Annotated in this window: 110 protein-coding genes and 1 tRNA gene (2 of these 111 running past the window's edge); 50 read left to right on the forward strand and 61 right to left on the reverse strand. The window is 69.8% G+C overall.

Annotation, left to right across the window (positions count from 1 at the left end):
* On the forward strand, positions 1 to 179 hold the 3' end of the coding sequence (locus ACK4K7_RS01955; RefSeq protein WP_431863459.1) for a trans-sulfuration enzyme family protein. It extends 982 nt beyond the left edge of the window; 179 of the gene's 1,161 nt are visible here — the last part of the coding sequence; the start codon falls outside the window, past its left edge; it ends in the stop codon at positions 177 to 179.
* Between the two features lie 7 nt (positions 180 to 186).
* On the opposite strand, the gene ACK4K7_RS01960 is transcribed toward ACK4K7_RS01955, so the two are convergent.
* The 3 genes from ACK4K7_RS01960 to ACK4K7_RS01970 all read right to left on the reverse strand — a co-directional run bounded on the left by ACK4K7_RS01960 (position 187) and on the right by ACK4K7_RS01970 (position 3,235).
* Positions 187 to 1,371: a serine hydrolase domain-containing protein gene (locus ACK4K7_RS01960; RefSeq protein WP_431863461.1), complete on the reverse strand. Its 1,185-nt coding sequence runs from the start codon at positions 1,369 to 1,371 to the stop codon at positions 187 to 189.
* A gap of 10 nt (positions 1,372 to 1,381) precedes the next feature.
* Positions 1,382 to 2,494, reverse strand: a complete 1,113-nt coding sequence (gene dnaN / locus ACK4K7_RS01965; protein WP_431863462.1) for a DNA polymerase III subunit beta — start codon at positions 2,492 to 2,494, stop codon at positions 1,382 to 1,384.
* Between the two features lie 156 nt (positions 2,495 to 2,650).
* Positions 2,651 to 3,235, reverse strand: a complete 585-nt coding sequence (locus tag ACK4K7_RS01970; RefSeq protein ID WP_431863463.1) for an outer membrane protein — start codon at positions 3,233 to 3,235, stop codon at positions 2,651 to 2,653.
* Between the two features lie 132 nt (positions 3,236 to 3,367).
* On the opposite strand from ACK4K7_RS01970, the gene ACK4K7_RS01975 reads away from it, so the two are divergent.
* From ACK4K7_RS01975 to ACK4K7_RS02010, 8 genes are all read left to right on the forward strand, one after another.
* Positions 3,368 to 3,847, forward strand: coding sequence for a hypothetical protein (locus ACK4K7_RS01975; RefSeq protein ID WP_431863464.1), 480 nt, complete (start codon positions 3,368 to 3,370; stop codon positions 3,845 to 3,847).
* Entirely contained in the window at positions 3,844 to 4,479 is a 636-nt protein-coding gene (locus ACK4K7_RS01980; protein WP_431863465.1) for a histidine phosphatase family protein, read from the forward strand. The genes ACK4K7_RS01975 and ACK4K7_RS01980 overlap by 4 nt, the downstream gene beginning before the upstream one ends.
* Positions 4,480 to 4,511: 32 nt before the next feature.
* Positions 4,512 to 5,708 carry a 23S rRNA (adenine(2503)-C(2))-methyltransferase RlmN gene (gene rlmN, locus ACK4K7_RS01985; RefSeq protein ID WP_431863467.1) on the forward strand — a complete coding sequence of 399 codons (1,197 nt, stop codon included), beginning with the start codon at positions 4,512 to 4,514 and terminating at the stop codon, positions 5,706 to 5,708.
* A 71-nt stretch (positions 5,709 to 5,779) separates the two neighbouring features.
* A complete protein-coding gene (locus tag ACK4K7_RS01990) occupies positions 5,780 to 7,744 on the forward strand; it encodes an HWE histidine kinase domain-containing protein (RefSeq protein WP_431863630.1) in 1,965 nt (654 codons plus the stop codon).
* Positions 7,737 to 8,096: a response regulator gene (locus tag ACK4K7_RS01995; RefSeq protein WP_431863468.1), complete on the forward strand. Its 360-nt coding sequence runs from the start codon at positions 7,737 to 7,739 to the stop codon at positions 8,094 to 8,096. Before ACK4K7_RS01990 ends, ACK4K7_RS01995 begins: the two co-directional genes overlap by 8 nt.
* 213 nt (positions 8,097 to 8,309) lie before the next feature.
* Positions 8,310 to 9,572: a class I SAM-dependent methyltransferase gene (locus tag ACK4K7_RS02000; RefSeq protein WP_431863469.1), complete on the forward strand. Its 1,263-nt coding sequence runs from the start codon at positions 8,310 to 8,312 to the stop codon at positions 9,570 to 9,572.
* A gap of 70 nt (positions 9,573 to 9,642) precedes the next feature.
* Positions 9,643 to 11,007, forward strand: a complete 1,365-nt coding sequence (locus tag ACK4K7_RS02005; protein ID WP_431863470.1) for a sulfatase-like hydrolase/transferase — start codon at positions 9,643 to 9,645, stop codon at positions 11,005 to 11,007.
* 104 nt (positions 11,008 to 11,111) lie between these two features.
* Positions 11,112 to 12,641, forward strand: a complete 1,530-nt coding sequence (locus tag ACK4K7_RS02010) for a hypothetical protein (protein ID WP_431863471.1) — start codon at positions 11,112 to 11,114, stop codon at positions 12,639 to 12,641.
* 15 nt (positions 12,642 to 12,656) lie between these two features.
* On the opposite strand, the gene ACK4K7_RS02015 is transcribed toward ACK4K7_RS02010, so the two are convergent.
* Positions 12,657 to 14,447 (reverse strand): AMP-dependent synthetase/ligase, encoded by a 1,791-nt coding sequence (locus ACK4K7_RS02015; RefSeq protein ID WP_431863472.1) that lies wholly within the window; start codon positions 14,445 to 14,447, stop codon positions 12,657 to 12,659.
* A gap of 147 nt (positions 14,448 to 14,594) precedes the next feature.
* Here ACK4K7_RS02015 and ACK4K7_RS02020 point away from each other — a divergent pair, with 147 nt between their 5' ends.
* Positions 14,595 to 16,301 (forward strand): gamma-glutamyltransferase family protein, encoded by a 1,707-nt coding sequence (locus ACK4K7_RS02020; protein ID WP_431863473.1) that lies wholly within the window; start codon positions 14,595 to 14,597, stop codon positions 16,299 to 16,301.
* Here the strand turns inward: ACK4K7_RS02020 and ACK4K7_RS02025 are convergent.
* Together ACK4K7_RS02025 and ACK4K7_RS02030 are read right to left on the reverse strand one after the other, a co-directional pair.
* Positions 16,298 to 17,335 (reverse strand): quinone-dependent dihydroorotate dehydrogenase, encoded by a 1,038-nt coding sequence (locus ACK4K7_RS02025; RefSeq protein ID WP_431863474.1) that lies wholly within the window; start codon positions 17,333 to 17,335, stop codon positions 16,298 to 16,300. The two genes, ACK4K7_RS02020 and ACK4K7_RS02025, sit on opposite strands and share 4 nt — an antisense overlap.
* Before the next feature lie 409 nt (positions 17,336 to 17,744).
* The gene (locus tag ACK4K7_RS02030; RefSeq protein WP_431863475.1) at positions 17,745 to 18,293 is read right to left on the reverse strand and encodes a hypothetical protein; all 549 of its coding nucleotides are present in this window, start codon (positions 18,291 to 18,293) and stop codon (positions 17,745 to 17,747) included.
* A gap of 452 nt (positions 18,294 to 18,745) precedes the next feature.
* Between ACK4K7_RS02030 and ACK4K7_RS02035 the strand changes: the two genes are divergently transcribed.
* The 4 genes from ACK4K7_RS02035 to ACK4K7_RS02050 all read left to right on the forward strand — a co-directional run bounded on the left by ACK4K7_RS02035 (position 18,746) and on the right by ACK4K7_RS02050 (position 22,731).
* Complete coding sequence (locus ACK4K7_RS02035) at positions 18,746 to 19,873, forward strand: sensor histidine kinase (protein ID WP_431863476.1); 1,128 nt, start codon at positions 18,746 to 18,748, stop codon at positions 19,871 to 19,873.
* Complete coding sequence (locus ACK4K7_RS02040) at positions 19,863 to 20,612, forward strand: LytR/AlgR family response regulator transcription factor (protein ID WP_431863477.1); 750 nt, start codon at positions 19,863 to 19,865, stop codon at positions 20,610 to 20,612. Before ACK4K7_RS02035 ends, ACK4K7_RS02040 begins: the two co-directional genes overlap by 11 nt.
* Positions 20,613 to 20,649: 37 nt before the next feature.
* A complete protein-coding gene (locus ACK4K7_RS02045; protein ID WP_431863478.1) occupies positions 20,650 to 21,450 on the forward strand; it encodes a ferritin-like domain-containing protein in 801 nt (266 codons plus the stop codon).
* A gap of 126 nt (positions 21,451 to 21,576) precedes the next feature.
* A complete protein-coding gene (locus ACK4K7_RS02050) occupies positions 21,577 to 22,731 on the forward strand; it encodes a M23 family metallopeptidase (protein WP_431863479.1) in 1,155 nt (384 codons plus the stop codon).
* Between the two features lie 51 nt (positions 22,732 to 22,782).
* Here ACK4K7_RS02050 and ACK4K7_RS02055 read toward each other — a convergent pair whose 3' ends face one another.
* The 4 genes from ACK4K7_RS02055 to wecB are packed head-to-tail and all read right to left on the reverse strand — an operon-like array spanning position 22,783 to position 28,601.
* The gene (locus tag ACK4K7_RS02055) at positions 22,783 to 23,616 is read right to left on the reverse strand and encodes a hypothetical protein (RefSeq protein WP_431863481.1); all 834 of its coding nucleotides are present in this window, start codon (positions 23,614 to 23,616) and stop codon (positions 22,783 to 22,785) included.
* Positions 23,617 to 23,660: 44 nt separating this feature from the next.
* Positions 23,661 to 25,325 carry an NfrA family protein gene (locus tag ACK4K7_RS02060; protein ID WP_431863482.1) on the reverse strand — a complete coding sequence of 555 codons (1,665 nt, stop codon included), beginning with the start codon at positions 25,323 to 25,325 and terminating at the stop codon, positions 23,661 to 23,663.
* Positions 25,322 to 27,442, reverse strand: coding sequence for a glycosyl transferase family protein (locus tag ACK4K7_RS02065; protein ID WP_431863484.1), 2,121 nt, complete (start codon positions 27,440 to 27,442; stop codon positions 25,322 to 25,324). The genes ACK4K7_RS02060 and ACK4K7_RS02065 overlap by 4 nt, the downstream gene beginning before the upstream one ends.
* 4 nt (positions 27,443 to 27,446) lie before the next feature.
* Entirely contained in the window at positions 27,447 to 28,601 is a 1,155-nt protein-coding gene (wecB, locus tag ACK4K7_RS02070) for a non-hydrolyzing UDP-N-acetylglucosamine 2-epimerase (protein WP_431863485.1), read from the reverse strand.
* Between the two features lie 243 nt (positions 28,602 to 28,844).
* On the opposite strand from wecB, the gene ACK4K7_RS02075 reads away from it, so the two are divergent.
* Both ACK4K7_RS02075 and ACK4K7_RS02080 read left to right on the forward strand, forming a co-directional pair.
* On the forward strand, positions 28,845 to 30,647 hold the full coding sequence (locus ACK4K7_RS02075; RefSeq protein ID WP_431863486.1) for a DUF2334 domain-containing protein: 1,803 nt from the start codon (positions 28,845 to 28,847) through the stop codon (positions 30,645 to 30,647).
* A gap of 63 nt (positions 30,648 to 30,710) precedes the next feature.
* Positions 30,711 to 30,872: a hypothetical protein gene (locus ACK4K7_RS02080; RefSeq protein ID WP_431863487.1), complete on the forward strand. Its 162-nt coding sequence runs from the start codon at positions 30,711 to 30,713 to the stop codon at positions 30,870 to 30,872.
* 15 nt (positions 30,873 to 30,887) lie between these two features.
* Here ACK4K7_RS02080 and ACK4K7_RS02085 read toward each other — a convergent pair whose 3' ends face one another.
* Genes ACK4K7_RS02085 through ACK4K7_RS02115 form a run of 7 tightly spaced genes read right to left on the reverse strand, consistent with a single transcriptional unit; the run spans position 30,888 to position 38,636 of the window.
* Positions 30,888 to 31,931: a UDP-glucuronic acid decarboxylase family protein gene (locus ACK4K7_RS02085; RefSeq protein WP_431863488.1), complete on the reverse strand. Its 1,044-nt coding sequence runs from the start codon at positions 31,929 to 31,931 to the stop codon at positions 30,888 to 30,890.
* A gap of 48 nt (positions 31,932 to 31,979) precedes the next feature.
* On the reverse strand, positions 31,980 to 33,113 hold the full coding sequence (locus ACK4K7_RS02090) for a CgeB family protein (protein ID WP_431863490.1): 1,134 nt from the start codon (positions 33,111 to 33,113) through the stop codon (positions 31,980 to 31,982).
* Positions 33,110 to 34,198: a CgeB family protein gene (locus ACK4K7_RS02095; RefSeq protein ID WP_431863491.1), complete on the reverse strand. Its 1,089-nt coding sequence runs from the start codon at positions 34,196 to 34,198 to the stop codon at positions 33,110 to 33,112. The genes ACK4K7_RS02090 and ACK4K7_RS02095 overlap by 4 nt, the downstream gene beginning before the upstream one ends.
* On the reverse strand, positions 34,195 to 35,322 hold the full coding sequence (locus ACK4K7_RS02100) for a CgeB family protein (protein WP_431863492.1): 1,128 nt from the start codon (positions 35,320 to 35,322) through the stop codon (positions 34,195 to 34,197). The genes ACK4K7_RS02095 and ACK4K7_RS02100 overlap by 4 nt, the downstream gene beginning before the upstream one ends.
* Positions 35,319 to 36,455, reverse strand: a complete 1,137-nt coding sequence (locus ACK4K7_RS02105) for a glycosyltransferase family 4 protein (RefSeq protein ID WP_431863493.1) — start codon at positions 36,453 to 36,455, stop codon at positions 35,319 to 35,321. Before ACK4K7_RS02105 ends, ACK4K7_RS02100 begins: the two co-directional genes overlap by 4 nt.
* Positions 36,456 to 36,480: 25 nt before the next feature.
* Positions 36,481 to 37,539, reverse strand: coding sequence for an SDR family NAD(P)-dependent oxidoreductase (locus tag ACK4K7_RS02110; RefSeq protein ID WP_431863494.1), 1,059 nt, complete (start codon positions 37,537 to 37,539; stop codon positions 36,481 to 36,483).
* Positions 37,536 to 38,636 carry an NAD-dependent epimerase/dehydratase family protein gene (locus tag ACK4K7_RS02115; protein ID WP_431863496.1) on the reverse strand — a complete coding sequence of 367 codons (1,101 nt, stop codon included), beginning with the start codon at positions 38,634 to 38,636 and terminating at the stop codon, positions 37,536 to 37,538. Before ACK4K7_RS02115 ends, ACK4K7_RS02110 begins: the two co-directional genes overlap by 4 nt.
* 357 nt (positions 38,637 to 38,993) lie before the next feature.
* Between ACK4K7_RS02115 and ACK4K7_RS02120 the strand changes: the two genes are divergently transcribed.
* The 5 genes from ACK4K7_RS02120 to ACK4K7_RS02140 are packed head-to-tail and all read left to right on the forward strand — an operon-like array spanning position 38,994 to position 43,172.
* Positions 38,994 to 39,593 (forward strand): histidine phosphatase family protein, encoded by a 600-nt coding sequence (locus ACK4K7_RS02120; protein ID WP_431863497.1) that lies wholly within the window; start codon positions 38,994 to 38,996, stop codon positions 39,591 to 39,593.
* The gene (locus ACK4K7_RS02125; RefSeq protein ID WP_431863498.1) at positions 39,590 to 40,402 is read left to right on the forward strand and encodes a TIGR04290 family methyltransferase; all 813 of its coding nucleotides are present in this window, start codon (positions 39,590 to 39,592) and stop codon (positions 40,400 to 40,402) included. Before ACK4K7_RS02120 ends, ACK4K7_RS02125 begins: the two co-directional genes overlap by 4 nt.
* The gene (locus tag ACK4K7_RS02130) at positions 40,402 to 41,322 is read left to right on the forward strand and encodes a beta-xylosidase (RefSeq protein ID WP_431863499.1); all 921 of its coding nucleotides are present in this window, start codon (positions 40,402 to 40,404) and stop codon (positions 41,320 to 41,322) included. Before ACK4K7_RS02125 ends, ACK4K7_RS02130 begins: the two co-directional genes overlap by 1 nt.
* On the forward strand, positions 41,319 to 42,425 hold the full coding sequence (locus ACK4K7_RS02135) for an inositol-3-phosphate synthase (protein ID WP_431863500.1): 1,107 nt from the start codon (positions 41,319 to 41,321) through the stop codon (positions 42,423 to 42,425). The genes ACK4K7_RS02130 and ACK4K7_RS02135 overlap by 4 nt, the downstream gene beginning before the upstream one ends.
* A gap of 21 nt (positions 42,426 to 42,446) precedes the next feature.
* Positions 42,447 to 43,172, forward strand: coding sequence for a 3'(2'),5'-bisphosphate nucleotidase CysQ (locus ACK4K7_RS02140; RefSeq protein ID WP_431863501.1), 726 nt, complete (start codon positions 42,447 to 42,449; stop codon positions 43,170 to 43,172).
* A 1-nt stretch (position 43,173) separates the two neighbouring features.
* Here the strand turns inward: ACK4K7_RS02140 and ACK4K7_RS02145 are convergent, their stop codons facing one another.
* Positions 43,174 to 44,463 (reverse strand): hypothetical protein, encoded by a 1,290-nt coding sequence (locus tag ACK4K7_RS02145; RefSeq protein ID WP_431863502.1) that lies wholly within the window; start codon positions 44,461 to 44,463, stop codon positions 43,174 to 43,176.
* Between the two features lie 215 nt (positions 44,464 to 44,678).
* Positions 44,679 to 45,296: a DNA-3-methyladenine glycosylase family protein gene (locus ACK4K7_RS02150; protein WP_431863503.1), complete on the reverse strand. Its 618-nt coding sequence runs from the start codon at positions 45,294 to 45,296 to the stop codon at positions 44,679 to 44,681.
* A gap of 86 nt (positions 45,297 to 45,382) precedes the next feature.
* Here ACK4K7_RS02150 and ACK4K7_RS02155 point away from each other — a divergent pair, with 86 nt between their 5' ends.
* Positions 45,383 to 45,700, forward strand: coding sequence for a 2Fe-2S iron-sulfur cluster-binding protein (locus ACK4K7_RS02155; RefSeq protein WP_431863504.1), 318 nt, complete (start codon positions 45,383 to 45,385; stop codon positions 45,698 to 45,700).
* A 3-nt stretch (positions 45,701 to 45,703) separates the two neighbouring features.
* On the opposite strand, the gene rlmB is transcribed toward ACK4K7_RS02155, so the two are convergent.
* Positions 45,704 to 46,444 carry a 23S rRNA (guanosine(2251)-2'-O)-methyltransferase RlmB gene (rlmB, locus tag ACK4K7_RS02160; protein ID WP_431863505.1) on the reverse strand — a complete coding sequence of 247 codons (741 nt, stop codon included), beginning with the start codon at positions 46,442 to 46,444 and terminating at the stop codon, positions 45,704 to 45,706.
* 112 nt (positions 46,445 to 46,556) lie between these two features.
* On the opposite strand from rlmB, the gene ACK4K7_RS02165 reads away from it, so the two are divergent.
* The 3 genes from ACK4K7_RS02165 to ACK4K7_RS02175 all read left to right on the forward strand — a co-directional run bounded on the left by ACK4K7_RS02165 (position 46,557) and on the right by ACK4K7_RS02175 (position 48,258).
* On the forward strand, positions 46,557 to 47,294 hold the full coding sequence (locus ACK4K7_RS02165; RefSeq protein WP_431863506.1) for a hypothetical protein: 738 nt from the start codon (positions 46,557 to 46,559) through the stop codon (positions 47,292 to 47,294).
* Positions 47,295 to 47,360: 66 nt separating this feature from the next.
* Positions 47,361 to 48,095, forward strand: coding sequence for a hypothetical protein (locus ACK4K7_RS02170; RefSeq protein ID WP_431863507.1), 735 nt, complete (start codon positions 47,361 to 47,363; stop codon positions 48,093 to 48,095).
* A 76-nt stretch (positions 48,096 to 48,171) separates the two neighbouring features.
* Positions 48,172 to 48,258, forward strand: a tRNA-Tyr gene (locus ACK4K7_RS02175).
* Between the two features lie 105 nt (positions 48,259 to 48,363).
* Here ACK4K7_RS02175 and ACK4K7_RS02180 read toward each other — a convergent pair.
* The 5 genes from ACK4K7_RS02180 to ACK4K7_RS02200 form a co-directional block, all read right to left on the reverse strand.
* A complete protein-coding gene (locus ACK4K7_RS02180) occupies positions 48,364 to 48,558 on the reverse strand; it encodes a hypothetical protein (protein ID WP_431863508.1) in 195 nt (64 codons plus the stop codon).
* A 58-nt stretch (positions 48,559 to 48,616) separates the two neighbouring features.
* Positions 48,617 to 48,826 carry a cold-shock protein gene (locus tag ACK4K7_RS02185; protein ID WP_431863509.1) on the reverse strand — a complete coding sequence of 70 codons (210 nt, stop codon included), beginning with the start codon at positions 48,824 to 48,826 and terminating at the stop codon, positions 48,617 to 48,619.
* A gap of 183 nt (positions 48,827 to 49,009) precedes the next feature.
* Positions 49,010 to 49,216, reverse strand: coding sequence for a hypothetical protein (locus ACK4K7_RS02190; protein WP_431863510.1), 207 nt, complete (start codon positions 49,214 to 49,216; stop codon positions 49,010 to 49,012).
* Positions 49,213 to 49,392 (reverse strand): hypothetical protein, encoded by a 180-nt coding sequence (locus tag ACK4K7_RS02195; RefSeq protein WP_431863511.1) that lies wholly within the window; start codon positions 49,390 to 49,392, stop codon positions 49,213 to 49,215. Before ACK4K7_RS02195 ends, ACK4K7_RS02190 begins: the two co-directional genes overlap by 4 nt.
* Positions 49,393 to 49,519: 127 nt before the next feature.
* Complete coding sequence (locus tag ACK4K7_RS02200) at positions 49,520 to 49,990, reverse strand: hypothetical protein (RefSeq protein ID WP_431863512.1); 471 nt, start codon at positions 49,988 to 49,990, stop codon at positions 49,520 to 49,522.
* Positions 49,991 to 50,181: 191 nt separating this feature from the next.
* Between ACK4K7_RS02200 and ACK4K7_RS02205 the strand changes: the two genes are divergently transcribed.
* Positions 50,182 to 51,402: a M20 metallopeptidase family protein gene (locus ACK4K7_RS02205; RefSeq protein ID WP_431863513.1), complete on the forward strand. Its 1,221-nt coding sequence runs from the start codon at positions 50,182 to 50,184 to the stop codon at positions 51,400 to 51,402.
* A 150-nt stretch (positions 51,403 to 51,552) separates the two neighbouring features.
* Here ACK4K7_RS02205 and ACK4K7_RS02210 read toward each other — a convergent pair whose 3' ends face one another.
* The 14 genes from ACK4K7_RS02210 to ACK4K7_RS02275 all read right to left on the reverse strand — a co-directional run bounded on the left by ACK4K7_RS02210 (position 51,553) and on the right by ACK4K7_RS02275 (position 64,184).
* The gene (locus ACK4K7_RS02210) at positions 51,553 to 52,935 is read right to left on the reverse strand and encodes a M20/M25/M40 family metallo-hydrolase (RefSeq protein ID WP_431863514.1); all 1,383 of its coding nucleotides are present in this window, start codon (positions 52,933 to 52,935) and stop codon (positions 51,553 to 51,555) included.
* Positions 52,936 to 52,961: 26 nt separating this feature from the next.
* A complete protein-coding gene (locus ACK4K7_RS02215) occupies positions 52,962 to 53,741 on the reverse strand; it encodes an enoyl-CoA hydratase-related protein (protein WP_431863515.1) in 780 nt (259 codons plus the stop codon).
* Between the two features lie 110 nt (positions 53,742 to 53,851).
* Positions 53,852 to 54,742, reverse strand: a complete 891-nt coding sequence (locus ACK4K7_RS02220) for a hemolysin family protein (RefSeq protein WP_431863516.1) — start codon at positions 54,740 to 54,742, stop codon at positions 53,852 to 53,854.
* Positions 54,735 to 55,244: an rRNA maturation RNase YbeY gene (gene ybeY / locus ACK4K7_RS02225; RefSeq protein WP_431863517.1), complete on the reverse strand. Its 510-nt coding sequence runs from the start codon at positions 55,242 to 55,244 to the stop codon at positions 54,735 to 54,737. The genes ACK4K7_RS02220 and ybeY overlap by 8 nt, the downstream gene beginning before the upstream one ends.
* Positions 55,244 to 55,639 carry a type II toxin-antitoxin system VapC family toxin gene (locus tag ACK4K7_RS02230; protein ID WP_431863518.1) on the reverse strand — a complete coding sequence of 132 codons (396 nt, stop codon included), beginning with the start codon at positions 55,637 to 55,639 and terminating at the stop codon, positions 55,244 to 55,246. Before ACK4K7_RS02230 ends, ybeY begins: the two co-directional genes overlap by 1 nt.
* The gene (locus ACK4K7_RS02235; RefSeq protein WP_431863519.1) at positions 55,636 to 55,911 is read right to left on the reverse strand and encodes a type II toxin-antitoxin system VapB family antitoxin; all 276 of its coding nucleotides are present in this window, start codon (positions 55,909 to 55,911) and stop codon (positions 55,636 to 55,638) included. The genes ACK4K7_RS02230 and ACK4K7_RS02235 overlap by 4 nt, the downstream gene beginning before the upstream one ends.
* A 52-nt stretch (positions 55,912 to 55,963) precedes the next feature.
* Entirely contained in the window at positions 55,964 to 56,959 is a 996-nt protein-coding gene (locus ACK4K7_RS02240) for a PhoH family protein (protein ID WP_431863520.1), read from the reverse strand.
* A 31-nt stretch (positions 56,960 to 56,990) separates the two neighbouring features.
* Positions 56,991 to 58,325, reverse strand: coding sequence for a tRNA (N6-isopentenyl adenosine(37)-C2)-methylthiotransferase MiaB (gene miaB, locus ACK4K7_RS02245; protein WP_431863521.1), 1,335 nt, complete (start codon positions 58,323 to 58,325; stop codon positions 56,991 to 56,993).
* 50 nt (positions 58,326 to 58,375) lie between these two features.
* A complete protein-coding gene (locus ACK4K7_RS02250) occupies positions 58,376 to 59,080 on the reverse strand; it encodes a hypothetical protein (protein WP_431863522.1) in 705 nt (234 codons plus the stop codon).
* The gene (locus ACK4K7_RS02255; RefSeq protein WP_431863524.1) at positions 59,077 to 59,634 is read right to left on the reverse strand and encodes a hypothetical protein; all 558 of its coding nucleotides are present in this window, start codon (positions 59,632 to 59,634) and stop codon (positions 59,077 to 59,079) included. Before ACK4K7_RS02255 ends, ACK4K7_RS02250 begins: the two co-directional genes overlap by 4 nt.
* Before the next feature lie 69 nt (positions 59,635 to 59,703).
* Complete coding sequence (locus ACK4K7_RS02260) at positions 59,704 to 60,462, reverse strand: tetratricopeptide repeat protein (RefSeq protein ID WP_431863525.1); 759 nt, start codon at positions 60,460 to 60,462, stop codon at positions 59,704 to 59,706.
* Positions 60,459 to 61,208: an alpha/beta hydrolase gene (locus ACK4K7_RS02265; protein ID WP_431863526.1), complete on the reverse strand. Its 750-nt coding sequence runs from the start codon at positions 61,206 to 61,208 to the stop codon at positions 60,459 to 60,461. Before ACK4K7_RS02265 ends, ACK4K7_RS02260 begins: the two co-directional genes overlap by 4 nt.
* Entirely contained in the window at positions 61,205 to 62,956 is a 1,752-nt protein-coding gene (locus tag ACK4K7_RS02270; RefSeq protein WP_431863527.1) for a DUF885 domain-containing protein, read from the reverse strand. Before ACK4K7_RS02270 ends, ACK4K7_RS02265 begins: the two co-directional genes overlap by 4 nt.
* Entirely contained in the window at positions 62,949 to 64,184 is a 1,236-nt protein-coding gene (locus ACK4K7_RS02275; protein ID WP_431863528.1) for a glycosyltransferase 87 family protein, read from the reverse strand. The genes ACK4K7_RS02270 and ACK4K7_RS02275 overlap by 8 nt, the downstream gene beginning before the upstream one ends.
* A 115-nt stretch (positions 64,185 to 64,299) precedes the next feature.
* Between ACK4K7_RS02275 and ACK4K7_RS02280 the strand changes: the two genes are divergently transcribed.
* From ACK4K7_RS02280 to ACK4K7_RS02295, 4 genes are all read left to right on the forward strand, one after another.
* Entirely contained in the window at positions 64,300 to 64,521 is a 222-nt protein-coding gene (locus ACK4K7_RS02280; RefSeq protein ID WP_431863529.1) for a dodecin, read from the forward strand.
* 479 nt (positions 64,522 to 65,000) lie between these two features.
* On the forward strand, positions 65,001 to 65,777 hold the full coding sequence (locus tag ACK4K7_RS02285) for a hypothetical protein (RefSeq protein ID WP_431863530.1): 777 nt from the start codon (positions 65,001 to 65,003) through the stop codon (positions 65,775 to 65,777).
* A 740-nt stretch (positions 65,778 to 66,517) separates the two neighbouring features.
* Positions 66,518 to 66,736, forward strand: coding sequence for a type II toxin-antitoxin system RelB family antitoxin (gene relB, locus ACK4K7_RS02290; RefSeq protein WP_431863531.1), 219 nt, complete (start codon positions 66,518 to 66,520; stop codon positions 66,734 to 66,736).
* Complete coding sequence (locus ACK4K7_RS02295; protein WP_431863532.1) at positions 66,714 to 66,983, forward strand: type II toxin-antitoxin system RelE family toxin; 270 nt, start codon at positions 66,714 to 66,716, stop codon at positions 66,981 to 66,983. The genes relB and ACK4K7_RS02295 overlap by 23 nt, the downstream gene beginning before the upstream one ends.
* A 669-nt stretch (positions 66,984 to 67,652) precedes the next feature.
* Here the strand turns inward: ACK4K7_RS02295 and ACK4K7_RS02300 are convergent.
* Positions 67,653 to 69,446, reverse strand: a complete 1,794-nt coding sequence (locus ACK4K7_RS02300) for an ABC-F family ATP-binding cassette domain-containing protein (RefSeq protein ID WP_431863533.1) — start codon at positions 69,444 to 69,446, stop codon at positions 67,653 to 67,655.
* A 79-nt stretch (positions 69,447 to 69,525) separates the two neighbouring features.
* Between ACK4K7_RS02300 and ACK4K7_RS02305 the strand changes: the two genes are divergently transcribed.
* Positions 69,526 to 69,939: a LuxR C-terminal-related transcriptional regulator gene (locus ACK4K7_RS02305; protein WP_431863534.1), complete on the forward strand. Its 414-nt coding sequence runs from the start codon at positions 69,526 to 69,528 to the stop codon at positions 69,937 to 69,939.
* Between the two features lie 91 nt (positions 69,940 to 70,030).
* Positions 70,031 to 70,558, forward strand: a complete 528-nt coding sequence (locus ACK4K7_RS02310; RefSeq protein WP_431863535.1) for a DUF4199 domain-containing protein — start codon at positions 70,031 to 70,033, stop codon at positions 70,556 to 70,558.
* Between the two features lie 14 nt (positions 70,559 to 70,572).
* Here the strand turns inward: ACK4K7_RS02310 and ACK4K7_RS02315 are convergent, their stop codons facing one another.
* Together ACK4K7_RS02315 and ACK4K7_RS02320 are read right to left on the reverse strand one after the other, a co-directional pair.
* Positions 70,573 to 72,204 (reverse strand): hypothetical protein, encoded by a 1,632-nt coding sequence (locus ACK4K7_RS02315; protein WP_431863536.1) that lies wholly within the window; start codon positions 72,202 to 72,204, stop codon positions 70,573 to 70,575.
* A gap of 1 nt (position 72,205) precedes the next feature.
* Positions 72,206 to 73,807 carry an amidohydrolase family protein gene (locus ACK4K7_RS02320; RefSeq protein WP_431863537.1) on the reverse strand — a complete coding sequence of 534 codons (1,602 nt, stop codon included), beginning with the start codon at positions 73,805 to 73,807 and terminating at the stop codon, positions 72,206 to 72,208.
* A gap of 136 nt (positions 73,808 to 73,943) precedes the next feature.
* Here ACK4K7_RS02320 and ACK4K7_RS02325 point away from each other — a divergent pair, with 136 nt between their 5' ends.
* The 7 genes from ACK4K7_RS02325 to hrpB all read left to right on the forward strand — a co-directional run bounded on the left by ACK4K7_RS02325 (position 73,944) and on the right by hrpB (position 80,813).
* Positions 73,944 to 74,240, forward strand: coding sequence for a hypothetical protein (locus tag ACK4K7_RS02325; RefSeq protein ID WP_431863538.1), 297 nt, complete (start codon positions 73,944 to 73,946; stop codon positions 74,238 to 74,240).
* Positions 74,241 to 74,359: 119 nt separating this feature from the next.
* The gene (locus ACK4K7_RS02330; protein ID WP_431863539.1) at positions 74,360 to 75,025 is read left to right on the forward strand and encodes a response regulator transcription factor; all 666 of its coding nucleotides are present in this window, start codon (positions 74,360 to 74,362) and stop codon (positions 75,023 to 75,025) included.
* A gap of 145 nt (positions 75,026 to 75,170) precedes the next feature.
* Positions 75,171 to 76,478: an ATP-binding protein gene (locus ACK4K7_RS02335; RefSeq protein WP_431863631.1), complete on the forward strand. Its 1,308-nt coding sequence runs from the start codon at positions 75,171 to 75,173 to the stop codon at positions 76,476 to 76,478.
* Between the two features lie 37 nt (positions 76,479 to 76,515).
* Positions 76,516 to 76,833, forward strand: a complete 318-nt coding sequence (locus tag ACK4K7_RS02340) for an AbrB/MazE/SpoVT family DNA-binding domain-containing protein (RefSeq protein WP_431863541.1) — start codon at positions 76,516 to 76,518, stop codon at positions 76,831 to 76,833.
* The gene (locus ACK4K7_RS02345) at positions 76,830 to 77,222 is read left to right on the forward strand and encodes a type II toxin-antitoxin system VapC family toxin (protein ID WP_431863542.1); all 393 of its coding nucleotides are present in this window, start codon (positions 76,830 to 76,832) and stop codon (positions 77,220 to 77,222) included. The genes ACK4K7_RS02340 and ACK4K7_RS02345 overlap by 4 nt, the downstream gene beginning before the upstream one ends.
* A complete protein-coding gene (locus ACK4K7_RS02350; RefSeq protein ID WP_431863543.1) occupies positions 77,219 to 78,235 on the forward strand; it encodes a polyprenyl synthetase family protein in 1,017 nt (338 codons plus the stop codon). The genes ACK4K7_RS02345 and ACK4K7_RS02350 overlap by 4 nt, the downstream gene beginning before the upstream one ends.
* A 31-nt stretch (positions 78,236 to 78,266) precedes the next feature.
* The gene (hrpB, locus tag ACK4K7_RS02355; RefSeq protein ID WP_431863544.1) at positions 78,267 to 80,813 is read left to right on the forward strand and encodes an ATP-dependent helicase HrpB; all 2,547 of its coding nucleotides are present in this window, start codon (positions 78,267 to 78,269) and stop codon (positions 80,811 to 80,813) included.
* On the opposite strand, the gene ACK4K7_RS02360 is transcribed toward hrpB, so the two are convergent.
* The 8 genes from ACK4K7_RS02360 to ACK4K7_RS02395 all read right to left on the reverse strand — a co-directional run bounded on the left by ACK4K7_RS02360 (position 80,803) and on the right by ACK4K7_RS02395 (position 90,902).
* Positions 80,803 to 83,127, reverse strand: a complete 2,325-nt coding sequence (locus ACK4K7_RS02360) for a putative bifunctional diguanylate cyclase/phosphodiesterase (protein ID WP_431863545.1) — start codon at positions 83,125 to 83,127, stop codon at positions 80,803 to 80,805. The two genes, hrpB and ACK4K7_RS02360, sit on opposite strands and share 11 nt — an antisense overlap.
* Positions 83,128 to 83,296: 169 nt before the next feature.
* Entirely contained in the window at positions 83,297 to 85,204 is a 1,908-nt protein-coding gene (locus tag ACK4K7_RS02365; RefSeq protein ID WP_431863546.1) for a M1 family metallopeptidase, read from the reverse strand.
* 30 nt (positions 85,205 to 85,234) lie between these two features.
* Positions 85,235 to 85,822: a phosphatase PAP2 family protein gene (locus ACK4K7_RS02370; protein ID WP_431863548.1), complete on the reverse strand. Its 588-nt coding sequence runs from the start codon at positions 85,820 to 85,822 to the stop codon at positions 85,235 to 85,237.
* A gap of 40 nt (positions 85,823 to 85,862) precedes the next feature.
* Positions 85,863 to 86,636, reverse strand: coding sequence for an alpha/beta fold hydrolase (locus tag ACK4K7_RS02375; protein WP_431863549.1), 774 nt, complete (start codon positions 86,634 to 86,636; stop codon positions 85,863 to 85,865).
* Positions 86,637 to 86,644: 8 nt separating this feature from the next.
* Positions 86,645 to 86,887: a ribbon-helix-helix domain-containing protein gene (locus ACK4K7_RS02380; protein ID WP_431863550.1), complete on the reverse strand. Its 243-nt coding sequence runs from the start codon at positions 86,885 to 86,887 to the stop codon at positions 86,645 to 86,647.
* A 22-nt stretch (positions 86,888 to 86,909) separates the two neighbouring features.
* Positions 86,910 to 87,632 carry an acetoacetyl-CoA reductase gene (phbB, locus tag ACK4K7_RS02385; protein WP_431863551.1) on the reverse strand — a complete coding sequence of 241 codons (723 nt, stop codon included), beginning with the start codon at positions 87,630 to 87,632 and terminating at the stop codon, positions 86,910 to 86,912.
* Positions 87,633 to 87,666: 34 nt separating this feature from the next.
* Positions 87,667 to 88,674 (reverse strand): ferrochelatase, encoded by a 1,008-nt coding sequence (gene hemH, locus ACK4K7_RS02390; RefSeq protein WP_431863552.1) that lies wholly within the window; start codon positions 88,672 to 88,674, stop codon positions 87,667 to 87,669.
* Positions 88,671 to 90,902 carry a molybdopterin cofactor-binding domain-containing protein gene (locus ACK4K7_RS02395; RefSeq protein ID WP_431863553.1) on the reverse strand — a complete coding sequence of 744 codons (2,232 nt, stop codon included), beginning with the start codon at positions 90,900 to 90,902 and terminating at the stop codon, positions 88,671 to 88,673. The genes hemH and ACK4K7_RS02395 overlap by 4 nt, the downstream gene beginning before the upstream one ends.
* A 524-nt stretch (positions 90,903 to 91,426) precedes the next feature.
* On the opposite strand from ACK4K7_RS02395, the gene ACK4K7_RS02400 reads away from it, so the two are divergent.
* Entirely contained in the window at positions 91,427 to 91,696 is a 270-nt protein-coding gene (locus ACK4K7_RS02400) for an usg protein (RefSeq protein ID WP_431863554.1), read from the forward strand.
* A 109-nt stretch (positions 91,697 to 91,805) separates the two neighbouring features.
* Positions 91,806 to 92,051, forward strand: coding sequence for a hypothetical protein (locus ACK4K7_RS02405; protein WP_431863555.1), 246 nt, complete (start codon positions 91,806 to 91,808; stop codon positions 92,049 to 92,051).
* 192 nt (positions 92,052 to 92,243) lie between these two features.
* Here the strand turns inward: ACK4K7_RS02405 and ssb are convergent, their stop codons facing one another.
* Positions 92,244 to 92,774, reverse strand: coding sequence for a single-stranded DNA-binding protein (gene ssb, locus ACK4K7_RS02410; RefSeq protein WP_431863556.1), 531 nt, complete (start codon positions 92,772 to 92,774; stop codon positions 92,244 to 92,246).
* A 67-nt stretch (positions 92,775 to 92,841) separates the two neighbouring features.
* Positions 92,842 to 94,479, reverse strand: a complete 1,638-nt coding sequence (locus tag ACK4K7_RS02415) for an alkaline phosphatase family protein (RefSeq protein WP_431863557.1) — start codon at positions 94,477 to 94,479, stop codon at positions 92,842 to 92,844.
* A gap of 220 nt (positions 94,480 to 94,699) precedes the next feature.
* Between ACK4K7_RS02415 and rpmI the strand changes: the two genes are divergently transcribed.
* The 5 genes from rpmI (at position 94,700) to ACK4K7_RS02440 (ending at position 98,491) form a co-directional block, all read left to right on the forward strand.
* Positions 94,700 to 94,903, forward strand: coding sequence for a 50S ribosomal protein L35 (gene rpmI, locus ACK4K7_RS02420; protein WP_431863558.1), 204 nt, complete (start codon positions 94,700 to 94,702; stop codon positions 94,901 to 94,903).
* Between the two features lie 12 nt (positions 94,904 to 94,915).
* A complete protein-coding gene (gene rplT, locus ACK4K7_RS02425) occupies positions 94,916 to 95,281 on the forward strand; it encodes a 50S ribosomal protein L20 (RefSeq protein WP_431863559.1) in 366 nt (121 codons plus the stop codon).
* A 212-nt stretch (positions 95,282 to 95,493) separates the two neighbouring features.
* A complete protein-coding gene (sucC, locus tag ACK4K7_RS02430) occupies positions 95,494 to 96,699 on the forward strand; it encodes an ADP-forming succinate--CoA ligase subunit beta (protein WP_431863560.1) in 1,206 nt (401 codons plus the stop codon).
* Between the two features lie 116 nt (positions 96,700 to 96,815).
* Complete coding sequence (locus tag ACK4K7_RS02435; protein ID WP_431863561.1) at positions 96,816 to 97,565, forward strand: electron transfer flavoprotein subunit beta/FixA family protein; 750 nt, start codon at positions 96,816 to 96,818, stop codon at positions 97,563 to 97,565.
* Positions 97,562 to 98,491 carry an electron transfer flavoprotein subunit alpha/FixB family protein gene (locus ACK4K7_RS02440; protein WP_431863562.1) on the forward strand — a complete coding sequence of 310 codons (930 nt, stop codon included), beginning with the start codon at positions 97,562 to 97,564 and terminating at the stop codon, positions 98,489 to 98,491. The genes ACK4K7_RS02435 and ACK4K7_RS02440 overlap by 4 nt, the downstream gene beginning before the upstream one ends.
* A gap of 116 nt (positions 98,492 to 98,607) precedes the next feature.
* Here the strand turns inward: ACK4K7_RS02440 and ACK4K7_RS02445 are convergent, their stop codons facing one another.
* From ACK4K7_RS02445 to ACK4K7_RS02455, 3 genes are all read right to left on the reverse strand, one after another.
* The gene (locus ACK4K7_RS02445; RefSeq protein WP_431863563.1) at positions 98,608 to 98,748 is read right to left on the reverse strand and encodes a hypothetical protein; all 141 of its coding nucleotides are present in this window, start codon (positions 98,746 to 98,748) and stop codon (positions 98,608 to 98,610) included.
* A 143-nt stretch (positions 98,749 to 98,891) separates the two neighbouring features.
* Positions 98,892 to 99,287 carry a type II TA system antitoxin MqsA family protein gene (locus tag ACK4K7_RS02450; RefSeq protein WP_431863564.1) on the reverse strand — a complete coding sequence of 132 codons (396 nt, stop codon included), beginning with the start codon at positions 99,285 to 99,287 and terminating at the stop codon, positions 98,892 to 98,894.
* Positions 99,288 to 99,289: 2 nt separating this feature from the next.
* Positions 99,290 to 99,604, reverse strand: a complete 315-nt coding sequence (locus ACK4K7_RS02455) for a type II toxin-antitoxin system MqsR family toxin (RefSeq protein WP_431863565.1) — start codon at positions 99,602 to 99,604, stop codon at positions 99,290 to 99,292.
* A 198-nt stretch (positions 99,605 to 99,802) separates the two neighbouring features.
* Here ACK4K7_RS02455 and acnA point away from each other — a divergent pair, with 198 nt between their 5' ends.
* The 3 genes from acnA to ACK4K7_RS02470 are packed head-to-tail and all read left to right on the forward strand — an operon-like array spanning position 99,803 to position 103,372.
* Positions 99,803 to 102,469, forward strand: coding sequence for an aconitate hydratase AcnA (gene acnA / locus ACK4K7_RS02460; protein WP_431863566.1), 2,667 nt, complete (start codon positions 99,803 to 99,805; stop codon positions 102,467 to 102,469).
* Between the two features lie 7 nt (positions 102,470 to 102,476).
* Positions 102,477 to 102,752, forward strand: coding sequence for a CBU_0592 family membrane protein (locus ACK4K7_RS02465; protein ID WP_431863567.1), 276 nt, complete (start codon positions 102,477 to 102,479; stop codon positions 102,750 to 102,752).
* Positions 102,704 to 103,372: a cyclase family protein gene (locus tag ACK4K7_RS02470; protein WP_431863568.1), complete on the forward strand. Its 669-nt coding sequence runs from the start codon at positions 102,704 to 102,706 to the stop codon at positions 103,370 to 103,372. Before ACK4K7_RS02465 ends, ACK4K7_RS02470 begins: the two co-directional genes overlap by 49 nt.
* A 129-nt stretch (positions 103,373 to 103,501) precedes the next feature.
* On the opposite strand, the gene ACK4K7_RS02475 is transcribed toward ACK4K7_RS02470, so the two are convergent.
* Genes ACK4K7_RS02475 through ACK4K7_RS02490 form a run of 4 tightly spaced genes read right to left on the reverse strand, consistent with a single transcriptional unit; the run spans position 103,502 to position 106,951 of the window.
* Entirely contained in the window at positions 103,502 to 104,089 is a 588-nt protein-coding gene (locus tag ACK4K7_RS02475) for an ABC-type transport auxiliary lipoprotein family protein (RefSeq protein WP_431863569.1), read from the reverse strand.
* The gene (locus ACK4K7_RS02480; RefSeq protein WP_431863570.1) at positions 104,086 to 105,057 is read right to left on the reverse strand and encodes an MlaD family protein; all 972 of its coding nucleotides are present in this window, start codon (positions 105,055 to 105,057) and stop codon (positions 104,086 to 104,088) included. Before ACK4K7_RS02480 ends, ACK4K7_RS02475 begins: the two co-directional genes overlap by 4 nt.
* Positions 105,057 to 105,851, reverse strand: a complete 795-nt coding sequence (locus ACK4K7_RS02485; RefSeq protein ID WP_431863571.1) for an ABC transporter ATP-binding protein — start codon at positions 105,849 to 105,851, stop codon at positions 105,057 to 105,059. The genes ACK4K7_RS02480 and ACK4K7_RS02485 overlap by 1 nt, the downstream gene beginning before the upstream one ends.
* Entirely contained in the window at positions 105,842 to 106,951 is a 1,110-nt protein-coding gene (locus ACK4K7_RS02490; RefSeq protein ID WP_431863572.1) for an MlaE family lipid ABC transporter permease subunit, read from the reverse strand. The genes ACK4K7_RS02485 and ACK4K7_RS02490 overlap by 10 nt, the downstream gene beginning before the upstream one ends.
* An 88-nt stretch (positions 106,952 to 107,039) precedes the next feature.
* Between ACK4K7_RS02490 and ACK4K7_RS02495 the strand changes: the two genes are divergently transcribed.
* Complete coding sequence (locus tag ACK4K7_RS02495; RefSeq protein ID WP_431863574.1) at positions 107,040 to 107,717, forward strand: HAD family hydrolase; 678 nt, start codon at positions 107,040 to 107,042, stop codon at positions 107,715 to 107,717.
* Between the two features lie 196 nt (positions 107,718 to 107,913).
* On the opposite strand, the gene ACK4K7_RS02500 is transcribed toward ACK4K7_RS02495, so the two are convergent.
* Entirely contained in the window at positions 107,914 to 109,224 is a 1,311-nt protein-coding gene (locus ACK4K7_RS02500) for a cystathionine gamma-synthase family protein (protein WP_431863575.1), read from the reverse strand.
* A 27-nt stretch (positions 109,225 to 109,251) separates the two neighbouring features.
* Positions 109,252 to 109,518: the 3' portion of an SLC13 family permease gene (locus ACK4K7_RS02505; RefSeq protein WP_431863577.1), read on the reverse strand. It continues 1,137 nt past the right edge of the window; only the last 267 of its 1,404 coding nucleotides appear in the window; its start codon lies off the right edge, out of view; its stop codon occupies positions 109,252 to 109,254.

Below are 109,518 nucleotides of genomic sequence, written 5' to 3' on the forward strand. Positions count from 1 at the left end.
GCGGCTTCGCCTCGCTCGTTTGCCGGCCCGCGACGATGACCCACCGCGGCATGCCGCCCGAGGCGCAGGCGCTGGCCGGCATCGCGCCCGATCTGCTGCGCCTGTCGGTCGGCCTCGAAGAACCCGCCGACCTGATCGAAGACCTCGAACAGGCTCTGGCCGCCGCGGCGGCAGGCTGACGCCGCGTCAGGGCGTGAGAAGCCGGCGGGCGAGCCGCTCCTCCGCCTGGCGATAGGCCGACGCGCCGCGCGGCGCGTCGACCGCCACCGCCGTCGCGAAATAGGCGATGCCGCGCCCCGCCGCCGGATCGACCCAGAGGCCGGAGCGGAGGCGGTATGCGTCGCCGGCATGGCCGAAGCGCGGCCGGCCGTCGCCGAACGGATCGTCGCCCGGCGCGCATTGCGCCAGGATCTGCACGCCAAGCCCATAGCCGCAATAGAAGCCGCTCTCGCTGTCGCCATTGCCGCCGTCGAAGCGCCAATGAAGCCGCGTCATCTCCGCGAAGGCCGCCTCTCCGATCAGCGGCGCGCCGCGGTCGAGCAGCAGCCGCCCGATCCGGGCGAGGTCGCTCGCCGAGATGCGCAGGCCGCCCTGTGGCGAGAACAAGGCGCCGTTGGTGCCGACCGCATAGGCCTGCCAGTCGCAGCGTCCGTCCGCCGACGGCACGACCGGGCAGTCCGGGCGGCGGCCGTTCAGCGCGTCGCGCGCCACCACCCCGCGCTCGTCGTAGAGGACGCCGGCCCGCGCCACCGCCGCGTCGGAGCAGGTCGGCCAGTTGAAGCAGGCATCGAGCCCGAGCGGCGAGATCACCAGCCGCCGCATCAGCAGGTCGAACCGCTCGCCGGTCGCGCGCTCCATCACCTGCGCCACCACCGGTGAGCCGAGATTCGCATAAGCGAAGAAGGCGCCGGGCGGGTGCCCGGGATCGAAGGCGGCCGGATCGGCGAGCGTGTCCCGCAGCCTTGCGCCCAATGGCACCGCGTAATTCACCGAATCGCGTAGGCCGCTGGTGTGGGAAAGGAGGTGCCGCAAGGTCACCGGCCGGTCCGGGAAGGCCGGGTTGCGCAACGCGAAGCCGAGCCGGTGCGACACGTCCGCGTCGAGGTCGAGAACGCCCTCCTCCACCAGCCGCATGACGCCGATCGCGACCACCAGCTTGGAGATGGAGGCGATCCGCACCGGATCGTCGATGGTGAGCGGCCGTCCCGCCGCGCGGTCGGCCAGCCCCTCGGCACCGGAGCCGAGCGGCCCGGTCCGGTCGAATACCACCCAGGCGGCGGCGCTGCCGTCGGGCGCCGGCGCGGGCGGGGGCACCGCCACGCAGCCCGTCAGGGCCGCGGCGGCGAGCAGGAGCGGCGCAAGGCGCGTCATGCGCCCCGCCTCACACCCGCATCGGCATCAGGACGTAGAGCGCCGGGGCCTTGTCGTTCTCGCGCAGCAGGGTGGGGGCGGCAGCGTCGGCGAGGTGCATCTCCACCGTGTCGCCCTCGATCTGGCCGAGGATGTCGAGCAGGTAGCGCGCGTTGAAGCCGATCTCCAGGCTGTCGGCGCCATAGTCGCCCGGCACTTCCTCGGCGGCGGTGCCGTTCTCCGGGCTGGTGACCGACAGGGTCACGCGGTCGCGGTCGAGCGCCATCTTGACGGCGCGGGTCTTCTCGCTCGCGATGGTGGCGACGCGGTCGACGCCTTCCTCGAAGCTGCGGGGGTCGATCCTGAGCAGCTTGTCGTTCGCGGTCGGGATGACGCGGCTATAGTCCGGGAAGGTGCCGTCGATCAGCTTGGAGGTGAGGATCGCGTTGCCGAGGCCGAAGCGAACCTTGGATTCGCTCAGCGACACCTGCACCGTGCCGTCGACCTCGTCGAGCAGCTTCCTGAGCTCGCCGACGCATTTCCTCGGGATGATCACGTCCGGCATGCCCTGCGCGCCTTCGGGCCGGGCGACGGTGACGCGGGCGAGACGGTGGCCGTCGGTCGCGGCGGCCTTCAGCACCGGCTGCGCCTCGTCCGACACGTGGAGGAAGATGCCGTTCAGATAGTAACGCGTCTCTTCGGTCGAGATGGCGAAGCGGGTCTTGTCGATGATCTGGCGCAGGGTGGCGGCCGGAAGCTCGAAGCGGGTCGGAAGCTCGCCCTCGGCGATCACCGGGAAATCGTCGCGCGGCAGGGTGGCGAGGTTGAAGCGGGCGCGGCCGGCATTGACCTGCATCTTGCCCTCGGCGGCGTTCAGCTCGACCTGACTGCCCTCGGGGAGCTTGCGGACGATGTCGAACAAGGTGTGGGCCGACACGGTGGTGGCGCCCGGCTGCTGCACGCTCGCTTCCACCGTCTCGTTGATCTGGAGGTCGAGATCGGTCGCCATCAGGCGGATGCCGCCCTCTTCGCTGGCCTCGATCAGCACGTTCGACAGGATCGGGATCGTGTTCCTGCGCTCCACCACGGAATGGACGTGGCCGAGGCCCTTAAGGAGCGTGGCCCGTTCGATCGTCGCCTTCATTGATAACCCCTGTCTTCCGCGTCACGGTTTTTGGAGTTCAGGTTATAGCGAGGCGCGCGAAGCCTGCCAGTGGCTTGTGCGGAAATCTTGGGGCCCGAACATGGAGAAAGGGCCGGAGCGGCGCGCGCCCCGGCCCTTCCCCTTGTTCGCCGTCGATCAGAAGCGGAAGCCGAAACCGGCGACCACCTGGTGCCGGTCCACGCCCTGCTCGTAGTTCGAATAGCGATATTCGGTCTTCACGTAGCTGTTCGGGCCGATGCCGAATTCGGCGCCGCCGCCGACGCGGATGCCGTCGAGATTCTCGGTCGCCGTGGTGCCCGCGCCGATCACGCCGGTCGAATAATCGGTGGAAAGGCGGGCGTTGGTGTAGCCGGCCTTGCCGTAGATCACCGAATTGGGGCCGACGGCGGCGCCGACCCGGCCGCCGACATAGAGATCGCGGCCGAAGCGCGAGCAGAAGGTGTCGTTGGCGACGCGGACGCCGCGGGTGCATTCGTCGGTGTTGCTGTCGGTGACTTCGGCCTCGGCGCCGATCACCGCGCCGCCGGCCTGCACGTCGTAGCCGACGGCCGCGCCGTAGGTCACGCCCTCGCTGCGCTGGTCGGGCACCCTGGCCCGGTCGTAGCCGACGATGCCTTCGAGGCGCAGGCCGGTGTTCGGCCCGACCACGCCCTGCGCGAAGGCGGGGGCGGCGGTCATCGTCGCGGCGGCCGCGGCGGCGGCGAGGAGGTAGTTACGCATATCAAAACTCCATGTGTTGGTCCTGGAAAGGAACGGGCGGCCCAGCGTATGAGCGGCGGCGGAAGTTGCATGAACGGCGGATAAACGCGATTTTCTGTTGCGAACGCGCCACAGTCCGTCGATCATCACGGCGTGTTGCGCGCCCTTTTTCCCGCTCTGCTTCTGCTCGCCGCCGCCCCGGCCACCGCCGCGCCGGAAAGCCTCGGCGTCTTCTCGCTCTGGGGCGCGTTCCGCGACGGCGGGCGCTGCTACGCCATCGCCGAGCCCGCGCAAGTCTCGCGCGATGCCGATCAGCGGCCCTTCGCGGCGGTCGGCTACTGGCCGGCGCGGGGGCGCGCAGGCCAGGTCCATTTCCGTCTCAGCCGGGAAAAGAGGCCGGGATCGGCCGTGCTGCTCCGCATCGACGGGCGCAGCTTCCAGCTGCTCGCCGGGCCGCGCGACGCCTGGGCGCCGGACCCACGCGCCGACGCCGAGATCCAGGCGGCGATGCGAATGGGGCTCGACATGACGGTCGAGACCCGCTCGACCCGCGGCGCCTTGGTGCGCGACCAATATGGACTGCGCGGCGCCGCCACCGCGATCGACGCCGCCGCGGTGGCCTGCGCGCGATGAAGGGCCGGCTGTTCATCCTCCGCCACGGCGAGACGGTGTTCAACGCCGCCGGGCGCATCCAGGGCGACGCGCCGCACACGCCGCTGAGCCGCGCCGGCTTCGCCCAGGCCGAAGAGATGGGCGAGAAGCTGCGCGCCGAGCTGGGGCGCATGCCGCCGCTCGCGCTCTGGTCCTCGCCCGCCGGTCGCGCGCTCCAGACGCTGGCGGTGATCGCCGAGCATCTGGAGCTCGACTGGCATGGCGCCCGGATCGACGACCGGTTGGCTGAAATGACGATGGGCGATTGGGGCGGCTTCTATTACCGCGATTTGTTCGCCGAGCACGGCCCGTTCGTCGATGCCGCGAGCGGCCTCTTCACCCGACCGGCGCCGGGCGGCGAATGGTATGACGCCGTCGCCGCGCGCCTCGCCTCCTGGGTGGAAGAGCAGCGGGAGGCGGACGGGGACCGGCTGGTCGTGATGCACGGCATGTCCTCCCGCGTGCTGCGCGGCCTGCTCACCGGCCAAGCGGCGCGCGAGGGCCTTGGATGCCCGGTCGCGGACGGGCTGCCGCAGGGATCGGTGGTGGTGATCGAGGGCGGGGCGGAGCGCGTGCTCCACCGCGCGGCCGCGCGCAACGCCGCGCCCGCCTAGAAAAAGCCGCAAGCCGCGCCTACATGGCGGCGATGCAGATACCCGGACATATCGATCCGGTGCCCGTCCCGCGGGCGCCCGTGGAAAGCGGCGACGCGCGCGTCGACCTCGTCGGCCTGTCGCGCGAGCAGATCCGCGCCGCGCTCGAGGAGGCGGGGCTCGACGCCCGCCAGGCGAAGCTACGCGCCAAGCAGATCTGGCACCAGATCTACAATCGTGGCGCCACCGGCTTCGATGCGATGAGCGACATCGCCAAGCCGCAGCGCGCCTGGTTCGCCGAGCGCTTCGTGATCGGCCGGCCCGAGGTGGTCGAACATCTCGTCTCGACCGACGGCACCCGCAAATGGCTGCTGCGCACGCCCGACGGCAACGATTTCGAGATGGTGTTCATCCCCGACGCGGACCGCGGCACGCTCTGCGTGTCGAGCCAGGTCGGCTGCACCCTCAATTGCCGCTTCTGCCACACCGGCACGATGCGTCTGGTGCGCAACCTCACGCCGGGCGAGATCGTCGGGCAGGTGATGCTGGCCCGCGACACGCTCGGCGAATGGCCGTCGCAGCCCGAGGGGCGCATGCTCAGCAACATCGTGATGATGGGCATGGGCGAGCCGCTCTACAATTTCGACAATGTCCGCGACGCGCTGAAGATCGTGATGGACGGCGACGGCCTCGGCCTCTCCCGCCGCCGCATCACCTTGTCCACCTCCGGCGTGGTGCCGATGATGGCGAAGGCGGGGGCGGAGATCGGGGTCAACCTCGCCGTCTCGCTCCACGCGGTCACCAAGGAGATCCGCGACGAGATCGTGCCCTTGAACCGCAAATACGGGATCGAGGAGCTGCTCCAGGCCTGCGCCGATTATCCGGGCGCCAACAATGCCCGCCGCATCACCTTCGAATATGTGATGCTGAAGGACAAGAACGACAGCGACGAGGATGCGCGCGAGCTCGTCCGGCTGATCCGCAAGTACAAGCTGCCGGCCAAGGTCAACCTCATCCCCTTCAACCCGTGGCCCGGCGCGCCCTACGAATGTTCGTCGGACGAGCGGGTGCAGCGCTTTTCGGACATCATCTTCGAAGCCGGCATCTCCGCCCCGATCCGCCGCCCGCGCGGCCGCGACATCATGGCCGCCTGCGGTCAGCTGAAGTCCGCCGCCGAGAAGAAGAGCCGGGCCGAGCTCGACCGGCTCGCCGCGGAGAAGCAGGCGGCGCTGGAAGACGCGGCGGCCTGAGGGGTCACTCAACGCTTTGTTAATGCGGCGGCGCGGTCTATCCTGCCGTCCAAAGTGGAGTGCGCGTGAAGATGGCCCCGATCCTGCCGCAGGGCGATGACGGCGAAACGCCGGGCATGAGCCTGCGCATCCGCGGCTTCGACTGGGCCGCGACTCCGATCGGTCCGATCTCGCAATGGCCGGAGCGGCTGCGCTTCGCCGTCTCGCTGCTCGAACGCTCGCCCGCGCCGATGGCGGTCTATTGGGGGCCGGAGCTCACCATCATCTTCAACGACGCCTGGGCCGAACGGATCGGCGACCGGCCGCCCGGGCAGCTGGGGCAGACCGCGCGCGAGGCGTGGCAGGACCTGTGGGGCCTGCTCGGCCCGCAATTCGACCATGTCCGCGCCACCGGCGAGGGCCTGTCGATCCGCGAGCAGATGGTGCCGCTGATGCGCGGCGGGCTGATCGAGGAGACCTGGTGGTCCTACAGCCTGGTGCCGATCGTCGGCGATGCGGGCGAGGTCGAAGGCATCATGGGCCTGCGCCAGGAGATCACCAAGACCGTCGCCGCCGAGCGGCGCATGGCCTTCCAGGTGCGGCTCGCCGACCATCTGCGCTCCGCCGCCGAACCCTCCGAGGTGAAGGCCGCCGCGACCGAGTTGCTCGGCCGCTATCTCGACGTCGCGCGGGTCGGCTATGCCGAGCTCGATCCCGAAGAGAAGATGCTGACGGTGCGGCGGGACTGGACGCGCGATCCGTCGGTGCCGAGCCTGGTCGGCCAGCGCGCGCCGGTCGACTCCTTCGGCCCCGGCGCGATCGAGCTGCTCCGCGCCGGCGAGGCGATCCCGGTCGCCGACTATCGCGCCTTCCCCGAAGCCTCGGACCCCGAACACAGCGTCAACTGGGACGCGATCGGGGTGCGCGCGCTGATCGTCGTGCCGCTGGTGCGGCTCGGCCGGGTGCGGGCGATCCTCTACGTCCACGAATCCTCGCCGCGCCAGTGGAAGCGGGCGGAGATCGCCATCGCCCGCGACGTCGCCGAACGCACCTGGGCGGCCGTCGAGCGGGCGCAGGCCGAACGCTCGCTGCGCGACAGTGAGGACCATTACCGCCACGTCGTCGAACTGAACCCGCAGGTCAGCTGGACCGCGCTGCCCGACGGGCAGCTCAACCGCGTCGCCCGGCGCTGGCGCGAATGGACCGGCACCGACGGCACCGGCGACAGCTGGGCCGAGGGGCTCCACCCGGAGGACCGGGCACGCACTTTCGAAGCCTGGGCGCGCAGCGTCGCGAGCGGAGAGCCCTACGACATCGAACATCGCGTCCTGCAGACCGACGGCGGCGTCCGCTGGTGCCGCTCGCGCGCCTTTCCGCGCCGCGACGAGGACGGCAACATCTGCCTCTGGTACGGCACGACCGAGGACATCCACGAGCGCAAGGTCGCCGAGGACCATCAGCGGCTGCTGATCAACGAGCTCAACCACCGGGTGAAGAACACGCTCGCCACCGTCCAGGCGATCGCCTTCCAGACTCTGAAGGGCGACATCCCGCTCGAAGAGGCGCGCGCCCGCTTCGAGGCGCGGCTGCAGGCGCTGTCGCGCGCCCACAACATGCTGACGGAGCGCAATTGGGAGGGCGCCCCGCTGGAGCGGGTGGTGGCGGACGCGACCGAATATCTGGCCGGGGAGCGCGCGCGTTTCGAAGTCGCGGGCGATCCGATCTGGCTGGCGCCGCGCGCCGCCCTCGCTCTGTCGCTGGCGCTGCACGAGCTCGGCACCAACGCCGCCAAATATGGCGCGCTGTCGGCGGAGGGCGGCCGCGTGTCGATCCGCTGGTCGACGGGGGAGGGGCGGCTGAGGCTGGTGTGGAAGGAAAGCGGCGGACCGCCGGTGGTCGCGCCCGCCCGCCGCGGCTTCGGCTCGCGGCTGATCGAGCGCGGGCTCCAGTCCGATCTCGGCGGCGCGGCGACGATGCTGTTCGACGCGGACGGGCTGCGCTGCGAGATCGACGCCTCGCTGGAGGCCGCCCAGGCGGTCGAGCCAGAGCGTGGCTGAGCGCCGCCTGCGCATCCTCGTCGTCGAGGACGAGATGCTGGTGGCGATGAACATCGAGGACATGCTGCTGGAGCTGGGGCACGAAGTGGCCGGGCTGGCGAGCCGGCTCGAACCCGCACTGGCGCTCGCCGCCGACGGCGCGTTCGACGCGGCGATGCTCGACGTCAACCTCGCCGGAGAGCCGAGCTTCCCCGTCGCCGACATCCTCGCCCGGCGCGGCATCCCCTATCTCTTCGCGACCGGCTACGGCGCGCGCGGCGTGGAGGAAAAGCACCGCGCCGCCCCCGTCCTCCAGAAACCCTTCCGCGCCGCCGACCTCAACAGCGCCCTTCGCGCGCTGATGGCGGGTTAAGCAACCCGATCCTCCCTGTCGCCGAAGGCGATGGGGAGGGGGACCAGCCGTAGGCTGGTGGAGGGGCGCGAGCAAGGCGAGCTGCCGGCACCGATTGCCCCTCCACCGGGCTGCGCCCGGTCCCCCTCCCCATGGAGCTACGCTCCACAGGGAGGATCGAGCTCCCCACTTAGCCGCTTGCGCGGGCGCGCCATCGGCTTATCGTGCGGGGCCATGTGGCTGCTCGACAAATTGCTCCGCCAGGTCGTCAAGAAGGGCGAACTGACCGTCATCGACCATAAGGGCCGCGAATATCGCTACGGCGCACCCGTGCCGGAGCTGCGGCCGGTACGCGTCCGGCTGACCGACGCCGGCGCCGCCTTCCACATCGCCAAGGATCCGCGCGTCGGCGCGGGCGAGGCTTATATGGACGGGCGGATGGTGGTGGAGGAAGGCGACGTGCGCGACCTCGCTCTGCTCGCCCGCTACAACGCGCCGTTCGAGCGGCCGGGCGGTCTGAGACCGAAGGGGCCGGTGCGTCGCATCGCCGCCGCCGTGGCGGGGCGGGTCGATCAGATCAACTGGAAGGCGCGCTCGCGCCGCAATGCCGAGCACACCTACAATCTCACCCGCCGCCTCTACGAACTGTTCCTCGACGAGGACCGGCAATATACCTGCGCTTATTATCGCGACACCGGCAACAGCCTCGAAAAGGCGCAGTGGGACAAGAAGGCCCATCTCGCCGGCAAGCTCTACCTGAAGCCGGGCATGCGCGTGCTCGACATCGGCTGCGGCTGGGGCGGGCTCGCTTTGTGGCTCCACCGCGAATTCGACGTCGACGTGCTCGGCGTCGCGCTCGCGCCCGACCAGATCGCCTTCTGCAAGGAACGGGCGGAGGCGGCGGGCGTCGCCGACCGGGTGAAGTTCGAGCTGATGGACTATCGCGACGTCGAGGGGCCGTTCGACCGCATCGTCAATGTCGGCCTGATCGAACATCTCGGCACGCCGCATTATCCGGGCTTCTACGCCAAATGCCGGGAATTGCTGACCGACGACGGCATCATGGTCAGCCATTGCTGCGGCCGCATGGGCGGGCCCGGCACCACCGACAAATGGACCCGCAAATATATCTTCCCCGGCGGCTACATCCCGGCCTTGTCGGAACTGGTCTCGGAGGCGGAGAAGCACCGGCTGATCGTCGCCGACGTGGAGGCGCTGCGCTACCATTACGCCCATACGCTGGAAGAATGGTTCCGCCGCACCAACGCCGCGCGCGAGGAGATCGTCCAGCTCTACGACGAGCGCTTCTTCCGCATGTGGCAATTCTATCTGGCGGGCGCCGAAGCCGCCTTCCGCTATGGCGGCATGGTCAACTGGCAGGTCCAGTATCTGAAGCGCCGCGATTCCGTGCCGATGACGCGCGACTATATGTTCGACATCGAGCGCGCCCATTTTCGCGACGAGGATTGGTCGCAGCGCATGAAGGCGGCCGAATAGCCACCGCGCGTTAACCACAATTTAGGCGCTTGGGTGACATTCCCGCCCTGAACGGGGGGGAGAGAGCCGGATGCGCATGCCGAACGTCGCTTTATGGGGCCGGGAGCCGGACGCGGTCCGCTCGCTGCTGAACTGGCTGGTCTGCTGGCTGCTGCTGCCCAATATCGGCTATTGGCTGCTCTGGCTGATCGGCGGCCCGCCGCGGCCGACGGCGATCGTCCTGACCGGCCTGCTCGGCGTTCTTACCCACCGCTCGCCCTTCTGGGTGAAGCTGACCGCCTTCGTGGGGGCGATGCTGTTCTCCGCTCTGGTGTTCATCTCCGCTTTGTTCAATCTCAGCGTCGGCTCGCTCTTCTATTCCTTGCGTTTCGCGGCCGAGCTCAATCCGTCGGCCTCGCTCGAATATATCGTCTGCGCGGTCGCGGTGCTGCTGACCCTGGTGGCGGCCTGGCGCCTGCTCCGCCGCCCGACCGAGCTGGTCGCAGCGCGGCGCTGGGTGATCGCCGTCTGCGCCGTCTTCGTGACGGCCTCGGCCGATGTCGCCATGTCCTATGGCGACCGCGGCTCCTACAAGAGGATCGCGCCCGCCGGCGCCCCCTTCACTTCCGCCGTGTCGGGCAGCCGTCTGCTCGACGTGGCCGACGGCGAGCGCCACCTCGTCCTCGTCATGGTCGAGGCGATGGGCCAGCCGGCCGATCCGGCCCTGCGCCGCCGCCTCGTCGACCTCTGGGCACGCCCCGAAGTGCGCGAACGCTATGAAGTCGTGACCGGCGAGACCTTGTTCTACGGGTCGACCACCAATGGCGAGGTGCGCGAATTGTGCGGCCGCTGGGGCGATTATCCGGCGCTGATCGAGCGCGCCGACCGCCGCTGCCTGCCCGGCCTGCTCGCCGCGCGCGGCTACCATACTTCCGCCTGGCACAGCTTCCAGGGCAGCTTCTTCGACCGGCTGAAATGGTATCCCAATATCGGATTCGAGGAGATGCGGTTCGCGCCGGAGCTGATCCGCGGCGGCGCCGACGTTTGCCCGGGCGTCTTCCCGGGCGCCTGCGACCGGGACGTGCCGCGGCTGATCGGCGAGCGGCTGAAGTCGGCCGAGGCGCCGGAATTCCTCTACTGGCTCACCGTCAACTCGCACCTGCCGGTGGTCGAGAGCGAACAGCTCAACACCGACCATTGCGCCCGCTTCGATCCGGCGATGGCCGAGGATTTTCCCATGGCCTGCCGCCTGTTCCAGCTGTTTGACGAGACCGGGCGGGCGCTGGCGCACGAAGTTACCCAGCCCGATTTCCCCGCCACCGACATCATGATCGTCGGCGATCATATTCCGCCCTTCTTCGACCGCCAGCACCGCAACCTGTTCGAGCCGGACCGGGTACCCTGGATCCTGCTGCGCGCCCGCGACACGGCCAGTGCGGACGCGGCGGACTCTTGACCTCTCCGCCCCCGGCGGGGCCGCGAAGGCAACATAGCGGTTGATCTTTCCGGCAATTCCGGGAAGGCCGGGCTGGTTTCCGCCCGCCAAAGCGTGAGAGTGAGTTGAAAGCTGCCCCGGCCAAACATCTCCACTGGTGGGAGCAGCGCTGGTTCGTCCTCGCCCTCGTCCTGCTGTCGGCGGTCCCGCTGCTGCTTCCGGACGTTCCGCCGCTGCTCGATCTGCCCGGCCATATGGGCCGCTACCGGGTGCAGCTCGATCTCGCCGACACGCCCGCGCTCCAGCAATTCTTCGCCTTCGAATGGGCGCTGATCGGCAATCTCGGCGTCGACATCCTGGTCGAGCTGCTGGCGCCGCTTATCGGGCTCGAGCCGGCGGTGAAGCTCATCGTCCTGTCGATCCCGCCGCTCACCGTCGCCGGCTTCCTCTGGGTCGCGCGCGAAGTGCATGGCGAAGTGACGCCGACCGCTTTGTTCGCCGTCCCCTTCGCCTACAATTTTCCCTTCCTGTTCGGCTTCGTCAATTTCGCCTTGTCGATGGCGTTCGCCTTCCTCGCCTTCGGCCTGTGGCTCCGCCTCGCCCGGCTCGAGCGGCTGCGGCTGCGCGCCGCTTTGTTCGTGCCGCTGTCGATGGTCGTCTGGGTCACCCACGCCTTCGGCTGGGGGACGCTCGGCGTGCTGGCCTTCTCGGCCGAGCTCGTCCGCCAGCACGATCGCGGCCACCATTTCGTCGTCGCGGGGGTGCGCGCCGCCGTCCATTGCCTCGCCTTGGCGCCGCCGGTCGCGCTGATGCTCGCCTGGCGCAGCAACGCCGCCGGCCAGACGGTCGATTTCTTCAACATGGAGGTGAAGCTCGACTGGCTGACCATGGTGCTGCGCGACCGGTGGGAGCTGTTCGACCAGGTCTCGCTCGGCATCGCGGTGCTGCTGATCGGCTGGGCGATGGTCAGCTGGAAGCTCGTCTTCTCGCGCAACCTCGCCGCCTCGGCCCTGTTCCTCAGCATCGTCTTCGTGCTGCTGCCGCGCATCGTCTTCGGATCGGCCTATGCCGACATGCGGCTCGCCCCCTATCTCTTCGCGGTCGGCCTGCTCGCCATCCGCTTCCCGGAAGGGTCGAGCCTGCGCTTCATGCGCTGGATGGCGGTGGCGGGGCTCGCCTTCGTGCTGGTGCGGACCGGCGCCGGCACCGTCAGCGCCGCGCTCTACGACCGCGAGTTCGACCGCAACCTCGCCGCGCTCGACCATGTCCCCGAAGGCGCGCGCCTCGTCTCCTTCGTCGCGCGCGAATGCCGCCAGCCCTGGGCGATGAACCGGATGCTGCATCTGCCCGGCCTCGCCATCGTGCGCCGCGCCGCCTTTTCCAACGACCAGTGGACGATGGAGGGCGCGCAGCTCCTCGACGTCCACTACCGGGCCGGCCGGCCCTTCATCCGCGATCCCTCGCAGATCGTCACCGCCCGCCGCTGCGGGGGCGAGGTGTGGCGGCCGCTCTCGCTCGCGCTCGCGACCTTCCCGCGCGAGGCGTTCGATTATGTCTGGCTGATCGATCCGCCGCCTTACGATCCGGCGCTTGCCGAAGGCCTGCGCGAAATCTGGCGCGACGGGGACAGCGTGCTGTTCGCCGTGGAGCGCTGAGCGCTCCCGGCCCCCTTACTTGCGGTAGAGCGCGTCCAGCCGCTCGCCATAGACCTGCTTCAGCACGTGGCGCCGGATCTTGATCGACGGGGTGAGCTGCTCGTTCTCGACCGTGAACGGCTCGTCCGCGACGATGAAGCGGCGCACCTTCTCGATCACCGACAGCTCGCCGTTCACCCGGTCGACCGCCGCCGACAGGGCGCGCAGATAATCCGGATCGCGCGCCAGATCGGCGAAGTGGCATTTGCGCCCCTGCGCCGCGCACCATTCGGCCGTCCATTCGGGATCGGGGACGACGAGGCCGACCAGATAGGGCCGCTTGTCGCCCGCCACCATCGCCTGCACGATCTCCGGCTGCAGCGTCAGCATGCCCTCGACCCGCTGCGGCGCGACATTATCCCCCTTGTCGAGGACGATGATGTCCTTCTTGCGGTCGGTGATCTTGATGCGGCCCTTCTCGTCGATATGGCCGACGTCGCCGGTGTGGAGCCAGCCGGCGACCAGGGTCCGCGCGGTCTGCGCCTCGTTGCGCCAATAGCCGTGCATGACGAGCTCGCCCCTCACCAGGATCTCGCCGTCCTCGGCGATCTTCACCTCGGTGTTGGGCAAAGGCGGGCCGACCGTGTCCATCTTGATCCCCGCGCTCGGCCGGTTGCAGCTGATCACCGGCGCCGCCTCGGTCTGGCCATAGCCCTGCAGCAAGGTGAGGCCGAGCGAATGGAAGAAGATGCCGACCTCCGGGTTCAGCGGCGCCCCGCCCGACACCATCGCCTTTATGCGCCCGCCGAACCGCTGCTGGATCTTGGGCCGCAGCATCGCGTCGAGGATCATGTCCATCGGCTTGTCCCAGATGGTCTTCTTGCCCTCATAGTCGCGCGCGCCGATCTCGAGCGCGCGGCGCATCAGATATTGCGGCACCCGGCCCTGCTTCTCGACATTCTTCAGGATGCGCTGGCGCAGCACCTCGAACAGGCGCGGCACCACCACCATGATCGTGGGCTTCGTCTCCTCGATGTTGGAGGCGAGCTTCTCCAGCCCTTCTGAATAATAGATCTGGGCGCCGAGTCCGACCGGGAACATCTGCCCGCCGCTATGCTCATAAGCGTGGCTGAGCGGCAGGAAGGACAGGAACACCTCGTCCTCCCAGCCGAAATCCTCCGAGATGACGGCGGTGCAGCCCTCGACATTGTGGAGCACCGCGCCATGATGCTGCATCACGCCGCGCGGCGCGCCGCCGGTGCCCGAGGTGTAGATGATGCAGGCCAGGTCGCCCCGCCCGAACGTCGCGCCCGCGGCGCAGCCGGCGACGTCCGCCGGCTCGGCGTCGATCACCGCCTGCCAGTCGTGAAGGACGATGTTGCTCGCCTGGCCCGCGGCGATCGGCTCCATCGCGATCACATGTTCGCAGCCCGATGTGCGCACCGCGGCGGGCAGCAGCGTCCTCGCCAGCTTGTTGGTGGAAACGATCACCGCCCGCGCCCCGCTGTCGTCCAGGATGTGCTGGTGGTCGCGCTCGGTGTTGGTGGTGTAGGTGGGGACGGTGACGCAGCCCGCGGCCATGATCGCGAGATCGGCCAGGCACCATTCCGGCCGGTTCTCCGACACCAGCATCACCCGGTCGCCCGGCTTCAGGCCCATCGTCCTGAGCGCCGCCGCCAGCTTCGACACCGTCTCGGCCGCCTCGCGCCAGCTCGTCGATTGCCAGCTGCCGCCCTTCTTCGCCCACAGGAAAGGCGCGTCGCCTTTCTCTTCGGCGCGGACGAAGAACATCGTCACGAGATTCGGAAAATGTTCGAGTTGACGCATCGATCCTCCCTCCGCCGGCGCTCTTCGCCGCCTTGCGGGGACCCTTCTTAGCGGATCGGAGCGCGCGCGCCACGCCTGATCGAGCGTGGACCTGCGCTCCCGCCTCCGCTAGGCCCGTCGCACGGACGACGAGGCGAGGCGATTGGTATGATCGAGCGACTGTTCTGGCTGCTGGCCGCTATGGCGGCGCTCGCCGGCTGCGCGACCACGGCGCCGCCCGAGCCCGCCGAGCCGCCCCGCCAGATCTTCGTCGCCGCCGCCAATCCGCTCGCCGCCGACGCGGGCATGAACGTGCTCCGTCGCGGCGGCAGCGCGATCGACGCGGCGATTGCCGTCCAGGCAATGCTGTCACTGGTCGAACCGCAAAGCTCGGGCCTTGGCGGCGGCTCCTTCCTCACTTATTTCGACGCCGCCACCGGCCGGCCGGTCGTCTATGACGGCCGCGAAACCGCGCCGGCGGGTGCCACGCCCGACATGTTCCTGGGCGACGGCGGCAACCCGCTGCCCTTCGCGCAGGCGGTGGTCGGCGGCCGCGCGACCGGCGTTCCCGGCGTCGTCCGGGCTATGGAGCTCGCCCACCGCGAACATGGCCGGCTCCCCTGGAACAGCCTGTTCGGCGATGCCGAGCGCACCGCCCGCGAGGGCTTCATCGTCAGCCCCCGTCTCGCCCGTTTCATCGGCGGTGCCTTCCCGCAGGCCTCGACCCCCGATGTCCTCGCCTATTTCGCCAAGCCCGGCGGCGGGCTGGTCGGCGTCGGCGACCGGCTGCGCAACCCGGCTTATGCCGAATTCCTGACCCGCCTCGCCGCGCAGGGCTCGGACGCGCTCCACCGCGGGCCGACGGCGGAGCGGATCGTCGCCCGCACCCGCGCGGGGCCGCTGCCCGGCACGATGACGCTCGCCGATCTCGCCGGCTACCGGCCGGTGAAGCGCGATCCTTTGTGCCGACCCTACCGCGTCTATCTCGTCTGCGTCCCGCCGCCGCCGTCGAGCGGGGTGGGCCTGCTCCAGCTGCTCGCCATGCTGGAGCGCACCGACATCGCCGATCGCGGGCCGGGCGATCCCCAGGCCTGGTTCCTGTTCGCCGAGGCGAGCCGCCTGATGTACGCCGATCGCGACCGCTTCGTCGGCGATCCCGCCTTCGCGCAGGTGCCGGTCGCCGGCCTGCTCGATCCGGCCTATATCGCCGCCCGCGCGCGTTTGATCGGGGACCGGGCCGGTCCGCCGCCGGCCGCCGGCAACCCGCCGGGCGCCCCGCTCGCCGCCCGCGACGCCACGCTGGAGCCCGCCGGCACCACGCATTTCATCGTCGGCGACGCGGCCGGCAACGTCGTCTCGGTCACCGCCACCGTCGAATCGATCTTCGGCTCGGGCCGGATGGTCGACGGCTTCTTCCTCAACAACGAGATGACCGATTTCTCCTTCCAGCCGCGCGACGCCGAAGGCCGGCCGGCGGCCAACGCCATCGCGCCCGGCAAGCGCCCGCGTTCGTCGATGACGCCGCTCGTCATGATCGGCCCGGACGGCCGCTTCGCCGGCGCTCTCGGCTCGCCCGGCGGCAACGCGATCCTCGCTTATGTCGGCAAGGCGATGGTCGGCGTCGTCGACTGGAACCTGTCGATGGAGGAAGCGATCGCGCTTCCCAATCTCATCGCCCGCGGCGCCGGCGCGTCGGGCGAGGTCGCCCGCTTCCCGCCGGGCGTCGTCGACGGGCTGCGCGCCCGCGGCCTCGCGCTCCAGCCCGGCCAGGGCGAGGATTCGGGGCTTCACGGCGTGTTCGTCGCGCGCGGCCGCTTCGAAGGCGGCGCCGACCCCCGGCGCGAGGGCGTGGTACGGGTCGAGCCGGCGAACTAGCGCGCCTCGGCGCCGATCGCTTCGCCGATGTTGCGGAAGCCTTCGCGGATCAGCAGCCGCTTCAGCTCGCCGTTGATCCGCTCGGCAAGGCCCGGTCCTTCATAGACCAAGGCGGAATAGAGCTGGACCAGGCTCGCCCCGGCCTTGATCCGATGCCAGGCGTCGACGCCGTTCTCGATCCCGCCGGCGGCGATCAGCGGCAGCGCGCCGCCCGTCGCGCGGCGGAAGTCGCGCAGCCGCGCCAGCGCCAGTTCCTTCAGCGGCGCGCCCGACAGCCCGCCGGCCTCGCTGCGGTGGCGGGAGCGCAGGTCCGGCCGCGACAGGGTGGTGTTGGCGACGATCAGCGCGTCGATCCGGTGCGCGATCGCGGCCGCGGCGATGTCCTCCACCTCGCGCGGCTCCAGGTCCGGCGCGACCTTCAGGAAGACGGGCGGCCCCGCGCCCCGCGCCTCGGCAACGGCGGCGAGCAGCGCCTCGAGCGCCGCCTTGTCCTGCAGGCCGCGCAGCCCCGGCGTGTTGGGGGAGGAGATGTTGACGGTGAGATAGTCCGCGACGCCCAGCATCGCGCGGACGCCCGCCGCATAATCGGCGATCCGGTCGGCGCTGTCCTTGTTCGCGCCGATATTGACGCCGACGATGCCGGCGCGCCGCCGCCGCGTCTCCAGCCGCGCGCAGGCCGCCGCCTGGCCTTGATTGTTGAAGCCCATCCGGTTGATCACCGCCCGGTCCTCGGTCAGCCGGAACAGGCGCGGCCGCGGATTGCCCTCCTGCGGCCTGGGCGTCAGCGTCCCGACCTCGACGAAGCCGAAGCCGAAGCCGAGCATCTGCCGGAACACTTCGGCGTCCTTGTCGAACCCGGCCGCCAGCCCGACCGGATTGGGGAAGCGTAGCCCCGCCACCCGCACCGACAGCCGCCCGTCCGGCTGCGCCGGCTCGCCGCCCGGCAGCAGCTTCAGCCCGGCAATGGTGAGGCGATGGGCGCGCTCCGCATCAAGCGCGAGGACGAGCGGACGAACGAGCGGATACAGCGCCATGCCGCGCGCTATGCCAGTGCCTCCGGCATTGGTCAAAACCGCAAACTGCTCCCTGCAGGAGAGGGGGACCGCGTGGTGCAAGCGCCGGGCGGAGGGGTAACGGCGCCTCCGCGCGCGCTCTTGCAATGTAGGAATTCGCCTGCGACCGTCGTTGCGGGGACGCTCTTTGACATAGTCGGACACCACCTCGCGGCAATGGCCCGATCATTAAGAAACTCACACTTTTGGTCGCTCGACACGTGCACAAGGTGAACTTCGACGCGAATCCGCGCTTCTTCGGAGGCATTCCCGGCCGCAACCCTCCGTTTCACGTCATTCAAGCGCCGGCAAAGGCGGAACAAGCCCGGCCCGGATGCGAAAACGGCGGACCCGAAGGCCCGCCGTTCGCGCGTGACATCTTGTAAGGGGATCAGCCGGCGACGGTCAGATCCACCTTCTCCACCCATTCCGGGTAGAAGACCGGCTCGCGGCTCGACCAGCCGGGGGCGGTGGCGGCGGCTTCGCTGATCGACTGGAGCAAGGCGCGGCGCCGCTCCGGATGGAGGTGCGGCAGCGCCGCCGCCGCGCAGAAGGCGGCGGGCAGCCACGGGCGCACCGCCGCGCCGATCAGCCGCTCGTAGAGAAAGCGGTAGGACGCGAAATCGGGGAGCCGGTCCTGGCCGAGGTCGAAGGCGGTCATCGTGACGAGCGGCGCCATCAGCGGCTCCATCGCGTCGAGCCCGCTGTCGTCCGGGACGTTGGACCGGATATGGTCGAGGCGGCGGTAGACGCGTTCCTGCGCGCGGATGCTGGCGGCTTCGGCGACGTCGCGCGACCAGCGCTTCATGGCGTCGCGGCGGCCGAGGCCGACGTCGAGCGCTCGGCGGATGTAGCGCTGCGTCCCTTTCGAGAAGCTCGCGAACTCCTTCATTTCCGCCAGCGAAACCGCTCCATTGGCGGGACGCGTCTGAGTACCCATGATCCCACTCCTTTTGCCCTGGCGGAGATCATGCACTTCAAGGGCTTACAAAGCCGTTAACCAAATCCCCGCTCCCCGTTCAGAATTGAATCAGAGTTCAGATGCTGCTGCAACGTGAAAAAGTTGCCGGTTCGGCGACCAGGCGGTCAGTGTCGCGCGGCGGCCACAGACCCGTCATCGGAATTCCGCGGGAAAGCGCGCTGTTTACGGACGCGCAACGGGTTCCCCCAAGGTTCAGATTCTTGTGGATATCCCTTCGGCCGAGGCTGTAAGCCTCGTCGTCGGGAGGGAGAATGGGCCGAGAATCGCGCCACACGGAATCGGCGGTCGCCGCGCCCGACGCGCTCGGCTACAGCCGGCCGCTGCCCGGCTTTTCGACGAACCCCGCCGATGTTTCTGCCAACGACGGGCCGGAGGGCGGTTTTTTCCGATCCCCCGGTTTATCGGGGGGCATGGACAGACTGCTCGCTCCCGGCGTGACGCGGCGGCTGCCGGACCTTGCTCTGGCGCTGAAGACGATCGCCGCCTTCTGGATCTTCTATTTCGCGCTGGTGACGGCGCGCGGCCTGCTGATCGGCTTTCCCGGCCAGTCGGAATTGCTGGAGCGGCGGGCGATGGCGACCGTCGTCGGCGCCGCGATCACCTTCCTCCTCTATCTCGCCATGCAGCCCGTGGCGCAGGCGAGCCTCCGCCGCAAGGCGACCTTCGGCGCGCTGATCTGCTTTCCGGCGGCGATGGCGTTCGCGGCGTTCAACTTCTTCGTCTTCTACGTCTATGCGCCGCTCACCGCGACCTGGGTGCAGGATCGGCCCGAGGCGCACCGGATCCTCGACAAGCCGATGCTGGCGATCGCCGACAGCACCGTGTCCTGGTATTTCTTCTTCGCGGCCTGGGCGGCGCTCTATGTCGCGATGAGCTATGCGCAGCAATTGCGCGCCGCGGACCGCCGCGCCGCCCTGCTGGCCCGCGAGGCGCAGGACGCGCAGCTGAGGGCGCTGCGGTACCAGATCAATCCGCACTTCCTGTTCAACACGCTCAATTCGCTCTCCTCGCTGATCCTCTCCCAGCGCACCGACGTCGCCGAGGGGATGATCATGAACCTGTCCACCTTCTTCCGCACCACCCTGTCGGCCGACCCCACCGCCGACGTGCCGCTGGAGGAGGAGATCAAGCTCCAGCGCCTCTATCTCGACATCGAGAAGATCCGCTTCCCGGACCGGCTCCACGTCGACATCGACATCCCGGCGACCTTGCTGTCGCAGCGCGTGCCGGTGCTGATCCTCCAGCCGGCGGTGGAGAATGCGGTCAAATACGGCGTCGCCAAGTCGCGGCGCGGGGTGACGATCCGGATCACGGCCTGGGAGGAAGCGGGCCGGCTCCACATCAAGGTGAAGGACGACGGCGAGGCGGCGGGCGCCTCGCTGGACGACGGGCCGGGCGGCACCGGCGTCGGCCTCGCCAATGTCGCGGACCGGCTCTACGCCCGCTACGGCCGGCAGGCGGGCCTGCTGCACGGCGCCGATCCGGAAGGCGGCTATACCGTCCATCTGTTCATCCCGGTGAACCGCGATGGCGAGTGACGCCGCGCCGCTGCGCGTCCTGGTGGTGGACGACGAGCCGCTGGCGGTGGAGCGGCTGCAGCTGCTGCTCGCCCGCTGCGAGGGGGTGAGCGTGGTCGGCACCGCCAATGACGGCGAGGCGGCGCTGCGGATCGCCGAGGCGGTGGAGCCCGACCTCGTCCTGCTCGACATCGCCATGCCGGGCATGGACGGGATCGACGTCGCCCGCGCGCTCGCCGCCTCGCGGCTCGACCCGGCGGTGGTGTTCGCCACCGCCTTCGACAATTTCGCGGTGGCCGCCTTCGACGTGGCGGCGGTCGACTATCTGATGAAGCCGGTCGAGCGCGACCGGCTGGAGCGGGCGATCGAGCGCGCCCGGGCGCAGCTGCGCGGCGGCGAGCGGGAGGGGCGCGGCGCCGGCGCCGGCGCGCATGTCGAGGAATTCTGGGTGCCCGATCAAAGCGGACTCGTCCGCATCGCGGCTCGCGACGTGGAGCGGATCACGGCCGAGCGCGACTATATGCGCCTCCATGTCGGCGCCCGCTCCTGGCTCATCCACCGCACCATCCAGAAGCTGGAGGAGGAACTCGATCCGGCGATGTTCATCCGCATCCACCGATCGGTGATCATCCGCCGCGACACCATCGCCGGCCTGTTCCGCGATGCCTCCGGCCATTGGTGCGCGCGCCTGTCCGGCGGCGGCGAGCAGCGCATCGGCCGCTCCTATGTCGACGACGTGAAGAAGCTCGCCGGACGCTGATCCTGACAGGCGGGGCGCGCCCCGCTAGAGGCGTGGCATGAGCATCGCCGAGGCCTGCCGGGCCGTCCTCCTCGCCGCCGATCCCTATGCCAAGGTGAAGGCCGCGCGCGCCGCGGCACGGGCGTGGCGGCGGGGCGACCTCGCCCACCGGTTCGACGTCGCCATGCCGGACCGGCCGGCGCGGCCGCCCAGGCCCGAGCTGCTGCCGCCGGGACGCATGCCCAAGCGCGGGCGGGCGGGTTCGGAGCGGGCGCGGATCGCGATGCTCCATGCGCTCGCCCATATCGAATTCGGCGCGATCGACCTCGCCTTCGACGTGGCGGGGCGGTTCGGCGCCGCCTTCCCGCGCCGCTTCGTCGACGACTGGATCGGGGTCGGCGCGGACGAGGCGATGCACTTCGTCCTCCTCGACCGCCGCCTGCGGACGATGGGATCGGCCTATGGGGATCTTCCCGCCCATGACGGCCTGTGGGAGGCGGCGGCGTCGACCGCCCACGACCCCCTCGCCCGGCTGGCGGTGGTGCCGATGGCGCTGGAGGCGCGGGGGCTCGACGTCACTCCGGCCACCGTTGCCCGCTTCGACGCCGCCGGCGACGGGCGCTCGGCGCGCGTGCTGGAACGCATCTATCGCGATGAAATCCGGCATGTCGCGGCCGGCACCCACTGGTTCCTCGCGGCCTGCGAATCTCGCGGAATCGCTCCGGTTCCGCACTGGCGGACGCTGGTTCGGACCCATATCGGACGCGTCGTTAAACCGCCGTTCAACGACTCGGCGCGCGGCCAAGCCGGTCTATCCCGCGATTTCTACACGGGGCTTGCCGAGGAGAGAGATGTTTAACAGTCTCCGGCCACACGTCGCGGGGCGGGCACTTCCGACGTCCATAGCCGGGCAGAAATGCCTTGAAGATCAATCAGGTCGCCATGCGTGACCGCGCCGGCCGCATCCGGCCGACCGGGGACTGTAATGACGAATTTTGTTCCGAGCCTGAACGAGCCGCGATACGCAAAGTTCCGTAGCCTGTTCAAGCCGCGCGATATTTTCCTCCATGACGGCAAGAGCTTGCGGCGCATTTCGGTAGGCGCCGGCGTCCAGGTCGGTGCCGCCGTGGTCGCGCTGATGCTGCTCGCCTGGTGCCTGTTCGCCACCGCCAGCATCGCCACCGCCACCACGTCGCTCGACAAGGACGTGACCCAGATGGAGCAGCAGGTCGCGCAGATGCAGGCGAGCGTGGCCGAGATCAAGAAGCAGGCCGACGAGCGCGCCGCCGAGATCGAGCGCCGCCAGGCCTTCCTCGCCGCCCTCCTGTCCGGCGAGCATGACGCCAAGACGCTGGCGACCCTGATCCCGCAGGAGATCGAGGATCCGCAGGGCTGGGCCGCCAAGGCGATCGCCGATAGCTTCGCCGGTGCCGAGGGCATGCAGCTGATGCTGCTGAGCCAGGCCGAGGAAGCCGCCCGCGAGCGCTATCAGGAAACCGCGCGCCACATCCGCCGCCTCGGCCTCAACCCGGCCCGGCTGCAGCGCGCCGCCGCCCGCGGCCAGGGCGGTCCGTTCGAAGCCGTCCAGCCGCTCCAGAGCGCCGACCCCCGTTTCCGCCAGCTGTTCATGAGCTGGCGCCAGCTCGACCAGCTCGAGCAGGGCACCATCGCCATCCCGTCGCTGAAGCCGGTCGACAACGCCAACTTCACCTCGGGCTTCGGCGTCCGTTCCGACCCCTTCCGCGGCCGCGCCGCCATGCATGCCGGTATCGACCTGGCCGGCCCGACCGGCACGCCGATCTACGCCACCGCCGACGGCGTGGTGGGCCGCTCCGAATATGCCGGCGCCTATGGCAACATGGTCGAAATCAACCACGGCCAAGGCATCCAGACCCGCTATGCCCACCTGTCGCGGCTCATCGCCCGGCCGGGCCAGCAGGTGAAGCGCGGCGAGCTGATCGGCCTGATGGGCTCGACCGGCCGCTCCACCGGCCCGCACCTCCACTACGAGGTCCGGATCGACGGCCGCGCCGTCAACCCGCTCCCCTTCATGCAGGGCAACGACTATCTGCTCGCGGTCCAGCGCCGCGTCGCCAGCGGCCAGCCGGTCGCGCTCGGCGGCCCCGAAGCCGCCCGCTGATCAAGGCTTAGGAGAGGAAAAGGCCTCGCCCCCCAAGGGACGGGGCCTTTTTCATTGGGCGAGCAAAGCGTCGATCGTCTCGTCGGAGACGTAGTGCGGGCCGTCGAACAGATAGATGCGGTGCCCGCGATAGGCGCGCAGCTGCGGCCCCAGCTCCTCCGGCGTCGCCGGGCGGAAGCTGCCGTCGGCCTGCTGGCGGAAGGCCTCGGCGATCAGGCGCACCCGGCCGCGGCCCAGCCGGGCGGCGAGCACGTCGGCATAATGGCGCGCGGTCGGCGCGCGCCGCGCCCAGACCCCGACCCCGTCCTGGAAGAAGATGCCGACATCGCCGGGCAGCCACGAGGCGAGCCAGTCGGCCAGATTCTCGGCGCCGATATTGGAGCTGTCATAGACGCTGATCCACAGCGGCCGCGGCAGGCGGTTGAGCTGCGGCACGACCGCCGGCGCGTCGGTCCAGGTGGGATCGACCTCCGCCGGGAAATAATAGCCGGAGACCCGGAACGGAAACTGCCCGCGGGCGAGCCGGACCGATTCGTCCGTCATCTGCCCGATTTCCCGCCGCGTGCGGTCCTCGTCGAACCGGCCGGACAGGCCGGCGATCACGCGGCGCGCCCAAGGCTCGCGGCGGATGCGCGCCCAATCCGGCATGTTCGCGGATTCCGGCAGGCCGGTGCCGGGCACGTAGGCGGTGCCGTCCACCGCCGTCCACTGGATCAGCACTTCGCGCGCGCCGAGCCGGTGCCAGCCGCCCTCAGCCGGCGGCGAGGCGTCGTGGAGCTGCCAGACGATGCCGTCGATCCGGGGAAGGGGACCCTGCGCGGCGCCGGCCGGCGCCAGCAGGAAGGCGGCGGCCGCGGCGAGGAGCGGTTTCAGGCGTGACGGCACAAGCGGGGTTCCTTTCGACGCTGCACAGGCCCCCGTTCCAATGATCAGTAGGACAAAGTGGCTCCCGCGAAAACGCCTTCCCCCTGTTCGCCGCCCGCGACCGGGAAGCGATATTGCAGCGTGAGGTCCAGGAAGGCGGCCGGCGCGCGCCACGGATTGCCGCCCAGGCCGCTGCGCAGGGAGACGCCCGGCCCGGCGCCCAGCGAGAATTGCCGGGCGAGCGCGGAATCGTACGCCGCGCGGGCGCCGACGAACGGCGTCGCCATGACATGGCCGCCCAGCGCGAAGCCGCGGCCGTAGCGCGCCTCCGCATTGGCGACGGTCTGGCCGGTGCGCAGGAAATGGCCGACCTCGCCATAGACGCTCCAATTGGCCCAGTTCGGCCGGTCGAAGCGCACGTCGCCGCCCTGGCCGATCGAATAAGCGGCACGCACCAGCCAGTCGGTCCGCGCCTGGTCGCCGATCGGGAACAGATAGCTGCCTTCGAAGACGAGATTGTAATCGAGAAACGGCCGCCAGCGGACGCCGGCATAGCCCTGCAGCGTGTCGCCGCCGGTCGCGCCCTGATCCGCGTCCAGCGTCATGAAGGCGCGGGCGAAGACGTCGACCTGCCGGCCGAGCGCGGGCGGGCGCCAGTAGATCTCGCCGCCCGCATAAGCCGCTCCCACGGCCGGCGCGGGCGCGCCGGACCAGGTGCCGGTCTGGCCGCGGCTGGCGGACAGATAGCCGCCGAAGGTGCGGGTGAGGGTGGCGACCTCCTGCACGACATAATAGCGGCTCTGCGGCTCGAGCGGCAGCGTGCCGGCGCGGTTCTCGGCGAGCGCCGCTTCGAAATAGCGGATGGCGGCGGCATCGTCGCCGGCGCGGCGCGCGGCATAGCCGGCGTCGAGCAGGGCCGATCCGCGCAGCGTCCCCGCCGCCTCGGCGCGCGCGAATTGCGTCCGCGCTTCCGCGTCGGCGCCCGCGCTGGAGGCGAGATAGGCAAGGTCGAGCGGGGACATGTCGGCGAACAGGCCGGCGGCGAGATGGCTGTCGAAGGCGGCGCGCGCCTCGGCGCGGCGGCCGAGCTCGGCCAGCGCCCCGATCCGCGACCGCGCCATCAGCGCCCTGCGGTCCGGCGCCACTGCCAGGTGAAAGGCGTCGTCGAAGGCGGAAAGCGCCGCCTCGTAATGGCCGAGCGCGGACCGGGCGAAGCCGCGCCGCGCGAGCACATCGTAGCTGAACTCCGGAAGCGGGGCCAAGGCGGCGAGGGCGGCGCGGGGGTCCTGATCCGCTTGCGCCACGTCGGCGAGCGTCAGCCGCGCGGTGCGTTCCTCCGCCGGGGTGAGGCGGCCGGAGGCGATGGCTTCGGAAAGCAGGGCACGCGCCTCCGCGCGGCGCTCCAGCTCCGCCAGAAGGGCGGCGCGGGAGAGGTCGAAAGCGGGATCGGTGCCGAAATCGCGCACCAGTGCGCTCGCCACCTGCTCCGCCTCGGCGCGCTCGCCGGCGGCGATCAGGCTGTGGAACAGCAGCAGGCGATAGTCGCGGTGGCCCGGCGCGGCGGCGGCGGCGGCGCGCGCTTCGCGCAGAGCGGCATCGCGGTCGCCCCGATCGGCCGCGGCATAAGCGCGGGCGGCGGCTTCGAAGGCGGGTGAGCCGGGAGCCGGCGCCTGGGCGAAGGCAGGGGAGGCGGCGGCGAGGGCCGCGCCGGCGAGCAGCTTCAGCCTCATGCCTGCTGCCCCGCCGCGGTCGCGATTCTCTGCTGCTCGCGCAGCGCCCGCTCGATCACTTCCGGCGGCGCGACGCCGAGCGTGATCAGGAAATCGCCCACCCGGCCGTGCAGCGCCGGCTGGTAGATCTGCAGCGCCTTGTGCAGCCGCTCCGGCGCGATGCCGCCCGCTTCGATGAGGAGATCGGCCAGCGCCGGCGTCTTCGCCGGCACCGCGACGGGTCCGGCTTCGCGCAGCAGGGCGAGACCCGTTTCGCGCTCCCGGTCGGAGACGATCACCTGCACCGGCTCCGCGCCGGTCGCCGCGGCGATCTCGTTCAATGCGGCGTCGTCCAGCCGATTGGCGACCGCGACCACCAGGCGTCCGTCCTCCAGCCCGACCGGAAGGGCGCCGAGCCGCAGCGCCAGCGCGCGCGGCAGGAGGTGTTCGTGGGCGCGCAGCTTGTCAGGCCCCCATGCGCCGCGTTCGAGCCCCGCCTGCCAGGCGATCGCCTCGGTCAGCGTGTCCTCGTCGACGAGGCCGCGGCGCAGCAGCAACTGCCCGATACGGACGGGATTGTGCCTCTGCTCGGCGCGCGCCTCTTCGAGGTCGCCGGCGGTCACCGCGCGCCAGGCGACCAGGATCTCGCCCAGCCGCTGCGGGCTCGCCACCAATTCGCTGCCGGTCGGGAAATCATGCATGGTCTTGTCCCAGACGAGCTTCCTTCCGAGGAACACCGATGCGGAAAATTGCCGCAGCGCCCTCATAGTCGCCGCGGCGTTAACAATTGTACCAACGATCAGGCGCGGCACGGCCAGGACGCCGTTCTCCCAGCCGTGCAGGCGCGAGACGAACCAGGCGCGCTGCGCCAGGCGCAGGAAGAAAGCGGCGACGTTCAGCGAGACGATCAGGCCGAACAGGCCCGACGGAGAGAACACGTCCGGCGCCGGGCCGCGCCAGGCGCCGGTCGCCATCGCGCCGAACAGCAGCAGGATGTTGAAAATGAGGAAATAGACGGCGACGCCGATGAAGGAGGTGACCAGCACCTTGCGGTCGCGGAACAGGAAATAGTTGGCGGCGGCGCCGCGCGCCCAGCCGAGCTGCTGCCAGCCCTGCAGCGAGATGCCGAGCGTCCAGCGCGCCTTCTGGCGATAGGAAGCGCGAAAGCCGTCCGGGAAATATTCGCGCACGCACAGCGGCATCTGGATGTCGACGGCGCGCGGCTTGCGCCCGAAGCCGCGCCGCGCGACCCGATAGGGCACCGGATAATGGGCGATGGTGGACCGCATGTTCACCCGCGCCAGCCGCTCGGCGATGTCGTAATCCTCGGTCAGCGTGTCGGTGTTGAACGGCTCTCCGTCGCGGTCGCGGACCAGATGGCTGAGCGCGCGCCGCGAGAAACAGGTGCCCACCCCGGCCGACGGCACCGTGCCCGTCATGCTCTCGCGCACGACCAGGTCCTTGCTGTGCCACTCGGAAAACTCGTCCATATAGGTGCCGGAAACGAGATCGTACCAGCGCCGCTCCAGCGCCACGACCGGGATCTGGATGAGGTCGTGGCTCTCCAGCATCCAGTTGAAGAAGCGGAATTCCAGCGGATGGAGCACGTCCTCGCTGTCGTGGAGGATGGCGCCGGCGAAACGCTCGCCCTCCTTCTGCTCCCAGGCGAAGATCGCGCGGACGATGGCGTTCAGGCAATCGGCCTTGCAGGTGGGACCCGGATTGGGAACCTCGACCCGGACGAGGTGGCGGTAGCGGCGGCGCATCCGCTCCACCTCCGCGATCGTCTTCTCGTCGTTGGGATAGGTGCCGGCGAAGACGACGTAGCGGCGATAGTCGATGGTCGAGACCAGGTTGGAAATCATGCTCGCGATGACGTCATGCTCCTGCCAGGCGGGGACCATGATCGCGAGCGGCCGCTCCGGCTTGGCGCGCAGCCGTTCGACCGGGATGTCGATGTGCAGCGGCTTGCCGGTCGCGCGGCGGTAGAGGCGGCGGGTCCAGTACCAGGCGTCGAGGAACAAGTCGTCGGCGGCGGAGATGAGGATCAGGATCGACAGAAAGAAGGCGGCGACGCCCAATATGTCGAAATAGTCCCACAGCCATTCATGCTGTTCGAGGGCGAGGCCGGCGAGCATCGGATCAGCCGAACGCGGGGATCGGCCGCGAGGCCGCGTCGAACGGCTCGAACGGCCGACCGAGCAGTGCATCGGCGATGCGGGCGCTCGCCTTGCCGTCGCCATAGGGATTGGGGCCCGCGGGCGGCTGGCCGCGCCCCGCGTCCAATATCTGCTCCACTTCCTCGATGATGCGCGGCGCGCGGGTGCCGATCAGGCGGGCGGTGCCGGCGGCGACCGCCTCCGGCCGCTCCGTCACGTCGCGCATCACGAGCACCGGCTTGCCGATCGAGGGCGCCTCCTCCTGCACCCCGCCGCTGTCGGTGAGGATGATGTCGGCGCGCTGCATCATCCGCACGAAGGGAAGATAGTCGAGCGGCGCGAGCAGGTGGACGTTTGGCCGCCCGCCGAGCGCTTGTTCGACCGGGCCGCGCACATTGGGGTTGAGGTGGACCGGATAGGCGATGTCCACATCCTCCCGGCCGGCGAGGTGGCCGAGCGCGGCGCAGATGTTCTGGAAACCGAGGCCGAAGCTTTCGCGGCGATGGCCGGTGACGAGCAGCAGCCGCCGCCCCTCGGCGATGCGCGGCAGCTCCGCGTCGACGGAGGCGCGCAGCTCCGCATCCGCCTCCAGCCGCGCCGCGACCTGCTCCAGCGCGTCGATGCCGGTATTGCCGGTGACGAGGATGCGGCCTTCCAGCGCCTCGCGCTCCAGGTTCGCGCGCGCCGCGGCGGTGGGGGCGAACAGAAGGTCGCTGACGATGTCGATCGCGCGGCGGTTCATCTCCTCAGGGAACGGCCGGTCGAGATGATAGGTGCGCAGCCCCGCCTCGACATGGCCGACCGGAATGCCGCGGTGGAAGGCGGCCAGTGCCGCCGCCATCGCCGTGCTGGTGTCGCCATGGACCAGAACGCGGTCGGGCTTCAGTTCCTCCAGCACCGCGTCCAGCCGGGCGATCGCGCGGGAGACGAGGCCGTTCAGGCTCTGGCCCGGCTCCATCAGCGCAAGGTCGATGTCGGGGACGATGCCGAACAGGCCGAGCACCTGGTCCAGCATCTGCCGGTGCTGGCCGGTCACGCACAGGTGCGATTCGACGCCGCTCTCTTCCGCGAGGGCGCGGACCAGCGGGGCCATCTTGATGGCCTCGGGCCGCGTGCCAAACACCGTGAGCAGCTTCATCGAGAAACCCGACCCCCATGGGCGGCGGCCGAGCGGCCGGCGCGGAATGAACGAAGACAGGAAGCAACAAAGGTGCCACTGCGAAACGGCCCCCGAAGGGAGGCGATCGAAGAACGCATGTTAAGTCTTTGGGGTCCAAGCAGAAAGGCGATTTCACCGCGCTGTCCCGTTCCGGGACGGCCGAGGCAAAATATCGTTGTGGAGGCAGCGCTTAGCACCGGACCATGCTAAGGCGCGAGTCCTATGCATCGTTGGTTTCTCCGGCTCGCCTTTGCGCTGTTCGGCGGCTGGCTGCTATTCGCGGCCTGGGCGCAGCGCGAACTCGCGACGGCGGCGCCCGCGACGCGGGCCGGCGGCGAGGCGAAAACGGTGCTCGTCCTCTACCAGCCCGAGGGCGACAGCCTGGGTACCGAGCTTTACGCCACGATGACCGCGAATCTGGTCGGGCGGTTCGCGCGGGCGGAGATCCGCGACCTCAACCTCTATGCGGTGGGTGATGCCAAAAGGTTCGACGCCCTGTTCGTGCTGCCCGCCGCCAAAGGCGCCGCGCCGCCCCACACGCTGATCGCCGACGCGCGGGCGTCGGAGCGGCCGGTGGTCTGGATCCACTACGGCGCGCAGGCGCTGCTCGCCGATCCGGCCTATGCGGCGGCCAAGGGGTGGCGGCCCGACACGCCGCGCGTCGCCGATTATGTGCGCGTGGACTATAAGGGCCGCGATTTCCCGCGCGACATCCGCACCAATCCGCTGGTGACGGAGCCGATCGTCGCCGATCCCGCGCGCGCGACCGTGCTCGCGACCGCCGCCGGCGAGGACGGCCGGCGGGCGCCCTGGGCGGTGCGTTCGGGCAACCTCTTCTACGTGCTGGAAGCGCCCTTCGCCTACGCGCATGAGGACGACCGTTACCTGGTCTTCGCCGACATGCTGTTCGACGTGCTGGCCCCCGACACGCCGGAGCGCAGGCGGGCGATGGTGCGGCTGGAGGATGTCGGACCCGAAGCCAATCCCGCGCGCATCCGGATGATGGTGGACCTGCTCGCCGCCGAGGGCGTGCCCTTCTCCATCTCCGTCTACGACACCTATCGCGATCCGGACGGCCACTACACGCAAGGGGAGCCGCTGCGCTTCAGCCTTCGCCAGCGGCCACGGCTGGTGCGCGCGCTTCGATATGCGGTGGAAAAAGGCGGGGTGCTGGTCGCCCACGGACACACCCACCAGACCGACCATCGCCGCAATCCCTATGCGCGGGTGAGCGGCGGGGACTATGAATTCTTCGCGGCCGATCTGGCCGACGGCGCCTTCGACCTGCGCGGACCGCTGCCGGACAACAGCGTCGCCCATTGGCGGGCGCGCTTCGGCCAGTCCGCCGCCGCCTGGCGCCGGGCGGACCTGCCGCTGCCGACCGTGTTCACCACGCCCCATTATGCCGCGTCGCTCGAAGCCTATGCGGCGGCGCGGGAGCTGTTCGCGGCGCGCTATGAACGGGTGCTCTATTTCGCCGGCGAGGCGCGCGGCGGCACGGCCGATTATGCGCAGGGGTGGGAAACCCAATATTTCCCCTACGAAGTCGTCGACAGCCGCGGCGACCTCATCCTGCCCGAAAATCTCGGCTACTCCTCGACCACCCAGCGGGGCGGCTATTTCGGCCGCGGGGCCGAGCGGCTGATCGAATCGGCCGAGCGCAACCGCGCGGTGCGCGACGGTTTCGCGAGCTTCTTCCACCATTGGTACGAGGATCCCGACACGCTGCGCCGGACGGTGCGCGGGCTGAAACAGCTCGGCTACCGCTTCGTCAGCCCGGACGAGGTGATTCGCGACGCGCCCGCCCACGCGGCCCGCGAGGCGCGGCGGCCGGCCGGCCTCGCCTTGGCGACGGCCGGCTGGGTGCGCGGCCTGCCGCCGCTCGGCGGATTGTTGCTCGCCGGGCTGCTGCTGCTCGTCTTCGCCGTCTGGCTCGCCAGCGAAACGCTGCTCGACCTGCTGTTCCGGCCGCGCCGCAAGCGGCCGCGGCGGCGCAAGCGCAAGGTTGTGTTGCAGGGGATTTGAGCTTTCGTGACGGTGCTGCTATGCTTCCCCCACTACGAAGGTCGCGGGTTGGGGAGCCCCTAAATGTCTGATTTACTTCATGTTGCCGCGGTGTTCGGGATCGTTCTTCTGATCGGCGCCGTGGTCGCGGGACTCGCCCTCTTCCTAGCCGCCCGCCGGCGTCACCGCAATCACCGCAAGCTCGCCCGCAGCCCGCGCCGTATCGACATCATGCGCGGCAGCTGACGGCCGCGCCGCGGGTCATTCCGCGGCGATGCTCGCCCGTCCGGCCGCGATCTCGGCGGCCGCACGTCCACCGGTCCATTTCAGCGCGGGCTTCGTCCGTTCGTCCGCGAACCAGGCGGCGGTGGCTTCGAGACCCTGCTGCAGTGGAATGCGCGGCTCCCAGCCGAGCAACGCCTTGGCGCGGGAGATGTCGGGCCGGCGCCGGCGGGGATCGTCCTCCGGCAGCGGCAGATAAACGGTCCGGCTGCCCGATCCGGTCAGCGCCAGCACCCGCTCGACGAGGTCGGACACGGTGAGTTCGACCGGGTTGCCGAGATTGACGGGGCCGTCGTCGGCGTCGCTGTCCATCAGCCGCATCAGCCCGTCGACGAGGTCGCTGACATAGCAGAAGCTGCGCGTCTGCGATCCGTCGCCATAGACCGTGATGTCCTCGCCCGACAGCGCCTGCGAGACGACGTTGGACACGACCCGCCCGTCGTCCGCCCGCATGCGGGGGCCGTAGGTGTTGAAGATGCGGGCGACGCGCACGTCGACCCGTCCCGCCCGGGCATAGTCGAAGGTCAGCGTCTCGGCGGCGCGCTTGCCCTCGTCATAGCAGGCGCGCGGGCCGGTGCAGCTCACCCAGCCGCGATAGCTTTCCGGCTGGGGATGGATTTCGGGATCGCCATAGACCTCGCTGGTCGACGACAGCAGGAAGCGCGCGCTATGCTCCTCGGCCAGGCGCAGCAGATTGCGGGTGCCGAGCACGCAGGTCAGCATCGTATGTTCGGGATCGGCCTGGTAATGCGGCGGGGAGGCGGCGCAGGCCAGGTTGAAGATATGGGTGAAACGCTCCGGATCGTCGGCGACGGCGTCCGGCACGGCGTCGATGATGTCGGCCTCGACGAATTCGAAGCGTGGATGATCCTCGAGATGGCGGATGTTGGCGCGGCGGCCGGTCAGGAGATTGTCGACGCATACCACGCTGGTGCCCTCGGCGATCAGCGCGTCGCAGATGTGCGATCCGATGAAGCCCGCGCCGCCGGTCACCAGTGCCTTTTTCGCTCGTCCGTTCTTCACATCCAGCTCCCTCGGATCGTTACGGCTTCTTCTTCTGCCATCGTGAGTTCAAAGCGCCCGGGGTGAATAGGTTTCATCCTGCACCGGGATTTCCGCCGATTTTCGTTGGGGTTGCGCGATCGGACCGCTCTTCCTCGCCGCCGCTCCGTCGAGATGCGCCTCGAGCTCGGCCGCGCGGTGGGCGGCGGTATGGCCGTCCAGCACCCGCGCGCGCGCCGCCTGACCCATCGCCTCCGCGCCGGCGCCGCGCAGCACCTCCGCCACCTGGTCGCCGCTCTCGGCGAGGATGATCTCGCGGCCGGGGCGGAACAGCTCCTCGATCCCCTGCCAGACGTCGGAAATGACCGGGACCGCGCAGGCCGCCGCCTCGAACAGCCGCACCGAGGGCGACCAGCCCGCCGCGATCATGTCGGCGCGGGTGACGTTCAGCGTGAAGCGCGACGCCGAATAGAAAGCGGCATGTTCGGCCGGCGGCAGATGGTCGATCCGGTCGACATTGGCGGGCCAGTCGATACCGTCCGGATATTGCGGGCCGGCGACGACGAAGCGCAGGTCCGGAAGCCGCCGCGCCGGCTCGATCAGCAGCCGCTCCAGCGTCGGCTGGCGATCGTCGGAATAGGTGCCGAGATAGGACAGGTCCCACTTCTTGGGCACGTCGAGCGGCGGATAGGCGTCGGGATCGACCGAGCAATAAAGCGGCCGCGCCGCCGGCGCGCCGTAGCGGTCCTCGATCCGCCGCAAGGTCGGTCCGCCGGTGAAGGACAGATAGACGTCGTAGCCGGGGATCACGTCCGGCGAGAGATATTCGAAGTCGCCCCGCGACAGCTTGGCGAGCGTCACCGGCGTGTCGATGTCGTAGAAGGCGGTGACGCCGCGCGCCGCCGCCTGCACGAAGCGGGCGACCGCCACGCCTTCGGGCACGTAGGAGCCGACGACGACCGCGTCCGCGCCGCCGATCTCGTCCCGCCAGCCTTCGAGGTCCGCCAGATCCGAATAGAAAGCCAGCCGGCAATAGTCCGGATCCGCGACGTCGCGATTGGCGGCGTACCAGGGCACGTCCCGCTCCAGGAACAGGATGTCGTGCCCGCGCTCGGCGAAGGCGCGGAGCAGGGCGCGGAAGGTGGTCGCATGGCCGTTCCCCCAGGAGGAGGACAGCGAAAGGCCGAGGACGATGAGCTTCATGCCGCGCTCCGCTCCGGCCGGGCGGCGGCCTTGAAGATCGCGTCGACCTGCGCGCCGCGATGGGCGTAGCTGTGCTCGGCCAGCACCCGGCTGAGCGCCGCCTCGCCGATCGCCTTCGCCCGCTCCGGCGTCAGCGCGGCGACATGGTCGGCGACGTCCTGGCCGTCGCGGGCGACGAGCACCTCGCTGTCCGGCTTCAGGAACAGCTCGATCCCTTCCCAGGCGTCGGTGATCAGGCAGGCCGCCGCGCCGGCCGCCTCGAACACCCGGGTGGCGGGCGAGAAGCCGATGTTCGCCATCGAATCGCGGGCGACGTTCAGCACCGCCAGCGGCGTGCAATTGAAGGCGTTGTGCTGGTGGGTATAGACATGGCCGAGATGGCGGACGTTGGCCGGCATGCCCTTCGTCTCCCAGCCGTTGCCGCCGATCAGGAAGCCGCGTTCCGGCAAGGCGGCGGCCGGCTTCAGGAAGAATTCCTCCACCCGCGCCTCGCGGTCGGGAAGGCGGTTGCCCAGGAAAGCGAGATCGGAGGCGAAGCGATCGTCCGGCGCCACCGGATGGTGGGTGGTCGGATCGAGCGCGTTGTAGATGGGAACGCAGCGCGCCGCGCCGAAGCCGCGATAGGAGTCCACCACCGGCGGCCCGCCGCCATAGGTCAGCACCATGTCGATCTGCGGCAGCATGCGCCGGACGACATGGCTCTCGTCGGCGCGCATCTCCTCGAGCGTTGCGGCGGCGTCCACGTCCCAGAAGATGCGCAGCGCGTCGCTCCGGCTATGTTCGACGATGCCTTCCAGAAGCTCGGTGTCGAACACGCCGACCCCGTTCGCCTTGACGACGATGTCGGCCCCGGACGCCTCGGCGAGGACGGATTTCAGCCCTTCCGGCGTCGCGTCATAGACGACGGAGCGCGCCCATTCCGGCGGATCGATGTCGCGATGCTGCTGCCGGTCGAAGGCGTCGGGTTCGTAGAAGGTGATGTCGTAGCCGCGGCCGGCGAGGTCGCGCAGCAGGCCGCGATAATAAGTCGCGGCGCCGTTCCAATAGGAGGAGAGCAGGCTGGAGCCGTAAAAGGCGATCTTCATGCGGCGGCCTCAGAAGGGTGGTGGGTGGGATGACGTGATGCGGCGGAACCGGCGATCCGGGCGTGGATGGCGAGCAGCTCGTCGGCGCGATGGCCGCAGCTGTGGCGGGCGCGGATCGTCTCCAGCCCGCTCGCGACCAGCGCGCGCACCCGCTCCGGATCGGCGGCGAGATCGCGCAGGTGCCGGGCGACGTCGGTGCCGGTCTCGGCGACCAGATAGTCCTCGCCGGGGCGGAACAGCCCCTCCGAATCCGACCAGGGGGCCGAGATCAGCGGAATGCCGCAGGCCATCGCCTCGAACGGGCGGATGGTCGGGATGCCGGGCAGCAGCCGGGTATAATAGCGGCGGGGCACGTGGATGGTGGCGAAATGGCGCGCGAACAGTTCGGGCGTGCGCGCATTGGGCAGCCAGCCATGATAGCGGGCGCCGTAGCGGCGCAGCATCCGCTTCGCTTCGTCGGGATAGCGCACGCCGTGGATGTCGAGGCTCATGCCGGCCTCGCGCGCCGGGCGGAGCAGATAATCCTCGATCTCGCGGGTGCGCTCGCCCTCGCCCCAATTGCCGATCCAGATCAGCCCCTCGCGCGCGCCCTCCCTGGCGGGCGGGCGGAAGCGGCGGGTGTCGGCGGCCTCGTGCCAGACGAAGGCGCGGTCCCCCCAGCCCCAGCGTCGATAGACTTCGGCCAGCGTCTCGCCGAAGGCGAGTACGCCGTCATAGCCGGACAGGTCGTAGGCGCGCATCTCCTCCGGCGCGGAGACCGCGCGATGGTGGGTGTCGTGGAACAGCAGGGTGAAGCGGCGCGGCAGCCGGCCGATCCGGGCGACCAGATCGTGGTCGTTCCATTCGTGGACGATGACGAGATCGGCCCCGTCGGTGAGCGCCGCCGGATCGGCATCCGCCGGATAGACGGTGGAGCGCAATTCCGGATAGGCGGCGCGCCAGGCGGCGAGCCCCTCTGGCCCGTGATCGGCGAGGAGGTTGGCGAGGCTCCAGGCGCCTTCCGGCTCGAAGACCCGGACGTCATGCCCGCGCGCGACCAGCTCGGACAGGACGCCGCGCAGGAAGTGCGCGTTGCCGTGGTTCCAGCAGCTTTGCAGACTGTGGGTGAAATAGGCGATCCTCATGCGGCGGCTTGCCCTCCGTGCCGGGCGGCGGCGAGCACCGGCCGGCGGATCGCGGGAAGGAGGCTGCGGTAGATGGTGGCCATCTGCGCGGCCATCGCGTCCGGCGTGTAGCGGGCGGCGCGCTCGCGGGCGGCGCGGCCCATCGTGGCGCGTTCGAAATCGTCGCCCACGATCCGGCCGAGCGCGGCGGTGAAGCCCGCCTCGTCGCGCGGATCGACGAACATGGCGGCGCCGTCCCACAGCTCGCGGAAGGTTGGGATATCGGATAGGATGAGCGGGCACCCGGCCGCCGCCGCCTCGAGCACGGCGAGGCCGAACGGCTCGTAGAGCGCGGCGGAAACGAACACCGGCCGCGCCGCCAGCCAGCGGCCGATCTCCGCCTCGTCCAGCGTGCCGAGGCAGTGGAGATGGTCGAACATCGCCTCCGCCCCGTTGGGACCGCGCACCGGACCGGCGGCCTGGACCGGAACGCCGATCCGCTCGGCGGCGGCGTCCAGCGTCTCCAGATTCTTGCCCTGGTCCCACAGGCGCCCGGCGGTGAACACGAAATCGTGCGGCGGCCGGCTGGGCAGCGGCAGCGGGGTGCGGCCGTTGTGGACGGCGTGCGGCGCCTCGGGAAGATCGTAGATCCGCCGGGTCACCGCGGCGAAGGCGGCGGTCGGCGCGACGACGATATCGGCGCGGTGCAGCCCGTCGCGGACCAGATCGGTCCGCCAGGCGAAATCCTCCGGAAGCGCGCTGCCGTGCACCGCCTCCCACCAGCTCGCGACGCAGCTGTGCTGGACCGCGACGACCGGCCGGTCGAACGCCGCCAGCCCGGCCAGGGCCGGGGTGTTGAGCTGGACGAGATCGGCCTCGCTTTCCCGGGCGATGCGGGCGACGCGCGATGCCGCCTGCTCCAGCGCGCCGCCGTCTCGCGCCAACCAGTCGAGCTCCAGTCCGGTGTCGATCAGGGTGAGGCCGGGGACCTTGCGCGCGTCCTTCAGCTGCGCGTCGGAGGGCGAAGGACCCATGACGGCGAGCACCGTCTCGACCTCCAGCCGGGCGAGGCCGCGGGCGAGCTCGAGGCTGTACTGCCACACGCCGCCCACCGTGTCGGCGGTGATGATGGCCCGGACCGAGGCGCGCCTCACCGGCCGCGCCTCCCGGCGCCGCCGCTCACGCCGCCGCTCCGACCGGTTCGGCCGGGGCGCCGTGCACCTCGCCGAGCCAGCCGGCGAGCTCCGCCACGCCGTCGCGCCAGGGGATGGCCGGGGACAGATCGAGCGCGTCCCGGATCGCGCCGGTGTCGGCGACGAAATAGCGCTGGTCGCCCGCCCGCCAGTCGGCGTGGCGCACGTCGATCTCGCGCCCGAGCAGCATCGCCATATGGCCGATCAGCTCGCGCAGGCTGACCGCGTTCTGCGGTCCGCCGCCCAGGTTGAAGGCGCGGCCGGAGATCGCGTCGATCCGCTCCCAGGCGCGAACATAGGCCTCCACCGCGTTGCGCACGTCCAGGATGTCGCGCACCTGGCAGCCGTCGCCGTAAAGCGTGATCGGCCGGCCCTTCAGCGCCTGGATCAGGAAATGGGCGACCCAGCCCTGATCCTCGGTGCCCATCTGCCGGTGGCCGTAGATGCAGCTCATCCGCACCACGGCGGTGCGAAGGCCGTAGGAGCGGGCATAATCGAGCACATATTGGTCGGCCGCGCCCTTGGAGCAGCCGTAGGGCGTATGGAAATCGAGCGGGCGGCTTTCGGCGATGCCGCATTCGCGCACGCCCTTGTCCTCGGGGACGTAGCGGTCCCCTTCGAGCGCGAAGTCGAGATCGGCGAGATCGCCATAGACTTTGTTGGTGGACGCGAAGACGAGCGGCGTGCCGTCGCCCTTCAGCCGCAGCGTGTCGAGCAGGTTGAGCGTGCCCTTGAGATTGACCTCGAAATCGTCGCGCGGGTCGGCGAGGCTGGTGGTGACGGCGACCTGCGCCGCCATGTGGAACACCGCCTTGGCCTCCCGCGCGGCGCGGGCGAGCATGTCCTCGTCGCGGATGTCGGCGACGATCGACGTGATGCGGGCGCCGTGCCGGTCCTTCAACCAGGCGAGGTTGGTTTCCACGCCCGGGCGGGTGAGCGCGTCGTAGACGAGCACCTCATGCCCTTCGCCCGCCAGCCGGTCGGCGATGTTGCAGCCGATGAAGCCGGCGCCCCCGGTGACGAGGATGGGTGTGTCCGCCGTCATGCCACCAGCCCTCGCGCCTCGAGTTCGGCCCGGGCCTCGTCGACGCGGTCGTCGGCGGTCTGCTCGGCGACCCAGCCGGCCAGTTCCTCCAGCCCCTCGCGGAAGTCCTTGGCGGCGGTGAAGCCGAGCTTCTCATTCGCCTTGGACGTGTCGCAGAAGCAGTGGCGGATGTCGCCGATGCGTGATTTCCCGACGATCTCTGGCTCGATCCCGCTCTTGCCCATCGCACGGGCGAGCTCGCGCGCCACTTCGGTCACCGACCGGTCGTCGCCGGAGCCGATGTTGAAGATCTCGCCGTTCGCCTGCGGCAGCTCCAGCGCGTCGGCGAAGGCGCGGGCGACGTCGCCCACATAGACGAAGTCGCGGCGCTGCTCCCCGTCCTCGAAGATCATCGGCTTCTGCCCGTTGAGCAGCCGCGAGGCGAAGATGGCGAGAACGCCGGTATAGGGGTTGGAGAGCGCCTGGCCGGGGCCGTAGACGTTGAACAGGCGCAGGCACGCACCCTCCATCCCGTAGGCGCCGGTCATGATCATGGTCGTGCGCTCCTGCACATATTTGCCGAGCGCGTAGATCGAGGCGAGGTCCGGCCGCTTCCATTCGGGCGTGGCGACCGGGGTTAGCGGGCGGCCGACGCCGTCCACCGGGTCCCAGCTCTGGCCGTCGCCGGTGCGGGCCTGGCGCACGGCGTCCTGGACCGCGTTGCCGTCGGCGTCGCGGTAGAGGCCTTCGCCATAGATGCTCATCGACGAGGCGGTGACGACGCGGCGCACCGGCCGGTCGATCAGCTTTTCGAACAGCACCGCCGTGCCGACGTCGTTGACCGAGGTGTAGCGCTCCACCGCATACATGGACTGGCCGACGCCGACCTCGGCGGCGAGGTGAATGACGCTGTCCACGCCCTTCAGCGCTGCCGTCACGGCGTCGCCGTTGCGCACGTCGGCGCGGATCAGCTCCACCTCCGGATCAAGTCCTTCAGGCCGCTCCCGGTCGCCGTGGACTTGCTCGATCAGGCTGTCGAGCACCTTCACGCGATGACCGCGCCGCAGCAGCTCGTCGGCGACGAAGCGGCCGATGAATCCGGCTCCGCCTGTAATCAAGATCGTCTCTGACAATGCCCTTCCCCTAATGGCTTTTCGGCTGCCGTTCGGCGCCAATACTGAAGATGATGAAGCTGAGACTTTGGCCGTTGCTTGGCCCGTACGGGTTGAAACTATGTGCGTCCTGCGGCTATTCCCTGATCTGGATGTGGACGAATAACGCTTTGAAACTGATCTGGATTAGGAATGGTCCAGCTTCATCTTGATCAACACAGCCGGCGACGCATTGTTCCGGCAGATGTTCGTTCCAGATGCGTTTCGTTGCGAGGGAACAACCACCGGCCTGTGCGGTTAGAGCATCTAAGATGATGCAAGGTTCCCCCGCCCAGCGACCGTTTCCGGCGTAACGGCTTCACCGTGACGGCGACGATCCTTCTCATCCGGCACGCGGCGCATGTGGAGCTGGGCCGCATCCTAAGTGGACGGAGACGCGACGTGGCATTGAGCAGGGACGGTCTGGAGCAGGCGGAAATCGTCGCCGACCTGATCGCCGTCCAGCCGATCGCCGCCGTCTATGCCAGCCCGCGCGAACGGGCCTATTACACCGCCCGCGCGATCGCCGAACGCTACGAGCAGAAGGTGCGGATCGAAGACCGGCTCGACGAGATCGACTTCGGCGACTGGACCGGCCGCGCCTTCGCCGAGCTGGAGGACGACCCCGCCTGGCGCGACTGGAACGCGGCGCGCGGCACCGCCCGGCCGCCGGGCGGCGAGAGCATGGCCGAAGCGGCCGACCGCGCGATGGGAGCGATCGGCGGGATAGCCGCCGCCCATGCCGGCGAAACCGTCGCCGCGGTCAGCCATTGCGACATCATCCGCGGCGTCATCGCCCGCTGCCTCGGCCTCCCGCTCGACCATCTGCTGCGCTTCGACGTCGATCCCGCCTCGGTGTCGCGGATCGTCGTCGGCGACTGGGGCGCGCGGGTAACCAGCGTCAACGAAAGGCTGTACCAATGAAGCCCGGCCGCGATCTCGCGCCCGACGAGCGGGTCGATCTGGAGGCGCGGATCGCCGCGCTCGCCCCCTGGTTCCACAACATGAACCTCGGCGGCGTGTGGACCGCGCCCGATCATTTCCTGGGCGACTATCCCAATTTCAAGTTCGCCCGCTTCGAGGCGCACCTGCCCGCCGACCTCAGCGGCAAGTCGGTGCTCGACATCGGCTGCAATGCCGGTTTCTACGCGATCGAGATGAAGAAGCGCGGCGCCGCCCGCGTGCTCGGCATCGACAGCGATCCCCGCTATCTCGCCCAGGGCCGGCTGGCCGCCGACGCGCTCGGCTTCACCGACATCGAATTCCGGGATCTGTCGGTCTACGACGTCGGCGCGCTCGGCGAGCGGTTCGACGTCGTCATCTTCATGGGCGTGCTCTACCATCTGCGCCATCCGCTGCTCGCGCTCGACCTCATCCGCGAACATGTCGCCGACGACATCCTCGTCTTCCAGACGCTGCAGCGCGGGACGGGCGCGCCGTTCGAGCCGCCGACCGACCACCCCTTCTACCTGCCCGGCACGCTCGACCCCCCGACCTATTTCGACGAGCCGGGCTATCCCAAGCTCCACTTCGTCGAGCGCGAATATGCGCACGACTGGACCAATTGGTGGATCCCGAACCGCGCCTGCGCCGAAGCGATGCTGCGCTCGGCCGGCTTTTCCATCGAAACCGCCGTCGCCGACGAGGACGGCGTCTACATCTGCCGGGTGGCGGACGTGCCCTACGGAAATCTGGGCCCCGTCGCCGTCTATCCGGCCAAAGGGAGAATTTGATGCTCGAAGCGGCCATGATCTGGAACGAGCCGAACAACAAGTCGCACTGGGATCCGGAGGTCGATCCGGACTGGTCCAGGTTCGCCGACATGGCCTGCCGCGCCGCGCGCGCGATCGCCGACGTCAATCCGGAGGTGACGAGGGTGCTGGGCGGCATCTCGCCGATCGATCCGGGCTACGTCACCCGGCTGAAGGAGAAAGGCGTGCTCGACTGCGTCGACGTGGTCGCGTTGCACGGCTTCCCGCTCGACTGGAATCTCTGGCCGATCAACGCCTGGCCGGACCGTATCGCCGAGATCGAGGCGGTCGCGCCCGATCACGACATCTGGGTGACCGAAGTCGGCGTCGGCAGCTTCGGCGCGGAGGAGGTGCAGGTGTTCGGCGTCGACCGCACCGCCGAATTGCTGATCGGCCGGGTGCCGCGCATCTTCTGGTATTCGCTGTTCGATCTGCCGCAGAGCTGGGGCGCCGAGACCCGCCACAAGGAAGCGGAAGGCTCCTCCTACTACCGCCATTTCTACATGGGCCTGATCCGCGAGGACGGGACGCCCAAGCCCGCGCTCGACCATTTCGCCCGCCACGCGCCGGACCTGGGCATCATGCAGTGGTTCCATTATCGCGACCCGCGGCTCGACGACGCGGTCGCCTGGATGAAGCGGCTGGGCGTCACCCATATCCGCACCGGCCTGTCCTGGGCGGACAGCTTTCGCGAGGACGCGATCGGCTGGTTCGACCGGCAGATGGAGGCGCTCGCCGATTTCGACGTCACCGTCACCTTCTGCTTCACGCCCCAGCATCGGGGCATCGCGCCGCATCACACCAGCGCGCCGCAGGATCCCGACGAGTTCGCGGACTTCTGCGCGGCGATGATCGAGCGTTACGCGCCGGCCGTGAGCCGGAGAAAGGCGGCCGTGGCATGAGCCTGCACGATCCAAGGGAAATCAGGGTGGCGCTGGTCGGCGCCGGCAATTGCGCGAGCTCGCTCGTCCAGGGCGTGGCCCATTACAACAATGGCGGCGCCAACGAACAGATCGGCCTTCTCCACTGGGACCTCGCCGGCTACCGGCCGAAGGACATTCGTTTCGTCGCCGCCTGGGACGTCGACCGCCGCAAGGTCGGCCGCGACCTCGCCGAGGCGATCTTCGCCAGGCCCAATTGCACCCAGGTCTTCTGCGACCATGTGCCCGCCAGCGGCACCAAAGTCAGGATGGGGCGCGTGCTCGACGGCGTCGCCGAACATATGGCCGACATGCCGGACGACCGCACCTTCCTCGTCGCCGACGAAGCCGAGCCCGACAAGGCGGACGTGGTCCAGGTGCTGAAGGACAGCCGCGCCGACGTGCTGCTCAACTATCTGCCGGTCGGATCGCAGGAAGCGACGGAATTCTACGCCGAATGCGCGCTCGAGGCCGGGGTCGCCTTCGTCAACAACATCCCGGTCTTCATCGCCAGCGATCCCGCCTGGGCCGAACGTTTTCGCGCGGCCGGGGTGCCGATCATCGGCGACGACATCAAGGCGCAGCTCGGCGCGACCATCGTCCACCGCGTGCTGACCGATCTGTTCAGAAAGCGCGGCGTGAAGCTCGAACGCACCTACCAGCTGAACACCGGCGGCAATACCGATTTCCTCAACATGGCGAACCGCACCCGCCTCGCCTCGAAGAAGATTTCGAAGACGGAGGCGGTGCAGTCGGTCGCCGAGCGCCGGCTGGACGACGAGAATATCCATATCGGCCCGTCCGATTATGTCGCCTGGCAGAACGACAACAAGGTGTGCTTCCTGCGCATGGAGGGGCAGCTGTTCGGCGGCGTGCCGATGAACCTGGAGATGCGCCTGTCGGTGGAGGACAGCCCCAATTCGGCCGGCGTCGCGATCGACATGATCCGCTGCGCCAAGCTCGCCAAGGACCGCGGCCTCGCCGGCCCGATCCATCCCGCCTCGGCTTATTTCTGCAAGCATCCGCCCGAACAGATCACCGACGACGCGGCCTATGACGCGCTGGAGGCCTTCATCCGCGGCTGAAGCCGGCGTAAGGCGGCTCCGGTGAGCGGGAGCGATGCGGAGCTGGCGGCGGAGACCGCGGAGGCGGCGGGACGGCTGCTGCTCGACCTGCGCGCGCGCGGCGCCCCGGGAGCGGAGGCGGACCGGGCGGCCAACGATCTGATCCTCTCGCGCCTGCGCGCCGCCCGTCCCGACGACGGCCTCCTGTCCGAAGAATCGCCCGACGGCCCCGCCCGGCTTGGCCGGCGGCGGGTGTGGATCGTCGATCCGCTCGACGGCACGCGCGAATGGGTCGAGGGGCGCGACGATTGGGCGGTGCATGTCGCTCTGGTGGAAGGCGGCGTGCCCACTGCGGGGGCGGTTGCGCTGCCGGCGCTCGGGCAGCTGCTCCGCTCCGACGCGCCGCCGCCGCTGCCCCGGCCGCGCCACCCGCCGCGCATCCTCGTCAGCCGCACCCGCCCGCCGGCGGTCGCGGCGCGCCTCGCGGAGGCGGTCGGCGCCGAACTGGTGCCGATGGGCTCGGCCGGCGCCAAGGCCATGGCCGTGCTGCTCGGCGCCGGCGACCTCTACGTCCACGAGGGCGGGCAGCACGAATGGGACAATTGCGCCCCGGTCGCGGTGGCGCTGGCCGCCGGCCTCCACGCCGGCCGCCTCGACGGCACCCCCATCCGCTACAACGCCCCGGTCCCGTTCGTGCCCGATCTCCTGGTCTGCACCCGCGAAGCCGCGCCCGACCTCATCGCCGCCGCAATGCGGCTGAGGCCTTAGGTCAGGCGCGCCGAAGGAGGAAGACGGCTCCTCCCAGCGCCAGGAACGGCAGCCCATGCCACCACGCCGCGTTGGTCGGATTGGGCGGAGGCGCCCGGCAGATCGCCAGATTGTCGGGATCGTGCATGCGCGATGCGGCCTGCGGGATCGGTCGCTTGGGATCGATGAATTCCAGCGTCGCGCCCGAATGGGCGAGCGCGGCGCGGATGCGGCTGGCATGGGCCCCGTCGGCGACGATGACCAGGTGGAAGGGCTTCAACTGGCCCGGTGCGACGCCGGTGGCGATCCGTTCGATTTCGACCGCCAGCCGGCCCATGTCGGGCGATCCGATGACCCGCAGATTCTGACCATCGTCCGCCTCGACCGTCATCACCTCCTCCAGCCAGGTGACCGACTCCTCGAACTCGGCCGCGCCCGGCGGGCGAAGGACGGCGGTGATCGGGCCGAACAGGGCGTCGAACCCGGCGGTGATGTCGGGATTGGACATTCTGGTGCGATATTGCGTCTCGCCGAGATAATGGTCCCAGCCCTCTTCGCTATTGTCGGAGGGCGCGGCGATCGGCGCGTTCCAGGCCAAGATCCGTTCCCGGTCGACCGCGCAACGGGTCCGCGCCACGGCCGCGGCATCGACCAGCGCGCGCCTCCATTCCTCGCTCCGGAGCCCCAATGGAGCTCCGTCGGCGAGGCGCAACCTCACGTCCAGCATTCTCTCTTCACCGAACGGAACTGCGATGCCGCTGGGAAGCGCGACCGGCACGACCAGGATGCCATTGCCCTCGATCCGGGGCTCGCCCCGCCATTGGATCGAGCTGGTCGAGTGCGGCAACGCGGCGACGAACCAGTCCGGAAACAGATCCTGCAAGGCGAACTGCCGGACGAGCGCCCCCTCCCGGTCGTAGATCGCGACCGCATCGGGGCCGTGGCCCATGGAATACCAATTGTCCAAGGTCGCGAAGCCCTGCCCGCCATTCGCGACCACGACATCGGCGAGCGCGACTTCGTTGATCAACGGCTTCTGCCAGACGGCTTGCCAACGCCCTGCCCGGCCGCGCCGCTCGAGCGTCGCGATCGCGCTGGTGCGGGTCGCGTCGGCCGGAGCGCCCGCCGGTTCGCGGCCCTCCAGCTTGTCGCCGAAGAAAGCGAGCGCGCTGTCCAACTCGCGCGGAACGACGGTCAGCCGCGCGCTCCCGTCCGGTGAGACATAGACTTGCGTCGACGGCGGCGCCCAAGTGTCCGCGCCCGCGGGACTTCCGGCGAGGAGCAGAAGAACGAAGACAGCGCGCTTGATCATCGATCTTCCAGTCTCGAGGTCATCACCCGCTCATTTTGTGCGCCGGAAGTGGAAGGTCCGCAAGGGGGCGCAATTCCGTTGCCGCGATCAGCAGATTGCGACAGTTTCACGTTCTCTTACGAAAGGTTCGATGCCTCGCTGCTCGATGATGAGCCGGACCGCATGGACGCCGTTTTCGCTGAAGCTTGACCAAGGGAGGAGCCGCTCGTCGCGGTTCAGATCGGCACGATCTTGCGGTGGTGCCAGGCGAAGATGGCGGCGGGGCCGCGGTGGGGGCGCCAGGGCTCGGCGAGCGCGCGCAGGCGCTTTTCGGTGGGCCGGGCGTCGAGGCCGAGGATGCGGCCGATCTCGATCTGGACGGCAAGGTCGCCGGCCGGCCAGACATCCTGCCGCCCTTCCGCGAACAGCAGGTAGATTTCCGCCGTCCAGCGGCCGATCCCCTTCACCCGCACCAGCTCCGCGATCGCCGCTTCGTCATCTTCCGGAAGCCGGTCGAAATCGAGTCGGCCCGTCGCCACTTCCTCGGCCAGGCTGTGGGCGTAGAGCGCCTTCTGCCGCGACAGGCCGGCGGCGCGCAGCGCGTCCAGGTCGGTCGCCGCCACCCGCGCCGGATCATCCGCGCCGCCGGTCGCCGCGTCGACCCGTGCCCAGATTGCCGCCGCCGCCTTGATGCTGACCTGCTGCCCCACGATCGCCCGCATCAGCGTGACGAAGCCTCGTTCGCTGATGCGCGGTGCGGGCAGGCCGACGCGGTCTATCGCCGCGGCGAAGGCGGGTTCGATCTCGCCGAGCGCCCCGAGCGCGGCGTGCAGCCTGTCCGTGTCGATTCCCATCCGTCCCGCTCCGGCTTGATAAGACCGGCCGCGCCTAGCATATGCCGGACGCGCCGCATTCCCTGTTTCGCCGCGAAGGAGCCAAGATGCCGAAGCTGATCGTCGTCACTCGCGACGGCACCGAAAGCGAAGTCGACGCCCGCGTCGGCTGGAGCGTGATGGAGAATATCCGCGAAAACGGCTTCGACGAGCTGCTCGCTTTGTGCGGCGGCTGCTGCTCCTGCGCCACCTGCCACGTCCAAGTCGGCGAGGAGTGGCTGGACCGGCTGAAGCCGATCGGGCCGGACGAGGACGACCTGCTCGACACGTCCAGCCACCGCGGCGCCAACAGCCGCCTGTCCTGCCAGATCATGTTCGAACCGGAACTGGACGGCCTGCGCGTCCGCATCGCGCCGGAGGACTGATCCTCAGCCCGCCACCCGCGCCGCGTAGAGGGCGATGGCGGCGGCGTTGGAGACGTTGAGGCTTTCGATCCGCTCGCTGATCGGGAGCTTCGCCAGCGCGTCGCAATGGGCTTCGGTGTTCTGGCGCATGCCTTCGCCCTCGGCGCCGAGCACCAGCGCCACCCGCTTCGGGCCCAGCGCCTCGGCCAGCGTCGCGTCCGCCTCGCCGGTAAGGCCGATCCGCCAGAAGCCCGCTTCCGCGATGTCGTCCAGCGCGCGGGCGAGGTTCACCACCCGTGCCCAGGGCACGGTCTCCAGCGCGCCGCTCGCCGCCTTGGCGAGCGCGCCGGATTCGGGCGGCGCGTGCCGGTCCTGGGTGACGATGCCGAGCGCGTCGAAGGCGGCGGCGGAGCGCAGGATGGCGCCGACATTGTGCGGATCGGTCACCTGGTCGAGCACCAGCAGCGGCCGGCCGTCTTCGGCCTGGTCGAGGAGGTCGGCGAGCAGGATGTCGTCCAGCCGCTCGACCTCGGCGACCATGCCCTGGTGCGGCGCGTCGCGCGGCACGTGGCGGGCGATGTCGGCGGCCTCGGCATAGATGACCGGGATGTCGGAAGGCACGTTGAGGAAGGCCGCCGCCTCGCGCGTCGCCCAGATGCGCACCACCGTGCGGTCGGGATTGTCGAGCGCGGCCGCGACCGCGTGCCGCCCCCAGAAGCGGGGACGGTTCTCGGCCTTGGTCGATTGGCGTGCCTTGCGTCGCATCGGCCGCCTGATGGCGCGCGCCGGGCGCTCTGGCAAGCCATGCTGAACCGGACGGCGCTCCTTGCGTTCGGGAGGAGGCGCGGAGCAGCCGCGGCGGCAGGGACGGAGACTGATGGCAACGCGCGCTGGCGGCGGACGCTTCGGGGAGCGGGACGCCCCTTTCTTCTACACCGCGATGGGCCTGTTCGTGCTGCTGGTCGTGTTCGCGGGTTTCGCGCGCACTTATTATCTCGCCGATTTCCTGCCCGCGCCCGAACGCGCGCCGCCGATGACCGCCGTCCTCCACCTGCACGCCGCCGCCTTCACCTTGTGGATCGCGCTGATGGCGCTGCAGCCGGCTCTGGTATCGGCGGGACAGGTGGCGCTTCACCGGCGGATCGGCCTGGCGGGAGCGGGGCTGGCGCTGTTCGTCTGGCTGTTCGGCAACGTCGCCGCGATCGACGCGATCCATCACGGCTATCGCGGCCTCGGCGACCCTTACGCTTTCTATGCGATCACCTTCTTCTCGATCCAGGCCTTCGCCGTCTTCGTGCTGCTCGGCATCGCGCGGCGCGGGGACGGGGACAGCCACAAAAGGCTGATGCTGCTGTCCAACGCCGCGATCCTGGAGGCGGCGGTGGGCCGGCTGCCGCTCGATCTCGTCGCCGCCACCGCGCCTTTGTCCTTCTATGTCGGCGCCAATCTCGTCATCGCGGCGGGCATCGTCCACGATCTCCTGGTGCGCGGGCGCGTCCATCCGGTGTGGATCTGGGGCGGCGGCGGGCTCGTGCTCAGCCAGGTGCTGCGCGTGGCGGTGATGGACAGCCCCTGGTGGCTCGCCTTCGCCCGCGCCGCCGCCGGCTTCTGGTGAACCGCTAGGCAGGGCCGCGCGCCTATGGTACAAATACCGTAGCGGCAGGACATTCGGGGGAGTGCCATGGCGACGACAGCGGGGCCGGCGATGCGCTGGCGGACGGACCGCATCTTCTACACCTCGCTCGGCGCCGCGATCGCGCTGACCTGCTTCTGGGGCTTCGCGCGCAGCTATTATCTGTCGCGCTGGTTCGATCCGCCGCCCGGAACGCCGGAGATCACGGCGCTGCTGGCGGTGCACGGCGCGGTCTTCACCGCCTGGCTCGTCTTCCTGGTGACGCAGCCGCTGCTGATCGCGGGCCGGCAGACGCGCACCCACCGCAAGCTCGGCTATGCCGGCGCGGGCATCGCCGCGGCGATGGTGCTGTTCGGCAACATCGCCGCCGTCGCCGCCATGCACCAGGGCTTCATCGGTCTCGGCGATCCGCGCATCTTCTACGCGGTGCCTTTCTTCGCGATCAACAGCTTCGCCGTCGCCGTCGCGCTCGCCATCTACTGGCGCAAGCGGGCGGAGACGCACAAGCGGCTGATCATGCTGTCCAACGTCGGCATCGTCGGCGCAGCGATCGCGCGGCTGCCGGTGGACGCGGTCCAGGCGGGCGCGCCGCTCACCTTCATCTTCCTGCCCAATCTCATCACGCTCGCCGGCATCGCCTACGACTGGCGGACGCGCGGGCGGGTGCACAAGGTGTGGGTGTGGGGCGGTCTCGCCATGCTGCTCAGCCAGCTCGCGATGCTGGCGGTGATGGGCAGCGGCCCCTGGATCGCCTTTGCGGAGACGATGCGCGGCCTCTGGTAGGCGCTTCGCCGCTCGCCAAGTTGACAGCCGCCGCCCCTTTCGCCATGGGGACCGCCTTCCTATCTGAAGGTCTCCTGGACAGGTGGCCGAGTGGTTAAAGGCAGCAGACTGTAAATCTGCCCGACATTGTCGTACGCTGGTTCGAATCCAGCCCTGTCCACCAGCCCTCAAGCGGCTGATTTTACCGAGCAAGATCCGATCGTGCGGGTGGAGCACAAACTGCCTTGGTCCGACCTCGGGGTTGCTCGCCGGTAATCTGCTGACGGCGTCAGAGGGGTGCGGCCAGGGCAGCCCTGACGGGCTCCGCCTGCACGCGGGCGACCCGGCCGGCGCGCGCGGCGAGGCCGTTCCAGGTGAGCTCGGCCAGGAGATGGCGTTCGCGGACGTTGGCGAGGGGAGCGGCGGCTGCGGTTCTCCCCGCTTCGGCGGCGCGGTCGAGGTAGAATTGCTGCATCGGTGTCATCGCAAGTTCCTTCGGAGAGGGGGGAGAGGCGCGGCCGGTTGATGGCGCCGGGGGCCGGTCAGGCGTCCTGAAGATTGATGGCGCTGGTCTTGCCGCGCGCGTCATCCGCGAGATCGTAGCTGACGCGCTGATCCCGGTTCAGCATGGTCATGCCGGCACTCTGGACGGCGGTGACATGGACGAACGCGTCCTTGCCGCCTCCCTCCTCCGGCTGAATGAAGCCGTAACCTTTGGCGGAGTCGAAGAATTTCACGGTGCCGATTGGCATATTCTCTTCCTTCCATAGATCGGAACGCCGCATCCAAATGGAATGCGCCGTGCATAAGAAGCATGGATAGAAGGAAAAGGAGCCGACCGGCTCAGACTCCGTCGTCGAGCGACCTGGCTGATAACATATGGTGAGAAAGTAGGATTTTACAAGCGCAGGAATCTTCGACGTTTGACTTGATAATCACTCGTCTGGCTTGTGCGCGGCAAGCCATGCCGCGCCGTCCGCTTCTGCCCTGCGTCTCGTGTTTCGGGCGCGACGGAGCGCCCTCCGGTCACGCTTGTGGCCGCGTGCCGCTTTCGTAAGGTGCCAGGCGAGCAGGGCGCAGACGGAAACGACCAGCGCAATCGTCCCGTAGATAAAGGCAGGTCCGGAGGCGAAGTCGATCATTCGGCCTTCCTCGGACTTTGCCGCTTCTTATCCGCCTCGTCGATTTTGGCCAGAAGCGCGCCGAGATCGTCCGGCGTCTCCTCGATCGGCAGAACGAACCGAAGCGCGTTGCCGAATCCCTCCAATTCGCTGCGGGTGAGCAGCGCGACTGCAACGAACTTTCCGCGATCGGCCATGCAGGTGAACGGTCGCGGCGCGTGCCTGTGCCTCGGCTGGTCCCGTTCGGCGACGGTGCCGGCGCGATCAGGCCGCCCTTATGCGCCCACGACAGAAGTCTCGCAGTTCGCGTGGCCGCGAAAGCATCTAGCGGCGGGGAAGTTCAGGGCAGATGCCGATGCCGAGGCAGACCGCGTCGTACGGCTGCTTGTTCGACGAGCTCGACAGCGCGACGCCGATCGCGGCCACCCCGCCGATCGCCAGCGCGGCGACGGCGCCCGGCGCGATGCCGAGCCTGTGGCGTACGTCGGCATAGGGCTCGCCGCCGATGAACAGGTCCGCCCGGCCGTCGCGCGACAGGCCGAGCTCCAGCGTGCGCACCATCTGACCCCTCACCGGCATCCCGCGCGCGTCGAAGGCGATATGGGTCGTCCCGGCGGTGAGCCGGCCGAGCGGCGTTCCGGCCCGCGGACCGGCGAAGTCCACGCGCAGCTGCGCGCCGACGAAGGCGCCGCTGCGGCTGTCGGCCGCGGCGATCGCCTGCTCGTGGGCGGCGGCGGGGGAAGGGGTCGCCAGGGCGGCAGCGGCGAGGGCGGGCATCAGCGCGAGACGGTACACACAACCTCCTGCGGTTCCGGTCGGTCGTGCCCGAGGCAGCCACAATCCGCGCCGCCTGCCAAGCCCCCAACATTGGGGGTGCGCCCCGCCGCGCAGCGCGCACCGGCCATCCGTCCCGCCTGCGGCCGGGGGGTGTGAATCCGCGCGGCTCTCGCCTAGGTTGGGCCGATCCGGAGAATGGGAGACGAAGAATGGACCTGATGCAGGCGACCGACTGGGCCGCGCTGGGCGAGGCCGAGCTGGACGGCGTCGTCGCGCTCCGCCGCGCGATCCACCAGGATCCGGAGATCGGGCTCGACTGCCGGCGCACCACCGCGAAGATCAGGGCCGCGCTCGAAGGCCTGCCGCTGGAGCTGCGCGAGGGGCCCTCCACCTCCGGCCTGGTCGCGATCCTGCGCGGCGGCGGCGACAATGGCCGCTCGGTGCTGCTGCGCGGCGACATGGACGCGCTGCCGATGCCGGAGGAGACCGGCCTGCCCTTCGCGTCGCGCAACGAAGGCATGATGCACGCCTGCGGCCACGACGCCCATTCGGCGATGCTGGTCGGCGCCGCCCGCGCGCTCTGCGCCCGGCGCGACCGGCTGCCCGGCACCGTCGTCTTCATGTTCCAGCCCGGCGAGGAAGGCTATCACGGCGCCCGCTACATGATCGAGGACGGGCTGATCGACGACGTGCTGCCCGGCCGCCGCCCCGACGCCGCCTTCGCGCTGCACATCTGGCCGACGATGAAGCGCGGCGCGGTCGTCGGCAAGGCGGGGCCGCTGCTCGCCTCGGCCGACACGCTCCACGCCACCATCCGCGGCAAGGGCGGCCATGCCGCGATGCCGCACGACAATCTCGATCCGATCCCGGTCGCGGCCGAGATCGTGATGGCGCTGCAGGCCCATATCGCCCGCACCGTCCCGGTCACCGACCCGGCGATCCTCTCGATCACGAAGATCAGCGCCGGCACCGCCCACAATATCGTGCCCGACAGCGCCGAACTGCTCGGCACGCTGCGCACCCTGTCGGAGACGCGGCGGCGCGAGGTGCAGGAGGCGTTCCGGCGCATCGTTGCCCATGTCGCCGCGGCCCATGGCCTGACCGGCGAGGCCGCGATCGACGAGGGCTATCCGGTGACGGTGAACGATCCCCGCGCCGCGGCGCTGGCGCGCGCCTGCGCGGAGCAACTGGGCGGCGCGGGCTGGGTGGAGCTGCCCGCCCCGATCATGGGCGCGGAGGATTTCGCCTATGTGCTGCGCGAGGTGCCGGGCGCCATGGCCTTCCTGGGCGTCGCGCCCGAAGGCGAGGACCCCGCCACCCGCGCGCCGCTGCACAACAGCCGGATGACCATCGACGAATCGATGATGGCGAAGGGCGTCGCCCTCCACTGCGCCTTCGCCGAACGCTTCCTCGCCACCGGCTTCGACTGACCCGTTCCTCCCCTGAGCGCAGCCTCAGGGGAGGGGGACCGCCCGCGCAGCGGGTGGTGGAGGGGCCTTGGGCGGGCGATCCCGCGCCGCGCCCTTCCGCAAACACCGCCATCCCTCCACCACCCCCTCCCCTTCAGGGAGGAGCGGCGGTCAGCGGCCGCCGAGGTCTATGGCGAGGTCGTGGATGTGGTCGAGCGCGTGGTAGAAGCTCGCCACCGGCACGCGTTCGTTGAGGCCGTGGAAGAAGATGTCGCTGTCCTTGAAGAACTTGCCGGAGCTGGCGAAGGTCGGGATGCCGGCGTTGCGGTAGACGAGGCCGTCGGTGCCGCCCGATTCCTGATAGGGCGTGATCGGAAGGCCGGGATAGGTGCGGTGGATTGAGCGGGCGACCGCCGCCATCACGTCGGCGCGCGGCTCCGATATCGGGCTTTCCACCGGGTTGCCGGTCACCTCGACGGCGATCTCCGGATCGGCGATGACGGCGCGCAGCGTGTCGGCCACTTCGGCGATCGGGACGCCGGGGAAGATGCGGCAATTGACCATCGCCTCGGCCCGCTGGGGCAGCGCGTTCTCCGCATGGCCGGCCTCCGCCATGGTGGCGACGCAGGTGGTGGCGATGACGCCGTGATCGGCCGGGTCGCGCCGCAGCGCCGCGATCGCGTCGGCGTCGGACGGGTCGGCGGCGAAGCGGCGATAGACGGCGCCTTTCTCGCCCGGCACGACCTGGCCGAGCGCGCGGAAATAGCCGACCGTGACCGGGTTCGACATGGCCGGGAAACGGTGCGCCTCGATCCGGAGCAGCGCCCGGGCCAGCGCATAGATGGCGTTGTCGTCGCGCGGGCGGCTGGAATGGCCGCCGGGATTGCGGGCGGTGAGGCGATAGGTGGCGTAGGTCTTTTCCGCCCCCTGCACCGCATAGAGGAAGGGCTGGCCGTCCGGAGTCAGCCCGCCGCCCCCGGCATCGGTGTTGATCGCATATTCGGCGCCGCGCACCCATTCGTGGGCGGCGATCATCCGGGTGGTCTCCATCCCGGTCTCCTCGTCGCCGACGAAGGCGAAGACGAGCGTGCGGCGCGGCCGGTGGCCGGCCGCCTTCATGCGCAGGATGGTGGTGGTAAGCGCGGTGATGCCGGTCTTGTTGTCGCCGGTGCCGCGGCCGAAGAAATAGCCGTCCTCCTCGATCAACGTGAAGGGATCGCGCTCCCAATCCTCCGGGCGCGCGTCGACCACGTCCATATGGCCGGAAAAGAGCACGGGCCGCGCGGCCGGATCGGTGCCGGGCAGGCGCACCAGCATCGCCACCGTCTCGCCGTGCGGCAGCAGCGCGATGTCCGCGTCGGGCACGCCGGCGGCGCGCAGCCGGTCGGCGATATAGGCCGCCATCGCGGGCACCTGGCCGTGGCCCTGCGCGGTGCGGAAGGAAACCAGCCGCTCGAAGATCGCGCGCGCCTCGCGCTGGTCGGGACGCTCCTGCGCCGCCGCCGGAACGGCGAGCAGGGCCGCCGCGATGATCGCCAGTCCAAGCCGCTTCATTCCCGTCTCCCCTTTTCGGATTCGCCTCAGCGCCCCTCGAACCGCGGCTGTTGCTTCTGGAGGAAGGCCGCGACCGCGCGCGGGAAATCCTCCGTCCGGCCGGCCTCGCCCTGCGCCCGCCGCTCGGCCGCGAGCGCGTCGGACAATGGCAGCTGCCCCGCCTCCCGCGCCAGCCGGCGGATGAGGCCATAGGCGACGGTCGGCCCCGCGGCGAGGCGCGCGGCGAGCGCCGCCGCCTCGGAGGCGAGCGTCTCGTCGTCGACGACCCGCGCGATCAGCCCCCATTCGAGCGCGCGTTCGGCCGGGATCCGTTCGCCCAGCAGCATCATCTCCATCGCCCGGGCGCGGCCGGCGAGGCGCGGCAGCAGCCAGGTGGCGCCCGCGTCCGGGATCAGGCCGATATTGACGAAGGCCTGGAGGAAATAAGCGGACCGGGCCGCGATCACGATGTCGGCCGACAAAGCCAGCGAGCAGCCGGCGCCCGCGCAGGGGCCGTTCACCGCCGCCACCACCGGGATCGGCAGCGCGAACAGCGTCTCGACCAGGGGATTGAAATGCTTCTCCAGCGCCTCGCCCGCGTCGCGCGGCAGGCCGCCGCCGCCCGCCAGGTCCGCGCCGCTCGAAAAGCCGCGTCCCTCGCCGGTGATCAGCAGGCAGCGCGCGCCAGAGCCCTCCAGGCTCTCGACCGCCGCGCGCAGCTCGTCGACCGTCTGCGAGGACAAGGCGTTGAGCCGCTCCGGCCGCGCGATGGTGAGCGTCGCCACCGCATCCGGCCCCTGTTCCAGACGGATATGCTCGAACCCCATCGCGGCCCCTCTCCTTGCTCCTGCGGCCTTAGAGCATGGCCGCGCGGCGGGGAAAAGCGGTTTGCGGGGTGGGAGGGAACCTGAGAGTTCGCGTTCCCCCCGGGACCTCCTCACGCCTCCAGCGCGATTTCTTCCGGGGCGTGGAGGCGCAGGCGGGTGACGCGGCGGGCGTCGCTTTCGGTCACCTCGAGCTTCCAGCCGCTCGGATGCTCGACCACCTCGCCGAGCTGCGGCACGTGGCCGGCCAGCACGAAGGCGAGACCGCCCAGCGTGTCGACATCCTCCTCGACCACCGCCAGCCGCGCGTCGATCTGCTCGGCGACGTCGTCGAGCTCGGCGCGGGCGTCGGCGTCCCACACCCCGTCCTCCAGCCGGATCAGCAGGCCCGGCATCTCCTCGTCATGCTCGTCCTCGATCTCGCCGACGATCTCCTCGACCACGTCCTCGATGGTGACGAGGCCCTCGGTGCCGCCGAATTCGTCGACGACGATGGCGAGGTGGACGCGCTTGGCGCGCATCTGGGCGAGGAGGTCGAGCACGCCCATCGATTCGGGCACGTAGAGCGGGGTGCGCATCAGCTGCGCGATGTCCTCGGGCGGTTCGGCGCCGGTCACCTGCAGGGTGAAGACATCCTTCATGTGGACCATGCCCACCACCCGGTCGAGGCTCTCCTCATAGACCGGCAGGCGGGTATGGCCCGCCTCGGCGAAGGTTTCGACCAGCGCGCGGAAGCCGATGTCGCTCGGCACGGCGATGATGTCGCCGCGCGGCACGGCGAGGTCGCCCGCGTCCCGCTCGCCGAAATGGAGCAGATTCTTCAGCATCTGCCGCTCGACATGGCTGAGGTCGCCGACCGCGGGCACTTCGCCCTCGTGGCTTTCGATCGCCTCCTCGATCTGGTCGCGGAGGGTGGCGTCGCCATTGTCGCCGAACAGCAGGGCGCGAAGGCCCCGCCAGAAGGTGCGCCCGTTCTGGGCGCCGCTACTCGAATCGTCAGGCATCTAGGTCGGTTTTCACCTCTGCGGCATAGGGATCGGACAGGCCGAGGCGGGCGAGCGCGCGGCGCTCGATCTCCTCCATCTCCTCGGCATCCGCATCGCTCGTCTCATGGTCATAGCCTAGCAGATGAAGGGTGCCGTGGACCAGAAGATGGGCGGCATGATCCTCGATCGCAATGCCGCGCTCCGCCGCCTCGCGGACGCAGGTCTCGTAAGCGAGCACGACGTCGCCGAGCAGCAGCGCCATCGGCCCGTCCGCGGCGGCGATCTCGCCGGGCTCCAGCATCGGGAAGGAGAGGACGTTGGTCGGCTTGTCCTTGCCGCGATAATCGCGGTTCAGCGCCCGCACTTCTTCGTCGCAGGTGAAGCGGACGGAGACTTCCAGCGGCGCGCCGGCCTCGACATCCGTCTCGGCGAGCGCCGCCGCGGCGCAGCGGCGCGTCAGTTCCTCCCAGCCGCCATCCTCCGGCCACGGCGGCTCGACCAGCGCATCGACCTCCAGCATCAGGCGAGGTCCGTCTCGGCGAAGTCGTCGCCTTTGTAGAGCAGGCGCGCATCATGGGCTTTGGCGCAGGCATAAGAGAAGCAGTCGCCCATGTTCAGGCGTGCTTCGTGCCGGCCCTTTCCGAATCGTCGGTGCGCATCGAGGGCTATGGTGGCTTCAGCCATGCCGATCGGAACGACCTGGATGTTCCGGGCGGCCAGGAAGGCGTTCACATCCTCGCGGGCGATGTCCAGCATCACTCCCCAATTTCTGCTGATCGCCAGCGTCGCCTCCCAGACGGACAGACCCGACGTGTAGCGGCGGTCTTCCGCATCGATCAGGTCGGCCAACACCTCGAACCCGTCCTCGAGCGTCAGCAGCGCGACCAGCGCCGACGCATCGACGAAGATGCTCATTTCGAACCGGGATCGCGCACATCCTCCTCGCCGGACAGCCAGTCGTAGAAAGCCTTGTCGACCTTCATCCGCTGCTTGTCCGGGAGGGGCTTCCTGGCGCGATAGGCGCGCAGCCAATCGGCCGTCGATCCTTCCGGTTTCACGACGTCGCCGGCTCGCTCGAGCGTGCGCAGGCCTTGGCGCACGGCCTCCGTCTTGGTCGTGCCGAGCTGCGCGGCGACCTTGCCGGCCAGCGCGGCCGTCTCGCTGTCCTTGATGTAGAGCGACGCCATCGCGACTCCTCCTACGGGGATATCCTCAACATAGCAGAGGATATCCCGCCCATCAATTCCCCGGCCCCTCATAGGCCTCGACGATGCGGCCGACGAGCGGGTGGCGGACGACGTCGCCGGCGCCGAAGCGGACCATGGCGATCTTGTCGATCCCCTCGAGCTTGCCGACCGCGTCGGCGAGGCCGGACTGGACGCCGCTGGGAAGATCGGTCTGGTTCGGGTCGCCGCACACGACCATCCGGCTGCGCATGCCGAAGCGGGTGAGGAACATCTTCATCTGCGCCGGCGTCGTGTTCTGCGCCTCGTCCAGGATGATGAAGGCGTCGGACAGGGTGCGGCCGCGCATGAAGGCGATCGGCGCGATCTCGATCTCGCCGCTGGCGATGCGCCGCTCGACCTGCTCCATCGGCAGCATGTCGTAGAGCGCGTCGTAGAGCGGGCGGAGATAGGGATCGACCTTCTCCTTCATGTCGCCGGGAAGGAAGCCCAGGCGCTCGCCCGCCTCGACCGCCGGGCGCGACAGGATCAGCCGGTCGACCGATCCGCCGATCAATTGCTGCACCGCCTGCGCGACGGCGAGATAGGTCTTGCCGGTGCCGGCCGGCCCGAGCGCGAAGATCAGCTCGTCGCGCGACAGCGCCTCCATATAGGCGACCTGCGTCTTGGACCGCGGCACGATCGTCTTCTTGCGCGTGCGGATCATCACCTTGGGCGGCTCGGCGACATCGCGCGAGATGATGCCGTCCAGCGTCGGCTGGGCCGACATGGCGATGATGCCGTCCACCGCGCCGGCGTCGATGTCCTGCCCGGCGTCCAGCCGGTTGTAGAGGCCGGTCAGCACGTCGCGGGCGCGCGCCGCCGCTTCCGGATCGCCCTCGATCTGGACGCGGGTGCCGCGGGCGGCGATGTAGACGCCCAGCCGATCCTCGATCGCCACCAGGTTGCGGTCGAACTCGCCGAACAGCGGACCCAGAAGATGCGGCTGCTCGAACTCGATCTCGAGCCGGGCGCGTTCGCCGATCACCGGCTCGGGCTTCTTCTGGGGCATCAGGTTCCTTTTCGTGGGTTGGAGCGGCGGCTCATGCGGCCTCGCGCACCAGCGCGGCGCCGGCAAGGCTGTTGGGGCCGGCGGAGAGGATCTCCACGTCGACGATGTCGCCGATCGCGGCGCCGGTCTCGAGATGGACGGACTGCAGCCAGGGCGACTTGCCGACCAGCTGGCCCGGCCGCTTGCCGGGACGCTCGATCAGCACCGCGGTGCGGCGGCCCACCGTCGCCTGGTTGAAGGCGTGCTGCTGCGCGTTGAGCAGCGCCTGGAGCCGCTGAAGCCTCTCGTCCATCACCTGCGCCGCGATCTGCCCGTCCATGTCGGCGGCCGGCGTGCCCGGCCGCGGCGAATATTTGAACGAATAGGCCTGGGCGTAGTTCACCGCCTCGACGAGGCGCAGCGTGTCCTCGAACTCCGCGTCGGTCTCGCCGGGGAAGCCGACGATGAAGTCGCCGGACAGCGCGATGTCCGGCCGCGCCGCGCGCACCTTGTCGAGGATGCGCAGATAGGAATCGCGGCTGTGGCTGCGGTTCATCGCCTTCAGCACCCGGTCGCTGCCCGATTGCACCGGCAGATGGAGGTAGGGCATCAGCTTCGCGACCTCGGCATGGGCGCGGATCAGCCCATCGGTCATGTCGTTGGGGTGGCTGGTCGTGTAGCGGATGCGGGCGAGGCCCGGCAGCGCGTCGAGCGCGCGGATGAGGCCGTCCAGTCCCTGCGCGCGCCCCTTCTCGTCCTCGCCCTGCCAGGCGTTGACGTTCTGGCCGAGTAGGGTGATCTCCTTCGCGCCCATGTCGACCAGCGCCTTCGCCTCGTCGACGATCGCCGCCCAGGGGCGGGAGACCTCGGCGCCGCGCGTATAGGGGACCACGCAATAGGTGCAGAATTTGTCGCAGCCTTCCTGCACGGTCAGGAAGGCGGTCGGCCCCTGCCTCCGCCGCGCCGGCAGCGCGCCGAACTTGGAGGCGGCGGGCATGTCGGTGTCCAGCGCGCGCGCGCCGGCGGCGGCCTGGCGGACGAGGGCGGGGAGGTTGTGATAGGCCTGCGGGCCGACGACGATGTCGACGCCGGGCGCGCGGCGCGGGATCTCCGCCCCCTCGGCCTGAGCGACGCAGCCGGCGACCGCGATCATCGGCGCCGGGCCGGTCTCGCGCTTCATCAGCCGGCCGATGTCCGAATAGACCTTTTCCGCCGCCTTCTCGCGGATGTGGCAGGTGTTGAGCACGACGAGATCGGCCGCCGCGCCGTCCGCCGCGGGGGCCATTCCTTCCGCCTCCAACAGCTCCGCCATGCGCGCGCCGTCATAGACGTTCATCTGGCAGCCGAAGGATTTGACGTGGAAGGTCTTGGGTATGCTGGTCTTCATCCCCGCCCATATAGGCGATCCGCCCCGCCTCCGAAAGCGGGGCGGGATCGTCATTCGGCGGGGGCGGCCGGCGCGGGCGCGTCTTCCAGATCGGGCGCTCCCGGCACGGCATAAGCCAGCATCGTCTGGCCGGCGCAGGCGAAGGTCGCCTCGTTGCGGATCGCGGCCGGCCGGAAGGCCTCGGCGAGCGCCGGGTGCCCGGCAAGGGCGTCTCGGGCATCGTCGGGATGCGACGACCAGGCCATGGCGCTGGTGCGGCTGCCGTCGACCAGCTTCACCGCCAGATAGGGCGTCACGTCGCCGAAATAGACAATCTCGCCGGCATTGACGCGAAAGGTCGGCGCGCCGAGGCAGAAGGTGTTGTCGACGATCTTGGTCGGGCCGGGCGTCGCGCCGGCGAGGACGTAATCGCCTTCCGACACGATCATCAGCGCATAGTCCATATCGAGCCGCCGGTCGGCGCTGGTGACCGTCACCGTATAGGTGGCGCGGTCGCCGGCGCGGCGGGCGCCGCGCGGCTGCAGCACCATGTCGCGCGCGACCGGATCGTAGCGCAGGAAGGACAGCGCGCCCGACTTGCCCGCGCTCATCGCGTCGGGGCGGCGGAAGCCGACCAGGATCGCGCCCTGGCCGGGCTCCAGCACCACCGCCTTGGCAAGGTCCGCACGGCGCTGGACGTTGAGCTGCGCGGCCGAGGGCATGGCGGCGGCGACGGTGGCGGCCAGGGCCGCGGCGGCGACAAGGAGGCGCTTCACTGTTCGGACTCCGGGGCCAGCCGCGGCGCGGCGAAATCGTTGTGCCAGGCGGTGACCCGCTTTCCGCTCAGCTCTTCGGCGCCGATGATGGCGTTGAAATAGGCGTCGCGCTCTTCGTCGCTCATGGCGGCGATCCGGGTCCGCTCGGCATCCTCCACCTCAACGAGGCGCCAGCCGTTGATCAGCAGGCAGGATCGGCGGTTCTCGCGCCGCAACTGCCCCTGGATGATCGCGCCGGCGATGGCGCCGCCGATCCCGGCGCCGATGCCCGCCGCCAGGGGGGAGATGACGTTGGGATCGTAGAAATAGGTGTGGTGGCCGGTCGGCGTCCGCGATCCGCGGGCGATCAGGCGGCAGCGCTGCCAGTCCGCGTCATATTCGGCGCGGGTGGCGCCGGGACGATTGTAGAAGCGATTGTCCTTGAGATCGCGGGCCGCGTCCTTCGCGATCTCCTCCGCGGACTCGTCGGATTGCAGCGCCGGCGCTTCCCCGGCCGGAACCGTCTCCCAGCGCGGCGCCGCCGCCATGGCGAGCGCCATCAATTCCATCAGCATCGAAGCCCCCTCCGCTCCCCCTTATCCGGCAAGAGCTATTCTGAAAGAGCTGCTGAATACAAGAAGGTTTCAGTCCTCCGGAATCGCCTCGGCGGGAGGGGGCGGCGCGGCGAGGGCGGCGCGGGCGGCGGCGGCGGCGGGCGAATCGGGTCCCGCGGCGGCGCGCTCGTAGAAGCCGCGCGCCTCGGCCGCGTCGCCGGCCAGGCCGGCGATGGTGCCGGCGAGCAGCAGGAAATCGGGCTCGCCCGGCGCCAGTTCCAGCGCGCGGGCGATGTCGGTCCGGGCGCGGTCGAGGCTGCCCTCCCGCCGCGCCAGCGCCGCCGACAGATACCAGGCGAAGGGGTCGCCGGGCGCGAGTTCCAGCCCGCGCTGCAGGTCGCCGCGCGCCGCCGCGATGTTGCCGAGATCGACCAGGGCCCGAGCCCGGTCGAGATGGATGAGGCCGCGCGATTCTGGGGTCAGCATGTCGCCGGCCAGCGCCGCGTCGAACGCCTCGATTGCGCGGGTCGGCTCTTCCGCCGCCAGCCAGGCATTGCCGGTCTGGACCCACAATTCGCTCGCCCTGGGGTCGCGGGCGTCGCCGGCCGCGCGCGCCGCCTGCTCGAACGCGGTCGCGGCCGAGGGCCAGCGCTCCAGCGCGGCATAGGCCAGGCCCTGGCACTGGCGGGCGGGAATGCCGCCGCCGCGGATGCGCCATTCGTTGGCGCGGGCCAGCGCCTCGTCGGGATTGGCGCGGGCGAGCGCCGCGCAGGACTCCAGCCGCGCCGAATCGGTGGTCGGCGCCTGGACGGCGGCGGCGGCGGCGAGCGCCAGCAGGGAAAGGGTCACAGTCGCTCCATCAGTGCGTTCACCGTCGCGACGAGCAGGGCGATGTCCGGATCGCGCGACAGGCGGTGATCGCCGTCCTTGATCAGCAGGGCCTGCACGTCGGCTGAACGGAGCCGGTCCATGAGGTCGAGCGACAGGCGCCACGGCACGTCGGGATCGGCCTGGCCGTGGAGCAGGCGGACCGGGCAGCGCAGGTCGATCGGCCCGTCCAGCAGCCGCAGCCGCTCCCCGCTTTCCCAGAACAGCCGGGTGGTGACGTAGGGCTGGTCGCCATAAGGCGAGGGTTCGGCGATGCGGCCCTCGTCGCGCAGGCGCGCCTTGTCCGCGTCGCTGAAGCCCCAGCGGGTGAAGTCCGGCGCGGCGGCGATGCCGACCAGACCCGCGACCCGTTCCGGCCGGGCGAGCGCGGCGAGCAGCATCAGCCAGCCGCCCATCGACGATCCGACCAGCACCACCGGGCCGGGCGCCGCCACCCGGTCGATCATCGCCAGCACGTCGTCGCGCCATCCGTCGAGACCCTGCGCCTCGAACGCGCCCGAACTCATCCCGCAGCCGGCATAGTCGAAGCGCAGGAAGGCGCGGCCCGCGCCCGCCGCCCAGGCGTCGAGCGCGCTCGCCTTGCCGCCCTCCATGTCGGACATGTAGCCGGGCAGGAAGACGATGGTCGGTCCCCGCCCCGGGCGGTGGCGGAAGGCGAGGCGGCGGCCCGGCGCGGCGTCGAGATGATCGACCGCGATGTCGCTCACGGCCGCGCCCTTTCCGCCTCGATCCATTGACCCACCTGCCGCTCCATCACGTCGAGCGGCACCGATCCCGACAGCAGCACGGCGTCGTGGAAGCGGCGCAGGTCGAAGCGGGGGCCGAGCTCGCGCTCCGCCCGGGCGCGCAGCTCGCGGATGCGGATGGCGCCGATCTTGTAGCCCAGCGCCTGGCCCGGCCAACTGATGTAGCGGTTCACCTCGGCGTCGATATTGGCCTCGGTCAGCGCCGTATTCTCGCGCATGAAGGCGACGGCCCGCGCCTTGTCCCAGCCGAGCGCGTGGATGCCGGTGTCGACCACCAGCCGCGCCGCGCGCCACATCTGGTAGGACAATTGCCCCATCTTGCGCGCCGGCGCCTCGTAGAGGCCCATCTCCTCGCCCAGCGTCTCGGCATAGAGCGCCCAGCCTTCGGTGAAGGCGGTGAAGCCGGTGAAGTTGCGGCGGAAGGGGGGCAGGTCGAGCTCCTGCTGCAGCGCGATCTGGTGGTGGTGGCCGGGCACCGCCTCGTGCAGGCTGAGCGCCGGCACTTCCCACAGCGGCCGCTGGTCGAGCTTCGACGTGTTGACGTAATAGGTGCCGGCGATGCCGCTTTCGGGCGATCCGCGGCCGTAATAGGCCGTGGTGGTGCGCGGCGCGATCTCGGCCGGGATTTCGCGGATCGTGTAGGGGAGCCTGGGCAGCGTCCCGAACAGGCGCGGCATGTGCCCGTCGATCTCCTTGGTGACCCGCGCCACCTCGCGCATCAGCTGTTCGGGCTCGGTCGCATAGTGGACGGGGTTGGTGCGCAGGTCCTCGATGAACGCCTCTCGGCTCGCAAAGCCCGCCTCGCGCGCGACCTCCTCCATCTCGGCGCGGATGCGGGCGACTTCCGCCAGGCCGATCTCGTGGATCTGCTGCGGCGTGAGGTCGGTGGTCGTCTCCTGGCGCACGCGGAAGGCGTAGAAGTCCGCGCCGCGCGGCTGCGCCGAGATGCCGTCCACCCGGGCGCAGCGCGGCGCGTAGCGGGTGAGGTAGAAGTCGCGGTGCTTGGCATAAGCCGGGTTCAGCACCTCGGCGACGATCCGCCGGGCGCGCTGCTGCATCGCCGCCCAGTCCGCCTCGCTCATGTCGACCGGCCGGGCGCGGGTGAAGGGCTCGTAGAAGCGCGACTGCGCCGGATCCTCGGCGATGGTGCCGGAGATCGTGTTCTCATAGCCTTCCAGCACCGAACAGGGCAGGACGTGGCCGCCGCGCACCGCCTGCTCGGTGATGGCCAGCGCCGCGTCGTTCAGCGCCGGATATTGCTCGATCCGGGCGAGATAGCTTTCATAATCGGCGCGGGTGCGGAACGGCAGGTTGGCCGCCATGCCGGCGAAGCCCTGGTGCCAGCCGTAATAAGTGGTGAACAGCATGTCGCGCTGGGGAAAGCCGTGCGCCTCCACCGTTTCGGACAGGCCCCGGCGCAGGATCGCGTGGTTCACCCGGTCCTCGGGCGGCAGCTGCGCCTCGGGAATGCGGTCCAGCCGCGCCAGGAAGGCGCGCGCCTCCGCCACCCGCCGCTCGCGCGCGGCCGGGCGCATGTCGCCGATGCTGCGGTCGTGGTCGCGCACGCCGAGCGCGGTCGCCTGCACCGGATTGGTGCGCAGCAGCCAGGCATAATGGTCGTCGAGCAGGGCGCGAAAATCGTCGGCGGGGGCGGCGGATGCCGGAGCGGCGGCGGCGAGCGCGGCCGCGATCAGCAGGATGTTACGCATTCTGGCCTTCCTGTAGGGGACGGGGCGGCACCCTAGTTTCCGGCGCGCCCGGCGCAAGGGGCGTGCCGGACGCGGCGAACGGCGCGGCGACGATCGCGGCGAGCACCGCCAGGCGCAGCCACCCCGCCGCCGCCAGCATCGCCTCGCTCGCCGACACGGCCGCGCCGGCCTGGCCCGCGAACAGCCAGAATTCCATCCAGTAGACGATGAGGTTCGCGCCCATCAGCGCCGCCACCGGCCACAGCCTGGGCGATGCGAGCAGCAGCAGCGGCACCAGCCACAGGTCGAATTGCGGGGAATAGACCTTGTTGGTGAGGAGGAAGAGGGCGAGGACGGGGGCGGAGAGCATCCACATCCGCCCCTCGAACCGCCGCCGGGCGGCGAGGGTCAGCGCGGCCGCGCCGCCGGCGAACAGCAGGAAGCCCCACAGGTTGCGCGTCTCGGTCGAGCTCGGGATGCCGATCTGGCCGAGCAGCGACCAGGTCGCGGCGAAGGTGCCGTGCCGCTCGCGCGAGAAGGTGTAGAATTCGGCCCAGCGTTCCGGCGCCGCCAGCGCCACCGGCAGGTTGACCGCCGCCCAGGCCGCCACCGCCGCGCCGCCGACCAAAGCGAGGCCGCGCCAGTCGCGCCGGCCGAGATGGTCGAAGACGAGCAGCGGCAGCAGGAAGATCGGGAACAGCTTGGCCGCCGCGCCGAGCCCCAGCATCGCGCCGGCACGGCCCGGCCGCCCGGCGAGGTGGAAGTGGAGGCCGAGCGCCATCAGCGCCACCGCCAGGAAATCCCAATTGTGCCCCAGGTAGAGGATCGTCGTCGGCCCCAGCACCAGCCACATCAGCCGCCGCCGCGGCACCCCGGACCGCATCAAGGCGGCGGCGGTGACGAGCAGCAGGCCGGCGTTGAGCGCCGTGCCGACGGTAAGGAAGGCGAGCTCGCCCGCCGCCTGGCCGAACAGCAGACGGGTGATCAGGCCCTGCGCCCAGATCAGAAATCCGGTCAGCACCGGATATTCGATCCGCGCCTCCAGATAGGGCAGCCGCCCCTCGGCGACGCCGCGCCCAGCCCAGAAGGGGCTCATGTCGGTGTAGCAGCCGGTCACATATTGCTCGGCCGCCTGCCAGCCGCCGTCGAACAGGCAATGCGCCTTGAAATACCAGGCGACATAGGCCGCAATCAAAGCCGCGCCGGTGACCGCGCCCGGCAGCGCCCAGCGTTTCCAAAGCCCGTCCACCGCCGCCGCCTCCCCATGAAACCCGCCCGCCTTTCAGCAGAGTCGCCCCGCCGCCCGCAAGCGGGGAAACCTTCGCGCCCGCGTCCGTTCATCCGGCAAGGAAGGAGACCCGCAAATGAGCGATCATGTCTACAAGATCATCGAACTGGTCGGCAGCTCGGAAACCAGCATCGAAGACGCCATCGAAACCGCCGTCGCCCGCGCCTCCAAATCCCTGCGCGAAATCCGCTGGTTCGAAGTGACCAGCACCCGCGGCCACGTCGAAAACGGCAAGGTGGCCCACTACCAGGTAACCCTGCGGGTCGGCTTCACGCTGGACGATACGATCGGGGAGTGAGGGGGGGCTAACCCGCGAGTAGCCGTTGAACGCGGGCGTCGTTTACATGTCCGTCCCCGACCGCCGCGCTGCCCGCCAACTTACTCCCCACCACGAACTGCCGCCGCACTGAGAGGAAGCAGGCCCTCCTGAAGCCGATTGATGAGGGGCGAGAAGCCGACGCGAGTAATGAGGCGGCCAAGCTTGTTCTCAGTGTGTCCAGGGTAGAACCAGCGGCGAGGCTTGGGCGGCGCTTAGCAACCTGACCAGCGGCTGCGCACCGACTGCAGCGCTGATGGGAAAAGAGAATCCGCTTCCGGTACGATCCGCGAGCGAAAGGTTGTTGGGAGTGGAACGGCCATTTTCCTTGTGAGCATTCGTTGTGCTAGACACCTGTCACACGTGCACCCGTGGAGTCTCCGTCGATCCTCGTTGGTCATGGACCGATCGCATGGTGCATCGAACTGCGGTAATTTAGAATTACGTGAGGGGGGAATAGCATGGGGACGATCCACGAAAAAGCAGCGCTTCACTTCCGATGGCGCGTCGGGGAGCGCGACGTCCTAGTTCCTTTCCTAGCAAACTTTGACGTAACCTATGCGGAGCGAAAGACTTATCGGGGCTCTGAACTGTCATTCATGTTTTTGCAGCCTGAGCGAACTATCCAGGATCAATTTGGCATCACATCAGAGGTGCTCCTCGTTATATCTGACTACAACAGTGTTCAACCTAGAACGATGCAAGCAATTGAGGAGGCATTGCAGGACACTCCCGCGAAGGGGCGCGTAGATCAAACCACTTTCTTTTTTGTTACTAAGAATGAGGGTAGCAAGGAGTGGGTAGAAAACTATTCTGCTCTCAATCCTCAGTCCCGTGTTCCAATAGTTCTGACCCTAAAGGAAGTGCTAAGCGGCCGCGCAGACCCTTGGTTTATTCGGCAACAAATGTCCGATCAATTGTACTCTAGAGATTTGTTCAATGAGCAGCTGCCTTTAATAAACGATTTATTCTTCTTTGGAAGAGATCAGATCGTAGCGGAATTCTTAAATTCATCTAAGCTCTCGCAGAATAGAGGATTGTTTGGTTTACGTAAAACCGGGAAAACTTCTATCTTGTTTAAGCTTAGGCGCATAGATGAGCAAGTTCGTGGTTTGCTCGCCAAAGACCTTAGGGGAAAGAGTGTTGCCTCGTTGGCTGATCCTTACTTCACGCTTCAGCAGGCTGTGTTGGATGGGCTTTTTGTCGGCTTCCAGCTGGAAATTGAGCGCTTCGCGTGAGAATGGGAGCAGTTCCGGAAGGGTGGGGGACACGGCCTTACGCCATCTGAGCCGTCGCCGCCCACCGCTTGGATCGGCATGTGCAGGGCGCTAATCGGCAAATGGACGAGCTACCGGCTCTACCGGGCAGGCGGTTATCGGCCGTCCCGGATCGAGAATGCTATGGTCACCGTGTTCGTCATTGAGGGCCGCCTGCGGCGCGAGGGTTATCGCTGATCCGGGGTGGTCCGTGTCATGATAGGACGTGGCTCCACCGGCGCTGTTTCACGCGGAGACGCGGAGGAGGAGGAGAGGCGCGGAGAAGAGAAGGGGCGCGCTCCGTCGGCAAACCCGCCGCTGTGGCGGGTGCAACCTCGTCGGGAAGAGGCGGGCCTTCGGCCATGGCACCCTCCGCGCCTCCCTCCTTCCTCCGCGCCTCCGCGTGAACGAATGGCGCGGCCCTCCCGACTCCCCGTCCGCCTCACCATCGCGACGCGGGGAGAATGGTTCGCGCAGAGGCGCAAAGGCGCAGAGAGGCCGTGCGGCCCCTCGCGCAGCGCTTTCCGGTCACCGGCCGCTCGGCCCTACCGCCTTCGGATGTCCAGCCCTTCGGGCGACGCCCGCTCCGAACCCTCCGCGTCTCTGCGCCTCCGCGCGAACAATCCCTCCGCGCCTCCGCGTGAAAGGACGGCGCGGTCTGCCCGACTCGCCGTCCGCCCCACCATATGTTAGTTTCATCTAACACCTCCAGGACGCGCCATATGCTCGAAATCCCGCTCGATCCGCAGCTCGAACGCCACCTTGCCGATCTCGCCGCGCGGGTCGGCGAGGCGCCCGGCGAGCTCGCCCGCAAGGCGCTGCTCGCTTATCTCGAGGATCTCGAGGATTATGCGATCGCCGTCGAGGCGTGGAGAGAGCATGATCCGAAGCAGACCGTTTCGCTGGAGGAGGTGAAACGTGCGCTCGGCATGGACGATTGAGTTCACCCCCAAGGCGCTCAAGCAGCTCAGGAAGCTTCCTTCGAACATCTCGCACCGCATCGTCGCCACGCTGGAGCGCGCCATCCAGGGCCACGACCCGCGCGACACGGGTGAGGCCATGATCGGCAACTGGACCGGCTATTGGCGCTACCGCGTCGGCGACTATCGCGCCGTCTGCCGGATCGAGGACGCGGTCGTGACGGTGTTCGTCATCGAGGTCGGCCACCGGCGCGAGGTCTATCGCTGATCGGAGTGGTCCGTGTCACGCCCGGAACCTGGCTCCACTGCTGCTGTTCCGCGCGGAGGCGCGGAGGAGAAGAAGAGGCGCCGAGAAGGGAAGGGCGCGTAGCGCCGGCCACTCCGCGCCGCGGTGGCGGGTGCGGTTCAGTCGGACGCGACGGCCCTTTGGCCAAGGCACCCTCCGCGCCTCCCTCCTTCCTCCGCGCCTCCGCGTGAACGAATGGCGCGGCCCTCCCGATTCCCCGTCCGCCTCACCATTGCGACGCGGGGAGAATCGTTCGCGCAGAGGCGGAGAGGCGCAGAGAGGCCGTGCCGCCCCGCGCGCAGTGCTTTCCTGATCGCCGCCCGTTCCGTCCTACCGCCTTCGGATGTCCAGCCCTTCGGGCGACGCCCGCTCCGAACCCTCCGCGTCTCTGCGTCTCTGCGCGAACAACCCTTCGCGCTTCGCGCCTTCGCGTGAACCCTTCCGAAGCCGCCCCGAAGAAAAAGCTGTCCTACAGCGAACCTTTCTGGTTCAATCCCAAAAATGCGCCACCCGACCCACAACCCCGCCCCGCCGCTGATCGCCCCGCTCGATCAATCCGCCGCCAGTGATCGACGGGATTTTTCCCGCACGCCGAACCTTCCGAACCTTAGCGCCCCCACGGCCCCGCCGCCCCCCCGCCGGCTCGGCGCGTCAGCCCGCTAGCGCCTCGGCCTGTTCGGCGAGGGCGAGCCAGCGTTCCTCGGCGCGGTCGCGTTCGGCGCGGGCCTGCTCGATCGCCCGGGTGAGGGCGGCGAAGCGGGCCGGGTCGCGGGCGTAGAGGTCGGGATCGGACAGCGCCGCCTCGTCCCGGGCGATGAGCGCCTCCAGCTCCTCGACCCGCGCCGGCAGCAGGTCGAGGTCGCGCTGGTCCTTGTAGGACAGCTTGGCCCTGGCGTCGCGGCGGCGCGGCTCGGCGGCGGGCGGGGCGGCGCGCCGGCCGCGCTCGCCCGGCGACGGGGCGGATTGACGGCGCTTGCGCACCCAATCCTCATAGCCGCCGGCGACCACGTCCACCTTGCCCGATCCGTCGAGGCCGAGCGTGATCGTCACCGTCCGGTCGAGGAAGTCGCGGTCGTGGCTGACGATGAGGACGGTGCCTTCGTAATCGGCGATCACCTCCTGCAGCAGGTCGAGCGTCTCGAGGTCGAGGTCGTTGGTCGGCTCGTCGAGCACCAGCAGGTTGGAGCGGCGGGCGAACTCGCGCGCCAGCAGCAGGCGCGAGCGCTCGCCGCCCGACAGGGTGCCGATCTTCGCGTCGACCAGGCCCGGTTCGAACAGGAACTCCTTCAGATAGCCCTGGACGTGCTTCTTGTGCCCGCGCACCTCGATCCAGTCGCCGCCATCGGCGAGCACGTCGCGCACGCGCTTGTCGGGATCGAGCAGCTTGCGCTGCTGGTCGATGACGACGCCGTCGAGCGTCCTGGCGCGGTTCACGGTGCCGCCGTCCGGTTCGATCTCGCCGGTCAGCAGCTTCAGCAAGGTCGTCTTGCCGGTGCCGTTGGCGCCCACCACGCCGATCCGGTCGCCGCGCTGGATGCGCAGCGAGAAGTCGCGGATCACGGCGCGCGCGCCATAGCTCTTGGCGACGCCGTCCGCCTCGATCACCATCCGGGTCTTAACGTCGTCGTTCTGCAGGCCGAGCTTCGCGGTGCCGGCCGGCCCCAGCATCGCCGCCCGCGCCGCGCGCATGTCGTTGAGCTTGGCGAGCCGGCCCTGGTTGCGCCGGCGCCGGGCGGTGACCCCGCGCTGCAGCCAGTGCAGTTCCAGCTTCAGCTTGGCGTCGAGCTTCTCGGCCGCGCGCGCCTCTTCGGCATAGACCTGCTCGGTCCAGGCCTCGAAGCCGCCGAAGCCGATCTCCGCGCGGCGCAGGCTGCCCCGGTCCAGCCACAGCGACGATCGGGTCAGCCGGGTGAGGAAGGTGCGGTCGTGGCTGATCGCGATGAAGGCGCCCGCATAGCGGCCGAGCCATTCCTCCAGCCATTCGATCGCGGCGAGGTCGAGATGGTTGGTGGGCTCGTCGAGCAGCAGCACGTCGGGCGCCTGCGCGAGCGCGCGGGCGATGGCGGCGCGGCGCCGCTCGCCGCCGCTGGCGGTCGCGGCCGGCATGTCGAGATCGATGCCGATCTGGCTGGCGATCGCCTCCACCTCGTGCGGCGCCGGCGCGTCCGGCGCGGCGAGCGCGAAGTCGCGCAGCGTCGCGAAGCGGTCGACCGGCGGATCCTGTTCCAGCAGCACGACGCGGGTTCCGGGCTGGATGGTGCGGCGGCCTTCGTCGGTCTCGATCATCCCGGCGATGCATTTCAGCAGCGTCGTCTTGCCGGCGCCGTTGCGGCCGATCAGCGCCAGCCGGTCGCGCGCGCCGACGAACAGGTCGAGGCCGCGGAACAGCCAGCCCGATCCCTGGACCAGACCGAGATTTTCATAAGCGAGCACGGGTGCGGACATGGCGGCGACATAGGTGCGAAGCCGCCCCGGCTCAACGCCGCCCCTCGCCTGGCCGCGGCTTTTCTGGCAGCTTCGGCGCATGGCGCGGACGGTGATCCTCTATGCCCTGGCGCTGGCGCTGGCCGCCGCCGCGCTGGAATGGCTGCGCTTCCGCCATTTCGCCTTCGCCTTTCCGACCGAACTCTATGTGGTGCTGATCGCCGCCGGCTTCGCCGGCCTCGGCCTGTGGGCCGGGCGCAAGCTGACGCCGCGGCCTGCGCCGGCGGTGTTCGAGCGCAACGCGGCGGCGGCGAAGTCGCTCGGCCTGACGCCGCGCGAATGCGAGCTGCTGGAGCTGCTCGCCTCGGGCCGGTCGAACAAGGAGCTGGCGCGCGATCTCGGCATCTCGCCCAATACGGTGAAGACCCACCTCGCCCGCCTGTTCGAGAAGCTGGAGGCGCGCAACCGCATCGAGGCGATCGAGACGGGGCGGCGGCTGGCGCTCATCCCATGAGGCGACTGGCCCGGACTCACCCGATCGGGCGATGGCGCCGCGGCCGGCGCCGCGCTTTGTTGGCGGCGTCTCAACAGGGGAGTGAAGGCCCATGAAATATGCGCTCGTCTACGGCATCCTGTCCGGTGTCGCGATCATCGCCGCCATCCTGACCGGCCTGGGGCTGTTCGGCAGCCAGCATCTCTTCGGCTCGCAGCTGTTCGGCTACCTGGTGATGCTGGTCGCGCTCACGTTGATCTTCGTCGGCGTGAAGCGCTACCGCGACGTGGAGAAAGGCGGCGTGATCCGCTTCGCCCCCGCCTTCGGCATGGGGCTCGCCATCGCGGGCGTCGCGGCGGTCGCCTATGTGGCCGTGTGGGAAATCTATCTCGCCGCGACCGACTATCGCTTCATGGACGATTATATCGCCGGCATCGTCCGCGCCCGCGAGGCGGCGGGCGTGCCGCCGGCGGAGATCGCGCGGGAGGTGGCGGGCTTCGATTCGATGCGCGCCTGGTACGCCAATCCGCTGGCGCGGGTGGCGGTCACCTTCGCCGAGATCTTCCCGGTCGGGCTGGTCGTCGCCCTGATCTCCGCGGCTCTGCTCCGCAACCCCCGCCTGCTGCCGGCGCGGGGCTGAGCCGCGACGTGGGACTATCGGCTCGCCACCGCGTCGATCCGGGCGAGGCAGGCCTCGCTGTCGGTGCCGGCGCCCGCTTCGATGCGCTGATGACGGACCATGTCCCCCCCGGCGGGGAGCCAGCTCAACAGCCGCTCCCCTTCGGCGTCGGCCACCCGCATGACGGTCGGCACGGTCGAGTCGCCGTGGCGGAAGGATTCCCGCTTCACGTAGCGCATGCCGGGGCGCAGCCCGGCGGCCCAGGCCGGATGATCCTCCGCCACGGTCGCGAAGAACAGTCCCTCGGTCCGTTCCTCCACCGTATAGCCCGTGGCGTAGATCGGCTGTTCCGCCCAGACGATCCGGCCGCAGGGGGCGAGCAGGTCCTGCGGGAGGACGAGGTCCGCCCCGTCCAGCATCGCGTTCAGCCGTTCGGGAGCGAGGCCGAAGGCGCGGGCGAAGCGGGCGCCCTGCGTCTCCTCCGGCGCGAAGCCGGTTCCGCGCGCCATCCGCGCGAGGGCGTGGCGGACCGCTCCGCCTCCCGCCTCCGCGTCGAGCAGCAGCGCGAACAGATGGCCGCGGTCGTAGGGCAGCTGCATGACGGCCGGATCGTCCCAGAAACGGCGGCCGATCTCGCCGTTGGGAAGGTTGCGCGCGGGAGAGGCGGCGTAGCGGAGCAGCACCTCGTTGAGGTGCGCCAGATAGTCGCTCGCGCGCCACGCGTTGGAGCGGAGCAGCCAGCGGGCGGCGGCGAAGTCGCCGAAGCCTTCGGTGAACCAGAATTCGGAGCCCTGTTCGGCCGCGGTTGGGCCGAAGCTGCCGCCGAACCAGCGATGGCCATATTCATGCGCGACCAGGCGCCTGAGAAAAGGCAGCTCGGCGTTGGAGGTCGAGGCGAGGGCGAAGCCGGCGGTGCGGCCGGTCCCATGCGTACTCGTTCCGCCCGCGGCGCCGCCGTCCAGGGGGACCAGCGACACGAAATAGGGCACCGCCTCCGCTTCCAGCCACCGGTTGCCCTCGTCGACGATGGCCGCCACCGTATCGCTGAGATCGGCGTCGCTGAAGCGCCATTCACCGCGCAGCACGACCTTGACGGGCCGGCCGCCGACTTCGCGCTCCTCGACGCGCAGGTCGGTGCCGCCGAACAGGATGCTCCCCCCGACCTCGTTCGCGGTGAGGGCGGTCCGCGCCTCGATGTCGCTCGTCAGCCGCCATCCGTCCGGCGCCGCGCCCCAGCGGAAGGTCGCGGGCCGATCCGGCTCGCCGGTCGACACGAACGCGCCTTCGCCATGGATGTAGAACCAGCCCGGGCGGACCACCGGCCGCGCCTTCTGGAAATCGAGGCCGGGATCGGCGCCGGAGAGCGGCAGCCGATAGCGAACCGTGATCCGCGCGCCGGGCGGATGGACGATGATCCGGCGCGCCGGATCGCCGCCGCTTTCCAGACGGCCGCCCTCCACGTCCAGTTCGGAGAGTCGCTCGTACAACCGCTCGGCCCCGGCCCAGCGGTCGGGAAGGAAGAGGTTCGTGCGTCCGTCGGCGTCGCCGTCGAATTCAGCCCGCAGCTCGACGGCCGCAAGCCCGTCGGCGCCGATCACGGGCGCGGCCTGGTAGTGAATGGGCGTCAGGGCTGCGGCGGCGCCGGTCAGCGAGGCGAGCCAACCCATGTCAGTCCTCCCGCGATTTCTGCTCCTCGACCATCCGCGCCACATCGGCGAGCAAGGCGCGGGCATCGTAGACGATGCCGTCCTTGACGGTCCAGCGCACGCCGCCGACCCGCTCCGCTTGCTGGGTCGCCTCGTTCAGCCGGACATGGCCGGTGCCGTAGAGGGTCTTGAGGTTCTGCAGCGGATTTTCGGGGACGATGACGAGATCGGCGAGCATGCCCGGGCGGACGAGGCCGATCGGCGGCGCCTCGCCCTTCGGCTCGAATATCTCCTGCGCCCCGTTCCAGGTCGCCGCCTGGATCACCTCCAACGGCGAGAAGCCCGCCTCCTGCAGCATCTCGAGCTCGCCCACGTAGGAGAAGCCCCAGGTCTGGTAGATATAGCCGGGATCGGAGCCGACGGTGACGCGGCCGCCCATATTCTTATAGTCGTTGATGAGCCGCATATAGGGCACGTAGAAGCGCCGCCAGGCGACCTCATGGGCCGTCGTCCAGTCCCAGTAATAGGAGCCGTGATTGATCCGGCTGGGCGAGAAGAAGGCCTGCAGCGAGGGCAGGGTGTAGCGTTCGTGCCAATCGGCGTTGCGCGCGCGCATCACGTCGCGCGAGGCCGAATAGATGTGGAAAGTGGGGTTGAAGAACACCCCGCGCTCCAGCTGCGCTTCCAGATAGGTGCGCCATTCGGGGCCGCCCGGCGCGTGGATCTGGTCGGCGATCCGGGCCATGTCGCCGAACCGCATCTGCTCGTCCGCGAAATTGTAGTCGGCCGGATAAGCGGGCACGCGCCGGTCGCGCAGCAGGCTTTCGAAATGGCCGTAGAAATGGGTGACGCTGTGCAGGCCCATCTCGGTCGCGCGCCGGGCGTCGACCTCCGCGACGCCGGCCTGGCCGAGATGGGCGACGGTGCCGAGCCGGTGCTTGCGCGCCTCGTCCAGCACCGCGGCGGTGACCGCGGGCGGCTGGGTGTTGAACAGCTTCACCCCGTCATAGCCCTGCGCCGCCAGCCAGCGCACCCACTGCCGGCCCTGCTCGGGCGTCTGGACCTGTCCGCCGTCCCAGCCGTCGCCGACCGACAGATAGGCGAACAGCCGCGGCGCGACGATCTCGTTGGCGGCCGAGCGCCTCTTGTCCGACAGCGACGGATTGTTCGGCCCCCAGTAGAGCGAGACGCCCCGCACGCTGGTGACGCCGTGGGCGAGCCACAATTTATAGCCGTAGCTGGCGTTCGGCGCCTTGGCGGGATCGCCGTTGTGGCCGTGCGTGTCGATGAAGCCGGGCATGACGTACATGCCGGTCGCGTCGATCTCATGATCGGCGTCGCGCGGCTCGCGGCCGGGGCGGAGCGGCAGGCCCGGGGTTCCGGCCGGGCGCACCGACTCGATCCGGTTGCCGGCGACGACGATGTCGACGGGGCCGACCGGCGGCGCGCCGCTGCCGTCGATCAGCATCGCGCCGCGGATCGCCATGCGCCGGAACGGGCCCGTGCCTTCGCCGGGCTGCCGGTCCGGCACCCGCTCCATCCGCGGCCCCTGCGCCGCGGCCGGGGCGGCGGACGCGAGCCCGGCCAGAATCGCGGCGGCCAGCGCCAAGCCCATCAGTCGCATCTTCGTTCCTTTCGCGCCGCACTGTTGCCGCGGGTCCACAGCTTCGCGCCCGTTGCTAGCCGGGCATTCACGGCCTGTTCAATGCTTCTCTCCTATGACAAGGCTCGCTTCACACGAAAGACCGGCGATCATGTTCATGCGTAAGTTCCTCCTGATCTGTGCCGCCGCGGCCTGCGCCGCGCCCGCGGCGACGCTCCACGCGCAGGGCCGCGACCGCGATCAGGACGCCGCGTTCCGCGCCACCCAGCAGGGCCAGATCCTCCCGCTCACCGCGATCCGATCGCGCGTGCAGGTGCCCGGCGCCGACTATATCGGCGCAGAATTCGATCCCCGCGCCGGTGTCTACCGGCTGAAGTTCATGCGCGGCGGCGACGTCATCTGGGTCGATGTCGACGCGCGCACCGGCCGCCAGATCGGCCGCTCCGGCAACTGAAATCCGTAGCGCGTCCGTAACGGCGCTGCTATCCCGCTCCGCACGGGCGATGAAACCATCGGCGGATGTGCTGGTTGGACGGCAGTGAACAGGCCGAAGCCGAGGCAGAGAGGAAGACGATGCGGGTTCTGATCGTCGAGGACGAACCTAATCTGGGCCGCCAGCTGCGCGCCACGCTGGAAGGGGCCGGCTATGCCGTCGATCTCGCGACCGACGGCGAGGACGGACATTATCTGGGCTCGACCGAAAGCTACGACGCGATCGTGCTCGATCTCGGCCTTCCCGAAGTGGACGGGCTGACCGTGCTCGATCGCTGGCGCAAGGAGGGGATCGCCGTGCCGGTGCTCGTCCTCACCGCGCGTGACAGCTGGTCGGACAAGGTGGCCGGGCTCGATGCCGGCGCCGACGACTATCTCGCCAAGCCGTTCCAGACCGAGGAGCTGATCGCGCGCCTGAGGGCCCTGATCCGCCGCGCGTCCGGCAATGCCAGCTCGGAACTGACCGCCGGCGACGTCCGGCTCGACACGCGCTCGGGCAAGGTGACGCTGGCCGGCGAGCCGGTGAAGCTCACCGCCCAGGAGTACAAGCTCCTGTCCTACCTCATGCACCACAAGGGCAAGGTGGTGAGCCGGACCGAGCTGATCGAACATATCTACGACCAGGATTTCGACCGCGATTCGAACACGATCGAGGTGTTCGTGACGCGCATCCGCAAGAAGCTGGGTCCGGACGTGATCACCACCATCCGCGGCCTCGGCTATTCGCTGGAAGATCCGGGCAGCTGATCCGCCGGGGCGCCCGTTTCAGCGGCGGTCAATGTGGGATCGGACAGGCTGGCGCCATGACGGCACGAGCATCCGCATGCTGATGAAGCGGCCGAAGCCCGCGGCCGAGGCGCGTCGCTCCTCGACCGGCTCGCTCACCCGCCGCATGATCGGCGTGGCGGCGATCTGGATCGCGCTGCTGCTCGGCGTCGGCGGCTATGCGCTCGACCGGGTGCTGACGAGCGCGATCACCCGCAATTTCGACGCGCAGCTCGAATATGTGCTGACCGCGCTCATCGCATCGTCGGAGATCGGACCGGACGGGGAGGTGTTCCTCAACCGCCCGCCTGCCGACCAGCGCTTCCTGGAGCCCTATTCGGGTCTCTACTTCCAGGTGACCGGCGAAGGCTTCGAGCCCTTTCCGTCGCGCTCGCTGTGGGACCGACGCCTGCCGGTCGGGCCCGCGCACGAGGATTTCGACGCCCATCTCTACGACACCGACGCCTTTCCGATGGAGACGCTGCGCATCATCGAGCGCGACGTGCGCCTGCCCGGATCGGCAGTGCGCTGGCGGTTCCAGGTCGCGCACAACCGCGACATCCTCGACGAGCAGATCGGCGTGCTGCGCAAGACGATGATCCGCTCGTTCGGCATCCTCGGCCTGGGGCTCGTCATCCTGGCCGCGCTGCAGGCGATCTACGGCCTGTGGCCGCTGCGGCGGGTGCGCCGGTCGATCGCCTCGATCCGATCGGGCGAGAAATCGCGGATCGAGGAGCGCTTTCCGCAGGAGATCGAGCCGCTGACCGAGGAGCTGAACGCGCTCCTCGCCCATAACGAGGTGCAGGCGGAAGAGGCGCGGCGGCACGCCGGCAATCTCGCCCATGCGCTGAAGACGCCGCTCACCGTGCTGACCAGCGCCGCCGCCGCCGACGCGCCGGACCTTGCCGACGCCGTGCGGCGGGAGGCGGCGACGATGCGCCGCCAGGTCGATCATCATCTCGCCCGCGCCCGCGCGATCGGCCGCCGCTCCAGCGCGCAGGCGCGGGCGGACGTGTGGCCGGCGCTGCAGGCGGTCGAGCGCGCGGTGTCGCGGCTCTACGAACAGGTGACGATCGATCTCGCCGGCGACAAGGACGCCGCGGTGCGCGTGGAGCGGCAGGATCTCGACGAGATGGTCGGCAACCTCATCGAGAATGCGGCCAAATATGGCGGCGGACGCGTGTTCGTGACCGTCCGGACGACGCCCGAATGCGTCGAGATCGACGTGGAGGACGACGGCCGCGGCATCCCGGAAGCGGAGCGCGCCTCGATCTTCGACCGCGGCGCGAGGCTCGACACCGGCAAGCCCGGCACCGGCCTCGGCCTCGCCATCGTCCGCGACGTCGCCGAAATCTACGGCGGTTCGATCCGGCTCGAGGAGAGCGAGGATCTGGGCGGCCTCCTCGCCCGCCTGAAGCTACCCCTGTGCGGCTGAGATTGCGGGGGGCGGCGCGAGCGCCTATTTTGCGAGCATGACCGCTCACACGCGCCTATCTAGGACCGGCGAGGTCGTCGTGCCCCGCGATGTGGTCGCCGGCCAGGGCTGGACGGCGGACACCGAACTCGAACTCGTCTCCTCCCCCGACGGCGTGCTGATCCGGCCGAAGGCCGCGACGGAAGGGACCGAACGGGCGGCGACCGGAGGCGGTGACGAGATCAGTTACGAAGAGTTCCGGCGCAGCCTTCCCAAACATGACGGACGCCCGCCTCTCACCGACGCGGAGATCAAGCTGATCCTCGAGGAGGAGGCGGTGCGGCGCCATCTCGCAAGAACGCGCGGCGCGAGTTGATCTCCGTCGATACGAACATCGTCCTGCGGCTCCTGCTGGAGGATGATCCCACCCAACTCGCGGCCGCCCAAGCGCTGATGGAGCGGCACGAGCTGTGGGTCGCCCACGGCGTGTTGATGGAGGCCGAGTGGGTACTGCGCAGTTTCTACAAATGGTCGCGCGCCCGGTTTTGCCAAGTGATTGCCGATTTCCTCTCGCTTCCGCGGATCCGGGTGGCCGGAAAGGAAGACCTGCTCTGGGCCCTTGACCGCCACGCGGCTGGGGCCGATTGGGCCGACATGTTGCACGTCATCGCCTCCCGGAACCTGGAGGCCTTCGCCACTTTCGAAATCGCGATGGCGAAGGCCGCCGGCGCTGCGCCGCCGGTGCCGGTGGTGGTGATCCCGTGAGCGCGACCGTTCACCCGATCGGCGGCGCGGCGCGCGTGCCCTCGCTCGATCCGATGATCCAGCTGGTCGCGGCCGATCTCAATCACGTCAATGCCGTGATCCTCGCCCGCATGCAGAGCGACGTCGCGCTGATTCCGGAGCTGGCCGGCCACCTCATCGCCGGCGGCGGCAAGCGCATGCGGCCGATGCTGACGCTCGCCTGCGCGCGGCTGCTCGACTATCAGGGAAGCCGCCACCACAAGCTCGCCGCCGCGGTCGAGTTCATCCACACCGCGACCCTCCTCCACGACGACGTGGTCGACGGCTCCGGCCTCCGGCGCGGCAAGCGCACCGCCAACATCATCTGGGGCAATCCGGCGAGCGTGCTGGTCGGCGACTTCCTGTTCTCGCGCAGCTTCGAGCTGATGGTGGAGGACGGCAGCCTCAAGGTGCTGCGCATCCTCTCGCGCGCCTCCTCGGTGATCGCGGAAGGCGAGGTCGATCAGCTCACCGCCCAGCGCCGGGTCGAGACCGGCGAGGACCATTATCTGGAGATCATCAGCGCCAAGACGGCGGCCCTGTTCGCCGCCGCCTGCCGCATCGCCGCCGTCGTCGCCGAGCGCGAGGAGCCGGTGGAGCGCGCGCTCGACAGCTACGGCCGCAATCTCGGCATCGCCTTCCAGCTGATCGACGACGCGATCGACTATGCCTCGGACGCGCAGACGATGGGGAAGGGCGTCGGCGACGATTTCCGCGACGGCAAGCCGACGCTTCCCGTCATCCTCGCTTATGCCCGCGGCTCGGAGGCGGACCGCGCCTTCTGGCGCGCGGCCATGGCCGGCGACCGCGCGAGCGACGCCGATCTCGCCGACGCGATCCTGCGGCTGCGCGACACCGGCGCGCTCGATGACACGTTCGAACGCGCCCGCCTCTACGGCCAGCGCGCGATCGACGCGCTCGGCCCTTTCCCGGCCGGCCGCGCCAAGGCGGCGCTGGTGGAGGCGGTCGAATTCGCGATCAGCCGCGCCTACTGACGGCCCTCTTGGCGCCCGGGCCAGTCGCTTCATGAATGGTCTCCCGATCCACGAAGTGCTCGGCGATCTCCTCGCCGCGCTTCGCCGCGGGCCGAATGCTGTGCTGGTGGCGCCGCCGGGCGCGGGCAAGACGACGGCGGTGGCGCCGGCTTTGCTCGCCGAGCCCTGGTGCACGGGCGAGATCCTGTTGCTCTCGCCCCGCCGGCTCGCGGCGCGGGCGGCGGCGGAGCGGATGGCGGAGCTGGCCGGCGAGCGGCCGGGCGGGACGATCGGCTATGCGACCCGGCTCGATAGCAAGCGCTCGGCCCGCACCCGAATCACCGTCCTCACCGAAGGAATCTTCCTCAGCCGCATCCAGGCCGATCCGGAGCTCGCCGGCGTTTCGGCCGTGCTGTTCGACGAGGTGCACGAGCGCAGCCTCGACAGCGATTTCGGCCTCGCCCTCGCCCGCGACGCGCAGGCCGCGCTGCGGCCCGACCTGCGTCTACTCGCAATGTCGGCCACGCTCGACGGCGCCCGCTTCGCCGATCTGCTCGGCGGCGCGCCGGTGGTGGAAAGCGCGGGCCGGGCGTTTCCGGTCGAGACCGTCCATCTCGGCCGCGCCGCCGAACGGCGGATCGAGGACGAGGTGGCGGGCGCGGTCCGCCGCGCCCTCGCCGAGGCGGAAGGAAGCCTGCTCGCCTTCCTGCCGGGCGTCGCCGAGATCGAGCGGACCGCCGAGCGGCTGGAGGGCCTGCCCGCCAATGTCGACCTCCACCGCCTTCACGGCACGCTCGATCCCGGGCGGCAGCGCGCCGCCATCGCCGCCGCGCCGCCCGGGCGCCGCAAGGTGGTGCTCGCCACTTCGATCGCCGAGACCAGCCTGACGCTCGACGGCGTCCGGATCGTGGTCGATTCCGGGCTCGCCCGGCGGCCGCGCTACGACCGCGCCGCCGGCATCACCCGGCTCGTCACCGAACGCGCCAGCCAGGCGGCCGTGGCCCAGCGCGCCGGCCGGGCCGGGCGGCAGGGGCCGGGGCGGGTCTACCGGTTGTGGGAGGCGGCCGCGACCGCCGCCCTGCCGCGCTTCGACCCGCCGGAGATACTGGAAGCGGACCTCAGCGCGCTCCTGCTCGACTGCGCGCTCTGGGGCGTCGCCGACCCGCGGGCGTTGTGCTGGATCGACCCGCCGCCCGCCGCCGCGATCGACGAGGCGCGCGGGCGGCTGCTGTCGCTGGGCGCGATCGGCGGCGACGGCCGCCCGACCCCGCACGGCAAGGCCGTCGCCGCGCTGCCGCTGCCGCCGCGCCTCGCCCATATGCTGATCGCCGCAGCGGAGCGGGGCTGGGGCCGGACGGCGGCCGAGGCGGCGGTGCTGATCTCGGAACGCGGCCTCGGCGGCAACGAGCCCGACCTCGAGCAGCGCCTGCGCCGCTGGCGCGCGGACAAGGGCAAGCGCGCCGAGGCGGCCCGCGGCCTGGCGCGACGGTGGCTGGCGCTCCAACAGCCCTCTCCCCTTCAGGGGAGAGGGTTGGGAGAGGGGGAGTCGGGGGAGCCGCCCCGCACTCCGGAGAAAAGCTTCTCGAGCCGCCCCCTCTCCCCAACCCTCTCCCCTGAAGGGGAGAGGGAGCTTGGCGCCTGCATCGCGCTCGCTTTCCCCGACCGGGTGGCCCGCCGCCGCGACGCTTCGGGCGAGCAGTGGATCAGCGTGGGCGGCCGCGGCTTCCGGCTCGATCCCTTGTCGCCGCTCGCGCGCGAGGAATGGCTGGCGGTGGCCGAAGTTGGCGGCGCCGCGGCCGGCGCGCGCATCCTGTCGGCGGCGGCGGTGGACCGGCAGACGGTGGAGGAGCTGTTCGCCGACCGCATCGTCAGCGGCGCCGACATCACCTTCGACCCCGCGACCGGCGGCGTATCGGCGACGCGCGGGCGCCGGCTCGGCGCCATCCGCCTCTCGGGCGGCCAGGACAGCCGCCCGGATCCCGCCGCGGTCGCGGCCGCGCTGGTCGAGGGCGTGCGGGCCCATGGCCTCCACCTCCTGCTGTGGAGCGGCCATGCCCGCGCGCTGCGCCGCCGCGCCGCCTTTGCCCGCGCGGTCGATCCGTCCGTGCCGGACCTGTCGGACGATGCCCTGCTCGGCTGCCTGGACGACTGGCTGCCGCTGCTGGTCGCCGGCCGGCGCCGGCTCGGCGACATCCCGCCGGCGGACCTTTCCGGCACGCTCGACGCCCTGCTTGGCTGGGAGGGGCGGCAGAAGGTCGACCGGCTGGCACCCGAACGCTTCGCCACGCCGGCGGGAAGCAGCCACGAGATCGATTACGAGGCGGAGGCCGGCCCCACCGTCACCGTCCGCGTCCAGGCGCTGTTCGGCCTGTCGGACCATCCGGCGGTGGCGGGAGGACGGGTGCCGCTGGTGCTCGCCTTGACCTCGCCGGCGGGCCGGCCGATCCAGACCACGCGCGACCTGCCCGGCTTCTGGCGCGGCAGCTGGGCCGATGTCGCGAAGGAGATGCGCGGCCGCTACCCGAAGCATCCCTGGCCGGACGATCCCACCGCGGCCGATCCGACGCTCCGCACCAAGAAGGCCGCGCTCAGGCGGTGAGCCGCGCCCCTTGCGAGCCGTGGACCAGCTCGGACGCGCGCTCGAAGCTCATCGGGCGGCCGAACAGATAGCCCTGGATCTGGTGGACGCCGAGATCGCGCATCCGGGTGAAGTCGTCGGCGGTCTCGACGCCCTCGGCCGTCACCGTCATGCGGAAGCTCTTGGCGAGGCCGACGATCGACTGGATGATCGCCACCGTCTCCCGGTTCTCGACCGATTCCCGGACGAAGCTGCCGTCGATCTTCAATTTGTGGAACACGGCCTTGTTGAGATAGCCGAGCGAGGAATAGCCGGTCCCGAAATCGTCGAGCGCGATGCCGACGCCGAGCGCGCGCAGCCGCTTCAGCACGTCGAGCGCGTTGGCGCTGTCGCCCAGGAACACGCTTTCGGTCACTTCCAGCTCCAGCCGGTTGGCCTGCAGGCGGTGGCGGCCGAGCGACTCGTTGACCGTATTGGGGAGCGCCGGGAAGATGAGCTGCTTGGCGGAGATGTTCACCGCCACCGACACATGTTCCGGCCAGCAGGCGGCGGCGCGGCACGCCTCCTCGATCACCCATTCGCCCAGATCCATGATCAGGCCGCATTCCTCGGCGAGCGGGATGAATTCGTTGGGCGGCACGATGCCGCGGGTCGGGTGGTGCCAGCGGATCAGCGCCTCGAAGCCGACCAGGCTCTGGTCGAGGGCGCTGATCAGCGGCTGATAGAGCAGCCGGAACTGGCCCATCTGGAGGCCGTTGCGCAGGTCCTGCTCCAGCCGCAGCCGGTCTTCCGCCTCGTTCTGCATGTCGGCGTTGAAGAAGCAGCAGGTGCCGCGGCCCTGGGCCTTGGCTTGGTAGAGGGCGAGGTCCGCCTTCTGGATGAGGTCGTCGACGCTCTGGCCGTCGATCGGGCCGAAGGCGCAGCCGATCGACACGCCGATCCGGATCTCCGCCTTGTCGATATGATAGGGCTCGGCGACCGAACGAATCAGCCGGTCGGCAAGATTCTCCACCGTGCGGCGGCTCTGCGCGTCGCGGATCACGATCGCGAATTCGTCGCCGCCCATGCGGCCGACATGGCCGAGCTGTCCGACTTCGCGCACGAGCCGCTGCGACACGCTCTTCAGCACCGCGTCGCCCTTGGGATGGCCGAACGTGTCGTTGACCGGCTTGAACCCGTCGAGATCGAGGAACATGATCGCGCAGGGCACATTGCTCGACGTCGCCGTCGACAGCGACTCGCCGAGCAGCTGGCGTACGCGGCCGCGATTGGGGAGGCCGGACAATACGTCCATATTGGCGAGGTTGGTGAGGCGCTCCTGCGTCTTCCTGACTTCGGTGATGTCGGAGCCGACCCCGCGGAAGCCCTGGAACTGGCCCGCCATGTCGATGATCGGATCGCCCGCCAGGCTGATCCAGCGGGTGCCGCGCCGGGTCTTGAGCTCCATTTCGAGGTTGGAGAAGGGCTGGCGCTCCAGCAGCGTCCGGCCGAGGACGCTGTTGCCGCCGAGCGTCGCCGGCAGCGAATGGCCGATCAGCTGGGTGGTCGACCGGCCGAGCAGGGCGGTCATCCGCGACGAGATGTAGACCACCCGGTTCTCGGCATCGACCTGCCACAGCCAGCCGACGCCGCGATGCTCATATTCCTTCAGCAGCAGGCGGATCGATTCGGCCTGGGTGCGGGTCTTGGCGATGGTCTGCAGCTGGGCGAAGGTCCAGCGGGTGAGGCGCGCGACGCCGAAGATGCCGGCCGCGGCGACGCCGAGGAAGGTCGCGGCGAGCTGCGGATTGAGCGTGTCGCTGCCGAAGAAATAAGCGAGGCAGAAGGCGACGGTGAGCGTGCCGATCCAGGCGATTGAGGCGGCGGGAATCGCGGCGAGCGCCAGCGAGGCGCTGATCATCGCGGCCATCGCGCCGCCGATCACGACCTGCATCATCGACGCTTCGGGCGCGACGGCGAAGGCGTAGGTCGGAAGCGCCGTCCACACGGCGGCGAGGCCGATCGCTTCGCCGGTGGCCAGCCATTCGGCCTTGCGCTTGGCGGTGCGGCTGGTGCCCCAGGCGGCGGCGTCCATCACCCGGCGGTAGGACGCCCAGTTGAGGAAGGCGACCATGGCGACCCAGCCGACGATCAGCTCGATCCGGATTTCGCCGAACAGCGCCCAAGCGGTGACCAGCGACGCGCCGACGCCCACGATCGCGAAATAGGGCGCGAACTGGGCGCGCGCCTCGATCTGGCCGTTGTGGAGATGCGCCTCGCGGAGCCGCTCGCTGCCGGTTTCGTAGCCGACCGGCTCGTGAGCCGTGTCCGCCGCATCCTCCGGCTGCTGGTCCACTTCCAAGGGAACGGGGGAGTGATACATCGGCTTCCAGTGCGTCCAGGCTGAGTGCCGATCCTCCTATCCCCAAGAGGTTTGATGCTTAGTTAAGGCGTGGAAAGAATATGGCGCGGACGCCGCCGCGCGACAGTTTCGGACAAGTCCAGCGCAAGTCGATCGAAGATGCTCAGGCGTCCGCGCCGCGGCCCATGATCCGGTCGACCGTGCCTTGCGTCACCGCATGGTAGCCGGGCCGCGCGCGGTCGTAGATCCGCTCGGCGGCGGGGCGGCCCCAGTCGCCCTGGGCGACCAGCGCCTCGAACAGAGGCGCGACGAATTTGCGCCGGCCCATCTGGGTCAGGAAGCGCTCGGCCGCGGGCAGCGCCGGGTCGTAGCGGTTGCCGATGGCGAGCCGCAGCCAGGCGAACAGCACCTCCGCATTTCCGGCCTCGCTCAGCCCGAAGCGGCGGTCGAGCGCCTCCAGCCGCTCGCGCGGGAGCTGGCGGGGAAGGGCGTTCAGGAAGCGCAGCCGCTCCGCCGTCGTCCATTGCTGCCAACCGAGCTCCGCCGCCGAGCCGCCCGCCGCATAAGCGGTCACCGCCCGGTCGACGTCGGCGAAGGCGTTCGGATCGGGGCGCACGGCGTTTTCGGGAATGCCGGGCTCGTAGACCCAGCGCTCCAGCCCGATCCGCTCCGCCTCCTCGGCCGACAGCAGGTTGGCGCGCAGGTCCGCCAGGAACATCTCCGACGTCGCCGGCTGGAAGGCGTGGCGGTCGAACCAGGAGCGCAGATAGGCGTCCCACCGTTCGCGGCCGACCGTCTGCTCCAGCGTGCGCAGGAAGGTCGCGCCTTTCTCATAGGCGATCTGGTTCATGCCCGCGTCCGGATCCTGGCCGGTCAGATCGAGGTGGAGGCGGGTCATCGCCGGCGCCAACTGGCCGGCCTCCTCCTGCAGGTCCTCCCAGCCGAGCGCCCGTTCCTGGGCGGCGCGCTTCTCGCCGTACAGCGCCTCCATGATCCGGTTCTCGAAATAGGTGGTGAAGCCCTCGTTCAGCCAGAAGTCCGCCCAGGCGGCGTTGGTGACGAGATTGCCGGACCAGCTGTGGGCGAGCTCGTGCGCGATCAGGCTGACGAGGCTGCGGTCGCCGGCGATCATCGTCGGCGTCAGGAAGGTCAGCATCGGGTTTTCCATGCCGCCGAACGGGAAGGAGGGCGGCAGCACGATCATGTCGTAGCGGCCCCAGCGATAGGGGCCGTACAGCGCCTCCGCCGCCTCCACCATCCGTTCGGTGTCGCCGAGTTCGCGCGCGGCGGCGTCGAGCATCGCCGGCTCGGTCCAGACGCCGGTGCGGGGACCGAGCTCGCGGAAGGCGATGTCGCCGGCGGCGATGGCGATCAGATAGGGCGCGACCGGCTGGGCCATGCGGAAGCGGTAGGCGCGGCGGCCTTCGCCCGCCGGCTCGCCCTCCGGCGCCAGATTCTCGGCGCTCATCACCACCTTGATCGGCTCGGGCGCGGTCACCCGCGCTTCCCAGGTCTGGCGGATGCCGGGGCTGTCCTGGGTGGGGATCCAGCTGCGGTTGAGGATCGCCTGGCCCTGGCTGAACAGATAGGGGTGGCGCTTGCCCAGCGTCTGTTCGGGGGTCAGCCATTGCAGCGCCGGCGCGTCGGGCGCGGAACGGTAGGTGACGACGATCCGCCGCGCCTCGCCGATCGCGACGGTGAGCGGCTGGCCGCGAATCTCGTCGCCTTGCCCCAGCGCCCATTGCAGCGTCGCGCCGTCGGCGGTCGCGATCGACTGGATCTCCAGCCCCTTGCTGTCGAGCACGATCTCGGTCGCGCCGTCCGCCGCCTCTATGTCCAGCGTCGCGGTGCCGCCGATCCGCCGCGCCTCGAAGTCGGTGGCGAGGTCGAGCGCGACATGGGTGACCCGCGCCACCTCCGGCCGGGCGAAGCTGTGATGGTCGCGCGCCTGCTCGGTGGTGAGAATCGGCGCCACCGTCCGCTCCATCCCGGCTTCGGCGGGCGCCTGCTGCTGCCCGGCGGGCGTGCAGGCGGCGGCGAGGATCAGGGCGGCGATGGCGAACAGACGCATATACGGGCTCCGAAACGGTGGAGCCCCGTCTTAGTCGTTCCGGCGCCAGCGGGGAAGCAGCGCGCTCACCGCCGCTTCGGCGGCGAGGCCGATGGCGAGGCCGGCGCCGACGTCGCTCGGATAATGGGCGCAGCGCGGGATCTGCGCCAGCGCGATCACGCCGCCCGCGGCGGCGGCCGGGCGGCCATGCTCCGGATATTCGCGGGCGAAGGCGCGCGCCACCGCCGCCGCCCCGGCGGCATGGCCTGAGGGGAAGCTGGTCTCCTCCTTGGTGTCGGTCCGGCCCGGCTTCATGCCCGTGCTGCCGCCGTTGCGCACCGCGGTGCGGGGGCGGGTGCGGTCGATCCGCGCCTTGACGAAGTTCTTGACGCCGGTGGCCAGCAGATGCGCGGCCGTCATCCGCAGCCCCGCCCGGAACAGCCGCGGATCGCCGGCGGCGAGCCCCGCGACGACGAGGCCGCCGCACAGGCCCAGCATCGGCGGCTGGTCGCCCGTCTCCGCGAGGCCCGCCAGCAGCCGCACCGGCAGCGTCTCTTCATGCGGCGCCGCCGCCTTCGCCACCGCCTCGTCGAGGCGGACCAGCGGGTGGTGGCCGTTCTTGCGCTTCTTCTTCGCCATGGCGGCAGGAACGATCAGGTGAGAAGAAGGTGCCGCCGCTTCAGCCGGTCGATTCTAGGATCAACGCCACCGTCTCGTCCGGCCGGTCCCACATCGGATAATGGCCGCAGCGGTCCAGCCATCGTAGCCGCGCGCCGGGGAATTGGGCGAGCGCGCGTTCGGCCTGGCGCGGCAGGCAGATCCGGTCCTGCCGTCCCCAGACGATCGTCACCGGTCCGGCGCCTTCTCCCGCCGGACCCCGCTGCGCCGGACCGCGGGCGAGGTCGCGGGTCAGCGCTTCGAAGGTGGCGGTGGCCGCGAAGCTTCGCAGCTCCGTCTCGACCGCCTCCGGGTGCAGCGCCCAGGGCCGGGCCGAGATCAAGGGAAGCAGCATCGTCCGTGCGGCGGCGCTGCGTGCCAGCGCGGGCAGGGTGGGGCGTAGCGCCCGGACCAGCTTCACCGAAGCGATCAGATTGGCCTCCAGATAGGTCCGCTCCCAGCCTTGCCAGAAGCCGCCCGGATCGAGCGCGACGACCGCGCCGGCGCGGCCGCGCCGCGCCAGCTCCAGCACCATCCGCGCGCCCATCGAACTCCCGGCCATGTCGACGCTGGCAAGGCCGTGCGCATCGAGGAAGGCGTCGAGGCTGCGGGTCAGCCCCGCGAACGTGTCGCTGTCCGCCTCGGCGGGCGAATCGCCATGGCCGGGCAGGTCGATCGCGATCACCTCCCGGCGCGCGGCGAGGTCCCGTTCGATCAGGCTCCAGGAGCGCCGGCTTCCACCGAGGCCGTGCACGAGGAGCAGCGGCTTGCCGCTGCCTTTGCGGGTCATTTCCATGAAACGACCTACTCGGGGGCGGCGCCAGGGTTCCCCCGCGCCCGTTCGAACAGCCACACCCGGACGGCGCTGGCGAGGTTGGGCGGGTCGGCCGACTCGATCCGCGCCGCATCGATCCGGGCGACGAGCGCGTTGAGCGGCAGCCCTTCCGCCTCCGCCGCCTCGCGCAGCGCCTGCCAGAAGACCGGCTCCAGGCTGATCGAGGTGGCGTGGCCGGCGATCATCATCGACCTTTTCACCGGCCCTTCCATGCCCCAGCGCCCCGGCCGGCGCTCAATACATGTGCTGGCCGCCGTTGATGCTGAGCGTCGATCCGGTGATGAAGCCGGCATCCTCGCCGCACAGGAAGGCGACGCCGCGGGCGATCTCCTCCGCCTTGCCGAGCCGGCCGACCGGGATGCGGGCGACGATCTTGGCGAGCACGTCCTCCGGCACCGCCGCCACCATCTCGGTGTCGATGTAGCCCGGCGCGATCGCGTTCACCGTCACGCCGGCGCGGGCGCCTTCCTGGGCCAGCGCCTTGGTGAAGCCGTGGATGCCGGACTTGGCGGCGGCGTAGTTGACCTGGCCGTACTGGCCCGCCTGGCCGTTGATCGATCCGATGTTGACGATGCGGCCATATTTGCGGCTCTGCATGCCTTCGAACACCGCCTTGGCCATGTTGAAGCAGCCGCCGAGATTGACGTCGATCACCTCGTCCCAGGCCTGGCGGGTCATCCGCTTCATGGTACCGTCGCGGGTGATGCCGGCATTGTTGACCAGCACGTCGACCGGGCCGAGCTCGCTTTCGATCTGCTGCACGGCGGCGATGCAGGCGTCATAGTCCGACACGTCCCAGCGGTAGGACTTGATGCCGGTCCGTTCGGTAAAGGCGCGCGCTTTTTCTTCGTTGCCCGCATAATTGGCGGCGACCACCATGCCCTGGTCGCGAAGCGCCAGGCTGATCGCTTCGCCAATGCCTCGGGTACCGCCGGTAACGATTGCCACGCGTGCCATGTCCAGTCTCTCCTCGCTGTGTTTTTTCGATGCTCTAGGCCGGGGCAAGCCAGCCTTCAAGTTCGCGCCCGACGAGCCGCCTCAGCATCGCGACGCCGGGCGCGGAGTCGTTGAGGCAGGGGAGGTAGGCGAAATGGGTGCCGCCGGCTTCGAGGAAGCTTTCCCTGCCGCGGATCGCCAGCTCCTCCAGCGTCTCCAGGCAGTCGGCGGAGAAGCCGGGGGCGAAGATCGCGACCTTGCGGACGCCCTGGGCCGGCAGCGCCTCCAGCACCTTGTCGGTGGCGGGCTCCAGCCATTTGGCGCGGCCGAAGCGCGACTGGAAGGCGGTGACGAGCTCGCGGCCCATCGCCTCGGCCAGCAGGCGCGACGTCTTGCGGCAATGGCAGTGATAGGGATCGCCCAGCTCCAGCGTCCGCTGCGGCATGCCGTGATAGGAAGCGACGAGCGCGTCCGGCACGAAATCGAGCGCCGCGACCTCCGCCTCCACCACCTCCTTCAGCGCGTCGATATAAGCGGGGTCGTCATGATAAGGCGGCAGGGTCCTGACCGCCGGCTGCCAGCGCATCCGCGCCAGCTGGCGGAACGCCTCGTCGTTGGCGGTGGCGGTCGTCGCGGCGCAATATTGCGGATAGAGCGGGGCGAGGAGGATGCGCTCGCAGCCCGCCGCCTTCAGCGCCTCGACCCGCTCGCCGATCGCCGGCCGGCCGTAGCGCATCGCATGATCGACGGTCACGTCCGGCCCGAACGCCCCCTCCAGCGCGCTGGCCTGGCGGCGGGTGATCGCCGCCAGCGGCGATCCGTCCTCGGTCCAGACCTGGCGATAGGCATGGGCCGATTTCTTCGGCCGGGTGGTGAGCACGATGCCGCGCAGGATCGGCTGCCAGACGAGGCGGGGGATCTCGACCACCCTCGGGTCGGACAGGAACTGCTTCAGATAGACGCGCACCGCCCCCGGCTCCGGCAGGTCCGGCGTTCCAAGGTTGATCAGCAGCACGCCGATCTTGCGCGGCGGAATGGCGGGATGGTCGGCGGGCGGCTTCAACTGGGTCCTCCGATGACGAGCGGCAGGTCGCGCAGCCGCGTCCCTGTCAGCGAATAGAGCGCGTTCGCCATGGCGGGCGCGACCGGCGGCACCGCCAGTTCGGTGACGCCGCCCGGATCCTCGTCGCTCTCGATCAGTTCGATGGTGATGTCGGGCGTGTCGGCGAGCGTCGGCAGGCCGAGATCGGCGATGGTGCGGGCGGTGGGAACGCCGCCGGCGAAGTCCAGCGGCGTTCCCGCGGCGGCGGAGATGCCGTGCAGGATGCCGCCTTCGATCTGCTGGCGCACGATGTCCGGATTGACGATCCGGCCGCAATCGGCGACCGCCACCGCGCGCACCATCCGCACCCGCTGCTCCCCGGTCACCTCGACTTCGGCGACCAGGGCGATGTGCGATCCGAAGGCGCTGTGCGCGGCGATGCCGAGCCCGCCGCCCGGCGCGCCGCCGTCCCATCCCGCAGCCGCCGCCGCGGTCGACAGCACCCGCGCCAGCCGCGGATTGGCGCCCAGCATCTGCATGCGGAACGACAGGGGCTCGACATTGGCCTGGCGCGCGAGCTCGTCCAGGAAGCATTCGGTGAAGAAGCAGGTGTAGCTGTGCGCGCCCGAGCGCCAGATGCCGGTCTCGATCCCGATCTCGGCGGGATGATGGTCCACCACCAGGTTCGGGATGGCGTAAGGCGGGACGGCGCCGGCAACCTCCGCCGGATCGACCCCGCCGATCGGCCGCGACGCGCCGAGCCGGGCGATGGTCGCCGCGGTGGTGCGCGGGCTCGCGATCCGCGCCTGCCAGGCGGCGATTGTGCCGTTGGGCGCGAGCGCGGCATTCATCGCGCCGATCGCCGGCGGGCGCACCCGATCCTGCGCGATGTCGGCGATGCGCGGCCAGACGAGCTGGACCGGCCGGCCGAGCTGGACCGCCATCACCGACGCCTGCGCCACCGCTTCGGTCTCGAGCTTGCGGCCGTAGCCGCCGCCGATCAGCGTCGGGTGGATCGTCACCCGGTCCTCGGCGATGCCGGCGGCCCGCGCGGCGGCGGCGCGGGCGAGGCCCGGCGCCTGCGTCGGGGCCCAGATTTCCAGCCGGTCCTGCTCCCAGCGCGCGGTCGCCGTCAACGTCTCGATCGCCGCCCCCGGCGCCGCGCCGACCGAATAGCGCGCGCGCAGCACCTGCGCGCCGTCGAACACGGCGCGCACGTCGCCTTCCGCGACGACCCGGCTGCCGCCGCCGCTTTCCAGCGCCGCGGCGAGCGCCTCGCCGATCGTCCGGCCGTCGGGCAGGATCTCGGGTCCGGTGAAGCGCGGCCGCATCGCTTCCACCGCGCGCGCCGCCGCCCACCAATTGACCGCCGCCGCGCCCACCCAGGCCGGGTTGTCGAACAGCATCAGCACGCCCGGCAGCCGCGACGCCTCCTCGCGCTCGAACCCGTCCAGCCGGGTCCCCGCCGGCGCGCCGCGCACTGCGGCATAGACCATGCCGGGCAGGCGGATGTCGCCCGCGAACTGCGCCGATCCGTCGACCTTGGACGGGACGTCGAGCCGCGGCACCGCCTGGCCGGTCAGGCGATGGTCGATGCCGCCGCGCACCGGCAGATTGTCCGGCAGCTCGTGCCCCGCCGCCGCCTCGGCGAGGTCGGCGAAGGGGATGCGCTCGGCGCCGCGCCAGACGAAGCCCTCGCGGGTGTCGAGCTCTTCCCAATCGGCGTTCCAGCGCTCGGCGGCGGCCTTGCTGAGCAGCGCCCGCGCCGCCGCGCCCGCCTCGCGCAGCCGCGGCTCGAAGGCGCGGATCGAGGTCGATCCGCCGGTGATCATCAGCGCCGAGCGGGTGGCATATTCCTCCGCCGCCCAGCGCCCGACGCCCTCGACCGCGCCGGGCAGGCCCGCCACGCCCAGCTCTCCGGCGAGCAGGCGGTTGGCGTAGATCGGATTGACCGGCGCCGGCTCCACCGCGACGGTGCGCCAGTCGGCGCCCAGCTCGTCGGCCAGGATCTGCGGCAGGCTGGTCCACACGCCCTGGCCGATCTCTGCCTGCGGCACGGCGACGATCACCCGTCCGTCGCGGGCGATGCGCAGATAGGCGCCGAACAGCGCCTCGCCTTCGGCCGGGATGATGTTGGGGCGATATTCGCGCGGCCACAGGGCCCAGGCGAGGACCAGCCCCACGCCCGCCCCGCCGCCCACCAGCAGCGACCGGCGGGTGATCCCCCGCCTGTGTTCCTCACCCGACATGCGCCGGAGATAGAGGGACACGGCCCCGCCCGCTAGTCCGGCCTGCCGCGCGATTCGCGGGCGGGCGCTTCGGCGGACATGCGGCTCCGCGGCGCTAAGTTCAGGAAGGTTCGGCGTGCGGATATTATTACGTCGATCAATAGCGCGGTTCTGATCGATTCGCCCGATCAGCGGCGGGCGGGCGGGGGTGCCGGTACAGAAGTTAGGTTCAAAGCTCATCCAGTTAATGAACCAGATAGGTTCGCTGTAGGAAAGCCTTTTTGTAGGCCCGCAGAGCGGATCCCGAGTGCGCAAGGCCGCACCCCTTTTCTTTCTCATGCTCGGGGAGAGAAGTGGCGGCCTTCGACAAGCTCAGGCCGAACGGGGGGGTGGGTGCCGGGCTTTCCCTCCTCTCCCCCGCTCCCCGGAACCAGCCGCCTTTTCCGCCATTGATCCCGGTGAGCCGTTCCGGACTCGTAAAGGAGTTGTTGACCATAAGGGAGTAAGGCAGTGTTCGCGTATCGGAAGTTCAGGAGGGAGGTCCCGTGACCAGCCGCGACTTCATCGTGCAGCTCCAGGGCTACGGCCTCACCACGGCCGAGATCAGCTATTACATGCCGGACCATCCCCGGCTCATCCAGCTGTTCGTGTGGCAGACCTACGACGTGGCGCCGCAATTTCCGGTGCTCCGCGACTTCCTGGACCATTGGCGGCGGGAGATCGAGGCGGCGCTCCATTCCGTCCGGGTCGCCCACAACCATCTGATCGCCCCCGCGGAATGGCGCGCGGTGGACGGGGTGATCACGATCAACTGACCCCCCTCGATTCCCGGCTTGCGGAACAGAACCGCCGCGATAGACTTTCGAGTCGGACGCGGAGAAGTTGCCGGCCCGGCCGGCCCGCCAAGTTCAAGGGGACGAAGACATGCGTGGATACAAGATGCTGACGGCGATCGCCGTTCTCGCCGCCGCCAGCGCGGCCCAGGCCCAGAACGGGTCCAGCGCCCAGGCCGAGGCCGAGGAAGCGCGGCGCGACCAGGCCGAGGTTACCAACGAGAACGACGCCGCCGAGGTCGAGGAGCAGCAGGCCCAGCCGCAGCGCAGGAGCACCCTCCCGCCGCAGGTCCGCCCGCGCCGCGACTACAGCAAGGGCCCCCGCCGCCCGCGCTGATCCCTCGCGGAGGGGCTGGCGCGACGCGACCGTCCCGCGCCGGTCAGCGGGGACGATACCCGCCGATCGGCCGCGCCCCGGAGCACCGCCGCGCGGCGGCGACGAAGCCGTCCATGGGGACCTGGGAGCCGCCATGGATTGCTTCGCTTCGCTCGCAATGACGGGTTTGGCTCAGGCCAGGGCGAACGGGCCCTAGAAGGGGACGTCGTCGTCGAGGTCGCTGTCGAAGGCCGGGGGCGCCGGGCGGCTTTGCGGCTGCTGGCGTCCGCCGCCATAGCCGCCGCCGCTGCCGCTGCCGCCGCCGCCGCCATAGCCGCCGTCGCCATAATCGTCGCCGCCGCCGCCATAGCCGCCGCTGCCACCGCCGCCGCCGCCGCCGCGGCTGTCGAGCAGGACGAGCTCGCCCCGGAAGCGCTGCAGCACGACCTCGGTCGAATAGCGGTCCTGGCCCGAATTGTCGGTCCATTTGCGGGTCTGGATTTGGCCTTCCAGATAGACTTTCGATCCCTTGCGCAGGAACTGCTTGGCGACCCGGCCGAGATTCTCGTTGAAGATCACGACGCGGTGCCACTCGGTCCGCTCCTGGCGGTTGCCGTCGCGGTCCTTCCAGGTCTCGGACGTGGCGACGCGCAGGTTCACCACCTCGCCGCCGCTCGGCAGCGACCGGCTTTCCGGATCGTCGCCCAGATTGCCGACCAGAATGACCTTGTTGACGCCCGCCATCTCACTCTCCTCGATGTTGCGCCCCGGCTAGCGGGAACGGCGCGCGGCGGCAAGGGTGGGGCCGGCCTCAGTCCCGCTCGTCGGCGCGGGGGCAGCGCGCCTCGCCGATGTCGCGGCAGCGCCCGTCGATCGTGCCCGGCGCGATCGGCAGGCGGACGAGGGCGGCGAGCGTCGGCAGGATGTCGGCCGTCTCGATCGCCTCGGCCCGGTCCGACGGCGCCATGCCCTGGCGCCAGAACAGGATCGGCACGCGCCGGTCATAGTCCCACGGGCTGCCATGGGTCGACACATAGCCGCGGCTGGTGTCGAAGATCGGGGTCACCTGTTCCTCGAGCAGCACCAGGAAGTCGCCCGACCGGCCGGGAAAATGGCTCGCCCGCGCGCGCTGCAGCATCGTCCATCCGGCCGGCGATCCGGTCGGCTGCGGCGTCGCCATGATCTCCGCGGCGGTCAGCACGGCGGCGACCTGCGGATGGGCGCGATAGGCGCGCACCGCCTCGTCCAGCACCCGGCGGCGCTGTTCGGGCGGGAGGTTGCGGTCGACATACATGTCGCCGAACGCGCCGTCGCCCCACACCAGCCGGCCCTGCAAGCCCAGCCGGGCGCCGATCGCCGCGCTCATCGCATTGGCGTGGAGCGCCGGATCGACCCGGGCGGCGCCGTGCGCGCCTTCCTCCCGCGCGCGCTCGGGGATGTCGAGCCCGCCATGGTCGGCGGTCAGCACCGCGACATAATCCACGCCGGTGCGGTCGAGATGCGCGAAGAAGTCGCCGAGCGACCGGTCGAGCGAGAGCAATTGCAGGCACATCTCCGCGCCGCCGGTGCCGAAGCCGTGGCCGACATAATCGTTGGCGGACAGGCCCAGGATCAGGAGGTCGGTGGCCGCGCCCTCGCCGAGCCGCATCTCGGCCCGCAGCCCCGCCGCCAGCGCCAGCGTCGCGCCGTCGAGCTCGGGCGAGGCGCGGAAGGCGCGCGAATCGCCGGCCTCGCGCGCGAAGCGGTGCTCGCCGACCGGCCGGCCGCCGCCTTCCACCGCCACCGCGCGGCTGCGCGCCCGGCACAGGTCCGGAAGCTCGAGGGGCGCCATCGGCCGGGCGATGGCGGCGGCGACATTGGCGTTGACGAGCCCCACGGCGCGCGGCGCCGGGCGGCCTTCGTGAGTCACGAATTCCGTGCCGCCCCACCACCAGCGCTCGTCCGGCCCGTGGCCGCCCATCATCGCCGCCGCCCGGTCCTTGCCGGTGACGGTCACCACCCGCGCCCGCGGATCCGCCCGCTTCATGAGGTCGCCCATCGCCGGGACCTGCAGGTGATAGCTGGACAGGGTGTAGTTGTTGGAGGCGCTGCCGGGGATGCGCGGGTCTTCGGCGCAATAGATATATTTGTCGTCGCGGGCGGCGCCGAGATCGAACCAGTTGTTGGCGATGATGCCGGTGCGCGACGGGCGCGATCCGGTGAGAATGGTCGAATGGCCGGGGCAGGTCTCGGTGGCGGCATGGCCCTGCCAGCCGGACGTGAACACGGTCCCGCGCGACAGCCGGCCGAGCCCGCCGGTGAAATGCGGCCGGTAACGCTCGTAGAGGTCGGCGCCGAGCTGGTCGACGGCGATCGCGACGACGAGCCGCGGCGCCGGCCGCTCCTGCGCCGCCGCCGGCGCGGCGGCGAGGGCGAGGGAAAGGAGGAAAGCGGGCAGCAGCTTCTTCATGTCGCGGGGCTCCGGCGGGTTCGGGTCGGCGATCCATGCCACAGCGGCCCGGCGAATCAAGCGCTTGCGCCCGCGCCGCCCGATCGGCGCGGCGCCCGGCAAAGGCTTGCGCGCGGCGGCGCGGGCGGTTATAGGCGCGCCCTTTCCAACCTGTGGAAAATCCGAACGGTCCGGCCATCAAGGGCTGCCGTGGCCGTTCACAATGTCCGAAGGAGACGAAATGCCCAAGCTCAAGACCAAGAGCGGTGTGAAGAAGCGCTTCAAGATCACCGCGACGGGCAAGGTGAAGCACGGCGTCGCCGGCAAGCGCCACCGCCTGATCAGCCACAATGCCAAATATATCCGCCAGAACCGCGGCACCGAAGTGCTCGCCGACGCCGATACGGCGCGGGTGAAGCTCTGGGCGCCCTACGGCCTGAAATAAGGAGGATATGACATGGCACGCGTGAAGCGCGGGACCACCACGAAGGCCCGCCACAAGAGACTTCTGGATCAGGCGAAGGGCTATTACGGCCGTCGCAAGAACACGATCCGCATCGCCCGCCAGGCCGTCGAGAAGGCCGGGCAATACGCCTATCGCGACCGCAAGGTGAAGAAGCGCAGCTTCCGCGCTTTGTGGATCCAGCGCATCAACGCCGCGGTCCGCATGGAAGGCCTCACCTACGGCCAGTTCATGCACGGCCTGAAGCTCGCCGGCGTCGATCTCGACCGCAAGGTCCTGGCCGACATCGCGATGCACGAAGGCGACGCCTTCAAGGCGATCGTCGCCCAGGCCAAGGGCGCCCTTCCGGCGCAGGCCTGATCCGGCGGGCGGGCCTTCGGGTCCGCGCGATCGATACGCAGCCCCGGGGCCGGCCGTCGCCGGCTTTCCGGGGCTGTTTGCGTCGGCGGCCTTCGCTTCGCGTCGGGGGCCGGCGTCCGCGCCGCTTTTCGCGGCCGCGTCCCGGCTGCGGCTTGGCTTCCCCGCGACTCTATGCTTAAGCCCGCCGCAAAGTTCATGACCAGGGAAAGCCGATGAACATCCACGAATATCAGGCCAAGGAACTGCTCGCGACGTTCGGCGTGCCGGTTCCGGCCGGCCATGCGGCGATGAGCGTCGAGGAAGCGGTCGCCGCGGCGGCGAAGCTCCCCGGGCCGCTCTACGTCGTCAAGGCGCAGATCCACGCCGGCGGCCGCGGCAAGGGCAAGTTCAAGGAACTGCCCGAAGGCGCCAAGGGCGGCGTCCGCCTCGCCCGCAGCGAGGAGGAGGTCCGCGCCGCCGCGCAGGAGATGCTCGGCAACACCCTCGTCACCGTCCAGACCGGGCCGGAAGGCAAGCAGGTCAACCGCCTCTACGTCACCGACGGCGTCGACATCGCCAAGGAATTCTACCTCGCTCTGCTGGTCGACCGCGCCAGCGGCCGCATCGCCATGGTCGCCTCGACCGAAGGCGGCATGGACATCGAGGAAGTGGCGCACAGCAGCCCCGAGAAGATCCACACCATCGCCATCGATCCCGCGACCGGCTTCATGCCGCATCACGGCCGCGCGGTCGCTTATGCGCTGAAGCTGGAGGGCGACCTCAACAAGCAGGCGCAGGCGATGGCGAAGAAGCTCTACGAGGCCTTCCTCGGCACCGATGCCGCGCAGATCGAGATCAACCCGCTCGCCGTCACCGACAAAGGCGAGCTGCTGGTGCTCGACGCCAAGGTCGGCTTCGATTCCAACGCCATGTTCCGCCACAAGGACCTTCTCGCGCTGCGCGACGAGACCGAGGAGGACCCGATGGAGCTGGAGGCGAGCCGCCACGACCTCGCCTATATCAAGCTCGACGGCGACATCGGCTGCATGGTGAACGGCGCCGGCCTCGCCATGGCGACGATGGACATCATCAAGCTGAACGGCGCCTTCCCGGCCAACTTCCTCGACGTGGGCGGCGGCGCTTCCAAGGAGAAGGTGACGGCCGCCTTCAAGATCATCCTGTCCGATCCGGCGGTGAAGGGCATCCTGGTCAACATCTTCGGCGGCATCATGCGCTGCGACATCATCGCCGACGGCATCATCGCCGCCGCGCGCGAGGTGGACCTGTCGGTGCCGCTGGTGGTCCGGCTGGAAGGCACCAACGTCGACGAAGGCAAGCGCATCCTCGCCGAAAGCGGGCTGGACATCGTCCCGGCCGACGATCTCGGCGACGCGGCGCGCAAGATCGTGGCGCAGGTGAGGGAGGCCGTGCCGGCATAAGCCGCGCGAAGGCGTCATCCCGGCGAAAGCCGGGATCTCATTGCCTTCAGGGCGCCTGAACGAGGAAGAGAGATTCCAGCTTTCGCTGGAATGACGAAGAGAGAGGGTACGAACGCATGAAGCTGCTGGTCCCCGTCAAACGGGTCATCGACTACAACGTCAAGCCGCGGGTGAAGGCCGACGGCACGGGCGTCGACCTCGCCAACGTCAAGATGAGCATGAACCCCTTCGACGAGATCGCGGTCGAGGAAGCCATCCGCCTGAAGGAAAAGGGCGCCGCGACCGAGATCGTGGCGGTCTCGATCGGCCCGGCCAAGGCGCAGGAGACGCTCCGCACCGCGCTCGCCATGGGCGCCGACCGGGCGATCCTGGTCCAGACCGACGCCGAGGTGGAGCCGCTCGCCGTCGCCAAGATCCTGAAGAAGATCGCCGAGGAGGAGCAGCCCGGCATGATCATCCTGGGCAAGCAGGCGATCGACGACGATTCGAACCAGACCGGCCAGATGCTCGCCGCCCTGCTCGGCTGGGGCCAGGGCACCTTCGCCTCCAAGGTGGCGGTGGACGGCGAGAGCGTCGACGTCACCCGCGAGGTGGACGGCGGGCTGGAGACGGTGAAGCTGAAGCTTCCCGCCGTCGTCACCACCGACCTGCGCCTCAACGAGCCGCGCTACGCTTCGCTGCCCAACATCATGAAGGCGAAGTCGAAGCCGCTCGCGCAGAAGACGCCGGACGATTACGGCGTCGATGTCGCGCCCCGGCTCACCACTTTGAAGGTCGCCGAGCCGCCCAAGCGGCAAGCCGGCGTCAAGGTCGGCTCGGTCGACGAGCTGATCGGCAAGATCAAGGAAACGGGAGTGATCGGATGAAGACGCTCGTCTGGGTCGAACATGAAGACGGCCAGCTGAAGGACGCGACGCTGGCCGCCGTCACCGCCGCCGGCAAGCTCGGCGAGGTTCATCTGATCGTCGCCGGCCAAGGCGTCGGCGGGGTCGCGGACGAGGCGGCGAAGATCGCCGGCGTCGGCAAGGTCCATGTCGCCGACGACGCGGCCTACGGCCATGCGCTGGCCGAGAATGTCGCGCCGCTGATCGCCGATCTGATGGGCCATCACGACGCCTTCCTGGCGCCCGCCACCACCACCGGCAAGAATATCGCGCCGCGCGTCGCCGCCTTGCTCGACGTGATGCAGATTTCCGACATCCTGTCGGTCGAGGGCGACGACACCTTCACCCGGCCGATCTATGCCGGCAACGCCATCGCCACCGTCAAATCGGCGGACGCGAAGAAGGTGATCACGGTGCGCGGCACCGCCTTCGAAAAGGCGGCGCGTGACGGCGGGTCGGCGGCGGTCGAGCCGGTCGGCGGCGCCGGCGACCAGGGCCTGTCGAGCTTCGTCGGGGCCGAGATCGCGCACAGCGAGCGGCCGGAGCTGACCAGCGCCTCGATCATCGTCTCGGGCGGTCGCGCGCTCGGCTCGGGCGAGGCCTTCACCCAATATATCGAGCCGCTCGCCGACAAGCTCGGCGCCGCGGTGGGCGCGAGCCGCGCCGCGGTCGATGCGGGCTATGTCCCCAACGACTATCAGGTCGGCCAGACCGGCAAGGTCGTCGCGCCGGAGCTCTATGTCGCGATCGGCATTTCGGGCGCGATCCAGCACCTCGCCGGCATGAAGGATTCGAAGACCATCGTCGCCATCAACAAGGACGAGGACGCGCCCATCTTCCAGGTGGCGGACATCGGCCTGGTCGGCGATCTGTTCAAGATCGTGCCGGAGCTGACCGAGAAGCTCTGACGCGGCGGGGCGGCGCCCGCCCCGCGGGGAACGAGGGAAGGAGCGGCCCCGCCCGGCGGAGCCGCTCCTTCTTCATGTCGGGCGTGCCGTTGCCGGGGCACGGGCCGGTCCGCGTGTCAGTCGCGCAGTAACCAGGGCAATTTGTCGGCCGCGGCGACCGCGGCGTTGCGCGGCGAAGGATTGTTCGCCTTGCGCACCTCCACCCCATAAACGCCCGCCGCGCGGACCGGATCGAAAACGCGTCTCAGGCCAGCCATAACTGCCTCCATATCATCGGCCGGATCGCCCGACCTTTGAAGAAGCAACCGGCGAAGCGCGGCGATTGTTCCGGCTACGGGCTGATCGGGGGCTGTCGGGCGCGGGGGCGGCGCGCGCTCTGCGAGGCTTCGCGCCCCCCAAGCTACCCCCTGATTTCGCGCAGCCGCTCCAGCCCTTCGGGGTGCATGGCAAGCATTTCGATCGCCGCGACGGCGGCATCGGACGGCGGCATGGCGCCGCTCTCGTATTTCTGGAAGGCGCGCTTGCCTCCGCCGATGATGCGTCCCGCTTCCTCCTGGCTGAGCCGCAGCCGTTTGCGCACGGCCCGCACATAAGCGGCGTATTCGTCGCGCAGCGCGCGCCACGCGCGGTCGGATTCGGCGAGGTCGGCGCCGCTGTGGATGCCGTCGCCCTCGCCGTCGGGATACCAGCCGGGCACGTTCACCTCGCAGGACAGCGACCCATAGCGCAGCTTCTGGCGCCGCACGCCGCGGCGGAGAGTCTCGCCGGTTTCGGGATGGATGCGCGTTTCGGCCACGATCAGGCTTCCTTGAACGATGTGAGGACGAGATCGACCAGCGTCTCGCCCGCGAACTTCAGGTAGAGGTCTCCCAGGCCCCACGGCAGGACGTACGTGTCGTGCCAGCAACGCGGGTTGCGCGGGCTGTGGGCCGTTTCCGACTTCACGAAATCGCCTGGCTCCAGCGCCTGCACCACCTCCACGACCCCTTGGATCGAGAAACCGAGATCGCGCGCCGACTTCAGCGCGCTGGTCGTGATCTCCAGCGTCTCCACCGCCGCGAACTTCGCCTGGACCGCGGCAAGATCATGATGCGGCCGGCGCTTGACGTTCATGCAGCCGGATACACCTCTATGGTGTAGATTGCAAGAGGCGACGACCGCCGCCTCTCCCGCGAGACCATCGATTCCCGGATAACTTCGTGTCCTTTCGCCGCGCCGCCCTTCCGCGCGCGCAGCGGCTTTCGCTCCCTTCCCCCTCCGCTTCGGCCTTGCTAGAGCGCGCGCAAACCCGGATTACCAGAAGGACGCGCGATGACTCAGGTCGGCCAGGACAGCCTCAACACCCGCACCACCCTCGAAGCCGCCGGCAGGACCTATTCCTATTATTCGCTCGCCAGGGCCGCCGGGCAGCTCGGCGACGTGTCGCGCCTGCCTTTCTCGATGAAGGTGCTGCTCGAAAACCTGCTCCGCTTCGAGGACAGCGTCACCGTCACCCGCGACGACATCCAGGCGCTGGTCGACTGGCAGAAGGAGCGCTCGTCCACCCGCGAGATCCAGTACCGCCCGGCCCGGGTGCTGATGCAGGACTTCACCGGCGTGCCCGCCGTCGTCGATCTCGCCGCGATGCGCGACGCGATGGCCCGGCTCGGCGGCGATCCGCAGAAGATCAACCCGCAGGTCCCCGTCCATCTCGTCATCGACCACAGCGTCATGGTCGACGAGTTCGGCACCCCCAAGGCGTTCGAGCGCAACGTGGAGCTCGAATATCGGCGCAACATGGAGCGCTACCAGTTCCTGAAATGGGGCGCCTCGGCGTTCGACAATTTCAAGGTGGTGCCGCCCGGCACCGGCATCTGCCACCAGGTCAATCTGGAGCATATCGCCCGCTCGGTCTGGTCGTCGGCCGATCCCTCTGGCGCGGAGGTCGCCTATCCCGACACTCTGGTCGGCACCGACAGCCACACGACGATGGTGAACGGGCTGGGCGTGCTCGGCTGGGGCGTCGGCGGGATCGAGGCGGAGGCGGCGATGCTCGGCCAGCCGGTGTCGATGCTGATCCCCGAAGTGGTCGGCTTCCATCTGTCGGGCGAGCTCAAGGAAGGGATCACCGCCACCGATCTCGTGCTCACCGTCACCCAGATGCTGCGCGCCCACGGCGTGGTCGGCCGCTTCGTCGAATTCTACGGCCCGGGCGTCGCGGCCCTGTCGGTCGCGGACCGCGCCACCATCGCCAACATGGCGCCCGAATATGGCGCCACCTGCGGCTTCTTCCCGGTCGACGCCAAGACGCTCGACTATCTGCGCCTCACCGGCCGGTCAGAGGACCAGATCGCGCTCACCGAAGCCTATTGCAAGGCGCAGGGCCTGTGGCTCGATCCGGCGGTGGAGCCGGTGTTCACCGCCACGCTCGAACTCGACATGTCGTCGGTCGAACCCTCGCTCGCGGGACCCAAGCGGCCGCAGGACAAGGTCGCCCTGTCGGAGCTCCACAGCCGCTTCGCCGAGGCGCTGGGCAGCGAATATAGCTGCACCCATCCCGACGCGCGCTATCCGGTCGACGGCGCGGACCACGATCTCGGCCATGGCGACGTCGCCATCGCCGCCATCACCAGCTGCACCAACACCTCCAACCCCTCGGTGCTGGTCGCCGCCGGCCTGGTCGCCCGCAAGGCGCGGGAGAAGGGGCTGGACCGCAAGCCCTGGGTCAAGACCTCGCTCGCGCCCGGCAGCCAGGTCGTCACCGACTATCTGGTGAAGGCGGGGCTGCAGGAGGATCTGGACGCGATCGGCTTCGATCTGGTCGGCTATGGCTGCACCACCTGCATCGGCAACTCCGGCCCGCTGCCCGAACCGATCAGCCAGGCGATCCACAAGCACGATCTGGTCGCCGCCTCCGTCCTGTCAGGCAACCGCAACTTCGAAGGCCGGGTGAGCCCGGACGTGCGCGCCAACTATCTCGCCTCGCCGCCCCTGGTCGTCGCTTATGCGCTGAAGGGAACGGTGCGCGACAGCCTGATCGACACGCCGATCGGCACCGGCAGCGACGGCGGCGACGTGTATCTGCGCGACATCTGGCCGACCAATGCCGAGATCCGCGACATGATCGACCGCTATGTCGGCGCCGACATGTTCAAGGCGCGCTATGCCGACGTCTACAAGGGCGACGACCAGTGGCGGGCGATCGACGTCACCGGCGGCGCCACTTACGCCTGGTCGGCCGGCTCCACCTACATCCAGAACCCGCCTTATTTCGAAGGCATGTCGATGACGCCGACCGCGGTCTCCGACATCGCCGGCGCCCGGCCGCTGGCGATCCTCGGCGATTCGATCACCACCGACCACATCTCGCCCGCCGGCGCGATCAAGCAGGACAGCCCGGCCGGCCGCTATCTGGAATCGCACCAGGTCTCGCGCCCGGACTTCAATTCCTACGGCGCGCGGCGCGGCAATCACGAAGTGATGATGCGCGGCACCTTCGCCAACATCCGCATCCGCAACAAGATGACGCCGGGCGTCGAAGGCGGCGTCACCCGCTACGTCCCGACCGGCGAGACGCTGGCCATCTACGATGCGGCGATGCGCTACAAGGCGGAAGGCACGCCGCTCGTCGTCATCGCCGGCAAGGAATATGGCACCGGCTCCTCGCGCGACTGGGCGGCCAAGGGCACCAACCTGCTGGGCGTGCGCGCGGTGATCGCCGAAAGCTATGAGCGGATCCACCGTTCCAACCTCGTCGGCATGGGCGTGCTGCCGCTCCAGTTCCTGGGCGAGGTGCCGCAGTTCGACGGCGGCGAGACCTTCACCATCACCGGCATCGCCGACCTCCAGCCGCGCCAGGAGATCGAGGTCGAGGTGACCAAGGCGGACGGGTCGCAGACGCGCTTCCCCGCCCGGGTGCGGATCGATACGCTGAACGAGCTCGAATATTTCCGGCACGGCGGCATCCTCCACTACGTGCTGAGGAACCTCGCCGCCTGAGGCCGGGGTGACGCTCGAGCGGATCCTTGTGGAGATTGCCGGCTGGACGGGCGCGAGCCTGATCCTGCTTGCCTATCTGCTGCTGTCGATGGGGCGGCTGAACGGCCAGTCGCCGCTCTATCAGGCGATGAACGTGCTCGGCGCGGCGGGCTTCATCGTCAACGGCTGGTACCATGGCGCGGTCCCCTCGGCCGCGCTCAACGTCGTGTGGATGCTGATCGGAGGCTTCGCGCTGTGGCGGATCGTGCGCAGGAAAAGAGGCTCGTCGACCTCAGCCACGTGATCGTGGACGGGATGACGACCTACGAGGGCCTGCCCGGCCCCCATATCTGCGACTATTGGACGCGGGAGGGGTCGGCCGGCTTCTACGACGACGGCTCCACCTTCCAGATCGGCCGCATCGACATGGTGGCCAATACCGGCACCTATGTCGACGCGCCCTTCCACCGCTTCGCCGACGGGGCGGACCTCGCCGCGCTCGACCTCGCCCGGCTCGCGTCGCTGGAGGGGCTGGCGGTGCGCCATCCGGGTCCCGCGATCGGGGCGGAGGCGTTCGAGGGGCTGGACGTCGCCGGCAAGGCGGTGCTCGTCCATAGCGGCTGGGACCGGCATTGGGGCAGCGACGCCTATTTCGACGGCCATCCCTTCCTCACCGCCGACGCCGCCCGCCTGCTCGCCGACGGAGGCGCCGCCCTGGTCGGGATCGACAGCCACAATATCGACGACACCGCCGCCCGCGCCCGCCCGGTCCACACCATCCTGCTCGGCGCCGGCACTTTGGTGTGCGAGCATCTCACCAATCTCGGCGCGCTTCCGGACAGCGGCTTCCGCTTCACCGCGGTGCCGCCCAAGGTGAAGGGCATGGGCACCTTCCCGGTCCGCGCCTTCGCGGAAATCGGCTGAGGGGGCGAGGCGTTCTCCCCTCCCTGCACGCAGGGAGGAGGTGGGGGTGGGGGCGTAACCGGAAGAATCCCTGCCGGTGGAGACCCACCCACCCCTAACCCCTCCCTTCCAGGGAGGGGAATCGAAGCGCTACCGACCCACCCAGACCGCGACGTCGGCGGCGATGCGGTTGGCGGCCTGGTTGAGCGCGGCCGAGACTTCGCCGGGCGCCGCGCTGGTCACCGGCACGCGGGCTTCGAAGCGGTTGGTGCTGATGCCGGCGCCGCGCGCGATCGCCGCGTCATAGACCGCCACCGCCTCCATCCGCGCCTCGTCCAGCCCGAAGGACTGGAGCTGGCCGGTGAGGCGCAGGCCCGGATCGTGGGTATATTGGCGCGGGTCGAGCACGACGCGGCCGGTGGTGGCGGCGATCGTCTCCGACACCAGCCGTCCGAACAGAGCGCTCGGATTTTCCACCCAGGTGGCGTCGCGCAGATACTGGATGGTGCCGGCCGCGGTGCGGACCGGCACGCGGTTGGTGCGCAGCTCCTGCGGCACGGTCGGCTCGACGACGGTGATCGCCTCGCCCTGGCCGGCGGTGCGCGGCGCCTGGGCGGGGCGGGACTGCGCCGGCGTCAGCGTCAGGAGCTCGGGCGGGGTGCGCCCGCCAAGGCCCGCGCAACCGGTGAGGGTAAGGGCCGCAGCGGCGGCGCTGATCAGCTTCAGGCGCATCGTCATCTTCTTCTTTCGGGGCGATAGTCGGGCAGCCGTTCGCCGCCGATGATCCCGCCGATACCGCGCTGGTCCAGCCGCTCGGTCACCGAACGGAGCGAGTCGGAGGTTTCGCGCAGGTCGCGGATCAGCTGGCCGGCTTCGGGCAGGGTCTGGTTGGAAAAGGCCTGGAGGCCCGGCCGCGCGTCGGCGATGGCGGCGTTCAGATTCTCCATGCTCTGTTCGGCCGAACGCAGCGTGTGGCGCAGGTCGTTGACCAGCGGCCGCCCGTCGCGGTCGACCAGCTGCTGGGTCGAGCCGGCGAGCTGGCCGATCTGCTCGGCCGCGTCGCCCGCTTGGCGGATGGCGGTGCGGGCCTCGGCCAGGGTCGCCGCGATCTCGGGCGAGCGCGCCGCCAGCTCGCGGGTCATGGCATTGGTGTTCTCGAGGATGCCGGCGATCGAGGCCTGGTTGCGGTCGCCGAGCAGCTCGGTCAGCCGTTCGGTAAGCGTCGACACCCGCTCCAGCAGTTCGGGCGCGGTGTTGAGCAGCTGGCCGAGCGCGCCGGGCTTGGTCGGGATCACCGGCACCCCGAACGGGCAGGCCTGGGCATTGTCTTCCGGGCATTCGATCGGCGGCTGGCCGCGGACCGCGCCGTCGAGCTGGATCTGCGACACGCCGGTGAAGCCCACGCCCTGGATGGTGGCGGTGGTGCCTTCCAGGATCGGCGTCGTCTGCCGCACCTGGATGCGCACCCGCACGAATTCGGGATTGTCCGGCATCAGGTTGATCGATTCCACCTGGCCGACCGGCACGCCGGAGAAGGTCACCGCCGCGCCGCGCGCGAGGCCGTCGACCGATTGCTGGAAGAAGATGTCGTACTGCCGCTGCTCGTCGGAGGTGATCTGGCTCATCCAGACGATGAAGACCAGCAGCCCGGCCAGCAGCGCGAGCACGACGCCGCCGACGAGCATATGGTTGGAACGCGTTTCCATCAGTCCTCAGCGCCTTCCATGGTCTGGGCCGCGGCGCGCCCGCGCGGGCCTCTGAAATATTCCTGAATCCATTCGTGGTCCAAAGCCAACAATTCCGGAATCGTTCCGACCGCGACCACCTTGCGGTCGGCGAGCACCGCCACCCGGTCGCAGATCGCATAGAGCGTATCGAGATCGTGGGTGATCAGGAACACGGTGAGGCCGAGCGAATCGCGCAGCTCGCAGATCAGCTGGTCGAAGGCGGCGGCGCCGATCGGATCGAGCCCCGCCGTCGGTTCGTCGAGGAACAGCAGTTCCGGATCGAGCGCGAGCGCGCGGGCGATGCCGGCGCGCTTCTTCATGCCGCCCGAAAGCTCCGACGGGAATTTGGGGCCGGCTTCGGCCGGAAGCCCGGTCATGACGATCTTGTAGGCGGCGATCTCGTCCATCAGCTGCTGGCTGAGGCCAGGGAAATATTCGCGGATCGGCACCTGGACGTTTTCGGCGACGGTGAGCGTCGAGAACAAGGCGGCGCCCTGGAAAAGGATGCCCCAGCGGCGGCGGACATTCTTCGCCTCGTCCTCCGGCCGGCCGATCATCGGCTCGCCGAACACGGTGATGTCGCCCTCGACCGGCGTCTGCAGGCCGATGATCGAGCGCATCAGCACCGACTTGCCGGTGCCCGACCCGCCGACCACGCCCAATATCTCGCCGCGCATCACGTCGAGATCGAGCTGCTCGTGCACGACCTGCTCGCCGAACGCGTTCTTGAGGCCGCGGACCTGGATGAGGGGCTCGCCGCTTTTCACATCCATCCGATCGAGCTGAAGAAGACCGCGAAAAAGGCGTCGAGCACGATGACGAGGAAGATCGCCTGCACCACGGCCGCCGTGGTCCTGAGGCCGACATCCTCGGCATTCCCCTCGACCTGCATGCCCTGGTAGCAGCCCGCCATGGCGATGATCAGGCCGAAGACCGGCGCCTTGATCAGCGCCTGCCAGACGTCGGTCATCGGCACCACCTCGCGGATCCGGCCCCAGAAGGTGACCGGCGGGATGTCGAGCGAGATCCAGCTGAACAGGCCGCCGCCGACGATCGCGATCAGCGCCGCATACATGCCGAGCAAGGGCATCAGCAGCACCGTCGCCATCACCCGCGGCAGCACCAGCGCCTCCATCGGCGACACGCCGATCGTGCGCATCGCGTCAATTTCCTCGGTGAGCTTCATCGACCCGATCTGGGCGGCGAAGGCGGAGCCCGAACGGCCGGCGACCATGATCGCCGTCATCAGCACGCCCAGTTCCTTCACCGACATGCGGCCGATGAGGTTGATGGTGAACACCTCCGCGCCGAACTGCCGCAGCTGGAGCGCGCCCTGCTGCGCGATCACCACGCCCACCAGGAAGCTCATCAGGCCGATGATGCCGAGCGCGTGAACGCCGACCACCTCGAACCGCTGCACGACGGCGTTGAAGCGGAAGCGGCGCGGATGGGTGATGACGCTCCACACCGCGATCAGCAGCGCGCCCAGGAAGCCGACCAGGCCGATCAGCGTCGATCCCGCCATCGCCACCGCGCCGCCGACCTGGCCGAGCACGCGGTGGAGAGCGGAATCGGGATCGGGCCGCACCTTCACCGGCCGGTCCGCCTCGCCGACCTGCTCGATCAGCCGCTGATGCTCCTCGCTCGCGCCGGTGATCTCCGCCTCGCGGTCGCGGCCGAGCTTGTAGATCAGCCAGGCGCCGACCGTGTCCATCCGCCCCACGTCCGACAGGTCGAGCAGCAGCCCCCGGCCCTCGACCTGGTCGAGCCGTTCGGAAAGCTTGCGGATACGGGCGAGCGTCAGGTTGCCGCTGAAGCGCAGCACACAGCGTTCGCCTTCATAATCCTGGCTGAAGTCGGCGATAACAGTCATTTCGGGAGCGGATCGTGCTTCAAATCCCGCCGGGCGGCAAGCGCTGAGGAGTGGACAAAATATAAGCGTCTGTGCTTGCGAAAGTTCCATGAAGGCCACGCTCGCCATCTACGACATGGACCGCACGATCACCCGCCGGGCCACCTACACGCCGTTCCTGCTGCACGCAGCGCGGCGGCTGGCGCCGTGGCGGCTGCTGCTGGCGCCGCTCGCGCTGCTGACGCTCGCCGCTTATGGCGCGCGGCTGGTCGACCGGGGGCGGCTGAAGGAGCTCAACTACCGGATCTTCATCGGCCGGCGCGTTTCGGCGGAGCGGCTGGAACAGGCGATCGAGAGTTTCGCCGACGCGCAGCTGCGGACCAACATCATGCCGGGCGCCCGCGCCAGCATCGCCCGCGACGTGGCGGCGGGGCGCCGGCTGGTGCTCGCCACCGCCTCCTACCGGATCTACGCGGCCGCGATCGCGCGGCGGCTCGGCTTCAGCGACGTCATCGCCACCGAGACGGGGCTCGACGCCGACGGCCGGGTGGTGGCGCGGATCGAGGGCGAGAATTGCTACGGCCCGTCCAAGCTCGCCATGATCGAGGCCTGGCTGCGGCGCGAGGGCCTCGACCGCGACGCCGTCCACATCCGCTTCTATTCGGACCATATTTCGGACGCCTGCGTCCACCGCTGGTCCGACGAGCCGGTCGCCGCCAACGCCCACGACCGCCTCGTCCGCCTCGCCCGCGCCGAAGGCTGGGAGATCCACGACTGGCGCCGGTGAGGTTCCGGATGCGCCGGGCGGGCGGCGGGGCCACCCCCACCCCAACCCTCCCCCATCAAGGGGGAGGGGGTTAGGAGGCGGAGCATATCCCTACGCCTGAATTGATGTTCGCGTTTGTGTCGCCCCTCCACCATGCTTCGCATGGTCCCCCTCCCCATCCGCTGCGCGGACAGGGAGGACGGGAAGTCGCGAACGCCTAAATCGCCGCCAGGGCCTGGTCGAAATCGGCGATGAGGTCGTCGGCGTCCTCGACGCCGATCGAGATGCGGACCAGATTGTCGGTGATGGCGAGCGCCTGCTTGCGCGCGTCGGGAACCGACAGATGGGTCATCGCCGCCGGCGCGCTCGCCAGCGTCTCGGTGCCGCCGAGGCTGACGGCCAGCTTCGCGATCTTGAGCGCGTCGAGGAAGGCGAAGGCCTCGCGCTCGCCGCCCTTCAGATAGAGCGAGAATGTGGAGCCGGCGCCGGTGCAGTGGCGGCGGTAGATGTCCGCCTGGCGCGCGTCGCCGCCTTCCTCGAGGAAGCCGAGATAGCCGACGCTGTCGACCTTGGCATGATCGCGGAAGAAGGCGCAGACCTTGGCGGCATTCTCGCCGGCGCGGGTCATGCGCAGCTCCAGCGTCTCGAGACTGCGCAGCAGCATCCAGGCGGTGTTGGGATCGGTGATCGTGCCGATCGTGTTGCGCATCATCCGAATGGGGTCGAGCCAGCGCTTGGCGCCGACGACGCCGCCCGCCACCAGGTCCGAATGGCCGCCGGCATATTTGGTGAGCGAATAGACGGTGAGGTCCGCGCCGTCCTTCAGCGGCTTCGCCCAGAGCGGGCCGAGGAAGGTGTTGTCGATCGCGATCGGCGGCTTTTCGTCGCCGAACAAGGCGTCGCGGGCGGCGGCGACCGCCTGGACGTCGACCAGGGCATTGGTCGGATTGGCGGGGCTTTCGAGATAGATGAGCGCCACCCGGCCCTGGCCGCGCGCCCGCTCCAGCACGCCTTCGATCTCCTCGCGCGTCGAACCGGCCGGGAAATCGAGCCAGGTGACGCCGAAGCGGCCGAGGATGCGGGCGATCAAGGTCTCGGTCGCGGCGTAGAGCGGCCCGGAATGGACGATGACGTCGCCCGGCTGGACGAAGGTGAGCAGGAGGGTCGCGATCGCCGACATGCCGCTGGAGAAAGAGAGCGCGTCCTCGGCATCTTCCCAGACCGACAGGCGGTCCTCCAGGATTTCCTGGTTGGGGCCGTTGAAGCGCGAGTAAACGAGCCCTTCGGCGCCGCCCGGCCGCTTGCCGGTCACGCCTTCGAAGTGGCGCTTGCCGGCCGCCGCATTCTCGAACACGAAGGTCGAGGTGAGGAAAATGGGCGGCTTCAGCGCGCCTTCGGACAAAGCGGGATCGAAGCCGTGGCCCATCATCAAGGTGGCGGGTTTCAGCTTGCGGCCGCCGATTTCCAGCACGTCGGCCTTGGGGCGGCGGCGCGGCGTCGCGCCGGTGAGATCGGATTCGTCGGTCATGTCTGGCCCTTTCTGTATGGGCGCGCCCTAGCCGATAAGCAGGCCGATCATCCAGACAATCCCGACGATCAGCGGGGGCGCCATCAGATTCATGATCAGCCCCGCCTTCAGCAGGCGCGGCAGCGCGATGTGTCCCGTCGCCCAGGCGATGGCGTTGGGGCCGGTGCCGGACGGCAGCATGAAGGCCCAGCTCGCCGCGATGGCGGTCGGCAAGGTGAGGAGAATGGGGTCGGCGCCTGTGGCGATGACCAGCCCGCCCACCACCGGGATCATCGAGCTGGCCGACGCGACGTT

Origin of the sequence: Allosphingosinicella sp. (assembly GCF_046295735.1) — a bacterium.
Taxonomy (GTDB): Bacteria; Pseudomonadota; Alphaproteobacteria; order Sphingomonadales; family Sphingomonadaceae; genus Allosphingosinicella.

Coding starts and splice junctions, on each gene's coding strand:
- ACK4K7_RS02035 (WP_431863476.1), top strand. CDS start 18,746: ATGGACAGACTGCTCGCTCCCGGCGTGACGCGGCGGCTGCCGGACCTT.
- ACK4K7_RS02375 (WP_431863549.1), bottom strand. CDS start 86,636: ATGGAAATGACCCGCAAAGGCAGCGGCAAGCCGCTGCTCCTCGTGCAC.
- ACK4K7_RS02310 (WP_431863535.1), top strand. CDS start 70,031: ATGAAATATGCGCTCGTCTACGGCATCCTGTCCGGTGTCGCGATCATC.
- ACK4K7_RS02325 (WP_431863538.1), top strand. CDS start 73,944: ATGCGTAAGTTCCTCCTGATCTGTGCCGCCGCGGCCTGCGCCGCGCCC.
- ACK4K7_RS02075 (WP_431863486.1), top strand. CDS start 28,845: ATGCATCGTTGGTTTCTCCGGCTCGCCTTTGCGCTGTTCGGCGGCTGG.
- ACK4K7_RS02370 (WP_431863548.1), bottom strand. CDS start 85,822: ATGGCGAAGAAGAAGCGCAAGAACGGCCACCACCCGCTGGTCCGCCTC.
- ACK4K7_RS02285 (WP_431863530.1), top strand. CDS start 65,001: ATGGGGACGATCCACGAAAAAGCAGCGCTTCACTTCCGATGGCGCGTC.
- ACK4K7_RS02305 (WP_431863534.1), top strand. CDS start 69,526: ATGGCGCGGACGGTGATCCTCTATGCCCTGGCGCTGGCGCTGGCCGCC.
- ACK4K7_RS02000 (WP_431863469.1), top strand. CDS start 8,310: ATGTGGCTGCTCGACAAATTGCTCCGCCAGGTCGTCAAGAAGGGCGAA.
- ACK4K7_RS02060 (WP_431863482.1), bottom strand. CDS start 25,325: ATGAGGCTGAAGCTGCTCGCCGGCGCGGCCCTCGCCGCCGCCTCCCCT.
- ACK4K7_RS02365 (WP_431863546.1), bottom strand. CDS start 85,204: ATGCGTCTGTTCGCCATCGCCGCCCTGATCCTCGCCGCCGCCTGCACG.
- ACK4K7_RS02180 (WP_431863508.1), bottom strand. CDS start 48,558: ATGACACCGATGCAGCAATTCTACCTCGACCGCGCCGCCGAAGCGGGG.
- ACK4K7_RS02170 (WP_431863507.1), top strand. CDS start 47,361: ATGGCGACGACAGCGGGGCCGGCGATGCGCTGGCGGACGGACCGCATC.
- miaB (WP_431863521.1), bottom strand. CDS start 58,325: ATGAAGACCAGCATACCCAAGACCTTCCACGTCAAATCCTTCGGCTGC.
- ACK4K7_RS01960 (WP_431863461.1), bottom strand. CDS start 1,371: ATGACGCGCCTTGCGCCGCTCCTGCTCGCCGCCGCGGCCCTGACGGGC.
- ACK4K7_RS02015 (WP_431863472.1), bottom strand. CDS start 14,447: ATGCGTCAACTCGAACATTTTCCGAATCTCGTGACGATGTTCTTCGTC.
- ACK4K7_RS02030 (WP_431863475.1), bottom strand. CDS start 18,293: ATGGGTACTCAGACGCGTCCCGCCAATGGAGCGGTTTCGCTGGCGGAA.
- ACK4K7_RS02340 (WP_431863541.1), top strand. CDS start 76,516: ATGACCGCTCACACGCGCCTATCTAGGACCGGCGAGGTCGTCGTGCCC.
- acnA (WP_431863566.1), top strand. CDS start 99,803: ATGACTCAGGTCGGCCAGGACAGCCTCAACACCCGCACCACCCTCGAA.
- ACK4K7_RS02255 (WP_431863524.1), bottom strand. CDS start 59,634: ATGCTGATGGAATTGATGGCGCTCGCCATGGCGGCGGCGCCGCGCTGG.
- rlmN (WP_431863467.1), top strand. CDS start 4,512: ATGCAGATACCCGGACATATCGATCCGGTGCCCGTCCCGCGGGCGCCC.
- rlmB (WP_431863505.1), bottom strand. CDS start 46,444: ATGCGACGCAAGGCACGCCAATCGACCAAGGCCGAGAACCGTCCCCGC.
- hrpB (WP_431863544.1), top strand. CDS start 78,267: ATGAATGGTCTCCCGATCCACGAAGTGCTCGGCGATCTCCTCGCCGCG.
- ACK4K7_RS02480 (WP_431863570.1), bottom strand. CDS start 105,057: ATGGAAACGCGTTCCAACCATATGCTCGTCGGCGGCGTCGTGCTCGCG.
- ACK4K7_RS02130 (WP_431863499.1), top strand. CDS start 40,402: ATGCTCGAAGCGGCCATGATCTGGAACGAGCCGAACAACAAGTCGCAC.
- ACK4K7_RS02500 (WP_431863575.1), bottom strand. CDS start 109,224: ATGACCGACGAATCCGATCTCACCGGCGCGACGCCGCGCCGCCGCCCC.
- relB (WP_431863531.1), top strand. CDS start 66,518: ATGCTCGAAATCCCGCTCGATCCGCAGCTCGAACGCCACCTTGCCGAT.
- ACK4K7_RS02095 (WP_431863491.1), bottom strand. CDS start 34,198: ATGAAGATCGCCTTTTACGGCTCCAGCCTGCTCTCCTCCTATTGGAAC.
- ACK4K7_RS02090 (WP_431863490.1), bottom strand. CDS start 33,113: ATGAAGCTCATCGTCCTCGGCCTTTCGCTGTCCTCCTCCTGGGGGAAC.
- ACK4K7_RS02190 (WP_431863510.1), bottom strand. CDS start 49,216: ATGATCGACTTCGCCTCCGGACCTGCCTTTATCTACGGGACGATTGCG.
- phbB (WP_431863551.1), bottom strand. CDS start 87,632: ATGGCACGCGTGGCAATCGTTACCGGCGGTACCCGAGGCATTGGCGAA.
- ACK4K7_RS02235 (WP_431863519.1), bottom strand. CDS start 55,911: ATGGCGTCGCTCTACATCAAGGACAGCGAGACGGCCGCGCTGGCCGGC.
- ACK4K7_RS02005 (WP_431863470.1), top strand. CDS start 9,643: ATGCGCATGCCGAACGTCGCTTTATGGGGCCGGGAGCCGGACGCGGTC.
- ACK4K7_RS02150 (WP_431863503.1), bottom strand. CDS start 45,296: ATGGGAATCGACACGGACAGGCTGCACGCCGCGCTCGGGGCGCTCGGC.
- ACK4K7_RS02495 (WP_431863574.1), top strand. CDS start 107,040: ATGAAGGCCACGCTCGCCATCTACGACATGGACCGCACGATCACCCGC.
- ACK4K7_RS02045 (WP_431863478.1), top strand. CDS start 20,650: ATGAGCATCGCCGAGGCCTGCCGGGCCGTCCTCCTCGCCGCCGATCCC.
- ACK4K7_RS02020 (WP_431863473.1), top strand. CDS start 14,595: ATGATCGAGCGACTGTTCTGGCTGCTGGCCGCTATGGCGGCGCTCGCC.
- ACK4K7_RS02065 (WP_431863484.1), bottom strand. CDS start 27,442: ATGCTCGCCGGCCTCGCCCTCGAACAGCATGAATGGCTGTGGGACTAT.
- ACK4K7_RS02335 (WP_431863631.1), top strand. CDS start 75,171: ATGATCGGCGTGGCGGCGATCTGGATCGCGCTGCTGCTCGGCGTCGGC.
- ACK4K7_RS02440 (WP_431863562.1), top strand. CDS start 97,562: ATGAAGACGCTCGTCTGGGTCGAACATGAAGACGGCCAGCTGAAGGAC.
- ACK4K7_RS02270 (WP_431863527.1), bottom strand. CDS start 62,956: ATGCGTAACATCCTGCTGATCGCGGCCGCGCTCGCCGCCGCCGCTCCG.
- ACK4K7_RS02405 (WP_431863555.1), top strand. CDS start 91,806: ATGCGTGGATACAAGATGCTGACGGCGATCGCCGTTCTCGCCGCCGCC.
- ACK4K7_RS02080 (WP_431863487.1), top strand. CDS start 30,711: ATGTCTGATTTACTTCATGTTGCCGCGGTGTTCGGGATCGTTCTTCTG.
- ybeY (WP_431863517.1), bottom strand. CDS start 55,244: ATGCTGGAGGTCGATGCGCTGGTCGAGCCGCCGTGGCCGGAGGATGGC.
- ACK4K7_RS02145 (WP_431863502.1), bottom strand. CDS start 44,463: ATGATCAAGCGCGCTGTCTTCGTTCTTCTGCTCCTCGCCGGAAGTCCC.
- ACK4K7_RS02435 (WP_431863561.1), top strand. CDS start 96,816: ATGAAGCTGCTGGTCCCCGTCAAACGGGTCATCGACTACAACGTCAAG.
- ACK4K7_RS02445 (WP_431863563.1), bottom strand. CDS start 98,748: ATGGCTGGCCTGAGACGCGTTTTCGATCCGGTCCGCGCGGCGGGCGTT.
- wecB (WP_431863485.1), bottom strand. CDS start 28,601: ATGAAGCTGCTCACGGTGTTTGGCACGCGGCCCGAGGCCATCAAGATG.
- ACK4K7_RS02280 (WP_431863529.1), top strand. CDS start 64,300: ATGAGCGATCATGTCTACAAGATCATCGAACTGGTCGGCAGCTCGGAA.
- ACK4K7_RS02220 (WP_431863516.1), bottom strand. CDS start 54,742: ATGCCTGACGATTCGAGTAGCGGCGCCCAGAACGGGCGCACCTTCTGG.
- ACK4K7_RS02300 (WP_431863533.1), bottom strand. CDS start 69,446: ATGTCCGCACCCGTGCTCGCTTATGAAAATCTCGGTCTGGTCCAGGGA.
- ACK4K7_RS02155 (WP_431863504.1), top strand. CDS start 45,383: ATGCCGAAGCTGATCGTCGTCACTCGCGACGGCACCGAAAGCGAAGTC.
- ssb (WP_431863556.1), bottom strand. CDS start 92,774: ATGGCGGGCGTCAACAAGGTCATTCTGGTCGGCAATCTGGGCGACGAT.
- ACK4K7_RS02040 (WP_431863477.1), top strand. CDS start 19,863: ATGGCGAGTGACGCCGCGCCGCTGCGCGTCCTGGTGGTGGACGACGAG.
- ACK4K7_RS02330 (WP_431863539.1), top strand. CDS start 74,360: ATGCGGGTTCTGATCGTCGAGGACGAACCTAATCTGGGCCGCCAGCTG.
- ACK4K7_RS01990 (WP_431863630.1), top strand. CDS start 5,780: ATGGCCCCGATCCTGCCGCAGGGCGATGACGGCGAAACGCCGGGCATG.
- ACK4K7_RS02485 (WP_431863571.1), bottom strand. CDS start 105,851: ATGGATGTGAAAAGCGGCGAGCCCCTCATCCAGGTCCGCGGCCTCAAG.
- ACK4K7_RS02240 (WP_431863520.1), bottom strand. CDS start 56,959: ATGCCCCAGAAGAAGCCCGAGCCGGTGATCGGCGAACGCGCCCGGCTC.
- ACK4K7_RS02395 (WP_431863553.1), bottom strand. CDS start 90,902: ATGTCGGGTGAGGAACACAGGCGGGGGATCACCCGCCGGTCGCTGCTG.
- ACK4K7_RS02110 (WP_431863494.1), bottom strand. CDS start 37,539: ATGACGGCGGACACACCCATCCTCGTCACCGGGGGCGCCGGCTTCATC.
- ACK4K7_RS01980 (WP_431863465.1), top strand. CDS start 3,844: ATGAAGGGCCGGCTGTTCATCCTCCGCCACGGCGAGACGGTGTTCAAC.
- ACK4K7_RS02100 (WP_431863492.1), bottom strand. CDS start 35,322: ATGAGGATCGCCTATTTCACCCACAGTCTGCAAAGCTGCTGGAACCAC.
- ACK4K7_RS02195 (WP_431863511.1), bottom strand. CDS start 49,392: ATGGCCGATCGCGGAAAGTTCGTTGCAGTCGCGCTGCTCACCCGCAGC.
- ACK4K7_RS02050 (WP_431863479.1), top strand. CDS start 21,577: ATGACGAATTTTGTTCCGAGCCTGAACGAGCCGCGATACGCAAAGTTC.
- ACK4K7_RS02320 (WP_431863537.1), bottom strand. CDS start 73,807: ATGCGACTGATGGGCTTGGCGCTGGCCGCCGCGATTCTGGCCGGGCTC.
- ACK4K7_RS02185 (WP_431863509.1), bottom strand. CDS start 48,826: ATGCCAATCGGCACCGTGAAATTCTTCGACTCCGCCAAAGGTTACGGC.
- rplT (WP_431863559.1), top strand. CDS start 94,916: ATGGCACGCGTGAAGCGCGGGACCACCACGAAGGCCCGCCACAAGAGA.
- ACK4K7_RS02455 (WP_431863565.1), bottom strand. CDS start 99,604: ATGAACGTCAAGCGCCGGCCGCATCATGATCTTGCCGCGGTCCAGGCG.
- ACK4K7_RS02125 (WP_431863498.1), top strand. CDS start 39,590: ATGAAGCCCGGCCGCGATCTCGCGCCCGACGAGCGGGTCGATCTGGAG.
- ACK4K7_RS02210 (WP_431863514.1), bottom strand. CDS start 52,935: ATGAAGCGGCTTGGACTGGCGATCATCGCGGCGGCCCTGCTCGCCGTT.
- ACK4K7_RS02475 (WP_431863569.1), bottom strand. CDS start 104,089: ATGACGATGCGCCTGAAGCTGATCAGCGCCGCCGCTGCGGCCCTTACC.
- ACK4K7_RS02230 (WP_431863518.1), bottom strand. CDS start 55,639: ATGAGCATCTTCGTCGATGCGTCGGCGCTGGTCGCGCTGCTGACGCTC.
- ACK4K7_RS02490 (WP_431863572.1), bottom strand. CDS start 106,951: ATGACTGTTATCGCCGACTTCAGCCAGGATTATGAAGGCGAACGCTGT.
- ACK4K7_RS02165 (WP_431863506.1), top strand. CDS start 46,557: ATGGCAACGCGCGCTGGCGGCGGACGCTTCGGGGAGCGGGACGCCCCT.
- ACK4K7_RS02380 (WP_431863550.1), bottom strand. CDS start 86,887: ATGGAAGGGCCGGTGAAAAGGTCGATGATGATCGCCGGCCACGCCACC.
- rpmI (WP_431863558.1), top strand. CDS start 94,700: ATGCCCAAGCTCAAGACCAAGAGCGGTGTGAAGAAGCGCTTCAAGATC.
- ACK4K7_RS02205 (WP_431863513.1), top strand. CDS start 50,182: ATGGACCTGATGCAGGCGACCGACTGGGCCGCGCTGGGCGAGGCCGAG.
- ACK4K7_RS02025 (WP_431863474.1), bottom strand. CDS start 17,335: ATGGCGCTGTATCCGCTCGTTCGTCCGCTCGTCCTCGCGCTTGATGCG.
- dnaN (WP_431863462.1), bottom strand. CDS start 2,494: ATGAAGGCGACGATCGAACGGGCCACGCTCCTTAAGGGCCTCGGCCAC.
- ACK4K7_RS02135 (WP_431863500.1), top strand. CDS start 41,319: ATGAGCCTGCACGATCCAAGGGAAATCAGGGTGGCGCTGGTCGGCGCC.
- ACK4K7_RS02215 (WP_431863515.1), bottom strand. CDS start 53,741: ATGGGGTTCGAGCATATCCGTCTGGAACAGGGGCCGGATGCGGTGGCG.
- ACK4K7_RS02415 (WP_431863557.1), bottom strand. CDS start 94,479: ATGAAGAAGCTGCTGCCCGCTTTCCTCCTTTCCCTCGCCCTCGCCGCC.
- ACK4K7_RS01970 (WP_431863463.1), bottom strand. CDS start 3,235: ATGCGTAACTACCTCCTCGCCGCCGCCGCGGCCGCCGCGACGATGACC.
- sucC (WP_431863560.1), top strand. CDS start 95,494: ATGAACATCCACGAATATCAGGCCAAGGAACTGCTCGCGACGTTCGGC.
- ACK4K7_RS02315 (WP_431863536.1), bottom strand. CDS start 72,204: ATGGGTTGGCTCGCCTCGCTGACCGGCGCCGCCGCAGCCCTGACGCCC.